We start from the raw sequence: 114,072 nt of genomic DNA, 5'->3' as shown, positions 1-114,072 counted from the left end.
TAACACCACCGCGAAACTCAGCGTGCTGCAGGGCACCAGGCTCTCGAGCATCTCGGACAAGCACACCACCGATGCCGTCAGGCACTACGTGCACGCCAATCTCGATGCACAGCGATGGCTGCTCGACCTGATGCAGGACAAGGGCGTTCCGTTTCAGCTCAGGGACGCATACACCTACGCCCAGACCGACAAGGGCATCGAGGCCGTCGAAACCGAGTTCCGGGTGGCGCGCAGAGCGGGCCTTCCGGTCCAACGTGTGGACAGACTCGACACGGCGTTCCCGGCGTTGTCGGCCGTGGTCTTGAAGGATCAGGCCCAGTTCGACCCGATGGATGTGGTGGCGCTCCTCGCCGGCGAAGCCCGATCGCACGGTACCGACATCTTCGAGGGCATCCGGGTGCGGTCGGTGGGCAGCGATCGCGGTGACCAGGTCTTGGACACCGAGCAGGGCGACGTCCGGGCGGGCACGGTCATATTGGCAACGGGTATACCGATTCTTGATCGCGGTGGTTACTTCGCACGCCTGCATCCCGAACGGTCCTACGCTGCTGCCTTCGACGTGTCCGAGGAGATCCCCACCGGAATGTATCTCTCTGCCGACCAGCCGTCGCGGTCGGTGCGTTCCGTTCCGACGGCCGACGGCGAGGTGTTGCTCACGGGCGGGGCGGGCCATACCGTCGGCCGAACCCGATCCGAACAAGCGCTGGTGGACGAACTCATCGAATGGACCACGCGATCATTCCCGACCGCTCGGCTCCGGGCTCGTTGGTCGGCACAGGATTACGTCTCCATCGACGAACTTCCCTATGTGGGACCACTTGTCCCCGGGAACGACAACATCATGGTGGCCACGGGTTACGCCAAATGGGGGATGTCGAACGGTATCGCGGCCGCGCTCATGTTGTCCGGCATCTTCCATGGAGACCGGAAGCCGTGGGCGAATGCGTTGAATTCTTCTCGGTACCAACAGCTTTCAGGAATCCCCACCGCCGCGATGATCAACGGGGCCGTCGGCGTGCACATAGTCAAGGGGTGGGCAGGTGCCGCTATGGCAGGTTCACCGGGGCCACCGGATCCGGCCGCCGAGGGCACGGGAGAAATTCGCCGGGAAGGAACACATCCGGTCGGGGTCTGCACCGTGGGCGGGCGCCAACACCGCGTGTCGGCCATCTGTCCGCATCTGCACGGGATCTTGAAGTGGAACGATGCCGAATCGTCCTGGGATTGCCCGCTTCACGGATCGCGTTTCCGTCATGACGGCGAGATCATCGAAGGACCCGCCACCTCACCTCTGCGTCGACTCGACTGAACGTCGCTCCGAGGCCGGGGGGCTATTTCGAGAGTTCGATCGCAACCAGACGTCCGCCGTTGTCGACGGGACCTTCGTGAACGGTGACGAAGTTGGTGAGGGTCTGGAGGACATGCCATCCGAAGCCCGTTTGCGGCAAGGTTTTCGCCGCCGGCACCCACGACTGCACCACCGCACGGAATTCCCGCTGGGAAGTGGTGAACCCCACAGTGAGTTCGGCTTCCGGTGCGGCACAGCCGATGATCGACGACGCCGCCTCATCGACCGCCAGTTTGATGTCGGCCACCTCGTCGAGCGAGAAATCCGCGAGCACGGCCAAGGTCTCGGCGATGGCTCGTACCATCGGCACCTGGGACTCATCGGCTCTGACCCGGATACTCACCGGAGTCACGGCGATCCCGTCGATGTCCATAACGTCACCCACTACGTTTGTCCCCCTTTGCCAGGCAGGTTACCCCGCGCGGCTTGATGTATCCGTTTCAACACTGCGACAACCCTTCCGTCACTTCAATGCACGTGTACCCATGACGTTGAATGCCAATCACTGCGCCCATCCCAACCGCGCTCAACCCAGCAGCGAACCGATGTCGGTCTCGCTGGACCCCAGCTCTTCGCGGAGCTTCTTCAACGTGCTCGACAGGATTCGCGAGACATGCATCTGCGATATCCCCATTTGTTTGGCGATCTCGGTCTGCGTTTGAGAACCGAAGAACCGGAGCACCAGAATTCGGCGTTCCCGTTCCGTGAGTTTGGCCAGGGCAGGCCGGATCATGACGTAACTCTCGACGTGAGAGTACTCCGGGTCCTCCTCGCCGATCGTCTCGAGTAGGGGCGCACCGATCTCGTCGTCCGCCGCGCCGGAATCGGTCGAAAGTGCTTGATACGCACCCCTGGCGAGCAACCCTTCCGTCACCTCGGCAGCGTCGATCCCGAGTTCGGCCGCGATCTCACTGGCCGACGGTGAGCGACCCAGCCTGTGCGACAAATCTTCCGACGCGTCGTTGATCGACTTGTGAAGTTCTTTGAGGCGCCGCGGAACTCGTGTCGCCCAGGCCGCATCGCGAAAGTGCCTACGCACTTCGCCCATGATCGTCGGCACGGCGAACGAGACGAACTCCGAGCCGTGTTCCGGGTTGAAGCGATCAACCGCGTTCACCAGACCCAGACGGGCAACCTGCACGAGGTCATCGTGATTTTCGCCGCGTCCACCGAAGCGACGTGCGATGTTCTCGGCCAACGGCAGACAACGTGTGATCACGTCGTCGCGGAGACGGCTGGTCTCAGGGGCGTCAGAATCACCCGCTCGGAGCTGCTCGATCATGCCGACAACATCCGAATAGTCGTCTGAAGCGCGGGCCTTTGATTCAGATCGGTCCAATACTGTCCCATCCACACAATCGTCTTCTCACTCGCCGGGCTTACCCGGTGAGAGTGAGTCTCAAACACCACTCTGCCATCCCTGGCGCCGACATCGACATCGTGATTGCGCCAGGCGCTCGAGGGGTACCTGCCGAGCGGGGGCGGATGACCTGGAGTTCGCCGAGAAGGAGCCAATATGAGAGCAGTGACATGGCAAGGCAAGCGCGATGTGCGCGTCGAGACCGTGCCGGATCCGAAGATCGAAGAACCGACGGACGTCATCATTTCGCTGACGACGACCAATATCTGTGGATCAGATCTTCATCTCTATGAGATCTTCGGACCGTTCATGACCCCCGGAGACATCCTCGGGCACGAACCGATGGGAAAGGTGGTCGAGGTCGGCTCAGCGGTGAAGAACCTGTCCGTCGGGGATCGGGTCGTCATCCCATTCCAGATCGCCTGTGGCACTTGCCACATGTGCAACCATCAACTACCCACCCAGTGCGAGACCACACAGGTGACCTCTCAGGGGCGGGGGGCGGCCCTGTTCGGCTTCTCCAAGCTCTATGGTCAGGTGCCCGGCGCCCAGGCGGAATACCTTCGTGTCCCGCATGCGGATTTCACGCACATCAAGGTGCCGGAAGGTCCGTCGGATTCGCGGTTCGTGTATCTCTCCGACGTATTGCCCACCGCGTGGCAATCGGTTGAGTACGCCAACATCCCCGACGGTGGCTCGGTCACAGTCCTGGGCCTCGGTCCGATCGGTGACATGGCGGCCCGAGTGGCAGCCCACAAGGGCTACCAGGTCACCGCGGTCGACCTCGTTCCCGAGCGCCTCGAACGGGCCAGGGCACGCGGTATCGACACCATCGATCTTTCAGAGAATGACAACATCGCCGAGATCATCCGTGATCGGACCGATGGCCGGGGAACCGATTCCGTCATCGACGCGGTCGGTGCGGAAGCACACGGTGCGCTGGGGGCCAAGGTGATCCAGGCGATGACCGGCATGCTGCCGGACGCCATCGCCCAGCCGCTGTTCAAGACTGCCGGCGTGGACCGTCTCAGCGCGGTCTACACCGCCCTCGACGCGGTGCGGCGTGGCGGCACCGTTTCACTGATCGGGGTCTACGGAGGCGATATGGACCCACTCCCGCTCGGAACAATGTTCGATAAGCAGATCACGATGCGGATGGGACAGGCCAACGTCAAGCGGTGGGTGGACGACATCATGCCGCTCCTCACCGACGACGATCCTTTGGGCGTGGACACCTTTGCCACACACGAGCTATCTCTGGAAGAGGCGCCGCACGCCTACGAGATCTTCCAGAAGAAGCAGGATGGAGCCGTCAAGATTCTTCTGAAGCCGTGACCTGCGGCAGCCCGGAGGTGGTCAACGCGGCACGTCGTCGCGCCGCGTTGACCTCGGCGTATCGCACCAGAAATGCTCGTTCGTCGAGCTTCTTACGCCGCAACCAGCCGGTGACCTCGTCGTTGCATTTACTGGCATTGCAGGAGCCGCAGGCCGGCGCGATGTTGTCGATCGTGTAGCGCCCGCCCCTCGATATCGGCAGGACGCAATCGCGTTGCAGCGGCTTGTCGGTCGCACCGCAATAGGCACAGCCGCCCCATGCGTCCTTCAACTCGGCCCACTGCTCGGGGCTCAGGTCATGCTCGACGGCATCCATCCGCCGCTTGCGCTTTCGCGCATGTCTGGCCTTGCGACTTCGATTGACCGGCACGGGGTCGATCCTAATGTGGTCGCCGCACCGATGCCCCGGGGCGCGCACGTTCGGCGGTGTCGGCCGCCGGCGGCCTACCGGTTCCGGGCCGTCTGATTCCGGTTCTCCTTCTTGATCGCCGAGACCAGTTCGTTCTTGTTCATCGTCGAGCGACCCGAGATGTCCAGGCGACGGGCCACATCCATCAGGTGCTTCTTGCCGGCTGAGGCATCGACACCTTCGGCCGTTTCGCCACCGGCGTCGGGGCCTCCGCTCTTGGCCCGAGAGTCAGAGGGCCCCTTCTTCTTCTTCGGTTCCCAGCGATCCCCGACCTTTTCGAAGGCGTGCTTGAGCGCCGAATACGCAACCCGGTGTGCGCGTTCCTCGTCGTGATACTCGTCCATCGCAGAGTCGTATGACTTGGCGAATGTCCGCTGGGCCTTGGCATCCGACTTCTTGAGTGTGCTCGGGAGTTCGCTCTTCTTGGCCCCACCGAACTTGGTCGTTTTCGGCATCGTCTGCCCCCTCGTGTCGACAGCACGGTCCCCCGGCGAATACCCGCTGCAGACGCTGCACAAACCCGATGTTCAGGCATCCCGTCGACCGGGTATCCGGCCCTCGGATAGGAAGGGGAACCCGCGGTGACCAGCAAACGACAACGCGCCATAGCTGCCGAACTCGGTGAACGGGCCGGACCGACCTACGCCGAAGAGGCCGGCATAAAACTGCGTGACGCGCCTTCGCCACTCTTCGAACTACTCGTGCTGACGATGTTGTTGAGTGCCCGCATATCGGCCGATATCGCCGTTGCCGCCGCCCGTGAGCTGTTCGGTGCCGGACTGCGCAGCCCGAAGGCCATGATCGAGGCCGACCGGGCCGACATCATCAAGGCACTCGGCCGCGGACACTACGTGCGCTACGACGAGAGCACCGCGACGAGGCTGAACGAGTTGTCGCACAGGTTGATCGACACCTACGGCGGCGATCTACGCAAACTCGCGGAGGTCGCCGAGAACGATGTCGCCCGGACCCGGGAACTGTTGCAGGAATTCAACGGGCTGGGGCCGGTCGGTTCCGACATCTTCCTCCGCGAGGTCCAGGACGTGTGGCCGTGGGCGGCCCCGTACTTCGACAAGAAGGCACGGGGGGTCACCGAGGATCTCGGGCTACCGGATGATCCCGGCGCATTGGCCGAACTCGCCCCCGGCTCCACTGCCCAATTCGCCGCGGCGCTGGTCCGGGCTTCCCTCGACAAGGATCTGCGAGAATCTCTGTCCGCGTGAGCAGTGGCCCCGGTACGTCTTCAGGGATTCTTGGCGTCGGTGATCGCCGCGCGGATCGCCTCCGCACACTCGGCACCGGCCGGTTCCGGCCCGAGACCGATGTAGAACGTGCCGGCCTGGCCGTGGTCGCCGGGGAACCCGCCAACGGTGACACCGGAATCCTCCACTGCGGAAAAGGAATCCTCCAGGGCACCGCCGACCCGGACCGATGCTTGCGTCAGCGGTACGGAAATCGCGTCGGTGCCACGATCCCGGCCGGAGGTCACCACCACCATGTGGGTGGTGTGCAGTACCACCAGCACCTGGTGTTCGGTGTCCTTGTCGGTCGCATCCGCCCTGCGCCCGAACAGCTTTCCCAGCAATGATGTGGACGGCCTGTTCACGCTGTGGGTCAGCCACGCGGGCATGTCGTCGGCGAGCACCAACTGCTCACTCTCGGCGTGCTTCGCGAGCGCTTCTGTCATCGCCATCGACAGTTGGTCGAATCGCACCATCTGTGTTGATCGCTCATATACCGACGTACTCATGCCATTGCCTTCTCTCCGCCTCGCTCTGCTTCTGCACTGGCCTCCACCGCCCCGGACCAGGCGACCGCAACAGCCCCGACAACCGCAAAGACGAAACCGAGGACAGCCAACCAGGTTCGGCCCGGAAGGGCATTGTCGCCGAGCCAGATGATACCGACCAACCCCGGAATCACCGTCTCGCCGACCACCAGGGCCGCGGTGGCACCGTTGACCGAACCCAATTGCAGCGCAACGGTATGCAGGTAGAAGCCGCCGACACCCGAGATCACCAGCGCGTACGCGGCCGGATCGGCCAGGATCGCACCGAGGTCGAAGTCGGAGATGCCGTCCATCACACGCACCGAGATCGCCACCACACCGAACATCGTTCCGGCACAGAGGCCCGCGGCAACGGCAGCTCTGGACCCGAGCCACCGGACCAGCCCGACCGAGCCGGCCATCAGGGCCACCGTGATCACCAGCAGACCCCAATGGAACCATTCGGAGTCGTGACCGGTGCCCTCGGGTTCGGCCGAGAAGCCCAGTGCCAGCAGGGCCAGGATCACGACGGTGATCGCGATCCAGTCACGGCGATGCAGGCTGATACCCAGCACGAAGATTCCCAGGACCGCGGTCACCACCAGATTGGCACTGATGATCGTCTGCGACAGGAACAGCGGGACCAATCGGGCCGAGACCGCGCCACCGATGAAACCGAAGACGTCCAAACAGGTTCCGACGATGAACGCCAGCGTCAATGCCGCGGCGATGGTCGACTTCATCGACGGCGCGCCGGATCCGGTCTCGAAGCCCTCCAGCCCGTCGGCGACGGCCTTCTGCTTGGACTGGCGCGCGCCGTACGCCTGCATCACAGACGAGACGCCGTAGGCCACGCAGGCGAACAGCGCCGCCAGAACTCCGATGATCATGCTCAGCAGTATGGCGGCAAAGAACCTGATCTGCCTCTACCCACGCACGAAGTCGGGGATCGGCCCGAATTCACCTCCGCTTCCACGCGTTACGCGTGCTGTGGGCAAGGAGTGATCGCGGCGGTGATCTTCAGACCCGTCTCACGAGCCTCCCGGAGCCGGCGCGCGTGAACCTCGGATTGTTCGGCGTGGCTGTCATAAAGGAGGGTCACACTCGCGGTGGTGATCCCCGAATAGTCTGCGAGACCACCGAGCAGGCGCGTGGTGAGCGAATCGTGGTAGCCGCGGCGGACGAACGTGTCCTCGTTGACGCCCGCGACCCCCACGAAATGCAGATCGGGTACCGCGGTGCGGAAATCGACCACATCTTCGGAGTCCTCATAGGCCCACCCACCGGTGAACACCCGCTCGATCCAACCGGCGAGCAGAGCCGGGACCGACCACCAGTAGACCGGGAACACCGCAACGACGGCATCCGCCGCTTCGATGAGTCGTTGCTCGGCGAGCACGTCCTGCGGCGGTGGACTCTGGCGACGAAATGCTGCGAGGTCGGCAGGACCGAATGTCGGCTGGAAGCCGGTTCGCCACAGGTCGTGGATACGGGGATTGCCACCGGCCTCGGTGACACCGGCCGCCAACGACTCCGTGAGCCGCCAGGTTTCCGACGAGCGATCCGGATGGGTGGTCACGATCAGTACTGTCGAAGTCATGCGTCCGACGGTAATGTCTGACATCAATGTCAATGTCAACACCGACACCCGGGTCACCTGAGCGCAAGGCGCTTCGCATCGGCGAGCTCTGCGCCCGGACCGGCGCGACGCCGCGGATGGTCCGGCACTACGAACGCGCCGGGGTGCTCAAACCGCAGCGCATGGCAAATCGGTACCGGATCTACGACGAGGAAGACGTCCGCACCGTCGAGGACGTCCGCTGCCTGCTCGCCGCCGGACTTACCCTGACCGAATCCGCGCAGATCATCGAGGCCATCTGCGCTGAGCCGAATCAGGTCGACGACGCCGATCGCGCCGCGGCGCTGCTGCTGATCGGTAACCGCCGGGACCAACTGTCGGCCCGGATCGACCAACTCGTCGAATACCGGGACCGCCTCGACGAGTTGCGCACGGAAATCGTCGAGGACGGGCAGTCCGCGGTCGGGGCGTGATCCGCTAGCGAGGGGTCAACAGGTCGGTGCCGACAAAGGGCACCAGCGCTTCCGGGACACGCACGCTGCCGTCTGGTTGCTGGTGGTTCTCGAGGATGGCGACGATCCAGCGGGTGGTGGCCAGGGTGCCGTTGAGCGTCGCGGCGATCTGCGGTTTGCCGTTCTCGCCGCGGTACCGCACCTGCAGCCGGCGGGCCTGGTACGTGGTGCAGTTCGATGTCGAGGTCAGTTCGCGATAGGTGTTCTGGGTGGGAACCCAGGCCTCGCAGTCGAACTTGCGGGCCGCGGACGAACCGAGATCACCACCGGCGACATCGATCACCCGGTACGGCACCTCGATGGCGGCCAGCATTTCCTTCTGCCAGCCCAGGATCTTTTCGTGCTCGGCCTCGGCTTCCTCGGGGCGGCAGTAGATGAACCCCTCCACCTTGTCGAACTGGTGGACCCGGATGATGCCGCGGGTGTCCTTGCCGTAGCTCCCGGCCTCCCGACGGAAACAGCTCGACCACCCGGCGTACCGCTTGGGACCGTCGGACAGGTCGAGGATCTCGTTCATGTGATAGCCGGCCATCGGCACCTCAGAGGTTCCGACCAGGAACAGATCGTCGTCCGGGAGGTGGTAGACCTCTGCCGAGTGCTCGCCGAGGAATCCGGTGCCCTCCATGACCTCCGGGCGAACCAGGACCGGCGGGATCATCATCGTGAAACCGTTGGCCGTCGCCTTCTGCGCGGCGAGCTGCAAGAGACCGAGCTGCAGCATCGCGCCCGCACCGGTGAGGAAGTAGAAGCGCGAACCAGAGACCTTCGCACCGCGCTCCATGTCGATCAGACCCAGGTTCTCCCCGAGTTCGAGGTGATCCTTCGGGTTCTCGATTTCCGGGATCTCGCCGACGGTCTCCAGCAGGACGAAGTCCTGTTCACCACCGGCCGGAGCCTGCGGGGCGACGATGTTGTTGATCGCGCGGTGCGCAGCGACCATCTTCTCGTTCGCGGCTGCTTCGCGGGCGTGCGCCGCCTTGACCCTCTCGGCCAGCTCCTTGCCCTTGGCCAGCAGCGCCTGCTTCTCCTCGGCGGGTGCCTTACCGATCAGCTTTCCGAGGTCTTTCTGCTCGGAACGCAGCTGATCGGCCTCCACGATGGCGGCGCGGCGTTGGGTGTCGGCGTCGAGCAGCACGTCGACCAAGGCCGGGTCCTGACCGCGCGTGCGCTGGGAAGCCCGGACAACATCAGGATGCTCACGCAGAATTTTCAGGTCGATCACGTGTGAAACCCTACTTGCCGAGCAAACTGAGGTAATCTTCGCGGCCGAACATGTGGGCTGCGTCTCGGGCGGTGGGAGTGCCGGCATCCGGATCGGCGCCGGCGTCGATCAACGCCCGGACCACCTCGTCGTGGGACTTGAACACCGCGCCCGCCAACGGGGTCTGGTTTTTGTCATTGGGACGGTTCACGTCGGCACCCCGCTCCACCAGGCCCTTCACCAGTGCTGCGTTGCCGTGATAGGCCGCGAGCATCAGCACCGTGTCGCCGGACTGGTTGGTCAGGTTCACCGGCACACCCGCATCGATGTACTGCAACATCGCCAGGTCGCCGGCGCGCGCCATCTCGAACATCCGACCGGCCAGCTCGGCCACGTCGGCCGGTGGCTCGGTGTTGTCAGGGTTTTTCGGATCGGCCGATTCGCCGTGCACATTCGGGTCCATGGGCCGACGATAGCGCCCTCGGTGAACCCCCGGCGCCCGGCTGTCCGCCCCATCCCGCCACGGCGCCCGCCGACAAGGGCATGATGGACAGCGATGGTTGACAGGCAAGAAGGTGACGATTCCGCCTCGCATGAGGGTGACGGTTCCACCTCGCAGGGAGGCGACGATTCCACCGTGGAGAACCGGCGAGGTCGGTTCGGGCAGCTGATGCACGAGCACCCCATCAGAGTTCTGCTCGCGGCGATCCTCGTGGGTGCGCTGGTCTGTGCGGCAGTGGTCGGGTTGTTCGGTGGTTTCGATGACGCCGGCAAGGTCCAGCGCGATGAGGTCGGGGCCACGGAGCCGACGCCGAAGTCCACGCCGTTCTCCGAATCGCAGGCCGGCGATTGCCTCACCTGGCCACTGGCCGAACCGGGCAAACAGTCCCTGGTCGACTGCACCACCGAGCACATGTTCGAGGTGGCCGGCGCCGTCGACACCGCCGTGTACCCGGGTGTGCAATTCGGTGAGGACGCCCCCTGGCCCGGCCCCGACCAGTTCAACACGATCCGGGACGAGTACTGCCCCACGGTCGTCAACAACTATCTCGGCGGCAAGCTCGATCCGGCGGGCCGCTTCACGGTCAATCTGATGTATCCCTCGGAAGAACAGTGGAACGCCGGTGAACGCAGCCTGCGGTGTGGCCTGCAGTTGTCGGGCACCACCGGCACACTTACGCCGTTCACCGGTTTCGTCCGCGACCTCGACCAGGCCCAGCAGTGGCCGGTGGGCACCTGTGTCGGGATCGATCCCGCCACCCGCAAACCCACCGATCCGGTGGATTGCTCCGAGCCCCATGCATTTCAGGTCACCGGTGTCGTCGACCTCGGTGTCGAGTTCGGAGACGCCCTCTCGGGCCGGCCCTGGCCGAGTATCGAGGCACAGAACGACTACCTGAAGGCGACCTGCCCGGGGCTGACCGATCAGTTCCTCGGTAGCGCGGAACGGCTTGCCCAGACCACACTCAACCTGCAGTGGTCGACCTTGGCGGAGACGAGCTGGATGGCCGGGAGCCGAACCTCCGTGTGCTACATCGGATTGCCCGACTCGGGCGGTTTTGCGACCCTCGTCGGCGACGCCAGAGGAGATCTGTTGATCAACGGTCAGGTCCCGGCGCCGACCGCCGACAATCCCGACGGCCGCATCGTCCCGACCCCGGTGCCATTACCGCCGGGCGTGGAGGTCAACCCGACCCTCGAGATCCCGGCCCCGGCCGGCGGCGGGTGATCGATGCCGGTTGCGATGACCGACAAGGACTTCGAGAACCTTGTCTCAGACGCCCTCGACACCATCCCCGAAGATCTTGCAGCCGCGATGAACAACGTGGTGATCCTCGTGGAGCCCTTCAACGACGAGGAACCCGACCTGCTCGGGCTGTATTTCGGCATTGCGCTGACCGAACGGGACAGCCACTACGGCGGCACCCTGCCGGACACCATCACGATCTATCGCGATCCGATCCTCGCCATGTGCGAGAACGAAGAGCAGGTGATCTCCGAGGTGGCGATCACGGTTGTGCATGAAATCGCGCACCACTTCGGCATTTCCGACGATTGGCTGCACGCCAACGGCTGGGGCTGACCACTTCCCGACCGGCGACAGGCCGTCGTTCGGACATCAGCCCATCGGGTCGCGGGCGAGTTCGGCGGGGTCGGTCGTGTGGAACGGCGGCAGTTCCAGGCCCCACCGCGTACACGTCCAGCCGTCCGGCGTGCGCTCCAATTCGATTGAGCCGGTGTTCTTCAGGTGATGTTTGAGGGCGAACTCGGCAGGCATGTTCACCAGGCGCGCCGCGATGAGCCGGATCGCCGCACCGTGGCTGACCACGTGGACGTCCGGCGCCTCCGGGTCGAGCAGGTACTGGTCGGCGATTTCGTCGATGACCGGCAGATACCGCGCATACACGTCGTCGAGTGATTCACCCCCGGGGATCCGGACCCCCGTCTGCCCCTCGAACCAACTGCGCACGGTCTTGGCGAAGACCTGATGCGACTCCTGGGAGGTCTGGTCCTCCAGATCACCGACCTGGACCTCGAAGAGCCCGTCGCGCACCTGATTCTGAACCGACCACACCGACCCGATCAGTTCGGCCGTCTGTTGCGCCCGGGAGGCCACCGACGAGATGAGGACCGGCGCCTCGGGTTCCGGACGTTCGAGCGCGTAGCGCACGGCCTGCCGCGCACCGAAATCGGTCAGATTGGCGCCCGGCAACGCAGTATCCAAGCGCTGCAGCACATTTGACGTGGTCTCACCGTGACGGACCAGGTACAGCCGGCTCATGGCTCCAGACCCAACCGAATGGATTCGAGCCAACGGTCACTCGCCGCGTGGCGGGGCGGCGGCGTCCCATTGGGTCGTGCGGACGGCCACGAACCCAGGAAATGCAAGACCGGAACCCGGCGGTACAACGCCCCCAGCGCCTCGGCGATGGGTGAATCATCGAGATGCCCGACGACATCGAGGTTGAAGTAGAAACCCCCGGTATGCCGCGGCCGCGATTCGATCCGGGTGAGATCGATTCCCCGAGATGCGAACTCATACATCGCCGACATCAACGAGCCGGGCACATTCGGCAGATCCAACGTGACCGAGGTGCGATCCTGTCCGGTTCGCATGGGCACCGGGCCCGGCTTGCCGACGAGGACGAACCGGGTGGCGGCCTCGTCGGAGTCGACCATTCCGGTGGCGATGTCGTGAAGACCGTGCAGGCGGGCCGCGACCGGCGTGGTCACGGCGGCGTCGACGACACCGTCCGCCGCGTCCTGGGCCGCGGCCGCGTTCGAGGCGCTCGTCACCAGCTGAGCGCCGGGGAACCGTGCGGCCAGTGTTTCCCGGACCTGCGCCGCGGCCACCGGATAAGCCCCGATCGTCTTGATCTCCTCGGGTGCCATCGCATCTCGGGCGGCCAGGGTGAACGCGATGTCGAGGACCGTCTCGGCAAAGATCTGCAATCGACTGCCCTTGATCAGTGCGTCGAGCGTGGCCGGCACCGAACCCTCGATGGAGCTCTCGATGGGCACACACCCGTATCGGGCCTGCCCCTCGCGGACCAGACCCAGGGTTGCACCGGGGCTGTTGGCACTGATCCGATCCAGGTCACCCTCGGCGGTGAGCCACGGGTTCTCGATCAACAGACGGTCAAGGGCCATCTCGGTGAACGTTCCGGATGGGCCGAAGTAGGCGATCGCAGGCACGTTCCGAGGTTACGGCAGGAGCTGTAGCAAATTGAGGCTTGCCTTCGATCGTGGCGCATGGTTAGGGTAGCTTTACCTACACAGCGTGAACCGAGTCACCGAGGACCGCAGATGACAAAAACAGCGATCGACCGCCCCACCGATGCCGAGTTCATCCGGACCGCATGTATGCACGTGACGGACGCGATGCTCGCGATCGAGGGCAGCGAGCCGGCACCGGTCACGATGGTGCATCTGTACGACTCGCAGGCGTTCGTCCTGGTCCCCTCCGACAGCGCCGCCTGCGCATTGGCCTGGCAGGCGGGCAGCGGCGGGCTCTCCGCCATGGTGGAGGTCACCGACATGGCCCCCATCGAGCTGCGAGAGCAGGTTCGCTCCCTCATCTGGCTCAACGGCACACTTCATTCGGTTCCGTCGGACCTCGAACGCGACCTGGCCTGCGAGATCGCCACCGATCATCCGTCGCCCGGCCTCCTCGACATCGGCCACGGTTACTCATTGCTCCGCCTCGGCCTGACCTCCGCAGTCCTGGCCAACAGCTCCGGTGCCGCCTCGGTGACGTCCTCCGAGCTCGCCACCGCTGATCCCGACCCTTTCTGGGAGTTCGAAAGCGACTGGGTCGCACACATGGACAGCGATCACGCCGACATGATCACCGCGCTGAGCAACCGGCTACCGGTGGAACTGCGCGACGGCCGGGTCCGTCCCCTCGGAATCGACCGTTTCGGCATCAGCTTTCGCGTCGAGGGCTGCGAGAGTGACTCCGACGTTCGACTGTCATTCCCTCGACCGGTCAGTGACCTGCCCGAGTTGTCCCGGGCGATCCGGGCGCTCGCCGGCTGCCCCTTCCTGAACAGCCTGCCCGGCCAAGCCTGAGGCCCCTCCTGTTCGACCGTCAGTAACCTCAACCGGGTGAACCTGCGCCCGTGGCTGCAACCGGCACGTCCGGCGCAGCCGGAGATCGTCACCGACCCGACCGAGCGACGCGCGATCGGGATCGAGATCACCATCGTCCTGGTTCTGACGTTCGGATTGTCCGCGGCGTCGTCGATCCTTTCCCTGATCGAGGACGCGATGTCAGAGCCCGGTATCAGCGGCAGCTCCGTGGCCCTGAACGCCAGCTCAACCGACCTCGGCGTCATCGACTTCTTCCGGCAACTACTCTCTGCCACCAAGCTCTTCGGTATCGCCGCACTGGCCGTGTACCTCATCTGGCGAGCCGGGGTTCCGTTGGCGCGCATCGGGTTACCGGCACTTCGAGCAAAGTTCGACGTCCCGCTGGGCATGGGTCTCGCCGCCCTGATCGGCATTCCCGGCCTGGGCCTGTACGTCGTGGCCCGCGCGATGGATCTCAATATCCAAGTGGTTCCCTCGGATCTCAACGAGACCTTCTGGCGCCTGCCGATGCTGGTGTTCTCGGCCATCGCGAACTCGGCGGCAGAAGAACTGCTCGTGGTGGCGTACATCATCACCCGCCTGCGCCAACTCGGCTGGACCGAGAATCGCAGCCTGCTGTTCTCAGCGGTTCTGCGCGGCGGCTATCACCTGTACCAGGGACTGGGCGCCGGATTCGGGAACGTGCTGATGGGCCTGGTCTATGGCCGGGTCTTCCAGCGCACCGGACGGGTGTGGCCACTGATCATCGGACACGCATTGATCGACACCGTCGCCTTTGTCGGGTACGCACTCCTGAGAGACCATCTCAGCTGGCTTGACTAGAGTCTGTGCAATGACCGACCAGGACGAACCCTTCATCCGCCGCCGCGGCGGTGCGAGACGTCCCGATCAGGGTCCGGTCCCACCGCCCGCCTCCCCCGCGGCAAACGGCCGAACGCGGCGCATGATGCCCGGCCCGGCCGGCCCGCCTCCGCAACGGGCGCCCGGCCAACCCGCCGGTGGGCGTCCGCCGCACCAGGGGCCACCACAACCGGCGCCTGTCAGATCGCCGCAGGCCCCGCCTCCGGCAGCGGGCCCCGGCTACCAGCCCCCACGGGCCTGGTCCCAGGCCGACAGTCCGGAACCGCGGACCGCCCGACCGGCACAGCGCCCCCCGCCGCCGGTCATGGCCTACAACCGTCAACCTCCCAAGCCGCCGGCGGGACCACCGCGCCGGGTCGATCCGGGACCACCGGTCCCGCCGGCTCGCAAGCGGCGACGTCGGCGGCTCCCGATCCTGCGCACGTTGATGATCCTGCTGCTCGTGATGGTGCTCGGCACGGTCGGACTGCTGGTCTACTTCGACACCAAGCTCAACCGGGTGGACGCGTTGTCCAATTACGGCGGTCGGGTGGCGAGCAGCGCCGGAACCACCTGGCTGTTGGTCGGATCCGACTCACGTGAAGGACTGACCGACGCCGAGCGCGCCGCCCTGTCCACCGGTGACAGCGAGGGTTCCCGGACCGACACGATCATGCTGGTGCATTACGGGTCAGGCGGGAAACCGATGATCATCTCCATCCCCCGCGACCTCTACGTCGACATCCCCGACAACGGTGCACACAAGATCAACGCCGCCTTCTCCATCGGCGGACCACAGTTGTTGGTGCAGACCATCGAAACCAACACCGGATTGCGGATCGACCACTACGCGGAAATCGGGTTCGGCGGCTTCGACAAGATCGTCGACGCCGTCGGTGGCATTGAAATGTGCCTGGACGCACCGATCAACGACCCGCTGGCAGGGATCAACCTGCAGGCCGGCTGCCAAACCCTCAACGGACGTGAGGCACTGGGCTTCGTCCGCACCCGCGCATTTGCCAACGCCGACCTCACCCGCGTGGTGAATCAGCGGAAGTTCATGGCCGCGCTGATGCAGAAGGCGACCAGCGCCTCGACGATTCTGAACCCGTTCCGCTTCTGGCCTCTGGTCAACGGTGTCGTGGACTCACTGACCGTCGACAAGGGCGATCACCTCTGGCATCTGGCCCGGCTCGCCTGGGCGCTACGCAGCGATCCGATCACCGTCACCACCCCGAATGCCGGATCGGTCTTCACCGACGACGGCGATTCACTGGCCTGGGGCGACAACACAACCCAGTTCTTCAAGGCCATCGCCGACGGCGACAAGGTGCCGCCAGAACTGCTTCAGACGAGCTGAGCGGCTAGCCGATACCCACGTCGGCGGCCTGGCGTTCGTTTCGCTTCTCCCAGTAGGTCGCACCCTTGATGTCGAGCGCGATCGGATCGAACTGTGGATCGAGGCCGGACTTCTTCTGCCGTTCGTAGTCGACCAGTGCGATCAGCGCTGGTTTCTGGATGATCAGGATGGCGATGATGTTGAGCCAGGCCATCATCCCGACACCGATGTCGCCGAGCATCCAGGCCCCCTCGGCCGTCGAGACCGCGCCGTACGCGGTGGCGACCAGGAACACCAGCTGTAACACCCGCGTCGCGACGGGCAGTACCGACTTGTTGCGGACGCCGCGCAGCAGATAGTTGATGTTCGTTTCAGCCATGTAGTAGTAGGCGACGATGGTGGTGAAGGCGAAGAACGCCAAGGAGATCGCGATGAAGCTCGCGCCCGCACCGGACCACAGCGTGTCGAATGCGGCCTGGGCAAAACCTGGCCCGGACTCGGGTTCGGCCCCCTGCCCGAATCCGTCGGTGATGACCTCGCCGTCGGTCGAGCCGCCCTCCCAGACCGTGTACATGCCGGTCGACAGGATCAGGAAAGCGGTTGCGGTACAGACGAACAGCGTGTCGATGTAGACCGAGAACGCCTGCACCAGACCCTGCTTGGCCGGGTGTGACACCTCGGCGGCGGCCGCGGCGTGCGGGCCCGTTCCCTGCCCGGCCTCGTTGCTGTAGATGCCGCGTTTGACGCCCCACTCGACAGCGAGGCCGACCACCGCACCGAAGCCTGCCTCGAGGCCGAAGGCACTGGCGAAGATCAGGCGGATCACCTCGGGGACCTCACCGATGTTCACCACCACCACAACCAGGGCGATCAGGATGTAGGCCGCCGCCATGAACGGCACGACGATGCCGGCAAAGGACGCGATCCGCCTGATGCCACCGACGACGATGACTGCCAACAGAATGATGATGCCGAGGGCGACAACCCATTTCGAGACACCCCAGGCGTTGCCCATCGAGGCGGTGATGCCGTTCGACTGGATGCCCGGCATCAACAGTCCGGTCGCCATGACGGTGACGGCGGCGAACAGCAGTGCATACCACTTCTGTTTCATGCACTTCTCGATGTAGTAGGCCGGACCACCGCGGTACATCCCGGCCGCGTCCTTCTCCTTGTAGATCTGGCCCAGCGTGCACTCGATGTAGGAGGTCGAGGCCCCCAGAAACGCAACGGTCCACATCCAGAACACCGCGCCCGGACCACCGAACGCGATCGCCGTTGCCACCCCGGCGATGTTCCCGGTGCCCACCCGACCGGCGAGGGAGAGCGAGAGTGCTTGGAACGACGAGACACCCGCCGGCGACTTCTCCCCCTGGAACATCAGCCGTAGCATCTCCGGGATCTGCCTGACCTGCACCAGCCGGGTGCGGATCGTGAAGTAGACACCCACCGCCAGACACAAGTAGACGAGTACCGGACTCCACACCCAGCTGCTGATCGTGTCGAGCATGTCGGTCACGCGCCGCCTCCTGCCGCGCACATGCCGGTACTGCGCGCATTCTTGTTGTTTGGTTGACGAACACTAAACCAGATCGACCAGCTGCAACCCGCGTGAGGTCGCGGCGGCAAAACCCCCGCCAGTGACGAACACAACCCAAAATTGATCAACTAGATTGATCAATCTGGTTGTAGAATTTTTGGCGTGTCTTCCACCCGGTCCACTGCCCAGCAACTGCGCGCAGCACTACATCCGCTCTGGCGCAGGCTCACCGCCGACCGGACGATCTCGGTCGGCAAACTGGGCATCCTCGGATATCTCGCCAAACACGGCCCGACCACGGCATCCACATTGTCCGCAGCCGAAAAGGTGACCCCCCAGGCGATCACGACAGCCGTACGGGAGATGGAAGGGCTCGGACTCGTCGCCCGCACCCCGGATGACAGCGATCGCCGCCGGATCTGGATCGAACTCACCGACACCGGTCGCGCCCGACTCGCCAAAGAGCGCGCAATCGGCGCGGACTGGTTACAGGAGGCGATCGCAGCGCGCCTGACCAGCGAGGAGGAGAAGACCCTGGAGGCCCTGATCCCGATACTCCACAAGTTGGTGGCCGATGATCGTGTCAACTGAACCGACGCCGTCCACCGAAACCTCGGTCCACCCAAGACTGTTGCCGGCGTTGGTTTTTGCCGCTCTGACCACCGCCGTGGTGAGTTCGCTGGGCATGTTGCTGGTCCCCACCATCGCGCACGAGTTCGAGGTCGAGGTGAGCACCGCACAGTGGATGCTCACGATCAATCTCCTGGTCGGCGCGATCTCGACACCGATCATGGGCCGGCTCAGCGATGGCCCTCACAAAAAGCGGCTTCTCCTCGCCTCTCTCGCCTGCATTCTCGTCGGTTCGGTCCTGGCTGCCACCGCACCGAACTTCGCCGTCTTCCTGCTCGGCCGGGCGCTGCAGGGGTTGAGTTACGGGATCGTTCCGGTGACCATCGCCCTGGCCCGGCGCTATCTCGCCGAAAGCAATGTCCGCGCGGGGATCTCGAGCCTGTCCGTCACGGTGTCAACCGGTTTGGGTGTCGGCTATCCACTGACCGGAATCCTCGCCTCGACCCTGAACTTCCGTTTTGCCTTCTGGTTCGCCGTGTTGTTCCTGGTGGTCGCACTCGCGGTGGTCTGGCGGATCGTGCCCGCCGGCCCCGATACCCGAGCGCCGCGCACGCCCTTCGACTTCACCGGCGCGATGCTCATCGGCCTCGGGTTGTCCTGCCTGTTGCTGGCCATCAGCGAAGGCGCCAAGTGGGGCTGGGCCTCGCCGTGGACGATCGGATTCTTCTGCGCCGCAGCGGTTGTGCTGTCGGTGTGGTCGGTCGCCGAACTCAAGACCGCGCACCCCCTGGTCAACCTGCGCGTCCTTCGCAACGCCGAAGTCCTCGTCGCCAATGGCACCGCCATCGGACTCGGCGCAGTCATGTACATCGGCTTGTCGATCGTCAGCCTCATCGCCCAGGCGCCGACGTCCACGTCGTACGGAATCGCGATGCCGCTGTTCTGGGCCGGATTCGTATTGTTACCGCTGTCGGTCGGCAGCTTTGGCGCAAATCGCCTGGTACGCAGGATCGCCCATCGCATCCGAATGCGCACGCTCCTGCTGGTCGGTGCCGGACTGTTCACACTTTCCAGCGTGCACCTGAGCCTCGATCACAACTCCCTGTGGGAAATCCTGATCGGCACCTTCGGATTCGGCGTCGGGACAGGCATGACCTACGCGGCCATGCCGTCCCTCATCGCCCGCAGCGTCGCGAAGACCGAACTCGGCAGTGCGGTGAGTTTCAATCAGGTACTCCGCACCGTCGGCGGCGCTTTCGGCAGCGCTCTGTCCGGCGCAGTCCTGGCCGCACACATGGGCCCCGATCTGCGTCCGACCGGCCACGGACTCCAGTTGGCCCTCGGAATCGGCGCCATCGGATCGGTCGCCATGCTCGCCGCGCTGGTCATCAACCACGTCATGTCCACTGCACGCGGGAACTGAGATCCCGGACACACCGCGGTGGTTGTCGAACCCTGAGCGAGAACACGTTCCAGATGGGTGACGCGGCACACAGAATGACGTTCTCACAAGATGCGCGTTCCATCCCCAACCAATGCACACGCTTTGTGAGGTGCCGTAATATCAATCAGGGCAATGAGTTTCGGTGAAGTCCGCGCCCGATCCTGCTCACACTCCAGGCCGCAACCGTCGAACCGGGTGTGGATGACCTGGTCGACTTCGATCGCGTAAACCGCTGGCAGCCAAGGTTATCCTTCCCTCCGAAGACTTTGGATAAGCCACCCTAAGTAAGGATGAGCTTGGATGACAAGGGCTTTGACCTGTACCTACGCTCGGTGCCATGAGCACCAAACGTACGCATTTCCACGAGCTCCTGCACGACCAGATCCGCAATGAGTTCTCGTCGGCGCAGCAGTACATCGCAGTCGCCACGTACTACGACAACGAAGACCTTCCGCAGCTTGCCAAGCACTTCTACGGCCAGGCCGTCGAAGAGCGCAACCACGCGATGATGATCATGCAGTACTTCCTCGACCGCGACATGGCCGTCCATACTCCGGGCATCGATCAGCCGGAGAACACGTTCGCCGACTACCGCGCGCCGATCAAGCTGGCACTGGCACAGGAACAGCGTGTCACCGACCAGATCGTCGAATTGGCCAAGGCCGCCCGAGAAGAGGGCGACTACCTCGGCGAGCAGTTCATGCAGTGGTTCCTCAAGGAACAGCTCGAAGAGGTCGCCACCATGCGCACCCTTCAGACCGTCGCGCAGCGTTGCGAGGGCAACCTGTTCGACCTCGAGAACTTCATCGCCAGGGAGATCTCGTCGGCCGCAAGTCCCGACGTGACCGCACCGGCGGTTGCCGGTGGCAGCCTCTAGTTCCTCCACCACAAAGCGGGCCCGACCGGATCTGATCCGGTCGGGCCCGCTTTGTCATGTCAGCTCTACGGTGTCGCGCCTATCAGCGCAACGTGACCTGACGTGCCCGGATCCCGTCGCGCGACCGACGCTGCTCGCTGGTCAGCTCGGCGTCGGTGGCCAGGGCCTCGTTGAGCAGCTCGTTGAACCGCTCGGCGCCCGCGGTCCATTCCTGGGCATGCAGTTCGCGGTCGAGGTCGAACACCGGGACGAGTAGTCCATGGGTGCGGAACGAGCCGGCGAAGCGCGACCCCTCACCCAGGGTCAGGCCGCCGGCGGCATGAACGCGGGCCAGGGCGGCCATCATCTCGTCTTCGTCCTCGGGCCGCACCCAGCGCAGATGGGCACGCTCACCGGCGTCGACCCACCACGGTGCGCCGACGAAATCGCCTTCCAGACGCGCGGTCGGCATGATCGCCTCGTTGGCCTGTTCGATCATGGCCTTGATCTGCGGGGCCGGATCGGCCTGCCCTTCGATCCACCAGTTGAAGTTGTCGTGAACGGTGACCGTCAGCGATCCGGCCGGATCGAGCACCTCGGTCAGCGGCTTGGAGTCAGCGGGATCGACCTGCGAAAGCGATTCTCCGGCAGCACTTTCGGTCGCCCACTGAATAGCGGCGGCGAGGGCATGGCCAGGTTCTTCGGGTTCGGGCTGGGTTTGCAACGCGACCAGGCCGACAGTCGCCGAATCCTCTTCGCGTACCAGTGCGGGTCCGGCTCCGGGCAGCACCGTGACCAGCCGGACCGGGTTGGCGCCCGGGGCGATCAGGGGCAGGTCAGCAGTTGCCGAGGCCACGAACGACCGCAGGGCCACCAGGTCGCATTCGGCGGCGAGGCCGGCGAACGGACGGGGGACCTGCGCGACCGCCTCGGCCAGCCGCTCTTTCCGGGCTGCCACCCGCTCGGCGCGATTACTTCCGGGGCGTGGACCACTGCCACGTTTACTCTTCTTTGCCACGCCCCGAACTTACGCAGCGAGCCAACCCCGGACCCGGTCGGGGTAGTTGGTTGCGATCCATCCGACGCCCAGATCGGCGCAGAATGTGGCGTCGCGGCGTTCGTCGACCGTCCAGCAGTAGGTCGCGCGACCCGCGGCGGCGGCACGGTCGACGGCGTCGGGATGTTCCCGCAGCGTGGAGATCGACGGCCCGATGGCGGTGGCACCGACCGCCGTCGCCGCACTGCCACCGAGAAAGCGTGCGGTGTCGCCCAGCAGAACCGTGGGCAGCATCGGGGCGTTACGGCGGATCCGCCAGACGCCGGCGGTGGAGAACGAGATCACCACCGCCCGGCTGTGGTCGGCCGACGCCGGACTCGCGACGCCGAATCGCTGCAGCTCGGCCAGCAACAACTGCTCGACCAGCCCGCCGAAACGCACCGGGTGTTTGGTCTCGATGAACAGTCGCACCGGCCGCTTCCAGTCGAGGGTGAGCGACAGCAACTCGGTCAGGGTGAGGATCTGCGCGTGCTGACCAGAGCTGTGCCGCGCACCGAAGTCGTACTCCCGGAGCTGGGCAAGGGTCAGTTCGCTGACCACACCGGAACCGTCTGAGGTGCGATCGATCGTGCGGTCGTGGACGCAGACCAATTCGTGGTCGGCGGTGAGCCGAACGTCGCATTCGAGTCCGTCCGCACCCTGTTCCAAAGCGAGTTCGTACGCCGCGAGGGTGTGTTCGGGCCGATGACCCGAGGCACCCCGGTGCGCGACGACCGCGGGTCTCTCCTGCCGGACCACCCTCGCCGTGTCACTCATGCCGCGACCACGAACCGCTTCGGAAGCGTTGCCGGCGCCTCCCGCGCCAGGAGCCGGGTGATCGTCCACCACAGCGCCACCGCGAAGCCGGCGCTGAGCAGGTTGGTGACGATCACCAGCAGCAGTGCGTTCGACTGCCACACCAGCGTGTCGGCGAAGATGCGGATGCCGACGCCGGTCGCGACCAGTCCATTGACAACCAGCCAACCCGCCCACAGCCACCACAGGCGTTTGCCGGTGTAGTCGGGCAGCAGGTCATCGCGGCGGTCGAGGAGTTCACGGAAGAACGCCAGGGGCTTGACCAGGTTGAGGACGGGGATCCAACAGCCCAACATGATCTCTTCGGGCGAGCGGGGATCGCGCTGATCGTGCCGGGCATAGGCCGCACGACGCTCCTCCATCAGCCAGCCGGCCAGGGCGAACAGGCACGCCACCATCATGCCGACGGCGGCCACCCCGGTGGCGATGACCGCGGTCCGCGCGCTCACGACCATCGCGTAACCGATCGGGGCGTCCAGGTTGATCACGAGCAGGACGTACAACCAGGTCTGAGCGATTGCGGCGAGCGTGAGCACCCCCGCGGACCCGATGAGCAGCCGCGGCAGCTTCGCCGCCATCCGCTCGATGAACGTCTTCTCCGGCTCGGCCTGATCGGTGAGAGGAGTGTCCACCAGACCCCAACCCGGGTTGTGGTCGTAGTGCGGCGTCGGTGTCGGTTCCGTCGCGACCTGCCGGCGTGGACCGGCCGCACGCGCCGCCGCCGGAATCGTCGCCACCCATCTCACTGGCCGCTGGGGCCGCTGCGCCGGACGGGGGACCCGGACCCCGGTTGTCCGGGGCGGGACGTAGGTGTGATTGCGCTCGGCCTGCGTCATCGGAGGGCCGGGAGTCAACGGCGCACCCGCCTGCGGACCGGGAGCCGAACCCGGATGGGCGATCCGGCCGTAGGCATCCAGCGGGGTCAGTGGACCCCCACACCGCGGACACTGGGGCCGACCGGGATCGTGCGGCCCCGCGATGCGGCAGTTCGGGCAGTAGTCCCGGGCCGGTGGTGCGCCAGGTGGTCGGCTCACGGGGAATTCCCCGGGACCGGGCCTGCTCCCCCTGCCCCCGATCCGTATTCGAGCGGTCGACCCGCCTGTGCCCAGGACATCATGCCGCCGATGACGTTCGCTCCCTCGTATCCGCGCTGCATCAGATAACGCAGTGCTCGCTCCGACCGACCACCGGCATGGCAGATGACATAGAGGTGGGCATCAGGGTCGATTTCGTCGATGCGGGCGGGCACGTCCCCGAGTGGGATGTGAAGGGCACCCGGCACATGACCCTCCGCCCACTCGTCGGGCTCACGGACGTCCAGCAGAATCGCGTTGGTCTCGCCGACGAAATCGGCCGGCAGCTCGGTCACGGGTACCGAAGGGATTTGCGACATACTCACGTTGACCATGGTGGCACGCACTGCCCCCGCACGGCACCAGCTGGGACTTATGAACAAGTTATCCACAGGCCTTTATCTTGTTCAATTCCGTGGCGAATCCCAGTCAACGATTGAGCATCTGACATGTTATGTCACCAACTTCAACTGAAAGTGTGACCCGAGTCACTCCCCGGAGGGGATTGTGGATAACTTCTCCACAGTTTCCACAGCCTCATCCACAGGTTGAGTGTTTGTCCGCGCGCCCTGAACCAGCACATTAGAAGGTGCCTGTGGATAACTTTCGGTCTGAGTCCATCGGCTACTCACAGGCGCTCTCCGGCGACCGCCCACTTATCCACAACCCCACCAGTCACTTCTGCACCACCAGCGGGTTTGCATTCTGGCGCCGGATCAGGGAGCGATCTAGAGCCCGAACCGCATCCATTGCGCCCGGCGCTCGACCGCCGAAATGGTGCCGCCCACGAATCCGTCGACCGCCTCGGCGCTCACACCGGCCACGGTGGTGTCCGCTGCGACACCCCCGGCGAGCCGGGCCAGCAGCGGCTTGGGCGAGGCGATGATCTCCAGTTCGGCATCCGGGAATCGCTCGGCCATCACCGACCGCAGTACTCCGATACCGTCGACCAGTCCGACATCGACCGCCGCACGACCGACCCAGACGTCACCGTTGAACAGGTCCGCGTCCGGCCCCACGAGTTTTGTCCCGCGCCGCTGCCGCACCCAGGTGATGAACGCAGCGTGGAGGTCATCCTGCAGACCGCGCAACCACGCCACATCCTCGGACTTCTCCGGAATGAAGGGGTCGAGCCGGGACTTGTTCTCACCCGCGGTGTGGAGGCGACGTTCCACCCCGACGCGGCTGATCAGGTCCTGCAACCCGAAACCGGACGAGACCACGCCGATCGAACCGACGATCGAAGTGTGCGCGGCATAGATCTCGTCGGCGGCGCAGGCGATCCAGTAACCACCCGAGGCCGCGACGTCCTCGCAGAATGCCAGGACACGCACGCCCTTCTCGGACGACAACTGCCTGATCCGTTCCGCGATGTACTCCGACTGCGTCGGCGATCCCCCGGGCGAATTGATGACCAGAACAACTGCTTTGAGACGTTCTGTCTCGAATGCCCGCGTCAGGTTCGATTCGAGGTTCTCAGCGGTCAGCCCACTGCGGCCGGGCCCGATCCCGCCGATGATTCCCTCGAGGCGCACCACTGCAACCTTGTCGGCGTGCGCCTTTGCCACCATGCGTGCGATCTTCTTCAACGGACCCATCAGTCCACACTATGCGGACTCGGTCCGGTGGAATGCCCGGGCAGCGGCGGCCCCGAGCCCCCACACTGACCTGTATGACGGTCCGATGGCTTTCCGCCCTTCTCGACTTCCCGCGGGACAGTTTCAGTGACGAAGTGACGTTCTGGCGGGCGATCGCCGGCAGTACCGTGTCCCCGGCGCGTGGCGCCCACCGGGAGTTCGCCTCACTCGAACCTTTCAACGGTGACCCACACCTGCGGGTCCAACGACTCGAATCCGGCGACGGCGGCGTCCACCTCGACCTCCACGTCGACGATCTGCGCGAATCGATCGACCAGGCGAGGGCGCTCGGCGCCACTGTGGTCTCGAAGAACTCCGATGTGGTGGTCCTGCGATCGCCGGGCGGTTTCGGTTTCTGCCTGGTCTCCTGGCAGGGCGAGAGCCGCCGCTCCCGGCCGATCCGCTGGCCGGGCGACACGATCAGCATCATCGACCAACTCTGTATCGACATCCCGGCTGCCGACTACGACACCGAATGCGACTTCTGGGCGGCGCTGACCGCCTGGCCGTGGCGACAGGGGTTGCTGCCGGAGTTCCGCAACCTACGGCGCCCCGATGACATGCCACTACGCATCATGTTGCAGCGCGTGGAGTCGCCCCACACCGGCGGTCATCTGGATCTGGCGAGCACACACCCAGAGGAAGAGGTCGCCCGTCACGAGGGATGGGGCGCCAAAGTCATTGAGCACCATCGTTTCTGGACCGTGATGGAAGACCCGATCGGACGGCGTTACTGCATCACACATCGTAATCCGCGGTCGGGAAACCTGGCGCAGTGACGCACGCCGGCGACGTCTTGTCCCCCATCCACGATCGAACAATGCGAGCCGTCTGCATTTCCGCTTGACCCTGACGCAGGGTCAACCCTCCATGCTTGCCGTAGGAGCTCCCATACCGACGGAATCTGCTCCTACGAAAGGAGATAGACGGTGGTCTCAGCAGCGACGGTGACCGGTGCGGCGATTCGCGTGCAAGGGCTCGCGAAGTCATTCGGGAAGCTCGAGGTCCTGAAGGGCGTCGACTTCGAGGTGGCGGGAGGCAGTATCCTCGCGCTGCTCGGCTCGAACGGGGCGGGCAAGACGACCGTCGTGAAGATCCTGTCGACACTGCTGGCGGCCGACGCGGGGACGGCCCACGTCAACGGCTTCGATACCGCGTCGCAGGCCGATGATGTGCGCAAGTCGATCAGTCTCACGGGTCAGTTCGCGGCGGTCGACGAGATCCTGACCGGTCGGGAGAACCTGGTCCTGATCGCGAAGCTTCGCCACCTCGAGGACCCAGGTACAACGACAGAAGCACTCCTGCAACGCTTTTCGCTGTCCGGAGCGGCCGGGCGAAAGGTCTCCACGTATTCGGGTGGTATGCGACGCCGCCTGGACATCGCGATGAGCCTGATCGGTGATCCGCCGGTGATCTTCCTGGACGAGCCGACAACCGGGCTCGACCCGGAGGCGCGTATCGAGGTGTGGGACACGGTGAAGAGCCTCGCCGGGCGCGGCACGACGGTTCTGCTCACAACGCAGCATTTGGAAGAGGCCGAGCATCTCGCCGACCGGATCGCGATCCTGCATCAGGGGCGGATCATCGTCGACGGCACCCTCGCCGAACTCAAGGCTCTGCTGCCGCCCACCAAGGTCGAGTACGTCGAGAAACAGCCGACGCTCGAAGACGTCTTCTTCGCGGTCGTCGGCGATGAAGCCCGCAACCCCTCGACGTCCCGGTAAGGAAGATCAATGGTCACCCAGTCCATCGCCGACACCGCCGTCCTCACCGGACGCACCTTGCGCCACGTCACGCGCAGCATCGATACCATCATCACCACCGCGCTCATGCCGGTCGCCTTGATGCTGATGTTCGTCTACGTATTCGGCGGTGCAATCGACACCGGTTCGGTCGAGTACATCGACTACATGCTGCCCGGGATCCTGCTGATCACGGTCGCCTCGGGTATCTCCTACACCGCATTCCGGCTCTTCCAGGACGTCCGGGGTGGAATCTTCGAACGCTTCCGATCCATGCCGATCGCCCGGTCGGGTGTGCTCTGGGCACACGTTCTGACCTCACTCGTCGCCAACGTGATCTCGTTGGTGATCGTGGTGGGCGTGGCCCTGCTGATGGGGTTCCGCTCAGACGCAGGCATTCTGGCCTGGCTCGGGGTGATTGCCATCCTGCTGCTGTTCACCCTCGCGCTGACCTGGATCGCGGTGATCCCCGGCCTCGCCGCGACGACGGTGGAGGGTGCGAGCGTGTTCGCCTACCCGCTCATCTTCCTGCCGTTCGTCAGCTCGGCGTTTGCGCCGACCGAGACCATGCCCGGCCCGGTGCGGTGGTTCGCCGAGAATCAACCGGTGACGTCGATCGTCAACACGCTCCGTGATCTGTTGGCCGGCGGATCGGTCGGGAATGACATGTGGATCGCAGTGGCCTGGTGCGTCGGGATCGGTGTCCTGGCATACCTCTTCGCGACCATCACCTACCACCGGAAGACCAGCTGAGGCAGGCTGAGAACCATGGTCACCATCAGCCAGTTGGCGACGTACGCGGGCGTATCGGTGCGGGCTATCCGGCACTACCACAAGATCGGGCTGCTACCGGAACCCGAGCGCGACCGCTCCGGATACCGGACCTACGACGCCGAAGCTGTTGTGACACTGATCCGGATCCACACGCTGGCCGATGCCGGTGTACCGCTGGCCCGCGTGGAAGAACTGCTCGACGCCGACTCGGCGGAGTTCGCAGCGGGTCTCGGGGAGATCGACACAAAGCTGCGCGCCGAGATCCGCCGGTTGCAAGAGACCCGCAAGCGGCTCACCAGACTCGCTGCCGGCGAACACCTGGCGCTGCCGCAGAGCGTCGTGGACTATCTCGACCGGTTACGCGGCCTCGGTGTCGAGGAGCGCTACATCGAGATGGAGCGAGATGCCTGGATCATGATCGCCGCCCAGGTACCGGACCAGATCGACGGCGTCATCGCCGGGAAGCACAAACAGTTGGACCACCCCGACGTGATCCGCCTCTACAGCCTGCTGAACGGTGCATTCGACTGGCCTGCCGACGATCCACGGATCGACGAGGTCGCCGACATCATCGAGCGACAGATGACACTGGCGGAGGAAGCCGGCGAGGCCGACTTCGAGGGCCTGGACGATCCACTCATCAAGTTGCTGGACGCGACCACATTCGAAGCCGCGCCGGCCGTGAAGGGGCTCCTGGCGGCGCTGGAGGCGCGTGGGTTGAAGGGCTGGACCCGGATGGAACGCGTCCCGGCCGACCGACTAAACACCGATGCATCGCCACGCACCGGTCATTCAGGTGAATGAATGTCGGTCCGGCCGAAACAGTTTCGGCGGGACCGGCGATACACCGAACATTCACGCACGTTTCGAGCTCAACCGGGCTTCACCTCGACACATAGGAGACAGGCACCATGGCTCACCACAACATCCGGCGCAATGCCGCTGCGGCCTTGTTCGCACTTGCCACCACGATCGGAATCGGCACCATCGGTGCCGGACAGGCCTCCGCGGAGACTGTTGTCCCGATGACCCGCTGTTGGGGTCTGAGCCCCTACATCATCGATCAGCCCTTCAGTCCCGCGCGGCTTTTCGTAACCGAGAAAGGTCCCGGGCGAGTGGACGCCGCCGTGCAGGACGTCTCTACCCCGTGGGGAGCCCTCATCCGCAATGGCGGCTATGACTCGGCGGGCCGCCTGGACTGGCGGAACCGCAGCACCGGGCGCGCCGGGACCGCCTTCGACCACGACCGCATCGATGGCTTCGGCGGAGGCCCCCGCTTCGATCTCAACACCGGCGCGGGCACCATCGACTTCACCTTCTCCGCAGTCAACAGCAACGCCCTGTGGGCCATCCCCACGACGTCGTGCTCGGGAACCATGCAGGTCCGGTAGCGCAGTCAGGCGTTGCAGAACGCGGTGAGGCGTTCGCGTTCCGACTCCACACCGCGTTTCTCCGACGCGGGCACCCTGACCAGGTACTCGATGTCGACGGTGGTCTTCTTGCCGTCTTTCACCGGCTTCCAGGTCCCGGCCACGCGGCCATCGACCAGCACGAATCCCGGCGACCTTCCATTGGGGGTGACCAGCTTCTGGAACACGTCGTCATCAACCACCCGCCGGCGATCGGTGCCCTGCGCGACGACGATGTTGTCGAAGGGCGCCACCAAACGAGCCGGTGCGGGCAGTGTTTCGTCGGCAAGGCCCATGCCTGCGAGGTCGAACAGTTCCTCGCCGTCCGGGCCGGTCACCTTGTCCAGCTCCCAGTCGGCTTCCATCGCCTCGACGACGGAACGTAGTCGCGTCATGCCCGCCCAGCTCTGAATCCCCTTGATCGTGGCGGGGCCGAAGCCGCGCAGATACAGCCGGATGAGGTCTTTGACCGCCTCGTCCCCGGTCACCGCCGACTCGCCCGGTCCACACCAGTCGTCGTAGAGGCGGTAGGTGGTCGTCGCCGAACCCGCCCACGTCCCCCGCGGCGGTACCTGGACCAGCGGGACCAAGCAGCGGACCACGGTTGCCAAAGACGCCGCAACGGCTTCCGGCCAACGCTGCGCCAGGGCGGCGGTGAGATCTTTCGCCGAAAGCTCTGTGCCGCTGAGCAACTCACGGCCGTACCGGGCCACGTCGTCGGGATCGGCGCCGGCCAGATGCTTGACGTGGTTGTTCCGCATCTCCCGGTCCATGCTCGCCTGAGCGAGGGGTCGCACCCACCGGGCGTCTTCGGCGTCCATCAGGAACACGGTGCTGCGCAGCAATGCCATCCGCACCACCTCGCGACCGGTCATCAGCTCATCGAGGTCCGCCGGGTCGAAATCGGCCATCCGGGACGACAATCCGTAAAACGCCACCTTCGGGTCCTGGGATTGCAATCCCACGCAGCGATCGAGGACGTCGAGCACGTCCTCATCAACCCGTTCGAGGAGGTGCTGCCGCTGCAACAGCGTCCGGTTCCATTGCCGCAAGCTGATCGGCCCGGTCATGGCTCACCCGTTTCTATTTACGACCACCCGAGGTCCGCGCGTCGGCCAACTCGCCGAATGTGGCGGCCCGGGCATCGGAGCGAGCCCCGGTCTCACCGACCTGCTTGTCCACCAGGATGACCTGGCCGATGAAGGGTTCGACGATACCGACCATCCGGATCGGGGCGGCGATGATCAGCTGGAATCCGAATTGTTCGAACGCCCGCAACGACTGCGAGCTGAAGGTCTCGTCGGACTTGCTGAACGCCTCATCGAGCATCAACGGCGCGAAGCCGGGCCTGTGGTCCTCCCCGTGCGAGAGCGAAAAGCTCAGCGCCGCGGCCAGACAGAACGCCACCAGCTTCTCCTGCTCGCCACCGGAGTTCGATGCGGTGTTGCGGTAGGTGTGCACCGGTGGATCGTCCGCGGGCGCACCGGCCGCGAGCTCCTTGCCGTAGAACGTGTAACTGTTGCGGACGTCGAGGACGTTGTCACACCAGCGACGGCTCTCGGCATCGGTCCCGGTGAGCCGGGCCACCAGATCGCGGATCCGATAGAACTGCCGCGCCAGCACCGCTCCGTCGCCGCCCTTGGCGGCGGGGGCATCACGGATCATCGCATCGACGATCTTGGCGAACTCCCGGGACTCATCAGTCGGATTGTGCAGCTGCGCGATCTGCAGATACGTGCCCTCGTTGAAGTCCACGCGGCGCAGTCCGAGGTTGACCTCGGCGATACCGCGGGTGATGCGCTTGTTGGTGTCGGCGATCTCCTTGTACAGATTCGAGACCGAATGGCTGATATCAGTGGTGATCAGCTGCCGGAATCGTTGTTGCGTGGAAGCCAGACCGTGCTCGACCAGGCTGGTGTGGATGGACACCAGATCGGGGGCGAACTCGACGGTGGCACTGAGGTTCGCCGACGCCTCGGGCCATTCCCGCAAGAAGGCCTCCGCCGCCCGCACGACCTTGTTCTCCGCGCCATCGCGCTCGGCATTCGCCTTGCCGACAATCGCTTCGAGTGCATTGCGTAGATCCGAACGCACCTCGCCGTAGTTGTCCAGGGTCAGCGTCTTGCCGCCGGCGGCCAAGGTCTCGGCGAGCACGCCCGCAAGGTACTCGCGGTCGTCGTCGTCGATCTTGAAGTTCTCGGCCTTGACCTGCTCGAACTCGGCGAACCAACGGTCCCAGTCAGATCCGATGTGGCCCAGCTGATCACCGAGGGCACCCACGCGCGCCACCGCCTCACGCCAGTCGGCGCGGGCGATCTCCACCTGCTCTTCGAGTTCGGCGAGGTCGACCCGGTTCTCGCGCACGCGATCGATCCGGGCGTTCAGCTCGTCGGCATCGCGGCGGGACGACCACCAGTTGAGCTCGGCCCACGAGGCGTACCCGGCCAGCGCGTCGGCGTTCTTCGCGCGTTCCCGGTTCTGCTCCAACAGATCTCGCTTGTCCTGCGCGGCCTGCCGGGCCTCCCGGTACACCGCTTCGAGATGATCCCGGGACTCTTCGAGGGCGGCTCTTTTGCCGTCGGTGTTCGACCCTAGGATCCACTGGGTACGGTCCGACACGGACCGGCGGTCGTCCTTGCGGAAGCGATCACGACCGGACTTCACCAGGCCCTGCGGTGTCACCGCCAACGGGTGGTTCTCGAGTTGCGCAGGCAGCTCGACGCAGATGTGTTCGGCGCTGTGCGCCACCACGTTCGCCAGCCATGCCCCGGCGGGGTGGCGCTGGTCGACGAGGAGCTTCTCCGCGAGTGATCCCGGGACCGGGACGCTCGGCGCCGGCGCATTCTCTTGGTAGACACGGTATTCGAGGACACCACCGAGGTTTGTCCGGTTGACGAAATCACCGATGGTGCGCCGGTGGGTCTCCGGGACGAGCATCGTCATACCCAGGCCACGGAGCACCCGTTCGGCGGCACCGGCCCAACGTTCCTTCTCGTCGGGGTCCACATCGATCAGCTCGGCGGCGAACGGCAGCTCGTCGGCCGGCACACCGGTGGCCTGCGCGATCCCGTCGCGTTGCCCGAGTACCTCACGGGGCAGCAGCGACCGACGGGTGTTGAGGCTCGACAGCTCTTCGACCGCACCCTCGTATGCACGGCGCGCATCGGTCTCGGCGGCAAAGAACGAGTGGGCCGACGTCGCGAGGCGATCCGCCGATTCCCTTGCTGCCCGGGCGATCTCCGGTGCGCGCAACCTCAGGGCCGCGAACTCGTCCTGGGTCTCCGGTGTTTGTTCGCCGAGTCCGCCGACCAACGCGGAGTAGCGCTCATAGGCCCGGTTACGTGCCGTCACCTGCTGCTCGAACGACTTCAATTCTGATTCCAGGGTGGTCAGCTCACCCTTTTCGGACATCAGCTGATCACGCAGGGACCCGTGGCGCTCTTCGCGTTCGTCGGCCAGGTTCTCCCAATTGGCGACCTCGTTGTCCAGGCGCAACCGGTCGGCGTCGATGCGATCGAGTCGCTCCTGTAGCAACGTCATCCGATGTTCGCGCATGAAGCCACGCATCGGCGGACCCAGCAGCGTTCCGGCCCTGGTGGTGGATTCCTCTGCGCTGCAATAGGTTTTCCACGCCTCCGGGATCGGTCGCAACACCTGTTCCTGCGCATTCGCGCGCGCGGCGGCCTGATAGGCCTCGTCGAGTTGGGTGAAGTTCTCCACCAACCGCTCGGCCTTCGCGTACGTCTCCGGGCGGTCGAGCATGTAGGTCCGGATGAACAGGTTGAGGTCACCGACGTTCTTCATCGCCTTGGCCTTGCCCATCAGCGACAACGCGGCCGACGACTGGCCGATGCCCACCCGCCGGCGCAACGCCTCCTGGTAGGCGCTCTGCACATCGAAACACTCGACCGTCGGATTGTTGGTCCGGAACCGCCTGATGTCGAAGCCGCTCTGGGCCCAGGCGTTGAGCGACAAAAGATCCCAGTGCCCGTCGTGCAGCTGGTACCAGGATCGCAGCGAACTGCCGTCGGTCCCCGAACCGGGGAACCACTTGATCGCGACCGCCGTGGTCGCCGACCCGGCACCGTTGTCGTAGGTGGCCGCGATCGCCGACCAGGTGGCACCGTCGGCCCGCAGGTACTGCACCTGCGACTGGTTGTAACGGTCGTCGTTCTCGGCCCATGCGCCCCGCACGTAGTCGGCCATCGAACGGGCAGCCTTCTTGGCTCCCTTGGCGGTGAGGTCGGCCGAGGCGTTGAAGACCTGATCATAGGTCGGTAGCAGGACCACCGAGTGACCGTCCATCATCGACGACTTACCCGACCCGGACGGCCCGGTGAGCATCACGCCGCGCTCGTCGATCGGATAGTCCTTGTATCCGTCGAAGGTGCCCCAGTTGACCATCTGAATTCTGGTCAAACGGAATTGCCCGATGTTGATCGTGCGCTTGCCGGCCAGTTCGGTCGGCCGGGTCTTGTTTCCGGCCTCCTCGCGTTCAACCGGGCGAGCTCCGACTGCGGCTTTGTCTTGCTCCAGGATCTCGGTCATGATGTGCGCTCCTGGTCATCGAGTTCGGCCAGGTCGGTACCGGCCTCCTCGTAGTCACCGGCCAGGCGTCGGTACGCCTCCGTGTAGGCAGCCACCTGCTCGGGCCCGAGCAGGGAGGCGATCACCCCCAGCACCACGTAGCGGTCGGTGCCCGGAAGTGCCCGGATGATCTTGCGGGACTCGAGTTGATTGATCGCGGCGTCGATACGTTTGACGAAGCCCGCCTCATCCGTGTCCGATACCGGCTTGTAGGTGAGCATGTGGTCGATGATCTCGCCGCGTTCGACCACCACCGACTCATCGGCACTGGTCAGGTACTTCTGGCGCAGGAACAGGGCCAGCACCGACGCCGCCAGCGTCAGCGTCTGCGCCCGCAGAATGTTGCGCTGCCTCGGATCGTTCTCCGAGACCTGCTTGGTGAACGCGTACTTGTGTTCCCGGTTGATCTCGAGCTGCAGGTTCAGTTCCGACAGCCTCGACCGGATGATCTCCTCGTGGATCTCGATCGTCTTCCAGTTGCGCGATCGAACCGAGACATGTGCTGCGGCAACAAGTTCCTGCAGGGCGTAGCAGACCGGTGCGGGCAGCGCCGAGGTGTCACCCTCGAAGCGTGCGTCGACCCGCGCCTCGCTGATGCTCCCGACCGGCACCGATCCGTCGAATGCGAAGTGGGACAGGTCGACCGGCGGCGCGTCGAAAGCCCCGGGCGTGTCGACGAACAGGTCATCGCCGTCTTGCTGCGCCGGAGTTGGTACTGCGTCCGCCTGTTCGGGGACTTGATCTTCCGATGTGGTCATCGACCTCTCCTGGTAGAACTGGGGGCGGATGCACCGGGGACGGCTTCGGCGTCTGGTTCATCGAGCAAGTGCATCACCTCATGCGGCAACGCCGTGATCGGGTCGGGTAGAGCACTGGTGAAATGCACTGCGGACAAGTGGATTTCACGCAGGCCGCGAGCAGTGTGGGCGAGCACGGTCACGGTACTGTCGTTGTCGGTGGCACCATGGCGCTGAGCCAGCGACCAGATGCCGACGACGTCACCGGTCCGGGCTTTCGGCAACCGGGCCAGCACCTCGTCGATTCCGGCCGGACCACCATCGAGTGCCCCGTTGACCGCATCGGTCAGCGAATGCCAGTCGATCGACTCCACACCCACCAGGTCCACGGGGTTGATACTGATCTCGCCCGCCGTGTCGGCCACCGCACCCGGCGAATCGACGATCCCGTCGTGGAACACCAGTGCGCCAACGGAATTGGTGAACGCAGCACTCATCGGGACCTCGATCCCCATGTCCCGGCCCGGGCCGGCCTCGACGAAGGCGGCCAGGGCGGCCCGCTGGGCATCGGCGATCTGGGCACGCAACGCGCGGTAGTGCAGGAAGTCGCCGTCCTTGACGAAGGTGTTGATCCGTCGATAGACCTGCCCGCGGACCTCGTCGACAACCTGGACCTCATCCCACATCCGGTCGATGAAGCCGGTCAGGGTGTCGAGGAGATCGGGCGGCAGATTCGGCAGCCCGGTGGCGATCCGCGCGATGCTCGACTCCAGATCCTCCCGCAGGCGGTGATCGGCGATCAGTGTGTAGAAGGTGTCGAAGGCCTTGCCCTCGTCGGAGTCGGCCAGCGCGTCATGCCCGTCGAACATCCGGTTGAGCACATCGGCATGCGATCCTTGCTCAGCATCGATGCCCGTGGTCAACAGGGCCCGCGAGTTCTCGCGCATCTTCTCGCCGTACCCGATGATGTCGGCCGGCATGCGCTCGGCGAGCGAACTGACCATCCGGATGTCGTCGAGCACCCGGCGGGTATCCACGACCGGCACCGCACCGGCAGCCAATTCCTCACGACGCCTGGACAATTCGGTGATCTTACGATCGATGTCGCGGATGTGCTCGCCCGGGTCGGGATCGATCGACACCGCGATGTTGGACAACCGCGACATCACGAGTTCGAGCACCGTCTCGGTGGCCACCGTGCGGTTCTGCCGAACTGCCTGCACCTGCGCGATGGCCTGGGTGGCGCCGCGGGTCAGTTGGTAACGCTCGATCGCGGAATTGTTCTGGAGTGTGCGCGCCAGATATCCGGCCCGCACCCAGCGGTCGAGGAGATCTTCGGCCGTGGGCAGTTCCCAGCCACGATCGGTCCAGTGCCCGGCCAGGTCGTCGAGGTCTTTCTCGATACCCGCCGCGAGATGGTCGCCGTCGACCTGTCCATCGGCCAGGCGCGCCGCCATGATCGCCAGGTACGGCACCGCGTTGCGGGAACGCAGGAGCCGTAGCGTGACGTCGCTGTCGGCATTGTCACCGTAGGCGGCATACAGTTGCGCGGCAGTCGGCCGTGCCATGTGTCCCCCTCGGTTCTTTTCACGTCATATGTCCGGGTCGTCCAGGTTTGGACGCGCGAGCGCCCTCGCAGGTTGCCCGCAGGCGATGATAGTTGCCGCTTCGCGGCGTCCAAGACCTCGCGTATCAGCTGTAGATCTCCGCGTAGATCTTTTCGATCTCGTCGGCCGACGGTATCCGCGGGTTGTTGCCCGGCGAGCCCGATTCGATCGCCTGGCGGGCCATCAGCGGGATCAGCTCGTCCCACCGCTCCCGCGTGATCCCGCTGAGCTGCGGCGTCGGGACCGCCAGCTCGACGGACAGCCGGGTGAGCTCGTCGACCAGCAGGCCCGCCGCGCGTTCGTCGGAGTCGGTCGCCGCGGCACAGCCCAATGCCCGCGCGCAGTCCGCGTAACGCTCGGTGGCGCGGTCCAGTGAGAATCTGGTCACGGCGGGGAACAACATGGCGTTGGACAGACCATGCGCGAGGTGGAAGTGCGCACCGATCGGCCGGCTCATGCCGTGGACCAGTGCCACCGACGAGTTCGAGAACGCGATCCCGGCGTGCAGTGCCGCCTGCATCATCGCCGAACGGGCGTCCCGGTCCGAACCGTCGGCATACACCCGGCGCAGGTTCGCGCCGATCGCCGCGATCGCACGCAGGCAGAAGTCGTCGGAGAACGGGTTGTTCTTCCGGCTGACGTACGCCTCCACCGCATGGGTGAGCGCATCGATCCCGGTGTCGGCGGTGAGCCGGGCCGGCATCGACAGCGTCAGCTCGTAGTCGACGATCGCCGCCACGGGCAGGAACGCGCGCCCGATGCAGAGCATCTTCTCGTCGCTCTCGCTGTCGGTGATGATCGTGAACTGGGTGGCCTCGGAACCGCTCCCCGCGGTGGTCGGCACGGCCACCACCGGAAGTCCCGGCGCGTCGTTGCGCAGCGGCGCCTTGTAGTCGCGCATCGTTCCGTCGCGGACCGCGAGCAGCGCCAGCGCCTTCGCCGTGTCCATCGGACTGCCGCCACCGAAACCGATCAGCAGGTCGGCGCCGTGGTCGCGGACCGCCCGCAGCCCGGACTGCAGCGACGCCGTGGTCGGGTCGGGAACGGTTCCGTCGAAATAGTCGGCGTCCAGACCGGCGGCCACCAGCGCGCGCACCACTCGTTCGGGCGCACCCTGCGAGGACAGGAAGGTGTCGGTGATGAGTAGGGGTCGACGGGCCCCGAGACCGCTGACCACATCGGCCAGCTGATCGATCGCCCCGGCTCCGATGCGGATCTCTCGCGGCAGTGCGATGGAGCTGATCATCGGGCAATCCTAACCACCCCTTCGATCGGGGGTCGCGGTAACAACATGGGTGCCGAATTTCCGGTTCGGGTTGAGTCCCGTTGGCAGACGTGTTTAGCTGTGCGACACCAAGCCCCTGTGACCCCAGTCACTTCGGGTCGAAAACGCTGATTGCTGCAGGCAGGAGATCGGGTGGCATCCTCGACCGGCTCTGGCGCCGGCGCCCGACGATTCGAGCGTCGCAGACCTGCATGGCCGGGATCCGAGCCGATCAATATCGCGACTCGGTGTATCACCACCGGCATCAGCATTGTCGGCCTGCTGGCGCTGCTCCTGGTCCTGATCTTTTTCGCATAACAGGTGGTCCACGCTTCGTAGGCCCCCGCAATCGGACACCTCAAACCTCAACTGGGCTTGAGGTGCATTCGTCGTGCGGTATTGCACATCCCAACCGCCTACGGAAGGGTAGAACTGCGTTCAATTGGGTAAGCCCTCAAATACCCGGCGCGCCGACTACCAAGCGGGGACGACCGGTCCCCAGATAGTGAGAGGAACATCGTGTCTGACTACACCTTGCCGGAACTCGACTACGACTACGCGGCTCTCGAGCCGCACATCTCCGGCAGGATCATGGAGCTGCATCACAGCAAGCACCATGCCACCTACGTTGCCGGTCTCAATGCCACGCTCGGCAAACTGGCCGAGGCACGCGAAGACGGCACAATCGCAGACAAGGTCGCAGGCCTGAGCAAGACGCTGGCCTTCCACCTCGGTGGCCACACCAACCACTCCATCTTCTGGAAGAACCTGTCGCCCAACGGTGGAGACAAGCCCGAAGGCGAGCTGGCCGCGGCCATCGACGATCAGTTCGGCAGCTTCGACAAGTTCCGCGCCCACTTCACCGCCGCCGCGGCCACCCTGCAGGGCAGCGGTTGGGCCATGCTGGCGTACGACGCGGTCATCGGCCAGCTCGTGATCCTGCAGCTCACCGATCAGAGCGGCAACATCCCGCCGAACCAGACCCCCATCGTGCTGCTCGACATGTGGGAGCACGCCTTCTACCTGGATTACCAGAACGTCAAGCCCGAATACATCAAGGCTTGGTGGAACATCGTCAACTGGGCCGACGCCGCCGAGCGTTTCGCCAAGGCGACTGCTTGATCTCGTAGCTGCGGCAGGCAACTGCACTGCAGTTCTACTCGAACGGCGACCTCCCCGAGCCGGGGGATGGTCGCCGTTTGGCGTTCGGGGGCCGAAACCTCGGGTCCACCCGCCCGTTTGGCAGTCGAGTCGGCTTGTGTGCCAACCGTTTACCGGGCATGCTTCCGATACAGCCCCGCAAAACAGACAGCTTCGCAACACCCGCGGCCACGCCGCGACGCGGTCAAAGGCGACCCACAGCAGTGACATTCACTTCCGGCAACAGGAGGTCACCATGAACGAGGACGCCACCGGACACCACACACCGCGGTCCGGACTCAAACCGATCGGCCTGACGCCCTTTCACCAGGAGGGTGAGCTGCGCGGCATCCTGATCTCCGGCCGCTGGCCGGATACCACCCTGGAATGGACACAGACGCTGGTCGCTTCGGTCCGCATCGCGTGCCGACCGGGATTCCTGCGGACCACCACAGTTTTCAGCGTCATCGAAGATCGGCCCGAAGCCTGCGATCCGGACACGGTCGGTCTGATGCTGGCGGTGGGCAGTGTCTTCGACAACAGCTTCGCCGAATCCGGCCACTTCACGACTCCGCCACCGGCACTGCTGATGCTGCATCCACCTTCGGAGACCAGGCCGTCCCTGCCAGAGTGTTCCGATGTCGCGTCGGGCTGCGTACTGCTTCCAGGGCTCCCTGAACTCGGTCTCGACCATCGCGCCGGGTGGGCCGAGGCAGAGGCAGACGGCACAGTCGTCACGATGCGAAATCAGATCGGCGTGGACCTGGCCACCGACCCCGACACCGCCGTTCTGGCGATGTTGCTCGCCGCCTGATCCGCTCGCTCTCCGGGGGGTCCTCGCACGTCAGGACCCACACGGAGGACCGTGCCGGGATTCACGGGGTTAGGGAAACCTAAGTTTCGGTTACCCTAACTTTCCGGAAAGGGCACCCCACCTGCGTGGATGCGGGTGGTCAATATGTTGCGCAATTATGAGAACGCCGTTTACGTTGGCTGAGTGATTACCGCATTCCTGGTCAGCTTCGGCGTGATCTTCGTGGCCGAGCTCGGCGACAAGTCACAGCTGATGGCGATGACCTATGCGCTGAAGTACCGCTGGTGGGTGGTGCTCGCAGGCATCACCATCGCGACCACCCTGGTACATGCGTTCTCGGTGGGCGTGGGCCACTTCCTCGGACTGTCCATCCCCTCCGATCTGCTCACGATCGTCGGCGGCCTGGCGATGCTGGTCTTCGGTTTCTGGACCATCCGCGGCGACAACCTCGACGACGACGAGTCGGTCAAGGCCGACCGCGTCACCAAGTCCGTCCTGTTCGCCGTGATCGCGTCGTTCTTCCTCGCCGAACTCGGCGACAAGACAATGCTTGCCACGATCACACTCTCGACCGACAACAACTGGCTCGGGGTGTGGATCGGCTCGACCATCGGCATGGTCGCCGCCGACGCGCTGGCCATCGGCGTCGGCGCGATGCTCGGTCGTCGTCTTCCGGAGAAGACGATCGCCGTGGGGGCGGCGACCCTCTTCTTCGTCTTCGCCGCGTGGCTCACCATCGACGGACTGATCAGTGCCGACGATCTCGGCATCACCGTTGCGACGATGAGCCTGGTCGCGATCATCACGGTGGTCGGCGTCTGGCTGATCAAGGCCCGCCGCGAGGAAGCCGCGGCGGCGGCCGGAACCTTCGAGGGAGCAGCCGACCGGGCTGCCGCGAAAGTCGCTGACTAGGGTGTATGACGCGGGGTCTAGGACGTTCCCCGTGGACACTCATCGAAGGGACGGCATCAAGTCGTGGAGATCTCAGGATCAGCAGTATTGGTCACCGGTGGAGCCTCAGGTCTGGGCGCAGCCACCGCCAAGCGTTTCGCCGACGCGGGCGCAATCGTCTTCGGGCTGGATCTGCAGCCGTCGATCGACAAGGCCGAGCCGGCCCCGGGTGTAACCCTCCTGGCCGCCGACGTCACCAGTGAAGCCGATGTCGAGGCCGCCCTCGACACCATCGCAGCCTCCGGCGCCCCCCTGCGCGTTGCCGTGAATTGCGCCGGTGTCGGCTGGGCCAGCCGCATCCTGACCAAGAAGGGTCCACACGAGCTCGAACTCTTCCGCAAGATCATCGAGATCAACCTGCTCGGCACGTTCAACGTGATGCGACTGGCCGCCAACCGCATGCAGAGCCAGGAACCGGTCGACGAGAACGACCAGCGCGGCGTCATCATCAACACCGCGTCCGTGGCTGCCTTCGAAGGCCAGATCGGTCAGATCGCCTACACCGCCTCCAAGGGCGGCGTGCACGCGATGACCATCACCGCGGCCCGCGACCTCGCCCAGGTCGGTGTGCGCGTGTGCACTATCGCGCCCGGCACCATCAACACCCCGATGCTCGACGGCATCACCCCGGAGTTCAAGAAGACCCTCGAAGCGGGCATCCCGTTCCCGAAGCGTCTGGGCGATCCCCAGGATTACGCGAAGCTGGCCGCGTTCATCGTCGACCACGACTACCTCAACGGCGAGACCATCCGCATGGATGGCGCGCTGCGGATGGCTCCGCGCTAGCGGGCCACCTCAGGTCGATCGCAGAAGCCGGGCTCTTCACAGGGCCCGGCTTTTGCGTTTTGCCCGACCGCCACCCGAATACCCATCACAAGTCGCCACACCTTTTCCCGCCGGACTCCCCCTCGCCAACCGGATGCTGGTTGTGTGGAGGTATCACCCCCGATGGAGGAGACACCTGATGCGTGGAGTCATTCTGAACCAGCCCGGTGACGTACAGGTCGAAGAACGTCCGGACCCGGTGATCGTCGAACCGACCGACGCGATCATTCGTCTCGCGGCGACCTGCGTCTGCGGATCGGACCTGTGGCCCTACCGCGGTGATGACCCCGCCGACCACATGCCCATGGGACACGAGTACGTCGGTACGGTCACCCACATCGGCAACGCCGTGAAAGATCTCTCGGTCGGTGATTTCGTCGTCGGATCGTTCTTCGCCTCGGACAACACCTGCGAGATCTGCCGGGCCGGCTACCAATCCCGGTGCGTGAACGCAATCCCGATGGGCGTGATCGGCACCCAGGCCCAGTACGCCCGTATCCCGCTTGCCGACGGAACACTCGTGGCCACACCCGGTCAACCCGACCCGGATCTGATCCCCTCGCTGCTCGCGGCCTCCGACGTCCTGGGCACCGGATGGTTCGGTGCCGTGGCCGCCGAGGCCGGACCGGGTAAAACCGTCGCGGTTGTCGGTGACGGCGCCGTCGGCCTGCTCGCGGTGCTCGCCGCCAGAGAGCTCGGGGCCGACCGGATCATCGCCATGAGCCGGCATGCCGACCGCCAGGCCCTGGCCCGGGAGTTCGGCGCCACCGACATCGTCGAAGAGCGCGGGGACGACGGCGTCGCCAAGATCAAGGAGCTCACCGGCGGTCTGGGTGCGCACTCCGTCGTCGAGGCAGTGGGCACACAACAATCGATGATGCAGGCCATCGGTTCCACCCGGCCCGGAGGCCATGTCGGGTACGTCGGTGTCTCCCACGACGTCGAACTCCCCGGACTGGATCTGTTCTTCGCCGAGATCCATCTGCACGGCGGACCGGCACCGGTACGCCGCTTCCTACCTGACCTGATCGACCTCATCTGGAACCGCACCATCGATCCCGGCAAGGTCTTCGATCTCACCTTGCCGCTCGAACAGGCCGCCGAAGGTTACCGGGCCATGAGTGAGCGCCGAGCCACGAAGGTCTTGCTGACCGTCTGACGCGGACTCGACCGCGACGAATGAAACCCGAAGTCCGGCAACGCATTCACCAGATGGAGTCGCGTTTGGCGCGCACCGGTCTAGGCCGCCCGGTGTCGTGCCCGGGTGGTGCCGGGGGCCACGCGACCCAACTCTCGCGAGAGTCGTCGTAGCGGCCTGGCGTCGGAGTCGAGGTCGTCGGCGGCCCCGGCGAGCACCTCACGGACCGCACCGGACGAACCACCGGCCTCCCGATAGGTGTCGACGGCCGCATATATGGCGCCGGCCTGCTCCGCGATCGGCCGACTGTCGAAGTCTTCCGGCAAGTACGGACTGAGTTGCAGAACCGCGTCCCGGATCTCGATGACCCGACGCTGGTACATCAGGTTGATCGAACCCTCGACGCGGCGGCCGGTTCGTGGCGGCAAAACCACCTCGGGAAGCGCCGAAGTGGTCAATTCCCATAGGGTTTCGAGTTCTCGATGGTGCCTTCGATGGCGGATGTCATGACGCATCTTCATCCAGCGCGCCCGCACCATCGGATAAGACACCCCCACCAGGAACAACACCGCACCGGTCGATGACATCACGCCCGCGACCTTCAGTAGGACCGGAAGGCTGAACAGATCCAGCCCGGCGCCGACCACAAACAATGTCTGGATGAGCGAACCGACGCCGACCATCGTCAACCCGGTCAGCAGAGTGATCAGCGAATGCCGCAGATACCCTTCTGCCAGACCCACGTAACGCGCGATCGACACCACGCAGGCGCCCAGCGCGTAGACGAGATAGCTGCCGGCGATGACGAAGAACACCGCGAAACCGATGTGCTGCACGGTCCAGTCCGACACGTCCCTGGTCCGCACCGGGGTCGGGGTTGCCAGCATCGCGGCGTTGAGCCCGATCATCGCGATGACCAGTGGCACCGCTTCCATCCCGGCGCGACGCCGGCGACCGCTCTCGGTGGTCCCGAAGAAGAAGACGACCACCAGGGCGGCGACCCCGATGGCCAGCAGGCAGTAGAACAGCAGCCGGCCGGCCCCGGTGAACAGCATTGTGTCCAGCCACGCCCGCACCTGGGTGTTGGTGTCGACAAATGCCAATGTCAACGCGGCGACGGCCACCGTCAAGGCCAGCGGTTGAAGCCCGGCACGCTCTCGCCGGATCTGCTCGAGACGCCAGCACAGTGCAACGGCGAAGAGCACCATCGCAGCAGCGTTGACCAGACCTACAACCATCCCGAATGCCCCCCGAGGACGCGCTGAATACCACGCAATCCCCCGTGCCCGGCCGATCGGCCTACACCTTGCGCAGCCCTGACCGCCCATTCCCTGATGATCGTCGCCAACATCTCGGCTTCCCACTCACGCTCATCGGAATAACAGGTCCGGCCCAGCGCATCCTGTACGGACTGCTCGTTTCCCCCGACGGCCGCGCCGGCACCGCCGGCAAGCGTCGAGGGATCAGAACCGAGGATCTGATGGCCTGCAATCAGATGTCCGAACTCGTGGATGACGATCTGATCCCGGTGAAGTTTCGTGGTGCTGGCCTGGTAGAAAAAGTAATCGGCGTCCTGCGCCATCATCCAGACGCCGTTGGGCATCCCCGCCGGAAGAGGATGCGCAATGATCTTGATGGCCCGTCCGCGCTTCTCGCCGTAGAGCCGACACAGTTGTTCGGCATCGAGCGGCAGATCGAGCAACAGATCGGCGAGCTCGCGGCGACACAGCGTCCGCAGAGCTCTTTCGGACCGCATCACCCCGTCCGGTACCGCCCCCGGTCGAACTAGTCGGCTGCTTCGTGTTTCTCGACGACACGCAGCCCGGAGTGGCCGTGGCCGAGTTCGGGTTCCGACGACTTCAGGAGATCCGGCGGATCCGCGGGAAGGCCCTGCTGAACGCGAAGCACCTTGATCAACTCGTTGACGACCGTCACCGAATCGCTCGACAGTCCGGCGAGACGAAACGCCGCCAGCTGCACGTTGGTGTCGGCCTGCAGGCGCATGAGGTCGATCTGGTCGCGGGTGCGCTGGGCGGCGCGGTCTTCGAGGAAGTAGTGAACGTCCACCCCGAACGCCGCCGAGATGCCCTCGACCGTGCGGAAGGAAGGCGACTTCGCCTTACCGGACCGCAGTTGGCTCAAGTACGACTCCCCGAGACGGAAACCGAGTTCGGTGGACCGGTTGGCGATGGCCTTGGCGCTGTAAGCGCGACCGTTGGGGCCGGGTACCGTCCGGAAGAGCTCTTCGAGTCGCCGGGCGAACAGACCCGGGTCGAATGTGGTGGTCTCGGGATCCACCGGTTCCACATTGTCAGTCATTCCATGCTCCACACGCATCAAAGATGTCCCTCTGTGAGGCCGATCGCCGCAGCACGAACGGCTAGCAGTTCGGAAAATTCACTACGCCGTATGCCCTGTTTGCCATATGGTAGCTTACTGCAAATTAGCTACCGATCACGCTCAGGCGCTCCGGGGGATGCATGATTTTTCCGGTTCGGGCGGAGTCGACGCTGACTTGCCCACCTGAATAAACCGTGTACAGACGAAAATTTCAATAGCTGATTTGTGGAAGCCGACCTGGAGGATCGATGCCGGAGCACCGTGCGTGTCGGGTCAGCACCCTGCAGTGGTCGGTATTCCTCGGAACCTTAGCTTTGCTCATTGGCGGCGTTTCCCTGCTGGTGACCAATTCTGTCGCGTCCGCACACTGCAATCCGGCATGGTCGAACTGCGAGGATCACCCCACGACAACGCCGGCCGGCGCTACCGAAACCACATCGGCCACCGAGACGAGTCCGACCACCGGCATCGAAATCCCCGTCGATCCGGAGTCACCCACGAACACCCCGACGGCACCGGCCCGGCCGCCGGCTCCGACCTATGACCCGCCGACCGGCGGGGGCGCCACATCGACGTCTTCCGGCAACAACTCGCAGCAGACCGCGACCAGGCCGCCCGGACAGCCACCGAAGCAGAACACCCCGACAACACCCCTGGATCGGGACGCCGGCCTCGCGCCGGTCGCGCCGACCGGCGGCGGTCCGGGAGGTGGTGGCGGCACCAACGGTGGCGGTATCGCCGTCGAGTCCGTCCCGACGGTCGAACCCGCGACGAGTGCGCCCGCCCCGACAGCAGCGACCCGCCGGAGTCCACCGTTGCAGAACCCGGTGGACACGACCCTCGCACCCGTCAGCACAGCCATCGATCCGGTATCGTCCTCCGCGCAATGCCTTGTGGGGACCACCAATTCGGGTGGCTGTGCCGGCGCGGACACCGCACGCGATCTCGCGCCTGCGGGCTTGCTCATCCTCGGGGCGCTCGCACTCCTGGGCAGTGGCTCGTTCCTTGAATCACTGCGTGGCGCACTTCGGAGTTGACGGCACCACCGGCATCCGGACCGACGACCACACCGCCCGCGGGGGGAGTCAGTGGTCGGATGCGAGGTCCGGCGCCGGCAGCTCTGATCCGAGCGGGATGTGCTGCGCTCCCCCGCCGTCCATCCACTCCCGCAACGCCTTGGTGGCCCGGACGTCGTCCTCGTTGTATTCGAGCAACCGCACGCGCTGGGTGTGGTCGACCTCGTCGCCGTCGAGTCCGACCGCCCGGCGATACCACTGCATCGACGCCTCACCGCCGGCCTCGTCATCCCGCCACCGGAAGCCCGCATGGGGTGCGATCTTTTTCAGGCCTTTTCCTTCGGGACTGAGGAAATTGCGGCTCACCGCTTCGTAGATGTCGACCCAGTGCTCGGAATTGATGAACGCGGTGACCTCGTCGCGGGTGGGGATCCCCGGATATCCGGCGAATCGATCGGCCGAACCGAGCAGCCATCTGTTCTCGGCCTGTTGCGAATAGCAATAGGCCGCGAATGATTTGCCATCAGCAATGGCCGTCTGCAGTTCCGTCATCAGCCAGCCCCAGAACTCGGCGAAGGATCGTGCCTCGTCCACGGTCGGCAACGGTGTCCAGGTGACGAACGGGATGTACCGCACCGGGCGCGACGGATCGGTGTTGTCGGTCAGGAGCGTGCCCCACAGATACGCGCCGTCGTCCTGGTAGCTCTCCATGTCGATGTCGACCTCGACATCGGCGCGGGACACCTCGACGTCGGGCATCCGGCGGATCAGCTTCACATCGGCGAGATAGGCCCGGGCCAGCAGGATCGGATCCTCGAGACTGGAGAGTCCCTCCGGAAGCGGGCCGTCGTACGCCGCGAGCTGGTCGATGGTCCGCACCCCGACCGTGGCGAGCATCTGGGTGAGATTGCCATTGACCACCAGGCTCACGTCGTGGGCCTGCTCGAGTTCGGGCCCGCAGGCGCTCCACCAGACGCAATTGCGGCACTCGCCGATCCGCGACGGCGCGGTCGCCACCCTGCCGCGGGCGATCGCCAGTCGGCGGGTCAACAGCTCGTCGTAGCGGACGAGTGTGTCGCTGAGGTCATGGACGACCATCGCGGTCGGGTCGAGGCCGATGACGCCACCGGCCGGTGTGGCCGCGGCCATGCCGAGGGTCTGCAACATCCGGTACAGATGTGCCAGACGGATGGTGTCGCGGGCATTGCCGCGCACCTTGCGCGTCTCGTCCAGTGCCGGCACCCATCCCCAAACCGGGCTGGTCACTGCGCCCGAACCGGGATCGAACGATTTGTGATTCACCACGATGACGGGCACAAAGCCGGAATCCACCCTGATCAGCAGCTCTGCCCAGCCGCGGCGACCGGCCTCGGGATCGTCGGGCAGGGTGGCGCCCCAGATCCACTTGGCGCCCGCGTTCATCGCAGAGACGGTCGCCTTCATCCGCGCCCGCATCGTCTGGCCCGAACTGACGTCGGCCCAGCGGTGCAGCTCTGCGGCGTGCAGTCCGTGCAGCATGTCCCGGACGCGCTCGCGGTGCGCGGCGGCCGCTTCCTTGCGCAACACGACCGACGGGTCGTCGGGAACCGACTCCACCTTGGGAAACAGGGAATCGCGGGCGAGCCGATGCTCGCATCCACTCAGATCGCGAGGACTGAGCAACGGGGGTCTTTTCGGGCCGGATGGCACCGATGAACGAATTGCCATCACCACCATCCTCTCGTGTGCGTCAGCGGTGCATGCGCCGGACCCACGCTATGTAATGCTTGTACCGCAACTGCACGACAATTGTGCAGGCCGCCTGAGATGGCGCGAGGCGGGTGGTCACTACGAGAGGGTCTGAACCGTATGGGTCTGTTCAAGTCGGGACGCATCAGTCGGGCGGAGCGTAAAGCCCAGGCCAAGGCACTCAAGGCGAAAGCCAAGCTCGAAGCGCGCCTCGGAGACAAGTCCGGGCGCAAGTTCGCCAAGGCCGGACTCAAGCAACAGCGCAAGCTCGCCAAGAAGGCGCAGAAGTCACAGGCGAAGTCCGAGAAGAACGCCGCCAAGCTCACCAAGGCGACCAACTCGACCAACCTGAAGATCGCCCAGGCGAATGCCAAGGCCGTCGCCGACGGCAAAGTGCTCTCGCCCACGCGCGTAAAGCGTTACCTGTCGGTTGCCAAGGTGCTGTCCCCGGTCCTCGTGCCGCTCGCCTACCGCGCCAGTACCGCCGCGCGGGAACAGATCAGCCGCATCCAGGCCGATCGCGCCGGGGTGCCGGTTGCCGAACTGAACAAATACAGCGGCCACGGCGCGGCGCTGTCGGCCCGGATCGCCGGCGCCAACGAGTCGCTGCAGACCTTGGCCGCCAAGCACCCCGCGGACGCCGAGACCAAGACCTTCACGACGATCATGAATCAGCGTCTGTCCGACCTGTCGACAGCGGTGGCCGCCGCCGAGACGATGCCCGCCGCACGACGTCGTAGCGCGCACGCGGCCATTTCTCGGGAACTCGAGGCCATCGACGCCGATCTGCTGGCACGACTCGGAGTACGTCCCTGACCCCACTGGCAGTTGCGCTCACCGCACCGGCGCTGGCGGTTGCCGCCCACGGTGCGGCGTCGGGCCATCTCCCGGGCACCCCGGGGCTGCTCCTGCTGATGTTGCTCGGTGTGGCCGCCGGAGCCCTGAGTAGGCACCTGATGACCGCGGCCGGATTCCTGGTCCTGCTGACCGGCACCCAGGTTGCCGCGCACGTGTCTCTCACGGCGGTCGCCGAGCCGATGACGATGGCGCACCAGAGCAACACCGCCGCGATGCTGATCACGCACTTCATCGCAATTCCGTTATGCGCCTTGCTGATCTCCGGTGCCGACCGCCTGTACCAGGTGATCACCTCGGTCCTGCGGGGGCTCGGATTCCTGATCGGCGTACCGATCACGGACCGCAATCGGCCGGGTGCATCGCAAACCCCGGCCCCGGAACCGCTCATCACCCTGATCGCCCCCGGAGGCATCGGGGTTCGAGGTCCACCGGCGAGCTGATTCCACTCGCCACATTCACCACCCGGCAACCTGGTCGGGTGATGACACCTCTTCTCTACCAAAGGAATCACGCATGTCTTCATTCTCGCGGCGGGCCCGGCTCATCGGCGCCGGCATCGCCACCACCGCCCTCGTCGGGTCCGGCACACTGCTCGGTGTGGGTTCGGCTTCGGCGCACGTGAGCGCCGTCGGCGAAAACCTCACCCAGGGCGGCTACGGCGTCATCAACTTCCGGGTTCCGAACGAATCGGACACTGCCGGCACCATCTCGGTGAGCGTGACCCTGCCGAACCTGAAATCCGCTCGCACCGAGCCCATTCCGGGCTGGACCGCCGAGATCACCAGGGACGCCACCACCGAGGAGGCGACGTCGGTGACCTGGACTGCGGTCGAGGGCAATCCGGGCATTCAGCCCGGCGAGTTCATGCAGTTCCCGCTCTCGGCCGGTCCGCTGCCCAAGCAGGAGACCGTCGAGTTCCCGGCAGTGCAGACCTACTCCGACGGAGAGGTCGTCAACTGGGATCAGCCCACCAGCGAAGGTGAGCCCGAGCCCGACAAGCCCGCCCCGACCGTGACGCTGGGTGCGGAGTCCGCCGACGGTCACGGCCACGGCGGCGATTCGGCGAGCGAGGATGCCCACTCCGACGCAGATGAGCATTCCGAAGACAACACCGCGCGCTGGCTCGGCGGCATCGGAATCGCCTTGGGCGCACTGGGTATCGGTATCGGTATCGGCGCACTGCTGCGCTCACGCCGATGAGGCGCATCGTCCTCACGCTGGGCGCGGTGGTCTTCGCGGTGTTGGCGGGTATTGCCAATACCCCGATCGCGTCGGCACATGCAGCGCTGATCAGCTCGGATCCCGCCGACGGCGCGTCGCTGGCGGTCGGACCGTCCAAGGTGACACTGACCTTCAACGAGCCGATGCAGGAGAGCTTTCCGAGCCTGACCGTGGTCGGACCGGACGAGCACTACTGGCAATCCGGCGAAGCCACGGTCACCGGCCGCACGATGAGTGCACCGGTCTCCGAGTTGGGGCCCACGGGCGTCTACACCATCAACTACCGGGTGACCTCGGCCGACGGCCACCCGGTGGAGGGCCGGCTGACGTTCACGCTGACCACCGAGGGCCAGGGCACGCCCGGTGAAGCGGTCGACGACGGTGATTCGGCGTCGTCGGGAGTTCCGGTGTGGCCGTTCATCGTCGGCGCGGTGGTGCTGTTCGCCGGCGGCCTGGCATTTGCGCTCCGGCCGCAGCGCAAGAAGTAGCCACATGACTGCGGGTACGGCACGGCGCGAGTGGTTGCTCGGTGCCGTACCCGCGGCATGTGTCGGGGCCGCGCTGGCCGCGTTGGTCGCGCACCCGGCCGGACCCGAGCCCGATGCTCTTGCCCAGGCGGTCGCCTTCGTCGCCGCGATGACCGTCCTCGGACTGACCGGACTTCGACACCTCGGTGGTGACCCCGCCGACCCGACTGCACTGCGGCTCATGTCCGGGGCGGCGGGGCTGTGGGCCGTCGCCGCAGTGCTGGCGGCCTGGCTACATGCCGCCGAGCGGGTCGGGCAGTCCCCCACCGCCCTCGGGGTCCGCGACTTCGTCGAAGCAGGCGGTGCCACTCCGGCGATCATCAGCGCCGGTTGTGCGGTCGGGATCTGCATCGCGGCCATCGTCTGGATGCGCCGGCCGAACCTGGTGGCGCCGGAGGCCGCGGCCGCGTTGGCGGCCCTCGGGCTGGTCATCGTGCCGATCACCGGACATCTGAGCCGACAGACCGGCGGGGTGGCAGTGCTCGCGGTCCATGTCCTCGCCGCCGCCTGGTGGTGCGGGGCCCTGATCGCGCTGGCCCTGACCGCCCGCGGCCGCAAGGCGTGGGCGCGGGGACTACCGCGGTTTTCTCGTCACGCCCAGTGGTGCGTACTCGCGCTGGTGTGCAGCGGTGTGGTCGCCGCAGTCCTGCAGCTCGGTTCGCTGTCGGAGCTGTGGACGACCGGGTACGGGCGGATCCTCCTGGCGAAGGCGGCCGGACTGGCAATGCTGCTGATCTGCGCCATCTATCTGCGCAAACGCTGGGTACCGGCGGCCGCCGGACACCGCTTCCCCGAAACGTCCTCTCTCCGTTTGGCTGTCGCCGAGGTGCTGGTCATGGCCGTGGTGATCGGACTGGCCGCCGGCCTGGGATCGACCGCACCCAACTGAGCCGCCCGCGCTCGGGACAGGCATGATTGTCTGCACCCGCCGACGCAGTAGGGGGTCCGCCCCCGCCGAAACCACCCCTGTTCGTCTGATCCCGCGAAGAAGCGAGCACCGCATGGCAGACCCGGACCCACAGCCCGCATCCGAGCCGCAACCGGACGGTACGCCCGGACGCCCGCCGGAGCCCGAGAAGGCGCCGCCGAAAAAAGCTCCCGCCAAGAAGGCCGCCGCCAAGAAACCGGCCGCCGAAAAGGCACCCGCAAAGAAGATCCCGGCCAAGAAAGCACCGGCCAAGAAGACTGCGGCCAAAAAGGCCGGCTCCCAGAAGCCCCCGGTCCGGCGCGGACCCGACAAGCCGCGCAACACGGCCCCGCCGAAGTCCACCCCGGCCCAGGCGGTGGCCGCCAACGGACCGGCCGAGCCGCCCGCAACGGTGCCGCCCACACCGGTCGCAAGCACCGAACCGGCGGCCGAACCGACCGGGACTCCGGCCGCACCCACCCCCGAACAGCCGTCTCGATTCACCGCCCTCAAGCAGACCGAGCCGACTCCGCTGCCCGCCACCCGACCGTCGCCACGCAAGGAGCTCGGCTGGCTGGTCGCAGCGCTGCTGGCCGTCGCCATCGTGGTGGTCCGCCGCCGTCGACCGGGCTCCTGACGATCTGTCGTTCCAGCCCGGTCGCGGACGGATCAGCGGCCGGGCAGGAACTTCAGCGACTTGACGAACACCGGAACGATCCGCATGAACAGCGAACGCGGGACGCCCTTGATGCCGCCGAGACCGATGATGCGTTGCTCGGCGACGGTCTGCGGTTCGGTGTATTTGAGCAGTCCCTCGACACCGTGGCGACGCCCCACACCGGATCGGCCCATGCCACCCATCGGGGCAGCGGTCGATCCCCAGGCCGCCGCGTAACCCTCGTTGATGTTGACGGTTCCGGCGCGTAGTTCTGCGGCGATCTTTCTGGCCTCTTCGGACGACCCGGCAAAAACGCTTGCGTTCAAACCGTATTCGGTGTCGTTGGCCCGTTCGATCGCCTCATCGACCGACTCGACCGGATAGATCGACACCAGCGGACCGAAGGTCTCGGCGGCGTAGCAGTCCATGCCCTCTTCCACACCGGCCAGCACCGTCGGCTCATAGAAGAACGGGCCGAGATCGGGACGCCGCCTGCCTCCGGCAAGGACGGTGGCGCCCTTGGCCTTGGCGTCTTCGACGTGCGCTTCGATCGTGTCGACCTGCGCCGCCGACGCCAGCGATCCCATCTCGGTGGAGAAGTCGTAGGCGTCGCCGATGGTCATGGCGGCAACCCGGCGGGCGAACTTCGCCGCGAAGTCGGCGGCCGCGGAGTTCTCGACATAGATCCGTTCGATCGAGATGCAGAGCTGTCCCGAATTGGAGTAGGACGCGCGCACCGCCCCCTCGACCGCTTTGTCGATGTCGGCGGTTTTGGTGACGATCATCGGGTTCTTGCCACCGAGCTCGGCGGAGAATCCGATGAGCCGGCGTCCGGCCTGTTCGGCGAGCTGGGCGCCGGTGGCCGAGGAGCCGGTGAACATCAGATAGTCGGCGTGGGCGACGATCGCCTGGCCCACCACCGATCCCGGTCCGGGCACCACCGCGAACAGTTCCCGGGGCAGACCGGCTCGATAGAGCAGTTCGACCACCGCGAGTGCGCAGTAGGGCGTCTGGCTGTCGGGCTTGAGGACCACCGCGTTGCCGGCCATCAGCGCGGCCAGACCGTCGGACACCGCCAGTGTCATCGGGTAGTTCCACGGCGAGATCACCCCGACCACGCCCTTTGCCTGGTATCGCACCCGGGTGTCGGTCACGACGGGGAGCATTCCCTTGACCCTGCCCGCGGCCAGCAGCCTGGGGCCGGTCTTGGCGTAGTGCCGGGCGGTCATCGCCACATCCAGCACTTCCTCCTGGGCGTATCCGCGGGCCTTGCCGGTCTCGGCCTGCGCCATGTCGGCCAGCGCGGCCCGGTTCTTCATCACCAGGTCGGCAAAATCGGTCAGGACCCGGGCCCGCTCCCGGGGCCAGAGCTTCGACCACTCCGCCTGCGCGATCCGGGCCTTCTCGAAGGCGGCCGTGACGTCGTCTGCGGTACCCACCGGGATCGTCGTCATCTCGGTGCCACTGAATGCCTCGAGCACCGGCCGGGTCGGCCGGTGCTCGACATCGTCTATCGCGACCAGCTCACGAAGCCGGTCGAACGTGCTCTGATCAGGTTTTGCCATGGTGCTCACCCCTACTCTGCAGGCGCGACGAGGACGATGCCGTCGTCATCGCTGTAGGCGAGGTCGCCTGGATTGAATGTGACACCACCGAGCTCGATCGGGACATCGCGTTCGCCGACGCCGCTCTTGGTCGACTTGCGCGGGTTGGTTCCGAGCGCCTTGACGCCGATCTCCATCCCACCGATCATCTTGGAGTCCCGGATCGCCCCGTTGATGATGATCCCCGACCATCCGTTGCTGCGGCCGAGCTCGGCGATCACGTCGCCGACCAGCGCGGTGTGCAACGAGTTCGCCCCGTCGATCACCAGGACGCCCCCGTTGCCGGGTTCGGAGAGGATCGACTTCAGGAGCGCGTTGTCCTGGAAGCACTTGACGGTGGTGACCGGTCCGACGAACTCCCGGGTGCCGCCGTACTGGGTGAACTGGACATCACAGCTGCGGACATCCGGGCCGATCTCATCGACGAGGTCGGCGGTTGGTACAAACGTCGTTTCGCTCATGGGCCCCAGCCTAACGACACTTCCTACCGGCGGGTAATAACGGTGCCGATCACTCGGGCGGCCCCACGGCGGCTTCGAAGCCACCGATCTCCACGACGTCGCCGACGACGAGCTGCCGTCCACGTCGGGTCTCCACCTCACCGTTGACACTCACCAGGCCGTCGGCGATCACCTCCTTGGCCTCGGCCCCGGATTCGATGAGATTGGCCAGTTTCAGGAACTGGCCCAGACGGATCGAGTCATCACGGATGGGAACTGTTTGTCGGCTCACGATCCAATCCTCTCACCCGCACGTTAACGTTGTTACGGACCAGCTGCGGAAAGGCACCCACCTGTGAGCGTCGAAACACCCGAAATCATCACCGAGACAAGCTCACCCATTGCCAAACCATCGAGATTGACACCGCATGCGGGATGGTTCCGGAATGCTCCTCGCCACACCAGCCGGCTTGTCGGCGTTCTGGCCGCGATCTCCCTGCTCAGCAGCCTTTCGTACCAGTTCCGGCGCCTCACCGAAGTACCGCGCGAGTACATCGACAACTACATCGTCTCGGCGCCGGACACCAGCCTGGCATGGGCTCTTGTGCTGGCGCTCTTGGCTTTTGCGCTCGCCTCCCGCAAGCGCATCGCGTGGTGGCTGACCGTCGCCTACATCCTGGTGTTCGGTACGGCCAACGTTGTCTACCTGTTCGAACCGTTGGCGTCCGAGAACGGTGTGAACACCGTTGTCCGGATCAACATCTTCATCGGACTCGCGCTCCAGTTGCTCGCCCTGGCGTATCTCGTTGCCAGCTACCAGCAGTTCTATACAAAGGTCCGCCGCGGCGCGGTCTGGCGCGCCCTCGGGGTCCTGGTCGCCGGCCTGGTCGCCGCATCACTCATCGGGTGGGCGCTCGTCGAGATCTGGCCGAACACACTTCCGCAGTCCCACCGTTTGCCATATGCGATCAATCATGTTGTGACGTTTGGATCTGTCGACATCTCGACCGACTACGACAAGTACCACTCGTATCAGCCGATCGACACCCTGCTCGGCGTCCTCGGTGCGCTTGCGCTCATCGCCGCGGCGCTGATCCTGTTCCGTTCGCAGCGCTCGGACAACTCGATGACGCCGGACGACGAACGCCTGATCCGCCTGTTGATCAAGGGATACAGCGGCGACGATTCACTGGCCTACTTCTCGACGCGGCACGACAAGGCAGTGGTGTTCGCCCCCAACGGATTGGCGGCGATCACCTACCGCGTGGAGGTCGGCACCGCGATGGCGGGCGGAGATCCGGTCGGCGACAAGAAATATTGGCCGGACGCGATCGCCGAATTCCTCAAGGTCTGCGACCGGTACGGCTGGCATCCGGGCGCGATCGGGGTCAGTGTCACCGGCGCCGAACACTGGGCCGCCGCCGGACTCAAAACACTCAACATCGGCGACGAGGCGATCATCCACGCCCGCGGCTACAACCTCAACGGGCCTGACATGAAAGCGGTTCGGCAGTCGGTGGCGCGGACCAAGCGCGCCGAGATCACCGTCCGGATCTGCCGGCACGAGGACCTGACGCCAGAACAGATGTCCGCCATGATCGCTCGCGCCGACGCCTGGCGGGACACCGACGAGGAGCGCGGCTTCTCGATGGCCCTCGGCCGTCTCGGCGACCCCGAGGACGGTCGTTCGATCCTCGTCGAAGCCGTTCAGGATGCCGGGACGAATGACGAGAAGGTCGTCGGCATGCTCTCGTTCGTACCGTGGGGCGCCACCGGCGCCTCGCTCGATGTGATGCGGCGCGACCACGATTCGATCAACGGCCTGACCGAGACGATGGTGACCGAGTTCGCCGAGAATGCCGAGGCATTCGGGATCCTTTACATCTCGATGAACTTCGCGGCCTTCCGCGCGGTCTTCGAAGAAGGCGGCACCATCGGCGCCGGCCCGATCATGCGAGCGATGTACGGCGCGCTGACCTTTGCCTCGAAGTACGTGCAGATGGAGTCGCTCTACAAGTCGAACGCCAAGTACCAGCCCGAGTGGGTGCCACGTTTCCTCTGTTTCGAGGACGCCCGAACGGTTCCGCGCGTCGGTCTCGCGGCGGTGGTCAACGAAGGTTTCGTGAAGCTGCCCAAGTTCGACAGGGGTGGCGACTTCACCGGTGGTTCGTCGTCGATCCCGCCGGGCGTGGACATCGAGCAGATCGCCGAACAGATCGAAAGCGAAGGCGAGGCAGAGCATCGCGGCCCGCGCCGCCCCGAGCAGGTCCGGGTGCGGCTGGCCAAGCTCGACGAGCTGACCGCCGCCGGGATCGATCCGTACCCACCGGCTTATCCGCCCACCCACACCATCGCCGAGGCGGTGGCCGCGCCCGAGGGCACCACCGGCCGCATCGCCGGACGCGTGATCCGGATGCGCGACTTCGGCAAGGTGGTGTTCTGCGATGTGCGCGACTGGAGCGGCGACATGCAGGTACTGGTGGATTCGAGTGCACTCAAGCCCGACGCGCTCGATCTCGCGGGCATCGTCGATCTCGGCGATCTCATCGAGGTCAGCGGTACCGTCGGACGTAGTCGCAAGGGCGAGTTGTCGCTGCTGGCCAAGGATTGGCGGATGCTCGGCAAGTGCCTGCATCCGTTGCCGGACAAGTGGAGTGGGCTCACCGACCCCGAAGCCCGGGTTCGCCAACGATATGTGGACCTCACCGTCAATCCGCGGGCCCGTGAGCTGATGCGGGTCCACAGCGCGATCGTGAAGTCGATGCGTGACTTCCTCTCCGGCCGGGACTACCTGGAGGTGGAGACACCGATCCTGCAGCAGATCCACGGCGGCGCCAACGCAGCACCGTTCCGCACCCACATCAACGCCTACGATCTCGATCTCTACCTGCGCATCGCGCCCGAGCTCTACCTCAAACGGCTCTGTGTCGGCGGCATGGAGCGGGTGTTCGAGATGGGCCGCAACTTCCGCAACGAGGGTGTGGACTTCAAACACAACCCGGAGTTCACCAGCTTGGAAGCCTATGAGGCACACAGCGATTACGACCGGATGTTGCACCTGACCAGGCAGATGATCCAGAACGCCGCCATCGCCGCACATGGCGAGCAGGTGGTCTTCATCGAAGGCCCCGGTGGCGAGATCGAGAAGGTCGACATCTCCGGTGAATGGCCGGTGAAGACACTGCACGGCGCGGTGTCCGAGGCGATCGGCGAAGAGGTCACCCCGTACTCGGAGGTCGAGTACCTCAAAGAGCTGTGCGACAAGCACGACATCGCGTACCGCAACGACTGGGATGCCGGCCAGGTGGCGCTCGAGATGTACGAGCACCTCGTCGAAGACCAGACGACGTTCCCGACGTTCTACAAGGACTTCCCGACGTCGGTGTCACCGCTGACCCGCCAGCACCGGACCATTCCGGGTGTCACCGAACGCTGGGACCTGGTCGCCTGGGGCGTCGAATTGGGCACCGCCTACACCGAACTCACCGATCCGGTGGAGCAACGCAAACGCCTCACCGAGCAGTCGTTGCTCGCGGCCGGCGGTGATCCCGAGGCCATGGAACTCGACGAGGACTTCTTGCAGGCCCTCGAACACGGGATGATGCCGACCGGCGGTCTGGGCATCGGCGTGGACCGGATCGTCATGCTCCTGACCGGGCAGTCGATCCGCGAGACGCTCGCATTCCCCCTCGCGAAACCCAAGTAGAGCGGCGGTTAGAGCTCGTGAACTGGTTTCACACACATGTGGTCGAGACCGGCCGCTCGGCCGCACTGGCGGCCTTGATCGGCTTCATCATCGCGTACGGGATCACCCGGCGGGTGACACTGTCCATCAAGGCCCGCAAGAACAACCCCGACAACGACCTCGGCTCGGGCCCGGTGAACGACATCTACATCGGTGGCGTCCACATCCATCACCAGGTGTGGGGCATCCTGCTGGTTCTTGTCAGTGCGCTGCTCGAGTTCAGGTTCCGGCCGGAAGCGCCGTGGCTCGAGGTACTGGCCGCCCTGTTCGGAATCGGGGCGGCGCTGGCCCTCGACGAGTTCGCGCTGTGGCTGCACCTGGAGGACGTCTATTGGACCGAGGAGGGCCGCAAGTCGATCGACGCGGTGATGATCGCTGCCGTGGTGGGGCTGGCCATGCTCATCGCCACCTCTCCCATCGGGGAGAACGAACCGCACTCGAATGCCCTGGGCGGCACCCTCGTCGCGGCGGGCGTGGTGGCCCACCTGCTCTATACGGTCATCTGCTTGCTCAAGGGCAAGGTTGCCACCGGTCTGATCGGTCTGCCGGTACCACTGCTGGGGTTCTTCGGCTCGATCCGCCTGGCCCATCCTGATTCGTACTGGGCCAGGCGCTTCTACTCGCCGGCAAAGATCGACCGGGCCCGCCGGCGCTACGGGAAGTACGTCGATCGCCGGGAACAGATGCGAGACCTGGTGGGCGGGCGCAGGTAGGCTCCGAACGCGATGGGCCAGCGCGACACGACAGGCGATGATCAGGACCCGGCGCCACGGGTCTTGATGATCGACGACGATCCGGAGCTGACCGAGATCGTCACCTCATCGCTCGAGTTCAGCGGTTACCAGGTGGTGTCCGCGCCCACCGGGACCGACGCGATGAAGGCGTTGGCGGAGCCGTTCGATGTGGTCATCCTCGACGTGATGCTGCCCGGCCTCGACGGTTTCGAAGTCGTGCAGCTGATCCGCCGCCGCGACGAACACACCCCGGTGTTGTTCCTGACCGCTCGGAGCGCAATCGAGGACCGGGTTCGCGGCCTGCGGCTCGGTGGGGACGACTACCTGACAAAGCCGTTCAGCATGGCCGAGTTGCTGGCCCGCATCGACGCGTTGATCCGGCGCGCCGGTTCGGGCGGTCCGCCCCAGGATGTTCTGCAGGTGGGTGATCTCCGGATGGATCGCGGCGGCCGGCGGCTGACCCGCGGTGACGCGCCGATCTCGTTGTCGGCCACGGAGTTCCGTTTGGTGGAGTATCTGATGGTGAACGCCGGACACGTCATGTCCAAATCGCAGATCATGGATCAGGTCTGGGGCTACGATTTCGGCCGGGACGGGAACGTCGTCGAACGGTTCGTTTCCAACATCAGGCGCAAGATCGACGACCCCGACCATCCGCGGTTACTCCACACGGTCCGCGGATTCGGATACACGATGGACGCGTCCCGGTGAGCAGTCGGACCCCGCGGACCCTCCGTTTCCGCCTCGGCGTGACCCTGGGACTGCTGACCGTCGTCATCACTCTGGTCGCGCCACTGCTCAGTGTGGTCCTGGTCCGCGACTACCTCGAGGACCGCGCCAACGCGCAACTGATCAACACGTCGGATCGCATCGAGGCCGCACTGTCCGCGGTCTCACCCATCGAGGTCCCGGCGCAGCAGGTTGCGGCCCTACTCCCTTCTCTCGCCGTGTTCGTCGTCGTCGATTCCGCGGGCCAAGGCCACATGATCGGATCGGCCGGCAGCGATCTGACATCGGCCGAGCGGGCCACGTTCGTGCGCGCGACAGCGGATCTCGCAGCCGGCCAGGCCAAGCGGATCACCGTGGGATCCGAGAATTACGCCGTCACCCGCATTCCGGCACCCGGGATCGTCATCGTCGACAACGCCTCGACCGTGGAGGTCACGGATCTGATCATCGGCCTCGACCAACGCGACAACGATCTGCTCGTCGAGCGCCTGCTCTGGTATACCGTCGCCGGCGCCTTCGCGTCGATGATCGTGGTCGGCGGTTTCGGCGCCTACCTGTTGCGGCGCGGGCTGCGGCCGTTGGAGGTGATGGCCGACGCTGCGGCCACCCCCGACGGGGACGACATGCAGACGGTCGTCTCACAGGTGGCCCGATCAAACTCGGGCGCCGAGATCATCGCTCTGGCAACTGCTTTCGAGACCGCCTTCGTAGCCCGTCAGGACGCCGAGCACCGCATGCGCAACTTCGTCGCGGACGCCTCCCATGAACTCCGGGCACCGGTGACCACGATGAGTTCGTGGATCGATCACTATCTCCAGGGCGGCCTCACCAGCGCCGACGACATCGACCTGATGGTGGCCCGGCTCGAGGCGGAGACCGGGCGGATGCGTCATCTGCTCGATGAGATGACCTTGCTCGCCCGCACCGATGCCGGGGTGCCGTTCGACCTGACCCGGATGGATGTGGGCGATCTGGTCCGCGAAGTGGTGTCCGATGCCCGGGTCGTCACCCCGGAACGGGAGATCTTCTTCCGCTGCACCGGCCCGGCCCCGGTCCTCGGCGATCCGCATCGTCTTCGGCAGGTGTTCGGCAACATCATCGGCAATGCTCAGGAGCACACGCCGACCGACCGGCCGATCGAGGTCCTGGTCACGACCGGGCCGGACATCCGAGTCGAGGTGCGCGACCACGGAGATGGGATCCCTCCCGACCAACTGGAGAACCTGTTCGACCGTTTCTGGCGGGCGGAACCCGGTGGCGCGCGGACACAGGGACATTCGGGCCTGGGGCTCGCGATCGTCAAGGCCATCGTCAAGGCACACAACGGGACGACCACGGTGACGTCCGAGCCGGGCGTGGGTACCGTCGTGACGGTGGTTCTTCCCGTTGCCGACGAAACCGTCAGCTGATCGTCAGCTTCCGCGGGGGGTGATGGCGAGGTCGGCGTGGTGTGCTCGCGTGTGCCGCCGAACAATCGGCACCGCAGGTATCACGCCGACGACAAGGACGACCGTTGCACCTCCCAGACCCCGTTGTCCGGCTGTGGCGAACCGGTTCACGCTGGACCACCCGGCTTTTCGGGTCCGCTCCCATATTCCTGACGGTCGTCCTGATCGGCATATGTACCGGGACACTGGTTTTCGCCATCACATACACACCGGCCCCGACGGCTCCGCCCACCGGACCGGACTCCGGGAACGTCGAATCGGAGAAGGTCGAATCGGCGCGGACCTCGCTGCAGGAAGCGCAACTGCTGTTCGGGTTCCTGTCGGGCGCGGCAACCAGCGCCTCCTCCGGGATCAGCACGGTGACCTCGAGCGCCCAGCAGATATTCGACTCCATCGACACCGCGCGGCTCGGTGCCGATCAACTCGTACAGGCACTCGGCTCTGCTCCCGATCTGACGGCCGCGGCCGATCAGATCGCGACCGCGAGCACCTCGGCAGGCGACGCCGTCGGTGAGGCACAGAATCTGTCCGCAGTCGCCACGCAATTCGACCAGCTCATCAGTCCGCTGCTGACCACCCTGGACACGGTCAAGGCGCCGGGGTCCAAAGAAACACGCGACAGTCTGCAGGCGATGCAGATGTCGGCGCGAGCCCTCTCGGCCGATCTCGATTCGGTTGCCGGGCTGCGGACCTCCCTGACCGATCTCGGTTCCTCGGTGCAGACGTCGGCGGCCTCGGCCAACAGCGCCATCTCGTCGGCGTACACGTCGGCGGTCGAACTCCGCGACGGTCTGGCGACCCTGTCCGGCGCCCGGACCGACGCGGTGGCCGCCGCCGAGCAGGTGACCGATGGCGTGGATCAGCTCGGTGGTGTCCTCACCTCGATCGGTGACGATCTCAAGCGGGCAACCGAGTCGCTGACGGTCGACGAGCCCGAGGCGCCGGCCGGGGACGAGGCGCGGGCCGCAGAACCCGAACAGCCCGGACCTGCCACCGAAGCGTCGGCGGTGACCACGGCCAAGGCAATCGGATACGGGGCCCTGGCCTCTCTGGTCGTCCTCTTCGTGATCGCCGGGTTCACCGGAACTGCGCGAAGGACGGGCAAGGTCGCCGCCACCTAGACTGGCCCGGTGCAGCCGCCCGGGGTTTTCCTGACCATCGCGGGCCTGCGCACCCATGTGGTGGTCGATGGACAGGGCCCACCATTGCTGTATCTGGCGGCGCTGGGCGGTAACTGGTTCGACTTCGAGCAGGTGACCGAGCTGCTCGAGGACCGATGGACGGTCATCCGCTACGACCGGCCCGGATACGGTTTCTCCGAGCCGCTGCCCGAAGGGCAAGTCCCGTCGATCGCCGCCGAGGTCGAACGTATCGACGCAGTTCTCGACACCCTCGGCATCACCGAGCCGGTTCTGCTGGTCGGGCATTCGCTGGCCTCGCTGTATGCCGAGGCGTATGCGCGCAGCAGACCCGATCGTGTTGCGGGCGTGATCATGCTCGACGGTTCGTACGTGGTGTTTCCGGTACAGGTCGTGCCCCCGAGCTGGAGCAACCGATTCGCGCACGTGGCTGCCGCGTTGATCGACAAGCTGCCGCTGCCCCGCTCCGCCGGTGTCATCGGCCATGCGATCGCGACGTACCCCGGAGCACCGGATGGGTTCGACGACGAACAGAAATCCTGGATCGCCGAGGTGTTCGGCGGCGACAACTATCCCCGCGCGCTCCTGGTGGAGCAGACGGCGTTCGGGGTGCTGAACGCCGAACTGATCAGATTGCGTCCGAGCGCCGAACTGCTCGCTCCGACGCTGGTCGTGTCAGCGGTTTCGGGTCGACGTACCCCGGTCAGGATTTACTGGGAATGGAAGCAACGCCGATACGCGGCGATGCTGGGAGCCGACTATCGGGCGTTGAGCCCGGCGCGCCACTACTTCGTGGTGCAGCAACCCGGACTCACCGCGGAGGTGATCACCGAGTTCGCGGACCGCATGATCAAGGATTGAATCGGGTCGTCAGAGATTGAACCGGCGAAGGTCGGCCGACGTCGCCAGACGCTCGCCGTCCTCGGGAAGCATCCGGGCCAGCCGACGATGGGCGATCAGCCCGTTCAACCCGAAGAGGTGAGGGGTCTTCGCGAGGAGTTGATTGCGGCGGCGAGTGCGGGAATTCGCCAATTTCACGACGGATCACATCCTGGTTTTACTACAGCGGACAGTATTCATGATACTGCGGACAGCCCTGGTGGTGGTCGCCGGGCACGTCCCATTCGTCTGTGTCATGTGTCGTGCCGGGCCTTCGCGTCGTTACTCTCCGCAGGTCAGCACCCTGAGATCCTTCATGTTGTTGCCCAGGTCACATTACGCCAGCCAACTTGCGATCCTTCGGAGGAACACGCGGGAATGTCACATCTACCCCAGCAGTCACAAGGGTAACGCGACAGGACTCAGGCGAGACCGGCGAGGAAGTTACGTGCCCACTGCAGTGCGCTCACCCCGGGTTGCACCTCGAAGTCGCCATAACTGGTGTGGGAACCCGACTGCAAGAACTTGTCGAAGGCAACGATCTGCGCTCGGGCCTTTTCGTTGCTCAGTTCTTCGACGAGTGCGCCCGGACCACCCCGGGTGATCAATTCGCCGACGATCGCGGCGGCTTCGAGCTGGTACTGGGCGACCTGATCCGGATTGGGGTCACTGGTTTCGGCGAGGTAGCCGACGATCCGGGAGATGTAGTAGTCGCGGGGCACATTGCAGTACTGATCGTTCGGCTCGCAGATGGTGAAGGTGCGGTTCTTCACCCAGCCGAATCCGCCCTGTCGCGGGCCGCCGTTACCTTCGCCGCTGAGCTTCGGGCCGATCAGCGCATCCTGCTTGGACCGCCGAGGATCGGAGAGCAGAACGGCGCCGGCAAACCTGGCCGGAGAGATGACCCCTCGTCCGGTGCCGATGTCGGCGGCCACATCGCCCGCGGCGTCCGCGCCCTGGCTGTAGCCGATCAGAGCGACCTTGGTCCCGGGGCACCGTTGGGTCATCACGACCGCCAGACCCTCGGCGTTGGCCACGGCCTGCGCCTTGGACTCACCGTAGATGCTGCCGCCGTCGTCCCAGGGGAAAGCGGTGGCGTTGTATCCGACGAGCTGGGTCTTCGTTTCAGGACCCAGACCCGTCGTCGGATATGCGAGCATGCCCCGGATCTGAGCGTCGGCCGACTTCTCCCAGGTACCCGGGATCGCCAACACGTAGAGCTCCGGACAGTCCGCGGGATCGGCTCCCGCCACCGGAGTGACCAGAGCCGTCAGCGTTCCCGCTGTCAGTACCCCCGCCGCGAACGCACTGACCCATCGACGCAACCGCATGCTGCTTCCTCCGCTGATCCGACAACCCGAGCGGGTAACGATCTGATATCGCTCCCCCGCCCGTGCACATCCTCTCAGGTCACAGAGGATTCCGCAGCGGCTATCTCTGAGGTGCCTGCGTCGGCTCGATCGGTGACGGCAACAGTGTGGAACCGGTGAGGTACGTGTCGGCGGCAGCTGCTGCCGAACGTCCCTCGGCGATCGCCCAGACGATCAGCGACTGGCCACGGCCGGCGTCGCCGGCCACGAACACACCCGGGACGGTCGACTCGAAGTTGTTGCCACGCTTGACGTTTCCGCGCTCGTTGTAGGCGACACCGAGCTTGTCGAGGAAGTCGCCACGCTCGGGACCGACAAACCCCATGGCCAGCAGGACCAGATCGGCCTCGAGCTCGAACTCGCTGCCCTCGACCTTCTCGAAGCGTCCGGCGTTCATCACGACCTCATGCGCCTTCAACCCGGTGACCCGTCCGTCTTCACCGAGGAATTCCTCGGTGTTCACGGAAAAGACACGCTCGCCGCCCTCTTCGTGGGCCGACGAGACGCGGAACATGAGCGGGTAGGTCGGCCACGGTGTCGACTCCGCTCGCTCCTCCGGGGGACGCGGCATGATCTCGAACTGATGCACGATCTCGGCGCCCTGGCGCAGCGAGGTACCGAGGCAGTCTGCACCGGTGTCACCGCCGCCGATGATGATGACCTTCTTGCCCTTGGCGGTGATCGGCGGCTGGCCGTCGGCATCGAGGACGTCGTCGCCCTGCTGTACCCGGTTGGCCCAGGGCAGGAACTCCATCGCCTGGTGGATGCCGTCGAGTTCACGGCCGGGGATCGGCAGATCGCGACCCACCGTGGACCCGTTGCACAGGATCACCGAGTCGAAGTCTGCGCGAAGCTGTTCGACGGTCAGGTCCACACCGACATTGACACCGGTGCGGAACGTGGTGCCCTCGGCCTCCATCTGCTCGAGACGGCGGTCGATGTGCCACTTCTCCATCTTGAACTCAGGGATGCCGTAGCGGAGCAGTCCGCCGATGCGGTCGGCCCGCTCGAAGACGGTGACGTCGTGGCCTGCGCGGGTGAGCTGCTGGGCGGCGGCGAGTCCGGCCGGACCCGATCCGACCACGGCCACCGACTTGCCGGTCTTGACCGAGGGCAGGATCGGGGTGACCCAGCCTTCGTCGAAGGCGTTGTCGATCAGCTCGACCTCGACCTGCTTGATCGTGACCGCGGGCTGGTTGATCCCCAGCACGCAGGACGCCTCGCAGGGCGCCGGGCACAGCCGTCCGGTGAACTCCGGAAAGTTGTTGGTCGCGTGCAGACGCTCTATGCCGTCGGCCCAACGGTCCTTGTAGACCAGGTCATTCCATTCGGGAATGAGGTTGGCCAACGGGCAACCGTTGTGGCAGAACGGGATACCGCAGTCCATGCAACGGCTGGCCTGGGTCTTGAGGGTTTCCTTGTCGAAATCCTCGTAGACCTCTTTCCAGTCCATCAGGCGCAGCGGTACCGGCCGGCGCTGCGGCAGTTCCCGTTCCGGGTGCTTGATGAAACCTCGCTGATCAGCCACGTGCGGCCTCCATAACTGCCTCGTCCACGCTGCGTCCGTCCTTCTCCGCTGCCGCAATGGCCAGCAACACGCGTTTGTAATCGCGCGGCATCACCTTGACGAAGTTCTGCGCTTTGTTCGCAAAGTCGTCCAGGATCGCCTGTGCGACCGGGGAACCGGTCTCGTTGCGATGCTTGTTCACGATGCCCTCGAGGAACTCGAGGTCGTCGGCTTCGAGGGGTTCGGGCGAAACGAGTTCGGTGTTCAGGTTCGCCGCCAATGCGCCGGCCGGGTCGTAGACGTACGCGATGCCGCCGGACATGCCGGCCGCGAAGTTACGTCCGGTCGATCCGAGGACCACCACCCGTCCACCGGTCATGTACTCACAGCCGTGGTCGCCGACTCCCTCCACCACAGCGGTGACACCGGAGTTACGCACACAGAACCGCTCGCCGACCACTCCGCGCAGCAGGATCTCGCCGCCGGTGGCGCCGAATCCGATCACGTTGCCGGCGATGATGTTCTCTTCTGCCACAAAGCCATCGGGGGCGTTGTCCGCGGGTGCGACGACGATGCGACCACCCGAGAGACCCTTGCCGACGAAGTCGTTGGCGTCACCCTTGAGGCGCAACGTCACACCCTTGGGCACAAACGCGCCGAAACTGTTGCCCGCCGAACCCGTGAAGTCGATGATCACGGTGCCGTCCGGCAGTCCGTTCGCACCGTAGTTCTTGGTGATCTCGTGGCCGAGCATGGTGCCGACCGTGCGGTTGACGTTGGCGATCTTCGACGTGAAGGACACCCGCTCGCCCTTGTCGATCGCGGGACGGGCCTGTGCGATCAACTGCTGATCGAGGGCCTTGTCCAGCGCGTGGTCCTGGCTGCCGGAGCAGTACAGGTCCTGGTTCATGAACGGGGAATCCGGCTGCACCAGGATCGGCGACAGATCGAGTTTGCCCGCCTTCGCCGACTTCCAGTGATCGAGTGCCTTGGTGGTGTCGAGCATCTGCACCTGGCCGACGGCGTCCTGCAGGGTGCGGAAGCCCAGGCGGGCCAGCAGTTCCCGGACCTCTTCGGCGATGTACATGAAGAAGTTCTCGATGAACTCGGGCTTGCCGGTGAACCGCTCGCGCAGCAACGGGTTCTGCGTCGCGACGCCCACCGGGCAGGTGTCGAGGTGGCAGACGCGCATCATCACGCAGCCGGCGACGACCAATGGTGCGGTGGCGAAACCGAACTCCTCGCCACCGAGCAGCGCGGCGACAACCACGTCGCGACCGGTCTTGAGCTGGCCGTCGACCTGCACCACGATGCGGTCGCGAAGTCCGTTGAGCAGCAACGTCTGCTGGGTCTCGGCCAGGCCGAGTTCCCAGGGTCCGCCGGCGTGCTTCTCGGACGTCAGTGGCGTGGCACCGGTACCGCCGTCGTGACCGGAGATCAGGACGACGTCGGCGTGTGCCTTCGACACACCCGCAGCGACCGTTCCGACGCCCACTTCCGAGACAAGTTTCACGTGAATCCGAGCTTCCGGATTCGCGTTCTTCAGGTCGTGGATCAGCTGGGCGAGATCCTCGATCGAGTAGATGTCGTGATGCGGCGGCGGCGAGATCAGACCGACGCCGGGGGTCGAACCCCGGACCTCGGCGACCCACGGGTACACCTTGTGCGGCGGAAGCTGGCCGCCTTCACCGGGCTTCGCGCCCTGAGCCATCTTGATCTGGATGTCGGTGCAGTTGGTCAGGTAGTGCGAGTTGACGCCGAAACGTCCCGACGCGACCTGCTTGATGGCACTGCGACGCCAGTCGCCGTTCTCTTCGCGCTCGAAGCGGGCGACGTTCTCGCCGCCCTCACCCGAGTTGGAGCGACCACCGAGACGGTTCATCGCGATCGCGAGGGTCTCGTGCGCCTCGGCCGAGATGGAGCCGAAGCTCATCGCACCGGTCGAGAAGCGCTTGACGATCTCGCTGGCCGGCTCGACCCGATCGATTGGGATCGGATCCCGGTCACCGAAGTTGAAGTCGAAAAGACCACGCAGCGAGGCGATCTGCTTGGACTGGTCGTCGACGAGCTTCGTGTACTCCTTGAACACCGAGTACTGGCCGGTGCGGGTGGAGTGCTGCAGCTTAAAGACGGTGTCCGGGTTGAACAGGTGGTATTCACCTTCGCGACGCCACTGGTATTCGCCGCCGACCTCGAGCTCGCGGTGTGCGCGCTCCTCGGGACGGTCGGTGAAGGCCACGGCGTGGCGGACGGCGACCTCGTCGGCGATCTCGTCGAGACCGATGCCACCGAGATGGGACCGCAGACCGGTGAAGTACTCGTCGACGGTTTCCTGGTTTATGCCGATGACCTGGAACAGCTGCGCTCCGGTGTACGACGCCAACGTGGAGATGCCCATCTTCGACATCACCTTGAGGACGCCCTTGCCGGCGGCCTTGATGTAGTTCTTCTGGGCGGTCTGGTAATCGAGGCCACCGAGAACGCCGCGCAGAGCGAGATCTTCGATGGTCTCGAGGGCCATGTAGGGGTTGATCGCGGCGGCACCGAAGCCGACGAGTGCGGCCATGTGGTGCACCTCGCGGGCGTCACCGGCCTCGACCAGCAGGCCGACCTGGGTGCGGGTCTTCTCCCGGACCAGGTGATGGTGCACAGCCGAGGTCAGCAACAGCGACGGGATCGGGGCGTAGGTCTCGTCGGACTCGCGGTCCGAGAGGACCACCAGACGCGCGCCGTCGGCGATCGCCTCGGACACCCGGCGGCGAACGTCGTCGAGCGCCTTGCGCAAACCGGCGCCACCTTCGGCAACCGGGTACAGACCGCGGATCTGGACGCTGCGGTAGTCGGCGAAACGCTCGTCCTCGCCGAGACGAACCAGCTTGGCCAGGTTGTCGTTGTCGAGGATCGGCTGCGGGAGCACGATCTGCCGGCAGGACTCGGGGCCCGGGTTCAGCAGATCGGCCTCGCGACCGATCGTGCCGCCGATGCTGGTGACGACCTCTTCGCGGATCGCGTCCAACGGCGGGTTCGTGACCTGCGCGAACATCTGCTGGAAGTAGTCGAACAGCATCCGCGAGCGCTTGGAGAGCACGGCGATGGGCGTGTCGGTGCCCATCGATCCGATTGCCTCGGCACCGGTGCGGGCCATCGGCTCGACCAGCAGGCTGATGTCTTCGGTGGTGTATCCGAACACCTGCTGGCGCAGCTTGACCCGGTCGTGGGCCATGTGGGTGTGCGGCTCACCCGGCAGGTCGTCGAGGTGCTTCATGCCCTCGTCGAGCCACTGCTGGTACGGGTGGGCGGCGGCGAGCTCGTCCTTGATCTCGGTGTCGTCGACGATGCGTCCGGCTGCGGTGTCCACCAGGAACATCCGGCCCGGCTGCAGGCGCAGCTTCTGGACAACATCGCCGTGATCGATGTCGAGGACACCGACCTCCGAAGCCATGACGACCAGGCCGTCCTTGGTGACCCAGATGCGGCTCGGGCGCAGACCGTTGCGGTCGAGAACCGCACCGATCAGGGTGCCGTCGGTGAAGCAGACCGATGCCGGTCCGTCCCAGGCCTCCATCAGCGTCGAGTGGTACTCGTAGAACGCCCGGTGCTCCGGCTTCATCGACTCGTGACGTTCCCAGGCTTCCGGGATCATCATCAGAACGGCGTGCGGCAGGCTGCGACCACCGAGATGCAGCAGCTCCAGAACCTCGTCGAATCGTGCGGTGTCAGAAGCACCCGCGGTGACCACGGGGAAGATCTTCTCCGCGGTGCCCTCACCGAAAACGCTGGTGTCGATGAGCGCCTCGCGGGCCCGCATCCAGTTTTCGTTGCCGGTTGCGGTGTTGATCTCACCGTTGTGGGCAACGCGACGGAAGGGGTGGGCCAGCGGCCAGCTCGGGAACGTGTTGGTGGAGAAGCGCGAGTGGACCAGGCCCAGTGCGCTCTCGACGCGATCGTCCTGCAGGTCGACGTAGAAACCACGCAGCTGAGGTGTGGTCAGCATGCCCTTGTAGACAAAAGTACGACCGGAGAGGCTTGGGAAGTACACGGTCTCGCGACCGGGTCCGTCCTGGCCGGCACCCTTGTTGCCGAGTTCGGTCTCAACCCGCTTGCGCACCACGTAGGCGCGCCGTTCCAGGTTGTCGCCGCTGCATCCCGCGATGAAGATCTGGCGGAAGGTCGGCATGGCGTCGCGCGCCAGCGCTCCCAGCGAAGCCTCATCGATGGGGACATCGCGCCAGCCCAGAACCGTCAGACCCTCGGACTGGACGATCTTCTCCACACCGTCACATGCGGCTTTGGCGTCTGCCGAACCCTGCGGAAGGAAGGCGATGCCCGTGGCATACGAGCCCTCGTCAGGAAGTTCGAAGTCGACAACCGCACGGAAGAAGCGGTCCGGGACCTGGATCATGATCCCGGCACCGTCACCGGTGTTCGGCTCGGCGCCTGCGGCACCACGATGTTCGAGGTTCACCAGGGCCGAGATCGCCTTGTCGACGATGTCGCGGCTACGCCGACCATGCATGTCGACAACAAAGGCGACACCGCAGGAGTCGTGCTCGTTCTGCGGGTCGTAGAGCCCAATCGGGCCGGGAGCGTGCTTCATACTTTTCGCCCTTAACATCGCGCTCAGTCGGAGCGCACCGTTTCAGCAGTGGTTACACACGTGGGACGGACAAACCAGATAAGGTAAACCTAAAGACCCGGTTCACCTGCACTTATGTGCCTGTTGGGCCACCCCGCATGCTCTAGCCAGCGCCGTTGCTGACCACAGATGATCGCTGATCATTGCACGGAGGATCACCCCGGCAACAAACATCGAATTATTTTCTCACGCCACCCTCGCCGGATTGAAATCGCTCCCGGCAAAAACCCGCCCTATCCCCTCCTCCGGGGGCGATTCCCGCAGTTGCCGAACCCCCAGGTGTCGGCTACATCACTATCGGCAGGCTGTCCGGGGATCAGAGCCATCCATGCTGCTGAGCAACTTGGGCGGCCTGGAGCTTGGATCCGGTGCCCGTCTTGCCGATCGCGCTGGAGAGGTAGTTGCGCACGGTTCCCGCCGACAGGTGCAACTGGGCGGCGATCTCGATGACGGGCGCACCTGTCATCGCCAGCCGCAACACGTCTCGTTCCCGGCCGGTCAGCGGGTTGCCTCCCGCGGTCAGACTCTCGGTAGCGAGCGTCGGGTCGATCACCCGCAGTCCGGCGTGGACCCGACGGACCGCATCGGCGAGGTCCGCCGATGGGGTGTCTTTGACGACGAACCCCGAGGCGCCGGCCTCGACGGCTCGGCGCAGGTATCCGGGTCTGCCGAACGTCGTCACGATCAGGGTTCGGACGCTCGGCAGTTCACGCCGCAGGATGCTCGCCACTTCGATTCCGTCGATACCGGGCATCTCGATGTCGAGCAGGCAGACGTCGCAGGCGTGGGCCCGGGCCTGTTCGAGCACTTCGTCGCCCCGGCCCACCTCGGCGACCACGGTCAGATCCGACTCCAGGTTGAGCAGTGCCGCCAGGGCTCCGCGCACCAGAGCCTGATCGTCGGCGAGCAGCAGTCTGATCTCACTCAATCGGAGCCTCCTCGTTCGACCGACACCCGCACAGCCGTGCCGTCCCGGGTTTCGAGGACCAGTACACCGCCGACCGACTCCACCCGCTCCCTCAGTCCACGCAAACCGTTGCCGATACCTCCCCCGGCCTGGCCGACACCGTCGTCGACCACGCAGATCATGGTGGGCGAGAGGGTGACCCGACATGACGTCGCCATCGAGTGGCGGACGACGTTGGTGATGGCCTCACGCAGCGCCCAGGCAAACAGGGTGCGGTTCTCGAGGTGGACGACGGTGGTGTCCACCGGGAGTTCGGGGATGATCTGCGCGGCGGTCAAAGCAGTACGCGCCGAGAGTAACTCGGAATCGAGGTCGGGAGAACGCAAGCCGCCCACGGTTGTCCGAACCGCGGCGAGCGCCTCGCGTGAGATCCGGAGCAGGTCGGCGATCTCGACCTTGGCGGCAGCGTGATCGACATCGACCAGCCGGCCGGCGAGTTCGGCCTTGATCGTCATGACGGTCAGCGAATGACCGAGTATGTCGTGGACATCGCGCGCCACCCGTTCCCGTTCCCCGATGACGGCGAGTTGTTCGTCGAGCCGACGGGCAGCCGCGGCGGCTTCTCCCCGGAGTTCTTCCCTGGTTCGGAGCATCCGCACCGTCAGCAACACCGGGCCGATCACCAACAACATCAACACGATTCCGGTGTCGATCTGCCAGTCGCCGAGCACTTCGGGCACCAGCACGGCGGCGCCCATCAGTAGTACGCATATCGCGACGGCGGCCGGCAGGGGAAAGGCGAAGGCCGCCAACGCCATCAGATAGGGCGCCAGCGCAAAGACCTCTTCGTGCAGGATGGTCGTCAATGTGCCCGCGATGGCGCCCAGCACCACGAAGCCGGTGAGCGCGGCCCAACGGCATGTGCCGGCGGCGCGGTCCAGGTCGATGATGACGTACACGCAGGACAACAGATAGCCCAGCGCGAAGACGCTCAGGGCGACGATTCCGTAGATCCGCTCGGCAACACTCAGCGATGACGACGTCACGATCTCCGCGATGGGATACGCCAGAAACAACAACCACACCGCTGCGAACGGCCAACGCCCGTCGCGCCAGGCCCGCAACCAGTCATTCGTCAGTCTCGACATCGGATTGTCCTACCGAGACAGCGATCTGGCCGGGCCGACGCGGTGCGGACGGTCAACGAGACCATCCGCACCGAGAGACCAGATCTTCAGCCCAGCGGCAGTATTCAGATATCGCTGTCGGCCTGGTAGACGGTCAGAGCCGGACGGCCTGCCAGCAACGGTCCGAGATCGGTGATCGCACCCTCGCCCGCCCGGAACTCCCGGTATTTCGCATCGTGCTCGGCGGATGCCCAGCGTTCAACGGCCAGAAAGTGAGCTGGGTCGGCCTGATCGATCAGCACCTCGACTCCCTCGCATCCGTCGAATGCCCTGGTTTCTGCGAGAACCCGCTTCATCACGGTCCTGGCATCGTCGAGGGATTCGGCCTTGAACTTGAGATCGAGAAGTGCGATCAATGACATGTTGATGTCTCCGCTTTCTGATGGATGTAATTGTTGCCCACTTGAACTTACCTACTGGCACCTATTGGCGTGTGGTGCTTTTGCGGTAGAAGTGGATCGCGGCGTATCCGAAGATGGCGGCCCACACCACGATGTTGGCGAAAACCACGAGCAACGAGATGTGATCGCCGTCCGCGGTCTCGCCGCCGGTGAGTGGATAGTTCGCCAGTGTCCCGATCCCGAACATCGGGGTGAACATCGCGAACGTGAGCATTGCACCCTTGAGAGGGAGGAACAGTCCGCCCGCAAAGGCCAGCAGGGTCAGGACGCCACCGAGCACCTGAGTCGCCGCGTCGCTACGCAAGGCAAATCCGACGGCCAAACCGAAAGCCGCGAACAGCGACGATCCGAGCCAACCGAGCAGAATCGAGAGAATCCACAGCCCCACCGGCGCTTTGGCACCGGTGAAGACACCGACCACCGAGAGCAGAGCCAGTGGCATCGCAGCCACCGCCAGGGAAACGATGACCTTCGACAGCACGTAGCCCGCCGAAGTCAGCGGAGTCATCAACAGTGTTCGGGTCCACCCGGCCTGCTGCTCGATTGCAACCGATGCAGCTGTGGTTGTGGTGGCCAGGATCGCACCGTAGACCGCCATGTGGATCAGCACGTAGGCGGCGGTGTTCGCGCTACCGATCTTGTCACTGCTGTCCGACGAGGTTGCACCGAAGATCACATACATCAGAGTCGGAATCGCGATGGTGAACATCAGCGCTCGCCGGTTCCGCAGTAGCCGCTGCAGGTCGAGGCTTATGTAGGTCAGGGAAAAACCGCGCAGGATTCCACCGACGGGTGGAGTGAGGGTGGTCATCTGTTGATCCTCTCGGAGTTCTGCGGGTTTTCGCTGGTGAGCGCCACAAAGGCGTCTTCGAGATTGTGTGAGTTGATCTCGACGTCGCGCGCACCGGTTTCGGTGAGGAGATATCGGGCGAGGACATCAGAATCCTGGGTACGCAGGAAAACTCGGCCCCCTCGCTCAGAAACATCGCTCACATCAGGAAATGCTGCCCGCGTACGGGCCATGTCGTCTGTGCCGAGCACCGCCGAAACGCTACGGCCACTGGCCTGCGCCCGGATGCTCGCGGCAGAACCGTCGGCAACAATCCGGCCGTGGGCCATCATCACGATGCGGTCGGCGAAATCGTCGGCTTCCTCGAGGTAATGGGTCGCAAACACCACGGTTCGCCCATTCTTGGCATCGGCTCGCATCGTGGCCCAGAATGTGCGGCGCGATTCGACATCCATTCCGGCGGTGGGCTCGTCGAGAACGATCAGATCCGGGTCCGGCAAGAGTGCCAACGCGAACTTCAATCGCTGTTGTTCACCGCCAGAACATTTAGAGACCTTGCGCTCGGCAATAGCGGTGAGCCCCGCCCGTTCCATCACCTGGTTGTACGAGCTCACACCGAAAGAAGCTGCGACAACCCGTACGGTTTCGGCAACAGTGAAATCGGGGAGTAGCCCACCGGTTTGCATCACCGCGGCAATTCGTCCGCTGCCTGCGGCGACGGACGGTTTGAGGCCGAAGATGCTGATGTCACCCGACTGCGGTCGGGACAGTCCGAGGATCATGTCGATGGTGCTGGTTTTACCCGCCCCATTGGGGCCGAGAAAAGCCACCACCTCCCCGGCATTGATCCGCAGATCAACCCCATCGACGGCTCGCACTGGCCCGCCGGAAGACGTGAAGGACTTTGTCAGTCCACGCAATTCAATCGCTATTGTGCTCATGAGTTGATCCTCCGCCGCTTTCGGCGGGGCCTCACCCGTTCGATGTCACCAATCCGATATGACAAATGTCATTGCGCGAGAGCAACTCCCGAATCTTTTCAATTTATTGTTGTTAGCGATTATAAAACGGCGACCTTCTTGGCGCTCCCCCGGCCGTCCACGATTTACTTATTCGCATGAAGATATCCAGAACGGTCGCGGGTGCCATCGGATTCATCGGTGTGGTCGCAGTGACGGTTGCGTGTTCCGACGCGAATTCGTCGCCCGCTTCCACGCCCCCCTCTACTGCGGAGTTACTCAGCGACATCACCGTTCACCGGATTGCATATGACAACTCACCCAGTGCCGATCCCGACCAGAACTGGGGCGATCTCTATCTACCGGCCGGCGAGCAGGCGGTTGATTCGATACCTCTTGTCGTACTGATCCATGGCGGCTCGTGGAAGTCGCAGCTCGACGCCCAGACAATGCGCCCATACGCCCTTGACCTGGCAGAACGTGGCATGGCGGTCTACAACATCGAATACCGCCGCGTCGGCTCCGGCGGCGGTTGGCCCACCACCTTCACCGATGTCGCCAACGCGCTCGACTTCGTGCCGAACATCGACAAACAGTTCCCGCAGATCACCGTCGACGACGAGCTCGTGGTCGGCCACAGTGCCGGCGCGCAACTGGCGACGTGGGCAGGTACCCGAAACCAGCTGAACGTCAACGAGGTCGGCCACAGTCCGAAGTTTCGGCCGACCAGGGTGGTGTCCTTGGCCGGCCCGGTCGACATGGTCTATGCAGCCAACCACGGCAACGACCGGATCGTGACCGTACTGGGCGGGACGCCGCGAGAGGTTCCCGATCGGTACGCCTCCGTCGACCCGATCCAGAACATCGACGTCACCATGCCGGTGGTCGCGGTCCACGGCACAGCCGACACCCTCGTGCCACCGATCCTGTCGGAGCGGTACATCGAAGAGGTCGACCGCCGTGGCGGCATCGGCGAACTGGTCCTGCTGAAGGGCGAAGACCACGTATCCATCGTGAGTTCCGATTCGCCGGAGTACGACCACATCCTCGATATCATCACCGATTCCTCAGAGATGACCATCGCCGAACTCGACGAGTCATACGCGGACTAGACCGGAAATCGGTGCGATGGTGCTGCCGCCCGGCCCCTCCGGGCGACAGCACATCGCTCGTTTCACACTGTGGAGTTGTCAAAGACACCCGCGCGGTCCCGGCGAGAAGACCGGGTGCGCCAAGGGAAGTCAGTAGTTCAGGTCAGGCGGGTCAGGCTGCCAGGGTCAGGGTGCGTCGGTTGTAGGCCGGTAGGGGTCTTCGTTGGGGGTCGATATCGGCCGGCGGGATCATCCACGGGTGTCCGTCGGAGCCCATGATCACGTCCCAGCCGGTGTTGTGGACGGCCATATGGCAGGTGCGGCACAACAGGCATCCGTTCTCGAGTGTGGTCGCGCCGCCGTCCACGAAGTGCACGATGTGGTGGCAGTCCGACCAGCTGGCATGGCCGCCGCATTTCACGCAGCAGGCGTCGCGGATGATGATCGCTTTGCGGACCAACCCAGTGAACAGCCGTTTGGGTGGACTCAGATCGATGGGGACTTCCTCTCCGTCCAGGGTGACCGACGTGATCGCCGAATCACACGCCAACGCAGCAGCGGTCGCCTCGGTGACCGGACCCATCCAGGGCAGGGTGGCGGCCTCGGGATGATCGGCGGGCACGGTCACCATCACCTCGGTCCGCGGCGCTGACACCAACGTTTGTCCACCACCGCCGCAGTCGAGCAGTTGGTGCAGTGCGTCCGCGCGGCGTTGGGTTGGGGACCGCGGATCATCCGAGCCGTCGGGTTCGGGACGTGCCCGGGACCAGCGATCCAACGCCGAGTGCAACTTCTCTCCGATCACCGCATCCACATCGAACGTGCCGACACAGCGGCCCTCACGGACTTTGTATTCGAGACTGTTCAACGACCGGTCTTCGGCCGGCGGCGGCCCACCGGTATCTGCGGCGACCTCGTTGCCCAGTGCCCGGGCTGCGGCGCTGATCTCCGCCGGTGGTGCTCCGGAGATGGGCTGGTTCAACAGTTTTCGCTCGAACCCGACCTGCTCCTCGGCGGTGACCTGATCCTCGGACCGCCCGACAACATGGGCGACACCTTTGACCACCGCGTCCACGTGCTCGGACGACAGGAATCCGTCGCGCGAATATCCGGCCGTACGATCCAGACCCGCCAAACCCGGCCCGATCCGCAGCCATCGGTATGCAGATGCCGGCGCCGCACCATTGGCTTGCAACAACTTTGACGTCGTCGACCCGGACTTACGGGCGATCCCCGACTCGTCGATCACCGCCGCACACACCGCCAGCCGATGTTCGGTGGTGTTACGCAGAGTGATCAGATCCTTCACCACCCCCACCACAGCGTTCGCATCGTCGGGTATCGGTAAGTCGACCAGATCGTCGACCATCTCGAGAACTTGCATGGCACAGCACCTTCCAACGGGAACACGAACCGGGAACGTCGGGCGGGGTGTGTCTGCGGGGAAGGCGTCAGATACGTGATGCGTGCGGCCGATTGACTCCACTGTACCCATTCGAATACATGTTCGCAAGGGTTTCTTCTCGAGGTCCAGTGAGTTCGACGACCGAGTTATAGTGCGTCGCAACAGGTTCCGGATACAGGCCCCGATACATCAACCAACTTCATCCCCGACAGACGCCGCCGAGGGCATACTTCCCTCCACGCCTTACCCCCGGGACAAACTTGGCGATTCGATCCTCTACGCCACCTTCGAAGGCCCGATCCAGTCCCGAGACGATTCGATATGCACTGGCCCGCATCTGAACTGTTCCGTTCGTCTCGTCCGCCGCAGGAATCACATACCGACAGACCACCGGCCAGTAGTACTTGGCCTCGAACGAAGCGCGCAGCAATTCCGAACGCGCGAAATCAGGTCAAGTCCTGCTCGCGCTGCGGACAGCCTGGCCCCTGACTGACCCGTCCCCGTTGATGGTGGCGATCACGGAGTCGTTCACTCGCGTACCCACCCGAGAACATCGCCCACATTCGGTCCCCACATGGGCCACCAAGGGAAGATCTCCCTCCACGCCCACTCCCGGGGACGAAGTTGGCGACCAAGTGACCCGAAGCAGCATTTCGATCACCTTCTCCGGTTCGGAGATCATCAGATCGTGGCCGGCGCCGAGGGTTCGCGGTGCAGACGATGTGCGACTGTGAGATCTTGCGCGTCGATGATTCGTTGTGCAACAACAACTTCTGCTCGAAACAAGCCCACGGGTGCGGGGTCAGTTTCGGTTGCATCCAGGCGAGTGGGCATGGCGGATGCCCGACCAAGGCAGTAGCGTGCAGAGCATCGGCGATTGGTTCGCACAGACAGTCCGGTCGATCGTCGACAGGTCAGAGGCGTAGGCAGCCTGGCCACCAACGAGTACACAGGAGCGCAGTGATGGACAAGAACGTGCTGGTGATCATCGGTGTCGGCGGGATGGGTCTGGCAGTCGCCCGCAGACAAGGCCCGGGCAAGCACATCCTGCTCGCGGACTTCAACACCGATACTCTTGCTGCCGCAGCCAGAACCCTCACAGACGAAGGCCACTCGGTGACCACCCAGCAGGTCGACGTCGGGACGCCGGAATCGGTGGCGTCCCTGGCCGACACCGCAGCCTCACTCGGGGCCGTCACCGAGGTGGTCCACACCGCCGGACTTTCACCCACACAAGCGGATTCGGAGTCCATCCTCAAAGTGGACCTCCTCGGCGTCGCACTGTCGCTCGACGCCTTCGGGCAGATCATCGCTCCCGGTGGTGCCGGTGTGGTGATCTCGAGCATGGCCGGGTACCTCGGAGGCGGGGGCCTCGACGGAGAGCAGGAGAAGGCTCTTGCCCGCACCCCGACCACCGAGCTCTTGCAACTTCCGTTCCTCAGCACCGATGTGGATCCGGGTCTGAACTACTCCATTGCCAAGCGCGCCAACACTCTTCGCGTGCAGGCAGCGAGCGGACAGTGGGGTGCACGCGGAGCCCGCATCAACTCAGTCAGCCCCGGCGTCATTTCCACCGCCATGGGTCAGCAGGAACTCGCCGGCGAAAGCGGCGCTGGTATGCGCATGATGGTCGACCTCTCGGCCACCAAACGGCTCGGTACCCCCGACGACATCGCTGCCGCCGTCGCGTTCCTGCTCGGCCCCGGGGCGACATTCATCAGCGGTATCGACCTCCTCGTCGACGGTGGCGCCGTCGCAGCCGTGAAGTCGATGTAGCAGCCGCCAGTCCCTCCGCCGACCGTGCCCTAGTTGCCGTCGACCGTGCCAAAGATGCTCAAGCCGCCGAGTTTTCGGCCCGCTCGACGGTGATTTCGGCCCGCTCGACGGTGATTTCGGCCCGCTCGACGGGGGGGTTCAGGGGTCTGTCGACCGGGCCCACTCGGTGACGAAATCCCGGAATCGAGATGCCGCCGGACTCATCGCGCTGTCGCGTTTCCAGATCAGCCCCACCTCGCGGGATGTCTCCTCACCGACGAACGGGATGAGCACCACCCCCGGGGGCAGCTGCGGATTGCCCTCGACCGGAAGGATCGAGACCCCCAACCCGGCGGCCACCAAACCGGCAACTGTCCCGAGCTCGGTGGTCTCGAAGGTGATGTTGGGCCGAAAATCTGCGTCGGCGCAGAGTTCTTCGAGAATCCGCCGCATCCCGTAACCCTGCGCCACCGTGATGAACGACTCCTCACTCGCCTCCACAACGGCTATCTCGTCGCGCACCGCCAGCGGGTGGTCCGCGGGCACCGCCAGCGCCAACCGCTGGCGCATGATCGGCGACCACCCGACCTCGGTGGTGAGCGGACGCGGCGACACGATGGCCATGTCCGCCGGCCCGGTGAGCACCCGCTCGATCACCGGATCGGCGGCGCCCTGCGTGAGAGTGAATGACACCCTCGACGACCGTTCGCGGCGGAAGTCACCAATCAGGCTCGGTACCAGCCAGACTCCGAACGAATGAAGAAACGCCAGGTCGATGGACCCTTCGACCGGGTCGGCCAGTTGGGCGATCTCATACCGTGCGGTGTCCATCTCGGCCACCGCGCGACGGAGATGGCGAAGGTAGATCTCGCCGAACGCATTGAGTTGGAGCCGTTTGGCATGCCGGTCGAACAGCGCCACCCCGACCTCACGCTCGAGGCGGCCGAGCATGCGCGACAGTGTCGGCTGGGCCAGATGGAGTCGACGGGCCGCGGCCGAGACATTCTCCATCTCGGCGAGCGTGACGAACCAGTCCGCTGTCATCGGTGCTCCTTATGCAGTTTGCGCATTAGTGAACATCATATGATTCATTTCCTATTTGGATCGACCCCATGGAACCGTAGACACAGTGAGCGCATCCGACACATTCGCCCCACAGTCCGCCGGCTACCGCCTCGGCGAACCGGGTTATCGGCGAGCCTCGCTCGCCCTTTTCTCAGCCGGCATGGCGACCTTCATGACCCTCTACTACGTGCAGGGGCTGCTCCCGATCTTCTCGGAGCACTACCGCGTCTCACCGGCCACGTCTGCTCTGGCCATCTCGGTCTGCACCGGCCTGCTGGCCGTCGCCATCATTCCGGCCAGTGTGTTGTCCGAACGCTTCGGACGGGTGCGGGTGATGTCGATATCAGCGGTGAGCGCCGCCCTGCTCGGACTCGTGCTGCCCTGGAGTCCCACCTTCGAGGTCTTGCTCGCCGGCCGGGCGATCCAGGGTTTGCTGTGTGCGGGCGTACCCGCCGTCGCGATGGCGTACCTCGCCGAGGAGATCGACGGGCGGTCACTGGGCACAGCGATGGGAACCTACGTCGCAGGCAACACGATCGGCGGCTTGGCCGGACGGATGATCCCCACCCTGGCGATCGACATCACCGCCTGGCAGTGGGCGCTCCAGTTGACGTCTCTGGTGGCCCTGGGCTTCGCGGTGGCGTTCATCAAATTGGTACCCGGATCGAGCAATTTTGTTCCCCAACGTGTTTCGCCCCGGACAACGCTACGCAACCTGGCCGGCCACGTGCGTGACACACCACTGCTCTGCCTGTTCGGTCTGGCGTTCGTCCTGATGGGCGGATTCGTCACCATCTACAACTTCCTCGGATATCGGTTGATCGCCGGCCCTTTCAACCTGCCGGTGACCCTGGCCGGGCTGGTCTTCATGCTGTATCTGTCCGGAACGATCTCGTCCGCCGTCGCCGGCCGCATGTCCGACGCCTGGGGTCGGCGTCGGGTGCTCATCGTCGCCATCAGCGTCATGATCACCGGCCTGGCACTGAGCCTGCCCGATTGGTTGCCGACCGTCCTGGTCGGCATATCCCTGTTCACAGCAGGCTTTTTCGCGGCGCACTCGGTGGCGAGCAGCTGGGTCGGGGCGCGCGCCACACAACACCGCGCAGAAGCATCATCGCTCTATGTACTCGGCTACTACCTCGGGGCATCCGTGGTGGGCGCGCTCGGGGGTCTCGCATACACCGTCGCCGGATGGGTGGGTGTGGCCGGATATGTTGCCGCATTCCTACTCGTCGGCGTCATCCTCACAGTGGTGCTGGTCCGATCAGTGTCTGCCGTGCCAGAGCTGCGATCAGGTCTGTCTGGGTGACGATGCCCGCCAGCATCCTGCCGTCGAGGACCGGGACTGCGGCGCAATCACTTTCGGACAGCATCGGCAGCAATGCAGCGACCGGCGTGGTCGGTGAGGCGACGGCCGGTTCGACCGCCATGAGGTCACGCGCCCTGATGACCTCTCCGCGGCGATCGGCCCACCGCAACGTCGGCTTCCCGAATCCACCGCGCGCCTCGGGATCCTGGAGGCGGACGATCAAATGGATCTGAAAGACGACCCCGAGGAACACACCGCGATCGTCGACGACCGGAAGTGACGTGAACCCGTGCAGCCGAAACAGTTCCGCCAGATCGTCCAGTGTTGCCTCCGGCGGCACCGTCACCAGGTCCCGGGACATCACGTCGTCGGCCGTCAATGGTCCGGTTCGGTGCGTCGCGGCCTGCAATTCCGCCGCACCGATCAGCCGGGCCAGGTCGGCGACACCGAGGTTCAGGGTCTGCCGGTAGTGCTGGAGGATCCCGGACAGTTCGTCCTCGCTGAGTCCGAGTCGCTCCGCGGGAGGTGGAGCGGCATCGAACTGCCGCAGCGGATAGTGCCTTCCGGTCATGCGTCCATAGGCGGCTGCGAGAACCACGAGTAGGACGGTACCGACCGCCACCGGCACGAGGGCGAACCGGAAACCCAGCGCCTCAACAGCATCCGGAGACAACGCGGCCGTCATCGCGACCGCACCGGCGGGCGGATGCACAGCACGTACCAGGACCATCGCGGCCACGGCCAAGCCGACAGACAGAGCGACCCGCAACGTCGCATCGGACACGACCATCGTCACGGCCACACCGACAATCGCCGAAACCGTGTTCCCGACCACCGCTGACCACGGTTGCGCCAGTGGACTACTCGGGGCGGCGAACACCAGGACCGCGGTCGCACCGAACGGAGCGATCATGTAGAGCCCGAGTTCGGGATCGACGCCCGGAATCAGGAGCAACAACCCGACCACACCGAGGCCGGTCAGGACACCGAAGCCCGCACGAAAGATCTCGCGCGGCTGTCCCGTGGCAGTGGCGGGGCCCAGACCGCGGATCACCGAACGGAAACCGGCGGATGTGGGACCTGCCACGCAGCGACCAGTACCCACTCTCGAGCTTCCTCCCGAACAGGGTGCAACCCTTGCCATGCGCCGCCACGGCGTCGCCTTCGTCGGCAGAATATGTGACCGGCCTCAGACCTGTTCGCCCGCCCCGGAGATCGTGATCATCGGAGCCTGCGACCAGGGGCCACCCTCTCCCCCAGTGCCACCCGTACGTTCTTGGCCACTTTGACGTCCATGCCGACGATGGTGATCTTCTCACTCGGTACGGGACGGCTACGTGGGCGTCCGCCGACCGCAGCCCCCTCCCCGATGACCACCCGCTCATCAATGATCGACCAGTCGACCGTCGCGTTTGTTTTGACGATGCTGTCGGCGAAGACGATCGAGTCGAACACTTTCGCCCCCCGCTCGATCACCACTCCTGGCCCGATGACACTGCGCCGCACCTCGCCGAACACCTTCGCCCCGCCGCTGATCATGCTGTCGACCACCTCGGCGCCGTCGGCGATCCGGGCGGCGGGGCGTTGCGGCTGGCGGGTCAGGATCGGCCACCGCGCATCCGCCAGATCGATGGTGCCGTCGATGAGGTCGTGGTGGGCCTGCATGTAGGTTTCGGGGCGGCCGGCGTCGATCCAGTATCCCGGCATCCGATGCACGACGGTCTTGCCCCGATCGACGAACCATGGAACCAGGTGTTCGCCGAAGTCTCCCAGACCGGTGTCGCCCTCGTCGGACCCTTCTTTGGTGCGAGAGATCAACTCTTCCAACGCTTCCACGAGCACCTTCGGGTCGTATACGAAGATCTCGGCCGCGATGACGCTGGTCGTGGGCCGGTCGGGCTTGTACGCGAACCCGGTGACCGTGCCGTCTGCGCGGGCGGTCACCGTGGCATGCGCACCGGCTTCTTCGCGCGTGCAGGTCGTCGTGACAACGGTGCATTCCGCGCCGGCGTCCCGATGGGTGTGCAGCGCATCTTCGAGATCGAACGAGTAGACGTGATCGGCACTCATGACGATCACTTCTCCCGGCGCCCGCTCGGCGATCTGGCCGCGGATCCGATAGAGAAGGTCGGCGTTGCCGGTGGCGAAACCGTCCTCGGTGGCGTCGTCGCTCGTCTGTTGCGGGAGCACGAACCGGAGTCCCCCGGACGTGCGGTCGAGGTCCCATGGGCGACCGCCCGCAACCTCATCGAGCAGCGAATGTGCCTCGTACTGAACGCACAACCAGACTTCGTCGATTCCGCTGCGGTGCAACGTCGACAGCGGGAAGTCGATCAACTGATAATTTCCGCCGAATGGCAGTGCGGGTTTGGCCCGGCTCTCGGTCAGCACATCCATCCGGGAACCCTTGCCGCCGGCCTGCACGATCGCCACCACTTCTGATCTGCTCATACGGATCAGTGTGCCCACACTGCCCGAATCCGACACACCGCCCCCGGCGATCAGGTGACGTCGGCTCCCGTCCGCGGCGGACAGGCGTCGAGCCAGGTGTTCTCGGCTTCGTCGAACACCCGGGAGCGGGCCAGGAAACGAACACCTTCCGGTGCTTCCAGGCTGAACCCGGCGCCGCGACCGGGCACCACGTCGAGGATCAGCTGGGTGTGTTTCCACAGTTCGTACTGGTCGCCCTGAATCCAGACCCGCACCGCCGGAAGCGGTTCGGGGAGCTCGATCTCACCCAGCAGCACATCTCGACTGCCGACACGAAACTCCCCTGCCGGGTAACACATGGGCGCACTGCCGTCACAACATCCACCGGACTGGTGGATCATGAGGCCGCCGTGGAGCTCCGACAACTTGGTCAACAGCTCCACGGCGGAATCAGTCGCGACAACTCGATCAGCAGGAGTCATCACAGATCACTTTCTGACGAAATTGCTTGTCGCGCTTGGTCATGCCTGACGGGTCAGAAGAAGCCCTTGGCATCCTGAGCGTAACCCACCAGCAGGTTCTTGGTCTGCTGGTAGTGCTCGAGCATCATCAGGTGATTCTCGCGGCCGATGCCGGACTGCTTGTAGCCGCCGAACGCCGCGTGTGCCGGGTAGTCGTGATAGGTGTTGGTCCACACCCGACCGGCCTGGATCTCGCGTCCCGCCCGGTAGGCGGTGGCGCCGTCGCGTGTCCACACACCGGCACCGAGACCGTAGAGCGTGTCGTTGGCGATCGACATCGCATCGGCGTAGTCGGAGAACTTGGTCACCGACAGCACCGGACCGAAGATCTCCTCCTGGAAGATCCGCATCCGGTTGGTTCCGGCGAAGATGGTCGGCTGGATGTAGTATCCGCCGGCGAGATCGCCTTCGAGCGTGACGGTTTCACCACCGGTCAAGACCTCGGCGCCTTCTTCTTTGCCGATCGCCAGGTACGAGGCGATCTTCTCGAACTGATCATTCGAGGCCTGCGCACCCATCATGGTGTCGGTGTCGAGCGGGTTGCCCTGCTTGATCTTCTTCGTCCGCTCCACCGCGAGGTCGATGAAGTCGTCGTAGATCGATTCCTGGATCAGCGCCCGACTCGGGCACGTGCACACCTCGCCCTGGTTGAGGGCGAACATGGTGAAGCCTTCCAGCGCGCGGTTCCGGAAACCGTCGTCCTGCGCCATCACGTCGGCGAAGAAGATGTTGGGGCTCTTTCCGCCGAGCTCCAGGGTCACCGGGATGATGTTCTCCGAGGCGTACTGCATGATCAGGCGTCCGGTGGTGGTCTCACCGGTGAACGCGATCTTGCGGATGCGGTTGCTCGAGGCCAGCGGCTTGCCCGCCTCCACACCGAATCCGTTGACGATGTTCAGCACACCGGCGGGCAGCAGGTCCTTGATCAGGTCGACGAGGAACAGGATCGAGGCGGGCGTCTGCTCGGCCGGCTTGAGGACCACCGCGTTGCCCGCGGCCAGCGCCGGAGCCAGCTTCCACACGGCCATCAGGATCGGGAAGTTCCACGGGATGATCTGGCCGACAACGCCCAGTGGCTCGTGGAAGTGATAGGCGACAGTGTCTTCGTCGATCTGGGAGAGCGAACCCTGCTGAGCGCGCAACGCGCCGGCGAAGTAGCGGAAGTGATCGATGGCCAGCGGAATGTCGGCGGCAAGGGTTTCGCGAACGGCCTTACCGTTGTCCCACGACTCGGCGACGGCGATCTTCTCGAGGTTCTCTTCCATGCGGTCCGCGATGCGGAGCAGGGCCAGCGAACGCTCGGCAACCGACGTCTTGCCCCAGCCGGGAGCGGCCTTGTGGGCGGCATCGAGTGCGAGGTCGATGTCCTCGGATGTCGACCGGGCGACCTCACAGAACGTCTTGCCGGTGACCGGCGACGGGTTCTCGAAGTACTGCCCCTTGACCGGTGGCGTCCACTGGCCGCCGATCCAGTTCTCGTACCGTGATTCGTAGTTCATCACGGCGCCGGGTGTTCCGGGGTTGGCATAAACGGTCATGCTGAGCTCCTCATTCGCCTAGTTGCCTATGGGTGACCAGACGCGCGGCGTTCGACCACCCATGTGACCTGAGACACAGGGTACGAGTGCTTCCGTTGCATCCGGGTTGCAACGACGATCTTCGGTGCTCAGAGCCCCTTTTCCTTCGGCGGGGCTACTGTGATGCAGTGATCCGCCACTCAGCGCGTACCGAATGCTGGGGGTTTGCGATCGGGTCGACACTCTTCGCAGTGGGCTCGGCACCGGGATTCGCCGAGTGGGCCGGGTCGGCGGTGACCAACAGCTCGTTCTTCGTCGGCTCCTGGTTCTTCACGTTCGCCGCGTTCGTCCAGCTGCAACTCTGCGGGCGATTGCGCGGTGCCGCGAAACCCATCAGCGGGTCGCAACGGACCGGACGAGACGTCCACATCTCCGAATGGTCATCCGCGGCGGTGCAGGTGGCCGGCACCGTTGCCTTCAACGTCAGTACCGGCGCCGCCTTTGCGGTGCACTCGATCGTCGACATGGACCGATACGTCTGGCGGCCGGACGTCTACGGCTCTATCGCCTTCCTCGTCAGCTCGGGGCTCGCGGTCTTTGCTGTTCGCCTCTACCGGCGCCGCGACGAACCCGATGCACCCGGTTGGTCGGCGACGATCCTGAACACCGTCGGCTCGGTCGCGTTCGGCTTCTCCGCGGTCGGTGCATACGTGGACGCCTCCGGTGAACCGATCAAGCCACTGCTCGACCAGGGCGGCACCTTCATCGGCGCCCTGTGCTTCCTGGCCGCATCCCTCATCTCTCTGCCGCGAGGCACAGCGTCTCTGCCGCGAGGCACAGCGCCGGCGTCGCAGTGACCTCCCCACGCCGCGCCCGCAGCATCATCGCGCACACGTTAGCGTGATCGACGATGAGTGATCTCGATCCGCGCCACAGCCTGCCGCCCCTGTCCGCCGTCCTCGAATCGATGGCGGCCTCCCTCGGTGCCGCCGACCTCGACAACCACCTCAAGATGGTGCCCGCGCACTCCGCGACGCTGTTGCTGATCGACGGGCTCGGTGCGGAACTCGTTGCCGCGCATCCACGCGATGCGCCCCACCTCAACGCCGCAGCACTGGACAACTCCACCACCGTGGCGGCCGGGTTTCCCGCCACCACCGCGGTCAGTCTGACGAGCCTGTCCACCGGACGCGCGGCGGGCACACACGGCATCTTCGGGTACACGTTCCGCGCCGGTGCCGGTGGACTCAAACCGGAAGCGCCGATCCTCAACTCCCTGCGCTGGTGCGTCCACGGCCACCACGACCACGGACTGACGAAGACGGTCGTCCCCGAGGAGTTTCAGCCCACCGCAACGATCTTCGAGAAATGCCGGGCGCAGGGTTTCACCACCCGGCAGATCGTGCCCGCGATCCATATCGACTCCGGGTTGTCGCGGGCAGCGCTCCGCGGGGCCGACAAGATGATCGCGGCCGAGCACCTCGCCGATCTGCGGGCCGCCATCCTCACCGAGATGTCCACGTCCGCAGCCACCCTCGGTTACGCCTACTACGGCGGACTCGACCTGGCCGGACACATCGACGGTCCCGGTTCGGATTCCTGGCGCGAACAGCTGCGCCTGATCGACACCATGGTCGGCCGGCTAGCCGAGCAGCTGCCGGCGGGCCGGGCCCTGGTGATCACCGGCGATCACGGCATGATCAACACCACGCAGGGGCGTTTCGACATCGACCTGCACCCCGAACTCACCGCGGGCACCACCGCCATCGCCGGCGAGGCCCGGGTACGCCACGTGTATGCCGAAGCCGGTGCCGCAGCCGATGTCCAGACCGCCTGGCAGAGCATGCTCGCCGACCGGGCGACCGTGCTGACCCGGGACGACGCGATCGATGCCGGCTGGTTCGGTTCCTCGGTCCGTGGCAATGTCCGCGTTCGGATCGGTGACGTGGTGGCGGCCGCCCGCGGCGACACCGCCATGATCCGTTCGGTGGTCGAGCCTTTCGAGTCCAAGCTTGTCGGCAACCACGGTTCGTGGGACAGTGCCGAACAACTCGTTCCCGCGATCGTGATCCGAGGCCGCGGCCGATAGACGGAGAGGTGCAGGCCGATGGCGATGAAACCGGCGGCCGCACTGCTGGCGGCCGGGCACGTGGTCCCCTCGGCAGCGGTGACGTTGCTGACCGCGGCGCTCGGTGTGGCCATCGGTCTCGACATCGGTTCCCTGGCCGTGTTGACGGTGGCCCTGTTCAGCGGTCAGCTCCTGATCGGCTGGAGCAACGATCTGATCGATCTCGACCGGGACCGGCAGGTCGGTCGGGCCGAGAAACCGCTGGTGTCCGGCGATCTGAGTCCGGCCACCGCGAGGACAGCCGTCGCGGCCGCGGCCGTCATCTGCGTGGTGGCCTCGATGGCATGCGGTCTCGCGGCCGGAACGGTGCACCTGGTCTTCGGTGTCGGCTCCGCCCTTGCGTACAACTTCGGACTCAAGGCGACGGTGATGTCATGGCTGCCCTACTTCGTCGCCTTCGGTTCACTGCCCGTGATCGTCACGTTGACCGCGGATCCGAATGAGCTACCGCCGCTGTGGATGATCGTGGTCAGCGGTCTGCTCGGGGTCGGGGGCCACCTGCTCAACGTCGCACCCGACCTCGGCGACGACGACGCCACCGGCGTTCGGGGACTTCCGCACATCCTGGGCGCCCGACGCATCCCGTACGTCGCAGCGGCCCTGCTCGTCGGTGCAACGGCCATCGCGGTGATCGCGAATTCTCAGCTGCTGTGGATGTGGGCGGGCCTGGCGGTGGTGGTTGTCGTGGCACTGGCGACGATGCGGGGACCGGGCCGCGTTCCGCTGTACGGCGCCATGGCCATCGCCGCAGTCGACGTCGTCATGCTGGTGCTGGCCTGACGGCATTTCCACGGCGAGAAGAAGTGAACCCGCGGTAGCCCTGGATGTTTCGCCCGCCGGTGACAACAGCCGTGCTCACGCCCATGTCAGGGAACCGGTTCGATGACGGCGTCCATGCTTGCCGCACCGGTGTCCGGTACCCGGGGTTGGTGCCATGCCTCGATCGGGAAAGACACGTTGATCAACGAATACGTGAGCAGCAGAAGCCGATACGCGTCGTCGGGCAGGTCGTCGAGGGGAAAGGTGTCGAGGTACTCGGCTGCCTCGCCGAGGCGCGGAAACGCAGCGTCATAGAAATCCTGGAGCTCGACCATCGTGCTCGACAGTCGTTTTGCGTAACGGTCACCCTCGGATTGCAGTGCCCAGTCGGCAAAGGGCTCCAGATCGGCGAAGGCAGCGGGAAGTGTGTCGGACATGGTTTCGGACTCCTGAGATCGCTACTGATGGACCGCTGGTGCAGGTGCCGGCTCGGCGCGGCGGCGAACTTCCTCGACGTAGCGCTGCGCCGACGAATGCAGGTGTCGCAGAAGCACTTCCTGATCGTTGAGGGGAAAGCGTGACACCGCTCGCGTCTCGAGCATGGTCTGGGTCGCTTCCAGGGTGTTGCAGTCCTGCAGGCTGAACTCCTTGAACGTGACCGCCGCCAACTCCTGACGCATGCGGTCCGAGGCCGTGACCGGCGGTGCCATGTAGAGCGTGCCCTCGAAGATGTGCTCGTTGTATGCGGTCGGCCAGTAGTGATAGGTCAGGTACCACCCCGGTTCCCAGACGACGATCATGAAGTTCGGGAAGAAGACGTACGAGTCCAGACCCCAGGACCTGTGTTTGGTGGGGTTGAGTCCTGATGGCAGTGAGGCGAGTTCGGGAATGTCGGGCTTGTCCCATGGACCGAAGTTGCCGCTCCGCAGAACGCGTTCGGTCGGCTTCACCATCATCGGATCTTTGGGCGGTGCCATGCCGCCCCACGATGACACCATGCCGTGAGGGCCGTCGATGTCATAGTGAAGCGCCTCGAATCCGTAGCTCATCAGCTTCTTCGATTCGTCGGACACATACTGTTTCGAGTGCAGTACCGGCGCGTGATAGAACTCGGCGAACGCATCGATGTACAGCTTCCAGTTGCTCCGCACATGCGACCGGAACTTGTATACCTGGGTCAGTTTGCCGAAGGGATATCCCTTCATGCCGGCAGCGAACCTGCCGAGATAGTCGTCCAAGGTCCGCGTGTCGTCATCATCGAAGTTGACGAAGACAAAGCCCTCCCAGATCCCGACTTGCACTGGGGTCAAACCATCTTCGATGTCGTGGGGGTCGAAGGTCGGCTGCCGCAGAAATGCACACCGAGCGCCGAGGGCGTACCTCCAGGCACGTAGCACGCCGTCGGCGCCGCGGACGACAACAACCGATGCGCGGACCGCGTCGATGGGCTTGGTGAAATACGAGCCGGCCGTCTGCGCCTGCTCGACCCTTCCGACGTTGAGCCACGAATGACCGAAGACGGCCTCGCGCTCGATTTCGAAGTAGTCGGCACTGATCGAGTCGTCATACGACATCGGTCCGGTGTCGATACCGAAGTGCTCGGTCCAGCTTCCCTCTGGCGGTTTCGGAAAATGTGCCATGCGTGGGGTGTCCTTCCCGACATCGCCAGATGACGACGGATCTGTTGTGCAACAGGCGAAATAAGCTCGACAACAAGGCTCGGCCGTCCGTCACCAAGGACTGTCAATAATATGACCGGCGGTCAAGTTAGCGGTTTCCGTAGAATATGGACCGGCGGTCAACTTGTCAACCAATAGGGTGCACACATGAGTCAGCAGGGTTTGCGGCGCGAGCGAAGCGATGCCGCCCGCAATCGACGCGCCATCCTGGACACGACGGACCGACTACTTGCCCAATACGGTGCCGCCAACCTCTCCATCGACCAGATCGCAGCGGCCGCGGGAGTCGGAAAGGGCACCATCTTCCATCGCTTCGGCAGCCGAGCGGGGCTGATGCGAGAACTGGTGGTCGAGCGCGCCCAGACTCTTCGTCAGACCGTGACCGACGGGCCGCCCCCGCTGGGTCCGGGCGCCCCCGCCGCCGACCGGCTCCTGGCGTTCTTCGACGCCATGTTCTCGCTGATCGTGGACAACGTCGAGCTCATGATCGCGTACGACAACGCGACGTCCCATTCCGAAGCGGAAGAGATCAACGCCTTCTGGCATCGCCACATCGCCCAGCTGCTCGCCGAGGCCAGACCAGACGTCGATGCCCCGGTCCTGGCGCGGGTACTGCTGAGCACTCTCGACCCCGATGTCGTCCTCGAACATATTCGGACCGATCACACCGACCGGCTCGCGGCAGCAATCCACAGCTTGGTCGCCGCGGTTGTTGCACAGGGTGATTGATCTGCCAGACGCATGGTGCCCGGTGTTGTGCGTCCGAGGTTTGAATCGCCCGGCAGTCGGGCAGACTCGAAGGCATGGAGACGATCGAGTACGCACCGGGCCGGTCGGTCGACGTGTTCGGTACACCGGATGACCAGGCAGTATTGCTCTGGCACGGAATGCAGACCGACGCCCGCGCTGCGGTGCGGCCGCTTGCCGAACTCGTGGCGGACCGCGGCTTTCATGTCATCGCACCCGACTGGAACTCGCACGCCACGGACAACGGCCGGGCGGATCTGCTCGCCTCCGCGCACTTCGCGGCGAACCACGGCGCAGGGAGCGAGGGCCTCATCCTGGTCGGATGGTCCCTCGGGGGCCTGGCGGCTGCGGGTTTGACCATCCACGCCGGCGACTTCGATCTCCGGATCCTTCGGACGATCTGCCTGGCCGGTGCGTTCATGGCCACGGATCCGATCACCGGAGAGCACTTACCGACAGAACCCCCGGCTTCGGCGCAGCAGGTGCCGTTCACCCTGTTGCACGGAATGCGCGACGACGCCGTGCCGCCGGCCGCAAGCCAGGAGTTCGCTGCCAGGCTCGAGAAGTGGGGGTGGCCCGTCGAACTGATCGAACTCGACGCCGATCACGGGTCGATCGCCGGCGCCGCCTATGACGCCGCAGCCGATCGCTATGTCGCAACCGACGATCCCGAGTCGCTGGCGCACGCCGCCGAGGTCGCGGCGTGGATCACCAGATGACGGCGATGCCCGCGGCCAGCAGTGACAACGCCCCGACGGCATAGAACAGCGGCCGCGGGACGGGCTCGCCGGTACGCCGTTGGCGCGCGCTCCCGATCCCCAGAACTGCACCGAGCACCACCAGGATCACCAGCTTGACGCCGATTTTCGGGTAGTTCAGATCGATCCCCGCAGGCCACGGCGCAGCCAGTGCCACACCGGTCAGGAGTGAGAGCAGAATCCCGTACTCCATCACCCGGGTGGTCCGGAATCGACGAGCGGCCGCCTCGGCCACCCAGGCACCGAAGGTGACTGCGAAACCGACGATGTGCAGAAGTATTACGACGTTGCGTAGTAGATCCATGGAGGCAGCTTAACCACGGTTCCTCAACGAAGCATCAATTTGCCGCCGTCAACCGAGTAGATCTGTCCCGTCATGAAACCCGAACCGGGGCCCGCCAGGAAGGCCACCACCGGGACCAGGTCGCGGTCGATATCGCCGAGACGGCCGCCCAGCGGAACGGTTTTCGCCATGCTCGCGTCATGCGCGGCAAGCTGCTCCGGCGTCATCGAAGCCCGGGTGCGGTCGTACATCGGCGTCCAGATGGCAGGTGCGATGGCATTGACCGTGATCCCGTGGGTCGCCCATTCCAACGCCACCGTGCGCGTCCAGGCGACCACTGCCCCTTTCGATGCCGCGTAGGCGGCCTTGCCGGGATAACCCGTGATCCCGGCCGCCGAAGCGAAGTTGATGATCCGTCCACCACCGGCTTCGATCAATGCCGGCAGGACCGCCTGATTCATCAAGAACGTCCCGGTCGCGTTGACCGCCATCGCCAGGTTCCACTGCTCGATGGACATCTCGCCGGCCGCAGCGCCCGGGGCGATGCCGGCCGCATGAACCAGCACATCGAGCCCGCCGAGATGTGCAACGGCGGCCGGTACCGCGGTGGTCACATCGGCCGGATTGCTGACATCGCAGGCGATGAACCGGGCACCGGCTTCGGCGGCAACGGCACCACCGTCGTCCGCTGCCATGTCGAGCGAGACCACCGAGGCGCCGAGCGACGGCAGGGCGCGAACCAAACCCGCACCCATCCCGCTGGCGCCGCCCGTCACGATGATCCGTCGCCCGGCCAGGCCTTCCGCCGCGTGTGTCACATGCTCTCCCACCAGTCGGTCCTCAGATCTGCCGAGAATAGCATTCTGATTACTGGGAGTATGATGCTGACCAGGGCTGATCAGTACAGAGAACCGATCGGCCGGGTCAGATTCCGAAACGGCGGTCGAGCAGACGTACGCGACCGTGGATGAGCGCTTCATCCCGGTGGCCCGGCGCCAGCGTTTGGCCCCACCGTCGCCACGCGGCCAGGTCTTCACGCCCGTGGACCGAAGCCGTCCAGGCCCGCAACAGCTCCGGGTCCCTGGACGTCAACACGGCCGAACGGACATCTTCCCTGAGTTCTTCGAAGACGTCGGCGATCCCGGGTGCCCTGGACACACTGAGCAGTCCACCGCGGCCGAAGGTCTCGATCGCCCGGATGATGTCGCCGGTCCGCAGCATCCCGCGCACCTGACCGAGGTCGGAGTCGATGGGTGCGGTGAGCCGATATGGCCGGGACGCAACAACATCGGGGCCCAGGTCACGTCGCATCCGGGAGATCTCCGCGCGGACCGTCACCGGGTCGACGCCGTCGTCGGCGAGCATGGAAGCGATCTGTTCGGTGCCCAGTCCCCCGGGATGTTCCCCGAGCAACACCAGGATCTCGGCATGCCGACGCGACAGTCGCATCGCCGGCCGACCCGCCGGACGCCAGTGGTAACGATCGCCGTCGAGCACCGTCAAACGCGGAACATCGGAGCGCTCCGATCGGGCCCCTTCGCCGGTGAGCGACCGGATCCGCAACTCGCCTTCGACCGCGGCGACAACCGACTTCACCATCGACAACGCGAACGGGGTGGCCACCCGCTCGCCACCCGTCACGTCGATGACCCCGATCACCGCACCGGTCACCGGGTCGTGCACCGGCGCCGCGACGCAGTTCCAGTCCTGCACCCGCACCGCAAAATGTTCGGCCCCGAAAATCTGAACCCCATGGTCGACCTCAAGAGCCAGACCTGGGGCGTTGGTGCCGGCGACCTGCTCCGCCCACAACGCCCCTTCGACAAAGTTGATGTCGCCGGCCTGGTCTCTCGCTTTGTGGTCACCCTCTACCCACAACAACCGACCCACGTCATCGGTGAGTGCAACCACCACGCCGGAATCGGAAACCTCATCGAGCATGAGTGAACGGACCAGCGGGTATGCGGTGGCCATCGGATGGCCGTTGCGGTACTCGACGAAGTCGTTCCACGACATGCTGTTGTCATCGGTCATCCCGGAGGGGCTGACGCCACCTTTGACCGATCTCATCCAGGAATCCCGAACCACCGACCGCACCGAGGTGCGGCCGGTGGCCGGGGACATCGTGCCGGTCTGAACGAAGAGTTCATGGGCGCGGCGGACCTGCTCCAGACGAGCGGCCGGATCCTCACCTGGTTCCAGTGCGGACCAGAAGTCGCGGGGAGGTGTCTGCAACTCGCTCACCGCGTCGCCTCCGTTTCGCCTCGAACCCCGACATCCTCAAGTGTGCACCACGTCACGTCGTCACAGGCGCGACCTGGCGATTCGGCACCACCGGTTCGTCGGTCCGGGTGCGTCGCGGCCACCAGGCCCGGTTCCCGAGCAGCACCAGTATCGAGGGCAGCAGCACCAACCGCACCACGGTTGCATCGATCAGGATGGCCACCGCCAGACCCACACCCATCTGCTTCATCTCGACCATGCTCTGGGCGGCGAACAGCGCGAACACCGACACCATCACCAGCGCGGCACTGGTCACCACCCCCGCGGTCTGGGTGACCCCGGCCCGTACCGCCACCTTCGGAGGCAGGCCGTTGTCGATACCCTCGCGGATCCGGCTGAGCACGAACACGTGGTAGTCCATCGACAAGCCGACGAGCACCGCGAGCAGGAACATCGGAATCCACTCGACAACCGTGCCGTTGGACGTGAAGTCGAGTAGCCCTTCGGCCCAGCTGTGCTGGAACACCAGCGCGAGCACGCCGAACGCCGCACCCACCGACATCAGGTTCAGCAACGTGGAGACCAGGGCGATCACCGGGCTCCGGAACGTGGCCACCAGCATCAGCATGGTCAGGGTCAGGATCACCGCGACCACGATCGGCAATCCGTCCGACAATGCCTTGGTGCTGTCGTATTGCTCGGCGATCTGACCGCCGACCGCGAACTCGGTTCCGCCGATATCGTCCACCCGGTCGGGCACCACGGTGGTCCGCAGGTCGAGCATGGCTTCTTCGGCGTCGGTGGCACCCTGTTCGAAGGTGCTGGCGAGCCGCAGTTCGGTGGTGGTTCCCGACGACGAGGTCACCGGCTCCTGGGTGACGGTCCAGGCCCCACTCTCGGTCGCCGCCTCCCCCACGTCGGTCAACGCCGCGCTCACCGCGGCCGGATCACCGCCGGAGACCACGACATTGGCCGACGATCCTTCGGAGGGGAACTCGGCATCGAGTTGCTGCGCCACCGCGACCGCGGGGATGTCCTGCGGCAGCGTGTCCAGACCGGCGCTGCGCAGCGTCATGGTCAATGCTGGGATCGCCAGTGCCAGCATGACCGCCAGCCCGGCGACCAGTGCGATCACCGGTCGGGTGACAACCGGTCCGATGATGCGCGTGCTGATCCCACCGTCACCGATCCGTCGGTTGAGTCGCCAGAGCAGCGGCACACGTGGACGATCGACCCACCGGCCGAACTTGACCAGCAGCGCGGGCAGGACCGTCAGGGAACCGATCACCGCGACCGCGACCACGATGATGGCTGCAGTGGCAAGCGAATTGAACGTCGCGCTGCCGAGTACATAGACACCGGCCAGTGACGCGATCACCGCAACACCGGAGACCAGAATCGAATGGCCGGACGTGGCCGCCGCGATCTCGACGGCATCGATCTTCCCGTGGCCCTTGCGCCGTTCCTCACGTTCTCGTTTCAGGTAGAACAACGAATAGTCCACGCCCACAGCCATACCGATCAACAGCACCATCGACGACGCGGTGTCCTCGGACGGCACGAAGTGGGAGATCGGCGCGTAGATGCCGATCGTCGCGACCACCGAGGTGATGGCCAGCAACACCGGGATGCCGGCGGCGATCAGGGCCCCGAAGGCAAAGAGCATGATGCCCAACGTGATCGGGATGCTGATGATCTCGGCCGAGGTCAGGTCTTCGGCGACTCGTTCATTGATCGCCTCATCGAGCGACACGTCACCGGTCTGCCCGAACTGCAGGTTCGGATGATCGGTGCCGGCCGCCGCCACCGCCGCGTTGATGTCGGCGATGGTGGGGTCTTCGTCTCCCGGCGGGGCGCGCAGGGAGATCGAGACCAACTGCACCGAACCGTCAGGCGACTGCGCCGGCAACGAGATCTCCTGCACCTCCGATGAACCCGTCAGGTATTCGCGGAGTTCGGCGGCCGCGGCCACTGCCTCGTCCTGATCACCGGTGATCAGGACGAACTCGCTGTCGGGTGCGGCGAGCCCGGCGTCGTGGATCATCTGGTCCGCGGTACCGGACTGGCCGGTGCGGTAGTCGGCGTCGTCCGTTTGCTGGGTGGGGATCATCGCACTGAACGCGACCGCTACCACCACCAGCCCCAGCCAGAGTCCGATTGCGCGCCAAGGATTGTGCGCGCTCCACCGGGCGACGGCCTGCGGCCCTCGCGTCATCTGTCTCATGGGAGCTCCTGATGCTGTGAGGCGGGTGCCTCGGGATGGATTTCCCGGCGGACACCGGGGCATTTACCACCTTTGTCGACCCGGACGAGCAGGTCAGGAGCGATAAACCCCCCAATCGCGGCGAAATTGTCCACCATGGAGGGTGGGCCCAGCACTACTGTCCTTCACCGCAGAACCGGGCAGGATGTAGTTCTTGCACCGATGCAGGACGGGCGCGGCGGATGATCGCGACCGGGGAGGAAGCAGTGGATCTCGACGAACACCCGACTCTGGTGGTCCGGTGGCTGCGGGCGGCGATGTACGCCCTCACCACCGCACTGCTCGCGCCGGTGGCACTGGTGCTGTTCGTCGTGCAGGTCGTGGCGATCCCGCTTGTTCTGATCACCGTGGGCGGCCTGGTGCTGTGGGTCAAGGTTCCGATCACCGGCGCCTTTTGCGACCTTCATCGCCGGATGGCGGCCGGCGTCCTCGATCGCCGGTGGCTCCCCGGCGACTACAAACCGACCCAGCACAGTCGCAAGATCTTCCACCTGCTCATGGTCTGGAGTTCCGACTCCTTGCGATGGCGGGATCTCGGATGGCTGGCGTTGGCGTCCACGATCGGTTTCGTGATCTCGCTTGTCGGCGTGATCCTCTCCGCCACGGTCGTACTGCTCCCATTCGTGGAGCCGTTGATGAGGACCCGGGCCGTGATGGACCTGATGGCGTTGAACCGCAGCCGCAACGAGGTGCTGGAGGCCCGGGTCCACGAGGTCACCGAATCCCGTGCCGCGACAGTCGATTCGGCCGCCGCCGAGCTTCGACGTGTGGAGCGGGACCTGCATGACGGGGCCCAGGCCCGCCTCGCCGCGTTGGGCATGACCATCGGTTTGGCCGAAAGCCAGGTCGACAATGACCCGATTGCCGCCAAACAGCTGATGGCCGAGGCCCGCGCGTCGGCGACCGCAGCGCTGGGCGATCTGCGTTCGGTGGTCCGTGGCATCCATCCACCGATACTCGCCGACCGCGGGGTCGGGCCGGCCGTCGAGGCACTGGCACTCGACCTGCCGATCCCGATGACGTTGAATCTCGCTGTCAAGGAACGCCTTCCGGCCGCAATGGAGAATGCCGTCTACTTTGCGGTGGCCGAGGCGCTGGCGAACGTCGGTAAACACGCCCACGCTCACAACGCCTGGATCTCGATGGGTGTCTTCGCGGGCGTGCTCAGGGTCGAGGTCGGTGACGACGGGATCGGCGGTGCGGTGGCCACCGGATCGGGATTACACGGCGTCACCCAACGACTCAAGGCCATGGACGGCTCGCTGTATGTCCACAGTCCGGTCGGTGGTCCGACGATCATCTCGATGGAGGTTCCATGCGCGTCGTGATCGCCGAGGATCACGCCCTGTTGCGTGACGGTTTGTCGCGCATCCTGGCCGCCCATCAGATGGACGTGGTCGCCGCCGTCGACAATGCAACCGAACTCGACACCGCACTGTCCGACGCGACCGTCGATCTGGCCGTACTCGATGTCCGGATGCCACCGACCTTCACCGACGAGGGTCTGCAGGCTGCGATCAAGATCCGCCGTCAACGCCCCGGCTTCCCGGTTCTGGTGCTCTCGCAGTATGTGGAGCAGCTCTACGCGCGGGAGTTGCTCGAGAGCGGCGAAGGCGCAGTCGGATACCTGCTCAAGGACCGGGTGGCCAACGTCGCCGGATTCATCGACGCCGTCCGCCAGGTCTCCGGTGGCGGCACGGTTCTCGACCCCGAGGTGGTGTCCCAGCTGTTGACCGGACAACGCTCCGACGGGCCGCTGGACCGCCTCTCGACCCGCGAACGAGAAGTCCTGTCGTTGATGGCCGAAGGGCGGTCGAACGCGGCGATCGCCGAGGCGATGTTCGTCTCGGAGAAGGCCGTGAGCAAGCACTCCAACAGCATCTTCACCAAACTCGACCTGCCCGTGTCGGCCGACGACAACCGCCGGGTGCTCGCGGTTCTGGCCTATCTCGGGGTGTGAGCGCTAGCCCCTCGCAAGGTTGTAGAGGAAGGTGCTGAGCGCCAGGAGCGCGCCCGATATCGCCGCGGGCCAGAACCAGCCGTTCCACAGACCCGAGCTGAATGCCACGACGATCCAGCCCATGATCAGCAGCGCAGTGGTGAGGGTGGTGACCAGCCGGACCACCAGGATCACGGCGACCGCCAGCGACCACACGACCTCTCGCAGGCCCAACCTCATCGATACGCTCCCGTAAATTCATTCGCCCGAACTGAATTGGACAACTTTGGCACAATGGGTGCGGTGAAGACCATCCTGAACGTCATCTGGCTTGTGCTCTGTGGATTCTGGATGGCGTTGGGATACGTCGCCGCCGGCATCATCTGCTGCATTCTCATCATCACCATCCCTTTCGGTATCGCGTCGTTCCGGATCGCGGCATACGCGCTCTGGCCCTTCGGGCGGACAGTCATCCGCAAACCCACGGCCGGCGTGGGGTCGGCCATCGGCAATGTCATCTGGCTGATCTTCGCCGGCATCTGGTTGGCCTTGGGTCACATCGCCACCGGTATCGCGTTGTGCCTGACCATCATTGGCATCCCGCTCGGAATCGCGAGCTTCAAGATGATCCCGGTGTCACTGCTCCCGCTCGGCGCAGAGATCGTCGACACCGACCGCGGGGCGCTGGTCCCGCCGCAGACGACAACGCGTTGGTAGGCGCCGAGCCTGAGGCCGGGGTCAGTGCGATCACCGGGATCACGCGGGTGGTCTACCTCTCGTAATCGGCGAAGCCCGCATGACCGATGCCTGCGCGGCGTGGATCCGGTCCCGCTCGGCAATGATGCCCTCGTCGAAACCCATGGGGCCGAGTGTAATCGCGGCTCAGCCCACGTTGTCGAGGTCAGGTCCGATCGGGGTGGCCGACGGGATCTCCCCGGTGGCCACCACCACCTTGGTCAGTTCCAGCAGTGACGTCGTCAGGTCGTCGACAGCACCGGCGGTCAGCCGCGCGTAGGCGGGCGCGGCGAGCCGATCGGTGGTGTTCTCGATGTCGGCCTTGAGTGCCCGGCCGGCAGGCGTGATGGCGCCGGAGCGGTCGAGCAGACCCCGATCGGCCAAACTCTCCGTCAGCGACTCCCACTCCTCGTCGGTGTACCGACGCCCGGCGTCGAGCACCGAACGTGGGAGCGCCGTGGCGATGGCATGCAGGACACCGGCTTCCCGGCCACTGATCCCGGCCGCGGTCAGGGCGGCGACATGTCCGTCACCCCGGTGCTCACGCAACAGGGTTGCCGCATGCCACAGGGCACCGAGCCGGTCCGTCGGCCAGGGCAGTGCCGCATTCGCGGCGAACAGGGCCCGCCCGCCGAGGTCTGCGTTCTGTGCGACCGGGTACAGCAACGCGACCACCCCGGTCGATGGTGGCCGCGGCCTCGTCGCCGAGCATGCGGTTCAGCGTCGCGGCCGCTGCGTCCTGACGGGCCTTCAGCGCGGTTTCCGGGGGCGCGAAGTCCCAGGCGTCCGGGATCGCCCTGGCCACGTGCGACGGCGTGAAGTTGTAGAACAGCGCCGTGACGATCTCCGGGCCGACCGGTCCCAGCGGCGCTGCCCGAGCAGCGAAGTAGCCCATCCAGAAACCCCGGTAACCGGCAGCCGACAGTGCCTCGCGGGTCTCGTCGGAGAAGTAGGTGACGGCGTGCAGGGGCTCGAGTAGTCGCCACAGTCGCCGAGCGGTGGGAAGGTCGATGGCCATGAACGGAGCATGCCATCGCACTGTGCGAGCGCCTACCCTTTAACGATGACCGACAAAAAGAAGGCCTCGGACCACACCCACGACGAACCCAAAGGCGGACGACCCGGACCTGTCGACGAGGGCGGCACCGGCGGAATGGCGACCCGGGAGGTCGCACCCGAGCTCGTCCACAAGGACGACGACAACAAGGACGACTGAGTCACCACGGTTCGGATCACCGCTCGCGGTCGCGATACCGCCATGGGAAGACGAACCAGAAATACAGGAATCCCAGTGCCGCGAGGGTGCCGGCCACGATCCCGGCGGTCCGTCCCACCACCAGCTCGAACACCATCATCACGACCCCAGTCATCGCGACTCCGATCAGCATCAGCCCACCGAGCGCGAATCGTTGCCCGAACTGCACCAGTTCCGGCAGTCGATGCCTCCGAAAAAGTATGCGGTGCATGGAGGCCGGGGCCAACAACAGCACGGTTGCCGACACCGAGGCCGCCATCGTGGCCAGGTAAAGGTATTTGAAGAAGTCGTCCTCTTCGTAGAAGCGGTCCTGAAACGGGATGGTCAGCAGAAAGCCTGTGAGCACTTGGACCCCGGTCTGAACGACCCGCAATTCTTGCAGGAGGTTCGACCAGTTGCGGTCCAGCTGTTGGGTCGGGGTCTCCTGCCGTTCCTCGCGGTACCACTCCTCGTCGTCGGGACCACTGGTCATCGGCCAATCCTGGGCGCACCTGCGATGCAGGGCAACCCCTCGCCGGGACCGTAAGTTGCGTCCCGACAAACAACCGGTTCTCGCTGGTCGATAGGCTGGGCGAATATTTGCGTGGCAAAGGAGTGAGCGATGACGGCCGATACCCCCCGCCCGGTCACGGAGCCGCGTTGGTTCGCCGCCGCGCTGGCAGACAAACCCGAACACCGTGACGTCGAGATCTCCGGCGCCCGCGTGCACCTTCGCTGCTGGGGCGACGAAGGCAGACCCGGCGTGGTGCTGGTCCATGGCGGATCGGCGCATTCGGGCTGGTGGGATCACATCGCTCCGCTCCTCGCGTCGACACATCGGGTGGTCGCGGTCGACCTGTCCGGACACGGTGACAGCGAGATCCGTGAGCAGTACCCGATGGACGGCTGGACGAGCGAGGTCCTGGCGGCAGCCACGGCAGGTGGCATCGCCGGCAAGCCCTACGTGGTCGGCCACAGCATGGGCGGCTGGGTCACCGCGGTACTCGGCGCGTTGCACACCGATGCCGCGGCGGGCCTGGTCATCATCGACTCACCTCTGTTCGACGAACCGCCGGAGGAGATCATCATCCGGCAGCTCGCCCGTGTCCCGAAGGCCTATGCCGACCGGGACGAGATCTGCGTCCGGTTCCGGACCGAGCCGAGGCAGGATGTCCTGCTGCCCTACGTGGCCAGGCATGTCGCCGAAGAATCGGTGACGCAGACCGAGGCCGGCTGGATGTGGAAGTTCGATCCGGAGATGTTCCGCAAACGGCACGAAGCCGGGCACCTGGTGAATCTTCGTGAGCTGCTCGGCAAGATCGTGACCCCGTCGCTGTACATCCGGTGCGAGCTGGGCATGGTCAGTCCTGAGATGGCCCAGGAAATCGCCGGGTTGTTCGCCAACCCGGCCACCGTGGTCGACCTCCCGGACGCCGGACACCACCCGATGATGGATCAGCCGCTACCGCTGGTGAGCATCCTTCGAACCATCTTGGCGCAGTGGGAATCCGAGCGGCGACCGTGATCGTGGAAGTGGTCATCACCCGTTGATGACCGCGAAAAGCGGCCCGCCCCGGTACGGCATCCTGCTGTTCACCCTGGGGCTCGTTACCACCATCACGTCCATCGTCAGCAGCCTCGGCGCACCACTGGTGCCGAAGATCTCGACCGACTACGACGTCGAGATCACCCAGGCCCAGTGGACGCTCACCGCCACCATGCTGATGGCAGCCATCGCGACGCCGGTCCTGGGCCGGCTCGGCGGCGGTTCCTGGCGACGTCCGACGATTCTGGTCGGCCTCGCCGTCGTGACGGCCGGATCCGTACTTGCTGCTCTACCACTGGGTTTCGAGGCGCTGGTGATCGGCCGAACGATGCAGGGGGTCGGTCTGGCGCTGGTGCCCCTCGCGATGGCGGTCGCCCGCGAATCATTTGCGCCGCGCCGGCTGGCGTCGGCGATCTCTTTGCTGTCGGTGACCGGTATCGCCGGGGCCGGCCTGGGCTACCCGATCACCGCAACCGTGGCCCATCTGTGGGGTTTGCATGCGGCGTACTGGTTGGGCGCCATCCTGAGCCTGATCACGCTGCTCATGGCCGTGCGGTACATACCCGACTCGCGCACCTCCACCCGGATGTCCGTGGATTGGTTTGGCGCAGTGCTTCTGTCGAGCGGTACCGCCATGTTCCTGCTCGCCGTCAGCCACGGTGACAGCTGGGGTTGGCTGGCACCACGCACGCTGGCTCTCTCCGTCGTCGGCGTGGCCGCGTTCGCGCTGTGGATCGTGTGGACACTGCGCCGCGAACAACCGCTCGTCGATCTCCGGCTGGCGGTCCGGCCCGGGGTGGCCGCGCCCAACCTTGTTGCCGCAGGCGCCGGTATCGCGATGTACACGCTACTCACGCTTGTCATCGTGCTCGTCCAGAACCCTGACTGGGGACTGGACCAGTCACTGGCCGTGGCCGGGTTGATGCTGACGCCGTATTCGCTGATGAGTGTGGTCGGCAGTCGCCTGTCGTTGGCGGCCGTGGACAGGTTCGGCCCAGACCTGGTGCTGCCGTTGGGTTGCGGGATCTTCATGTGCTCCACGGTGGGCGTGGCCCTGGTTCACGACCATGTCGCATGGGCGGTGCTCTGGATGGCCGTCGGCGGCCTGGGCAGTGGGTTCAGTTTCTCTTCGCTCGCAGTGCTGATCATTCCGCATGTACCGAGCGAGGAAACCGGCAGCGCGATGGCTTTCAACATGGTGCTGCGATACCTGGGGTTCTCCGTCGGCAGCGCGGTGAGCGTCGCCCTGATGGCCGTCTACGGCGGCGGTGACCGCGGGTTCGCGTTGACCTTGATCACGGTGTCCGTGGTGTTTGCCGCGGTGGGCATCGGTGCCTGGCTCCTGAGCAAACGCGTCCCGCAGGCGGGCTGAACCCGCTCGGGATTGGGGTAGTCCACTACTCGCGCCGCCGGGGGCCGGCCTTCTTAAGCTGTCTGCGCCCGCAAGGGAGCGAACCTCCCACCCTCGGTAAAGGACGGCGAACCATGGCGACATCGGACAACAAGGTGGTTCTCATCACCGGGGCGGCGAGCGGCATCGGCGCCGCAACCGCCCGGGCGCTGGCCGCTCGGGGCGCAAAAGTGATCCTCGTCGACGTCGAGGAGGATGCCCTTCGCCAACTCGCCGATGATCTCGGACCCGACGCCGCGGTCTCCGCAATCGCGGACGTGACCGATCTGGCCGCAGTCGAGGCGGCCGCAGAGTCCGGGGTGAGCACCTTCGGTGGGATCGATGTGGTTGTGGCCGGCGCCGGTATCGCGAGTTATGGGTCGGTGTTGCACATCGATCCGGCGACGTTCCGCCGCGTCATCGACATCAACGTCACCGGAGTGTTCCATACCGTTCGCGCAGCTCTGCCTCATCTGATCGAGCGACGCGGATACGTCCTGGTGGTGTCGTCGATGGCCGCTTACGGTGCGATTCCCGGGTCGGCGGCCTACACCACCAGCAAAGCCGGGATCGAGCATTTCGCCAATGCCCTGCGGTTCGAGGTCGCACATCACGGCGTCGCGGTGGGCAGCGCCCACATGTCGTGGATCGACACCCCGATGGTGCGCGACGGTCAGAGAGATGTGCCCACGTTCAACGATCTCCTAGACGTTCTACCCCGGCCACTGAGCAAGGTGGTGCCCCTCGAGGACTGCGTTGATGCCTTTGTCAACGGCATCGAGCGGCGCAAGAACCATGTGTACGTACCTCGCTGGGTCGGCGTGGCGCGCTGGCTCAAGCCGGTGCTCTCGTCGACCAAGGTCAATCGTCGGGTCCTCGAGCGGGTATCGACCGACCTTCCGCTGATGGATCAGCAGGCCGCGGCGCTCGGACGCTTCACGAGCGCACGCCACCTGGCGACGGGCGTCGTACCACCGGCACCGACCGACTCGGCGAGGGAACCGGCGGGCAATTTCTGAAGATGTTTCGGAGCGTGGCAGCGGGGTAAACCAGAGACCTGTCCGGTTGAGGTCTGCAGCCGCCGGCTGCGGAGCCGCCGAGCAGGTGACCGATATGTCCGTGCATCGCGGGATGCGCGGCCGGACCCGGGGGTGAAAATGCCATCGAGCACGATCTTGTCCGAGGCGATGTGGGGTAGCCGTGGCTGAACGCGGAGCCAAGCCGCAAGTCCCGGCCTTGCGCCGAAAGGCGCTCCGAGCCATCAGCCATCTGTTCAGCCCGTTACAGCCGGACGACTACCTCGAGATGATCAACCCGCTGTGGACCACGCGGGAGCTGCGCGGTCGCATCGAAGAGGTCCAGCAGCAGGGTTCTGACGCCGCGACCGTCTGGATCAAGCCGGGGTACGAGTGGCCGGGCCATCTGCCGGGTCAGTACGTGCGCCTCGGTGTGGTGATCGATGGCGTGTTCCACTGGCGGGCCTATTCGTTGACGTCCGACCCCGAACCGCGGGACGGGCTGATCGCAGTGACCCCCAAACTCGTCGAGAACGGTGTGGTCTCGCCGTATCTCGTGCGCAAGATCCGGCCGGGAGAGATCATCCGGCTCGGCGAGATCGAGGGTGTGTTCACACTCCCCGATCCGTGTCCGGAGAAAATGCTCTTCATCAGCGCCGGTAGCGGCATCACACCGATCATGAGCATGCTGCGCAGTCTGGACCACAACAACGCCATGAAGGATGTGGTGGTGATCCACTCGGCCCGCACCGAGTCGCAGGTGATGTTCCACGACGACCTGCGGGAGATGGATCGACGCCAGGACGGCATGCACCTGACCATCCGGCTCACCGCCGAGAACGGCCGGTTCGGAACCGGCGATCTCGACGAATTGTGCCCGGATTGGCGCGAACGTGAGGCCATGTGCTCGGGACCGGGTGAAATGCTCGATACCTTCGTCGAACACTGGGAACGCAACGATGTCGGGGACCGCATCCACTTCGAGCGGTTCCAGCCCATCATCGGCGGTGCCGCCGGTGCCGGTGAGGGCGGCGCGGTGCGGTTCGTCCGCAGCAAGACCGATACCAAATGCGAACCGGGACAGACAATTCTGGCCGCAGGGGAAGATGCCGGGCTCGAACTCAAGTACGGCTGCAGAATCGGCATCTGCCATACGTGTGTGGGCACGTTGAAATCGGGAAGTCTACGAGACCTACGTACCGGTGAAGTCAGCGAGCCGGCCGGCGCCTCGGTGCGGATCTGCGTGAACAGCGCCGAAGGCGACATCGAAATCGATTTGTAGATCGAAGGAGAGTCATGACGATCGACGAAGCCAAGGGCAGAACCCGCCCCGGATCCACCGGAGCCAGGGCCGACGACGGGCAGAGTCCGCTCGCCCATCTGTCCGACGAAACCATCGAAATGCTGGGCAAGGAGTTCGACGCCATCCACGACGAGGTCTACGGAGATCTCGGGGAACGCGACCGCCAGTACATCAAGACGGTGATCGCCACCCAGCGGAATCTTGCCGTCGCCGGCCGGGTGCTACTGCTGGGATCGAGGTCGAAGGTCTCCTGGGTCGCCGGCACCGCCTGCCTGGGTATGGCGAAGATCCTCGAGAACATGGAGATCGGCCACAACGTCATGCACGGACAGTGGGACTGGATGAACGACCCCGACATCCATTCCTCGGTCTGGGATTGGGACACCGCGTCGACCGCGGAGGCGTGGAAACACTCGCACAACTACATCCATCACACCTTCACCAACATCCGGGGTAAGGACAAGGATCTCGGCTACGAGATCATGCGGATCGATCCGCACCAGCCATGGAATCCGGTGTACCTGGCGCAGCCGTTCTACAACATGCTGCTGACCGCCTTCTTCGAGTGGGGTGTGGCCTTGCACGACCTCGACCTCGACGCCATTCGCAAGGGCGAGAAGTCGATGTCGGAACTCTGGCACGACCTCAAAGGCATCGGCGTCAAGGCGCGGCGACAGGTGATCAAGGATTACATCGGGTGGCCGGCGATCAGTGCCGGTGCTTTCGCCCTGACTCAGCTCGGGTCGGGCGGGCGCATCGCTCAACCCAGGAAGTCGCGGTTGGCGAAGCCCCTGCGTCGCGCGCCCGGGGCCGGCAAGCGCGCCACCGTTGCCGCCGAGCTGATGGATCGCACGCTTCCCGGAGTCGAGCAGACGTTCCTGGCGACGCTGGCGGCGAACTTCACCGCCAACATCATCCGCAACGTATGGGCGCACGCGATCATCTTCTGCGGCCACTTCCCCGACCAGACGTACACCTTCAGCAAGGAGGAGACCGCGGACGAGACCCGCGGCGGTTGGTACCTCCGGCAGTTGCTCGGATCAGCGAACATCGAGGGCAGCCCGCTGTTCCACGTGATCAGCGGGAACCTGGGGTACCAGGTCGAGCACCACCTCTACCCCGACATGCCGAGTACTCGTTACTCGGAGGTCGCGCCCAAGGTGAAGGACATCTGCGAGCGCTACGAACTGCCGTACAACTCAGGTCCGTTCGGTCGTCAATGGGGGCAGGTGCACCGGACCATCTTCCGCCTGGCATTTCCCGGCGGCCAGTCGCGACCCAAGCCCGGCCCCTACCACCGGGCACCGCACAGCGCTGTCGACACGGAAAGGTCCAGCGAGGCGGCCCGGTTCCGGAGCCGGGTACCCCAGGGACACCCGGACGCCGGCCCCGAACACGAGTCCGGCGGTGTCGCAGTCGCCCCACCGCCCCGGGACTGACCGGTCCGGTTCGGTGGCGGGTGGTCGGTCACCGCTCGAGTTGACCGGCCACCCGCTGTTCGAGCTGTTGGGTGGTGGCGGCCGGTAACACGATCAACCCGTCCAGTTCCTTGCGCGCCCGGTCATAGGCGCTGCGTCGCTCGTGCTGGGGTGCCCCGCTGTCCTGCGCCAGATGCAGCAGGCTCTGGCCACGGCGCAACCGCTCCTGCTCCGGTTCGGTGAATCCCGATCGACGACGCCGCTTCGCTTCGGTTTCGGCCACGTCGAACGCGGTGGCGTACTCGTGGACCGCATCGCGGTATTCCCGGCGGCGCTCGCTGTCCTCGATGAGGTCGTCGCCGCTGTCGGGCCGCAACAGATCGGCCTTGCGCTTCGCGCGGTGGAAATCGATCGTGAGGGGGTCCCGCAGGTCGATCATCATCGGGAAGTCGAGCAGGGTGGCCGCATCGAGTTCATAGGCGAACCAGCGGGCATCGGTCTGGTTGTGCTCGTCGAGGGTTTTCGCGATGTCCCGCTTCACGGCTTCGGCATCTGACCGCCGTTGCCCGGAGGCCTCGATCTCCGCGATCTTCGCCTGCTGTTTGAGGCGATAGCGCTCCTGCCTGCGCTCTGCGCGACGCTCGTTGGCCGCACCGATCGTCTTCAGGCCGCCGCCGATCGCGCCGCCGAACACGAATACCAGCCACCAGTAACTGCCCACGAACTCGAAGAACGCATCCACCCCCCAAGCATGCCGGGTTGTCGCCTGCGCGGCATGCCTCGCCGGACCGGACCCGAATGCAGTTGACTATGAGTTGAGTCACAGATACCTCAGGGCACCCGCTTCTGAGCTGCGGCAATGCCACGCCGGCCCCTGGGTCCGGGTACCCCTTGGGACGGTTCTGCCATATCGTCCCAGCGAGTTATTGCGACTCGAAATGGGGCCTGTGTGATGTTTGATCGTGACGGTCATTTTTGCCGACCACTCCTCCGACGGGGGGTTGCGGCGATCATCGTCCTCTTCACCCTCTGCACCATCGGAAGCGTGGCCCGGGCCGAGCCTGCACCAGGTCTGGACCGTTATCTCGATCTCCCCCTGACCAATCGGGACGCCTCCCGCGGCCCGGGCGGTGTGCACTCGGCACTGCCCACCGATCCGGCAGAACTACGCACCCTCCTCGATCAGGCCCGCGGCCAGTCGGTGGCACCCTCCCGTTACGCGGCATTGCTGTACCAGTACTGGCTGGCCGAGACGACCACTGCTGCCGGAATCGATCTCGCCGCCTGGAACCCCAGACTCGGGGTCGAGGCCAATCGGCAGAACCTGATCAAGTCGTACACCTTCTACGAACAGCTCCAACTGAATCACCGCGAGCTCCAGTGGGCCGGGATGGCAGGTCAGGTCGGCGCCGACTTCGGCGGTGGCCTTATCGATTTCGAACTCGCCACCAACGTCTACGACTGGACCCGGCTCCAAGGTTTCGCCAACGCCATCGTCGGGCAGGCAAACCAGGGCGGTGCCGGTCTGGTCGAGCAACTTCCGACCGGACTGCGGGCACTGGCACGCGTCGGATCCACGGTGACGCCCGATGATCTGCACTTCGTCCTCGGGAACATTCTGGTGATGCAGAAGAACATCTTCAGCGACCTCATGCCCATGCACCGCGCGTACGTGGCCGGCGGTCTCGCCCCACTCGAAGAGATGCGGGCGGCCGGCCTCTTCGGTGATGACATCCTCGACGCCTGGCGCGATATCGCGTCGAACGACGCGGACCGGATCGCCGAGGGCAATGCCGTTCTGCTGCAACGCGAACAAGGCCAGATCATCAAGGAACAGTGGGACCGGACCCGCGCTTACAAGGGTGATGTCGGCGAAGCGATCACTTATGTGAGCACCGTGGGCGGCTCACCATCGGTGGCCGGCGTCGTCGCGCCGAGGTCATTTCGGCCCATCGAGATCAGCAACCGTCTCGCCGATGGACGCACCGCGACCCTGACCACCCCGTTGCCGTCGTGGAATTGGGCGGAATACGAACCACGCTGGGACTACATCACCATCGAACTACTGCCGAAATACAAGGACCTGGTGAACCATGACTGGCGGTCCCTGGAGCGAATCTTGCGCACACCCTACGAAACCCAGCTCGAAACACACCGTCCGATCATGAGCATCCCGTCGCTGCTGCAGGCCGCGGCGGCCGGCACGAAGGTGAGTGTGTCGTGAAAAGCCTCTCGACAGCACTGTCGATCCTGATGGTCGCCCTGGTGGCAGTGTCGGTGAATGTGCCGGCCGCCCAGGCAGAACCGGTACGTACCCCGGACCTGGGCGAGGTGTTCAACGGCTATGTCATCGGCACATTCGCCGACGGCCGCATCGCGAGCCCCGACGAGATCTTCCAGGGCCTGGCCGCCGACGATCCGTTCTACGCCGAACCACGGCTCCGCGGGGACGAAAAACCGGGCACCATCCTCAAGGCCAAACCGGTTGCGGTGCAGTTCACCGGATTTCGGCCCGGCAACATCGATGCCTACAAGCTGATGTACGTCACCACCGACCTCGACGGCAGCGCCGAGATCAGTACCGGCATCCTGATGATCCCCCGCGACGGTAAGAAGAACTCCGAACGTGGAGTCGTCGCGTACCAAGAAGCCAACGACAGCGTCGGTGCCTACTGCCATCCGAGCACCCAGTGGACCGGTGGCGCCCCGATGGACGGCTCCTCCTGGTCCGCGCTGGGCCCGCTGGGCCAGATCTTCGGCAAGGGCCTGGCAGTGATGATCTCCGACGTCGGCAATGACGGTGATCCGTTGCCACACGGCGTCTTTGCCGGAAAGTTCGGCGGCAACGCGAATCTCGATGGCGTGCGGGCCGCGTTGGCCCTACCCGAGGCCGGGCTGAGTGCCGACGCCCCGATCTCGATCTTCGGTATCGCCGGCGGCGGTGTGGGCGCTGCGTTCGCGGCCGAGAATCACGCCAACTACGCACCCGAACTCAACGTGAAGTCGACGGTCCTGGAGGGCATGGTCGTCAACCAGCGCAACTTCATCCGCACCGCCGACGGGTCGGTGGGCTCGGGGTTCGCGTTTGCCACGCTGCTCGGTCTGGAACCGCGCTACCCGGAGATGAAGATCGACGAGAAACTCACTCCTGCCGGTAAGGCGATGGCAGATGTGTTCCGGACCCAGTGTCAGACACCGGCCTACTTCGCGACACCGTTCCTGCCACTGCGAACCCTGTTCACCAGCGGACAGAACCCGGCGGACATCCCCGAGTTCCAGCACGTCTACGACGACAACCTGCTCGGGTCCAAGAGCCCGGATTCGAAGGTGCTGATCACCTCGTGTGCGGCCGATGATTCACCGATGTCGTTGGTACCCGCGCAGGATGCCCGGGATCTGACCGCGAAATACCGGGCCGGGGGAACCGACGTCAGCTATCAGCCCTCGGACTGCAGCATGCTCAACGCGCTGACCAACCTGTACGGCTGGGGCACCGACCTGTTCGGGATGCAGACCGTGAACTGGATGGCCAACACTCTGAAGGAGTGAAGCCGTACGGCACACGTCGGCCACCGTAGAACACCGACCGCCCGCCGATTGGCGAGCCGTTCTCGTTGGCGGCGTGTGTGTTTGGCAGCGGTTCGTGGCTGGGATCGTGATGTCGGCGGCGATGATCAACGCTTACAGGAAGCCGGCCGTTCGGCGGTGGAACTCAGGCGATCTCCTGGTGATGGATCCGCGGGAACCGGCCGTTGTGAAATAGCAAGGGGGCCGCGTTTCGCGCATGTCCGACCTCGTTGACCAGGAACGTGACGACGGTGTGGTCGCCGGCCGGAAGATCACCGGAGATCTCGCAATCCATCCATGTCACTGCGCCGTCGATGAACAGTGCTCCATCGTCGCTCACCCATGTGTCCAGGTCGGCGAACCGGTCGGCGTCCTTCGCGGAGATCTGTCGACAGGCGGCACTCTGGTCCTCGGCGAGGATCGAGATCCCGATGCGGCTCGCCCGTCTCAGGATCGGCCACGTCGACGACGCGTTGCGGACCGAGAACATCACCATCGGTGGGTCATAGGAGACACCGACGGCCAGTGAGGTTGCAACCATCCCCTGCGGTTCCCCGTCCACGACGGCGCACAAGGCTGCGACCGCGGCCGGGAATCCGTTGAAGACGGCGCGAACTTCCGCGGAGTCGGCGATCGCCGGGGCCATCGAGCCGACGTGATCCCCGAACCGGCGGTGGGCCTCGACGGTGCTCACCGGGCACCGACCTTCAGTTCGGCGGCCGCGCGGACCTGGTGCAGCGCCACCGCGTTCGCGGTCACCCAACCCTCGATGACCTCATCCGCCCGATCCATCTGCGGTGTCTCGAAATAGAACCCCGCCGTCGGCACCAGCGCGCCGAGTTCCACGAGAAGCGGCCGCAGGTTGACCTCGGGAGCCATCGAGTGGCCCTTGTCGGCGCCGGTCATCAACGGGATGGCGCAGACATTCTTGAGCCCGAGGTTCGGGTATCGGTCCAGGAAGCTCTTCAGAAGACCGGTGTAGGTGGCCTTGTAGGTCGGGGAACCGACGATCACCAGATCACTGGCCGCGACCGACTCGTTCAGGGCGGCCATCTGGTCCGACGGCCAGACGAAGATCTCGGCGGTGTGCTCGGCGAGGTCCACCGTCGCGATCGTGTCCTCGTCGGTGGCGATGGCCGCGGCGAGTAGCCGGGCGAGGGCAAGGGTGCGGGATCCGGCCTTCGGATTCCCTACAACAACGCTGATCTTCAAGACTGCCTCCAGTGTCGTAACGATGCTTGGGCAGGCCAGGACCAAGCACGAATGTGCCTGCGTGCGATGCGAATGACTCCGCCGCACAGATATTGGCCTGTGGTGCCACCGAGGTCTTGTGTCTCGAGCGGATGGCGCCGGCTTACGGCGCCTCCCAATTATGCATGCACGACGTCACTCCGGCATGTCTTTGCGTTCTGGACGCAGTGCCTCATATCGCTTCTGCATGACCTCGCCGGCAGCCGGGCCGGCGGAATAGACGTACCCGGAGCCGTCAATGCGCTCACCGGTGGCTGCATCGACAACAACGGGTTCGATTTCGCGGCCCGTCTGCGCGTCGACCAGGATCATCGACCGCTCCTCCGGTGCCAGCTGCGCATTACGCCATGCCGCCATCGCGACAAGCACGGGGCGTAGCGACCGACCCAGGTCGGTGAGTAAGTATTCGTAGCGCTCCGGACGTTCCTGATAGCGCCGTCGATCGAGAATGCCGGCCTCGACGAGGGCTTTCAGTCGGCTCGTCAGCATGCTGGACGAGAGACCGATGTTGGACTGGAAATCGTCGAAGCGCGAGTAGCCGTCGAAACAGTCATGCAGGATGAGCACCGTCCACCACTCGCCGACCACGCCCAGCGTTGTCGACAACGGGCACTCCCGGTCCTCGAGTCTGATCTTGCTCACCATCCGGACGCTCCCTCGTCGACTAACTGCTAACTTAGCAGTAACAGTCACTTCTAAATTAGCAGTGACAACCGAGGAGAACACCGTGACAAACCCGCTGGTCGCCGACTGCCCAGATGCCGTCCGCGCATACATGACTCTCAGCCAAGGCGATGATCGTCCCGCAGCCGTGGCCCTGTTCACCGAGGACGCCCAGGTGACCGACGATGGGCACGACTATCGCGGCGTCTCCGAGATCAGGACCTGGCTCGATCGGGTCGCGGGCGAATACACGTACACCGCGACACCGACAGCCGTGCAGAACGAGGCGACCGACAAGACCTCGATCCGAATCCGACTCGAAGGCAACTTTCCCGGTGGACTCGTCGACGTCGACTACCGCTTCCGACTCGATACCACCGGCCGACTGACACGCCTGACGATCGCGCCAAGCGCTGATCAACCCGGAACCGCCTGACGTTACGCATTCGGCCACCAGGGGTACTTCCGAGGAAACCCACTTCGGAAAGGCCACAATGAGTACATCCGCAGACCCCGCCGTGGAGAAGACATCTCGATCGTTGGCCCTCCCCGGCGTGATCCTGGGCATCGGACTCGGGGGCTTCGTCGACGGAATCCTGCTGCATCAGATTCTGCAGTGGCACCACATGCTCACCGGGACCAACGACGACAACATCGGCGTGAAGTACTACCCCGCCAACACTGTGCACGGGCTGGAGATGAACACGATGTGGGATGGGTTCTTCCACACGTTCACCTGGCTCGCAGTACTGCTCGGCCTGGGACTGCTGTACTCGCAGGTCACCCACGACCGTCGTCGCCTTTGGACATCCCGGGCGCTCTGGGGGTGGGTCCTGGTGGGTTGGGGCGCGTTCAACCTCGTCGAGGGCGTCATCGATCATCACATCCTCGCCATCCATCACGTCCGGAGCGGCGATTATCAAACTCTCTGGGACATCGGCTTTTTGGCGCTCGGAGCACTGCTCGTGATGGCGGGTTGGCTGCTGCAGCGCTCAGCTCGGCCGCTTGATTTCGCGCGCGTGAGAGTCGACGGCCCGGTATGACGCAACTGGCGCACGGATCAGCGCAGCACGGCGTCGACTGGACGCAGATGGTGGCATATACGTCGCTGGCCGCCGTCGCCACCGCGTACGTTGTCGTCGCCGTACTGCGATCACGCGAAGCCCGCGGTTGGAACCATTGGCGTACTGCGAGTTTCTTGATCGGAGTGGCGATACTTCTGATCGCACTGCGCCCGTCGGCCTCCGACAGTTTCGGCAATCACATGCTCGGGCATCTGCTCATCGGCATGTTCGCGCCGCTCGCGTTGGTTCTGGCGGCACCGATGACGCTGGTTTTGAGGTCCATCCCACCCCGGCATGGACGCACCCTGGTGCACCTGCTGCGGTCGAAACCCGCACGCCTGATCACCAATCCGATAGTTCTACTCGTCGCCAACATCGGCGGATTGGCGCTGCTGTACTTCACCCCACTGTTCGAACTCGCAGACGCCAATCCCGCGCTGCACAGCCTGATCCACGTCCATTTCTTCATCGCCGGTTATCTGTTCGCGTGGATGATCGCCGGTCCAGACCCCGGACCGGACCGCCCGACGGTGCCGATGCGTCTGGTCGTTCTCGGTGTTGCCATCGCCGGCCACGCCGTGATCTCACAACTGCTCTACGCCGGCCTCTACGTGCAGGTCCCCGCACCGCCCAGTGAACTGCAGGATGGCGGAACCCTCATGTACTACTGGGGCGACATCGCCGAACTTCTTTTGGCACTCGCCCTACTTCTCACATGGAAACCCGACCACCGGACGCGGAGAACTCCGGCCGTTATTCGCAAACTGCAAGGTCAGACGTAGTTGGTCGACCGTCGAATTCACAAGGACCGGTGCAAAAAAGGCCGCTTTGGTTTACCGATCATAGTAGAAGTACAAACGTTCATATCGTTGTCCCCCAAAGGAACTAATCCGAACAACTCTATTGCAAACGATGATTCCCGGCCTCTTCGAATCGATTTGGTCTCAATCCTATTGCGCAGTCCATATCTGAGCGGCGCTCAATTCTGAGTGCGGTATGTTCGGTTGATCCTTTACCGAGTCATTACCTGGGGGTTACC

114 protein-coding genes and 1 pseudogene (1 of these 115 only partly in view) are annotated in these 114,072 nt (G+C 65.1%); 58 read left to right on the top strand and 57 right to left on the bottom strand.

Features of this window, described 5'->3' with window-relative positions; genetic code table 11:
* On the top strand, positions 1–1,309 hold the 3' portion of the coding sequence (locus AC51GT_RS11135) for an FAD-dependent oxidoreductase (protein ID WP_496328780.1). Its footprint begins 185 nt before the window's first position; only the last 1,309 of its 1,494 coding nucleotides appear in the window; its start codon lies off the left edge, out of view; its stop codon occupies positions 1,307–1,309.
* Between the two features lie 22 nt (positions 1,310–1,331).
* Here the strand turns inward: AC51GT_RS11135 and AC51GT_RS11130 are convergent, their stop codons facing one another.
* Positions 1,332–1,721, bottom strand: a complete 390-nt coding sequence (locus AC51GT_RS11130; RefSeq protein ID WP_496324632.1) for an ATP-binding protein — start codon at positions 1,719–1,721, stop codon at positions 1,332–1,334.
* A 153-nt stretch (positions 1,722–1,874) separates the two neighbouring features.
* Positions 1,875–2,630 (bottom strand): SigB/SigF/SigG family RNA polymerase sigma factor, encoded by a 756-nt coding sequence (locus AC51GT_RS11125; protein WP_496324554.1) that lies wholly within the window; start codon positions 2,628–2,630, stop codon positions 1,875–1,877.
* A gap of 234 nt (positions 2,631–2,864) precedes the next feature.
* Here AC51GT_RS11125 and AC51GT_RS11120 point away from each other — a divergent pair, with 234 nt between their 5' ends.
* Complete coding sequence (locus AC51GT_RS11120) at positions 2,865–4,043, top strand: zinc-dependent alcohol dehydrogenase (RefSeq protein ID WP_496328779.1); 1,179 nt, start codon at positions 2,865–2,867, stop codon at positions 4,041–4,043.
* Here the strand turns inward: AC51GT_RS11120 and AC51GT_RS11115 are convergent.
* Positions 4,021–4,413, bottom strand: a complete 393-nt coding sequence (locus AC51GT_RS11115) for an HNH endonuclease (protein WP_496328778.1) — start codon at positions 4,411–4,413, stop codon at positions 4,021–4,023. The two genes, AC51GT_RS11120 and AC51GT_RS11115, sit on opposite strands and share 23 nt — an antisense overlap.
* 74 nt (positions 4,414–4,487) lie before the next feature.
* A complete protein-coding gene (locus AC51GT_RS11110; RefSeq protein WP_496324551.1) occupies positions 4,488–4,907 on the bottom strand; it encodes a ChaB family protein in 420 nt (139 codons plus the stop codon).
* A gap of 126 nt (positions 4,908–5,033) precedes the next feature.
* Between AC51GT_RS11110 and AC51GT_RS11105 the strand changes: the two genes are divergently transcribed.
* Complete coding sequence (locus tag AC51GT_RS11105) at positions 5,034–5,675, top strand: endonuclease (RefSeq protein ID WP_496324550.1); 642 nt, start codon at positions 5,034–5,036, stop codon at positions 5,673–5,675.
* Between the two features lie 20 nt (positions 5,676–5,695).
* On the opposite strand, the gene AC51GT_RS11100 is transcribed toward AC51GT_RS11105, so the two are convergent.
* The 3 genes from AC51GT_RS11100 to AC51GT_RS11090 form a co-directional block, all read right to left on the bottom strand.
* On the bottom strand, positions 5,696–6,202 hold the full coding sequence (locus AC51GT_RS11100) for a hypothetical protein (protein WP_496324549.1): 507 nt from the start codon (positions 6,200–6,202) through the stop codon (positions 5,696–5,698).
* Positions 6,199–7,110 carry a DMT family transporter gene (locus AC51GT_RS11095; protein ID WP_496328777.1) on the bottom strand — a complete coding sequence of 304 codons (912 nt, stop codon included), beginning with the start codon at positions 7,108–7,110 and terminating at the stop codon, positions 6,199–6,201. The genes AC51GT_RS11100 and AC51GT_RS11095 overlap by 4 nt, the downstream gene beginning before the upstream one ends.
* Positions 7,111–7,199: 89 nt before the next feature.
* On the bottom strand, positions 7,200–7,820 hold the full coding sequence (locus AC51GT_RS11090; RefSeq protein WP_496324547.1) for an NAD(P)H-dependent oxidoreductase: 621 nt from the start codon (positions 7,818–7,820) through the stop codon (positions 7,200–7,202).
* Between the two features lie 26 nt (positions 7,821–7,846).
* Here AC51GT_RS11090 and AC51GT_RS11085 point away from each other — a divergent pair, with 26 nt between their 5' ends.
* The gene (locus tag AC51GT_RS11085) at positions 7,847–8,272 is read left to right on the top strand and encodes a MerR family transcriptional regulator (protein WP_496328776.1); all 426 of its coding nucleotides are present in this window, start codon (positions 7,847–7,849) and stop codon (positions 8,270–8,272) included.
* Between the two features lie 4 nt (positions 8,273–8,276).
* On the opposite strand, the gene serS is transcribed toward AC51GT_RS11085, so the two are convergent.
* Both serS and AC51GT_RS11075 read right to left on the bottom strand, forming a co-directional pair.
* Positions 8,277–9,533: a serine--tRNA ligase gene (serS, locus tag AC51GT_RS11080; protein ID WP_496324545.1), complete on the bottom strand. Its 1,257-nt coding sequence runs from the start codon at positions 9,531–9,533 to the stop codon at positions 8,277–8,279.
* Between the two features lie 10 nt (positions 9,534–9,543).
* On the bottom strand, positions 9,544–9,975 hold the full coding sequence (locus tag AC51GT_RS11075) for an ankyrin repeat domain-containing protein (RefSeq protein WP_496328775.1): 432 nt from the start codon (positions 9,973–9,975) through the stop codon (positions 9,544–9,546).
* Between the two features lie 93 nt (positions 9,976–10,068).
* Between AC51GT_RS11075 and AC51GT_RS11070 the strand changes: the two genes are divergently transcribed.
* Both AC51GT_RS11070 and AC51GT_RS11065 read left to right on the top strand, forming a co-directional pair.
* A complete protein-coding gene (locus AC51GT_RS11070) occupies positions 10,069–11,241 on the top strand; it encodes a septum formation family protein (protein ID WP_496324544.1) in 1,173 nt (390 codons plus the stop codon).
* A 3-nt stretch (positions 11,242–11,244) separates the two neighbouring features.
* Positions 11,245–11,595 (top strand): metallopeptidase family protein, encoded by a 351-nt coding sequence (locus AC51GT_RS11065; RefSeq protein WP_496328774.1) that lies wholly within the window; start codon positions 11,245–11,247, stop codon positions 11,593–11,595.
* A gap of 36 nt (positions 11,596–11,631) precedes the next feature.
* On the opposite strand, the gene AC51GT_RS11060 is transcribed toward AC51GT_RS11065, so the two are convergent.
* Entirely contained in the window at positions 11,632–12,294 is a 663-nt protein-coding gene (locus AC51GT_RS11060) for a histidine phosphatase family protein (protein ID WP_496328773.1), read from the bottom strand.
* Positions 12,291–13,208, bottom strand: coding sequence for a prephenate dehydratase (gene pheA / locus AC51GT_RS11055; RefSeq protein ID WP_496328772.1), 918 nt, complete (start codon positions 13,206–13,208; stop codon positions 12,291–12,293). Before pheA ends, AC51GT_RS11060 begins: the two co-directional genes overlap by 4 nt.
* A gap of 111 nt (positions 13,209–13,319) precedes the next feature.
* Here pheA and AC51GT_RS11050 point away from each other — a divergent pair, with 111 nt between their 5' ends.
* From AC51GT_RS11050 to AC51GT_RS11040, 3 genes are read left to right on the top strand one after another with little or no spacing between them, the layout of a single operon-like run.
* A complete protein-coding gene (locus AC51GT_RS11050) occupies positions 13,320–14,084 on the top strand; it encodes a DUF2470 domain-containing protein (protein ID WP_496328771.1) in 765 nt (254 codons plus the stop codon).
* A 36-nt stretch (positions 14,085–14,120) separates the two neighbouring features.
* Positions 14,121–14,927, top strand: coding sequence for a CPBP family intramembrane glutamic endopeptidase (locus AC51GT_RS11045; RefSeq protein ID WP_496328770.1), 807 nt, complete (start codon positions 14,121–14,123; stop codon positions 14,925–14,927).
* Positions 14,928–14,937: 10 nt separating this feature from the next.
* Positions 14,938–16,305 (top strand): LCP family protein, encoded by a 1,368-nt coding sequence (locus tag AC51GT_RS11040; RefSeq protein WP_496328769.1) that lies wholly within the window; start codon positions 14,938–14,940, stop codon positions 16,303–16,305.
* A gap of 4 nt (positions 16,306–16,309) precedes the next feature.
* Here the strand turns inward: AC51GT_RS11040 and AC51GT_RS11035 are convergent, their stop codons facing one another.
* Complete coding sequence (locus tag AC51GT_RS11035) at positions 16,310–17,803, bottom strand: alanine/glycine:cation symporter family protein (protein ID WP_496328768.1); 1,494 nt, start codon at positions 17,801–17,803, stop codon at positions 16,310–16,312.
* Positions 17,804–17,986: 183 nt separating this feature from the next.
* Here AC51GT_RS11035 and AC51GT_RS11030 point away from each other — a divergent pair, with 183 nt between their 5' ends.
* The 3 genes from AC51GT_RS11030 to AC51GT_RS11020 all read left to right on the top strand — a co-directional run bounded on the left by AC51GT_RS11030 (position 17,987) and on the right by AC51GT_RS11020 (position 20,715).
* A complete protein-coding gene (locus tag AC51GT_RS11030) occupies positions 17,987–18,415 on the top strand; it encodes a MarR family winged helix-turn-helix transcriptional regulator (RefSeq protein ID WP_496324536.1) in 429 nt (142 codons plus the stop codon).
* Positions 18,405–19,817, top strand: coding sequence for an MFS transporter (locus AC51GT_RS11025; RefSeq protein ID WP_496328767.1), 1,413 nt, complete (start codon positions 18,405–18,407; stop codon positions 19,815–19,817). Before AC51GT_RS11030 ends, AC51GT_RS11025 begins: the two co-directional genes overlap by 11 nt.
* Positions 19,818–20,175: 358 nt before the next feature.
* The gene (locus AC51GT_RS11020) at positions 20,176–20,715 is read left to right on the top strand and encodes a ferritin (RefSeq protein ID WP_496324534.1); all 540 of its coding nucleotides are present in this window, start codon (positions 20,176–20,178) and stop codon (positions 20,713–20,715) included.
* An 82-nt stretch (positions 20,716–20,797) separates the two neighbouring features.
* Here the strand turns inward: AC51GT_RS11020 and AC51GT_RS11015 are convergent, their stop codons facing one another.
* The 5 genes from AC51GT_RS11015 to AC51GT_RS10995 all read right to left on the bottom strand — a co-directional run bounded on the left by AC51GT_RS11015 (position 20,798) and on the right by AC51GT_RS10995 (position 25,217).
* Positions 20,798–21,712, bottom strand: a complete 915-nt coding sequence (locus AC51GT_RS11015) for a DUF5926 family protein (RefSeq protein WP_496324533.1) — start codon at positions 21,710–21,712, stop codon at positions 20,798–20,800.
* A 9-nt stretch (positions 21,713–21,721) separates the two neighbouring features.
* Positions 21,722–22,507 carry a glycerophosphodiester phosphodiesterase gene (locus AC51GT_RS11010; RefSeq protein WP_496324532.1) on the bottom strand — a complete coding sequence of 262 codons (786 nt, stop codon included), beginning with the start codon at positions 22,505–22,507 and terminating at the stop codon, positions 21,722–21,724.
* The gene (locus AC51GT_RS11005; protein ID WP_496328766.1) at positions 22,504–23,580 is read right to left on the bottom strand and encodes a DUF4328 domain-containing protein; all 1,077 of its coding nucleotides are present in this window, start codon (positions 23,578–23,580) and stop codon (positions 22,504–22,506) included. The genes AC51GT_RS11010 and AC51GT_RS11005 overlap by 4 nt, the downstream gene beginning before the upstream one ends.
* Complete coding sequence (locus AC51GT_RS11000; RefSeq protein WP_496328828.1) at positions 23,577–23,939, bottom strand: rhodanese-like domain-containing protein; 363 nt, start codon at positions 23,937–23,939, stop codon at positions 23,577–23,579. Before AC51GT_RS11000 ends, AC51GT_RS11005 begins: the two co-directional genes overlap by 4 nt.
* A 408-nt stretch (positions 23,940–24,347) precedes the next feature.
* A complete protein-coding gene (locus tag AC51GT_RS10995) occupies positions 24,348–25,217 on the bottom strand; it encodes a S49 family peptidase (protein WP_496328765.1) in 870 nt (289 codons plus the stop codon).
* A gap of 74 nt (positions 25,218–25,291) precedes the next feature.
* Here AC51GT_RS10995 and AC51GT_RS10990 point away from each other — a divergent pair, with 74 nt between their 5' ends.
* The 5 genes from AC51GT_RS10990 (at position 25,292) to AC51GT_RS10970 (ending at position 29,163) form a co-directional block, all read left to right on the top strand.
* A complete protein-coding gene (locus AC51GT_RS10990; RefSeq protein ID WP_496324529.1) occupies positions 25,292–26,035 on the top strand; it encodes a VOC family protein in 744 nt (247 codons plus the stop codon).
* Positions 26,036–26,185: 150 nt separating this feature from the next.
* A complete protein-coding gene (locus AC51GT_RS10985; protein ID WP_496328764.1) occupies positions 26,186–26,980 on the top strand; it encodes an ABC transporter ATP-binding protein in 795 nt (264 codons plus the stop codon).
* A gap of 9 nt (positions 26,981–26,989) precedes the next feature.
* Positions 26,990–27,751 (top strand): ABC transporter permease, encoded by a 762-nt coding sequence (locus AC51GT_RS10980; RefSeq protein WP_496328763.1) that lies wholly within the window; start codon positions 26,990–26,992, stop codon positions 27,749–27,751.
* A gap of 15 nt (positions 27,752–27,766) precedes the next feature.
* Entirely contained in the window at positions 27,767–28,576 is an 810-nt protein-coding gene (locus tag AC51GT_RS10975; RefSeq protein WP_496328762.1) for a MerR family transcriptional regulator, read from the top strand.
* Positions 28,577–28,683: 107 nt separating this feature from the next.
* Entirely contained in the window at positions 28,684–29,163 is a 480-nt protein-coding gene (locus AC51GT_RS10970; RefSeq protein ID WP_496324525.1) for a hypothetical protein, read from the top strand.
* 5 nt (positions 29,164–29,168) lie between these two features.
* Here AC51GT_RS10970 and AC51GT_RS10965 read toward each other — a convergent pair whose 3' ends face one another.
* The 5 genes from AC51GT_RS10965 to AC51GT_RS10945 all read right to left on the bottom strand — a co-directional run bounded on the left by AC51GT_RS10965 (position 29,169) and on the right by AC51GT_RS10945 (position 37,358).
* Positions 29,169–30,251 (bottom strand): winged helix DNA-binding domain-containing protein, encoded by a 1,083-nt coding sequence (locus AC51GT_RS10965; protein WP_496328761.1) that lies wholly within the window; start codon positions 30,249–30,251, stop codon positions 29,169–29,171.
* A gap of 13 nt (positions 30,252–30,264) precedes the next feature.
* Positions 30,265–33,729: an ATP-binding protein gene (locus AC51GT_RS10960; protein WP_496328760.1), complete on the bottom strand. Its 3,465-nt coding sequence runs from the start codon at positions 33,727–33,729 to the stop codon at positions 30,265–30,267.
* Entirely contained in the window at positions 33,726–34,526 is an 801-nt protein-coding gene (locus AC51GT_RS10955) for a DUF4194 domain-containing protein (RefSeq protein ID WP_496324522.1), read from the bottom strand. Before AC51GT_RS10955 ends, AC51GT_RS10960 begins: the two co-directional genes overlap by 4 nt.
* Positions 34,523–36,073: a DUF3375 domain-containing protein gene (locus tag AC51GT_RS10950; protein WP_496328759.1), complete on the bottom strand. Its 1,551-nt coding sequence runs from the start codon at positions 36,071–36,073 to the stop codon at positions 34,523–34,525. Before AC51GT_RS10950 ends, AC51GT_RS10955 begins: the two co-directional genes overlap by 4 nt.
* Before the next feature lie 124 nt (positions 36,074–36,197).
* Positions 36,198–37,358: an iron-containing alcohol dehydrogenase gene (locus AC51GT_RS10945; protein WP_496324520.1), complete on the bottom strand. Its 1,161-nt coding sequence runs from the start codon at positions 37,356–37,358 to the stop codon at positions 36,198–36,200.
* Positions 37,359–37,529: 171 nt separating this feature from the next.
* Here AC51GT_RS10945 and AC51GT_RS10940 point away from each other — a divergent pair, with 171 nt between their 5' ends.
* From AC51GT_RS10940 to AC51GT_RS10915, 6 genes are all read left to right on the top strand, one after another.
* Complete coding sequence (locus tag AC51GT_RS10940; RefSeq protein WP_496324519.1) at positions 37,530–37,694, top strand: hypothetical protein; 165 nt, start codon at positions 37,530–37,532, stop codon at positions 37,692–37,694.
* Positions 37,695–37,895: 201 nt separating this feature from the next.
* Complete coding sequence (locus AC51GT_RS10935) at positions 37,896–38,498, top strand: superoxide dismutase (protein WP_496324518.1); 603 nt, start codon at positions 37,896–37,898, stop codon at positions 38,496–38,498.
* A gap of 274 nt (positions 38,499–38,772) precedes the next feature.
* On the top strand, positions 38,773–39,330 hold the full coding sequence (locus AC51GT_RS10930) for a peptidase (protein WP_496324517.1): 558 nt from the start codon (positions 38,773–38,775) through the stop codon (positions 39,328–39,330).
* A 183-nt stretch (positions 39,331–39,513) separates the two neighbouring features.
* Positions 39,514–40,242: a TMEM165/GDT1 family protein gene (locus AC51GT_RS10925; RefSeq protein WP_496324516.1), complete on the top strand. Its 729-nt coding sequence runs from the start codon at positions 39,514–39,516 to the stop codon at positions 40,240–40,242.
* Between the two features lie 63 nt (positions 40,243–40,305).
* Complete coding sequence (locus AC51GT_RS10920; RefSeq protein ID WP_496324515.1) at positions 40,306–41,067, top strand: SDR family NAD(P)-dependent oxidoreductase; 762 nt, start codon at positions 40,306–40,308, stop codon at positions 41,065–41,067.
* A 178-nt stretch (positions 41,068–41,245) separates the two neighbouring features.
* Positions 41,246–42,265 carry a zinc-dependent alcohol dehydrogenase family protein gene (locus AC51GT_RS10915; protein ID WP_496324514.1) on the top strand — a complete coding sequence of 340 codons (1,020 nt, stop codon included), beginning with the start codon at positions 41,246–41,248 and terminating at the stop codon, positions 42,263–42,265.
* 80 nt (positions 42,266–42,345) lie between these two features.
* Here the strand turns inward: AC51GT_RS10915 and AC51GT_RS10910 are convergent, their stop codons facing one another.
* The 3 genes from AC51GT_RS10910 to AC51GT_RS10900 are packed head-to-tail and all read right to left on the bottom strand — an operon-like array spanning position 42,346 to position 44,563.
* The gene (locus tag AC51GT_RS10910) at positions 42,346–43,482 is read right to left on the bottom strand and encodes an MAB_1171c family putative transporter (RefSeq protein ID WP_496324513.1); all 1,137 of its coding nucleotides are present in this window, start codon (positions 43,480–43,482) and stop codon (positions 42,346–42,348) included.
* A complete protein-coding gene (locus AC51GT_RS10905) occupies positions 43,473–44,000 on the bottom strand; it encodes a hypothetical protein (protein WP_496324512.1) in 528 nt (175 codons plus the stop codon). Before AC51GT_RS10905 ends, AC51GT_RS10910 begins: the two co-directional genes overlap by 10 nt.
* Positions 44,001–44,029: 29 nt before the next feature.
* Positions 44,030–44,563, bottom strand: coding sequence for a helix-turn-helix domain-containing protein (locus AC51GT_RS10900; protein WP_496324511.1), 534 nt, complete (start codon positions 44,561–44,563; stop codon positions 44,030–44,032).
* A 362-nt stretch (positions 44,564–44,925) separates the two neighbouring features.
* Here AC51GT_RS10900 and AC51GT_RS10895 point away from each other — a divergent pair, with 362 nt between their 5' ends.
* The gene (locus AC51GT_RS10895) at positions 44,926–45,621 is read left to right on the top strand and encodes a hypothetical protein (RefSeq protein ID WP_496328758.1); all 696 of its coding nucleotides are present in this window, start codon (positions 44,926–44,928) and stop codon (positions 45,619–45,621) included.
* A 48-nt stretch (positions 45,622–45,669) separates the two neighbouring features.
* Here the strand turns inward: AC51GT_RS10895 and AC51GT_RS10890 are convergent, their stop codons facing one another.
* Positions 45,670–47,307 carry a TM0106 family RecB-like putative nuclease gene (locus tag AC51GT_RS10890; RefSeq protein WP_496328757.1) on the bottom strand — a complete coding sequence of 546 codons (1,638 nt, stop codon included), beginning with the start codon at positions 47,305–47,307 and terminating at the stop codon, positions 45,670–45,672.
* Between the two features lie 141 nt (positions 47,308–47,448).
* Between AC51GT_RS10890 and AC51GT_RS10885 the strand changes: the two genes are divergently transcribed.
* The 6 genes from AC51GT_RS10885 (at position 47,449) to AC51GT_RS10860 (ending at position 51,478) form a co-directional block, all read left to right on the top strand.
* A complete protein-coding gene (locus tag AC51GT_RS10885; protein WP_496324508.1) occupies positions 47,449–48,144 on the top strand; it encodes a DUF6474 family protein in 696 nt (231 codons plus the stop codon).
* Positions 48,145–48,242: 98 nt separating this feature from the next.
* Positions 48,243–48,626 carry a hypothetical protein gene (locus tag AC51GT_RS10880; RefSeq protein WP_496328756.1) on the top strand — a complete coding sequence of 128 codons (384 nt, stop codon included), beginning with the start codon at positions 48,243–48,245 and terminating at the stop codon, positions 48,624–48,626.
* 73 nt (positions 48,627–48,699) lie between these two features.
* On the top strand, positions 48,700–49,386 hold the full coding sequence (locus tag AC51GT_RS10875; protein WP_496328755.1) for a YcnI family copper-binding membrane protein: 687 nt from the start codon (positions 48,700–48,702) through the stop codon (positions 49,384–49,386).
* Positions 49,383–49,895: a copper resistance CopC family protein gene (locus AC51GT_RS10870; protein ID WP_496324505.1), complete on the top strand. Its 513-nt coding sequence runs from the start codon at positions 49,383–49,385 to the stop codon at positions 49,893–49,895. The genes AC51GT_RS10875 and AC51GT_RS10870 overlap by 4 nt, the downstream gene beginning before the upstream one ends.
* A gap of 4 nt (positions 49,896–49,899) precedes the next feature.
* Positions 49,900–50,823 carry a CopD family protein gene (locus AC51GT_RS10865; RefSeq protein WP_496328754.1) on the top strand — a complete coding sequence of 308 codons (924 nt, stop codon included), beginning with the start codon at positions 49,900–49,902 and terminating at the stop codon, positions 50,821–50,823.
* A 112-nt stretch (positions 50,824–50,935) separates the two neighbouring features.
* Positions 50,936–51,478, top strand: coding sequence for a hypothetical protein (locus AC51GT_RS10860; RefSeq protein WP_496328753.1), 543 nt, complete (start codon positions 50,936–50,938; stop codon positions 51,476–51,478).
* 32 nt (positions 51,479–51,510) lie between these two features.
* On the opposite strand, the gene AC51GT_RS10855 is transcribed toward AC51GT_RS10860, so the two are convergent.
* The 3 genes from AC51GT_RS10855 to AC51GT_RS10845 are packed head-to-tail and all read right to left on the bottom strand — an operon-like array spanning position 51,511 to position 53,835.
* Positions 51,511–53,064 carry a succinic semialdehyde dehydrogenase gene (locus AC51GT_RS10855; RefSeq protein WP_496324502.1) on the bottom strand — a complete coding sequence of 518 codons (1,554 nt, stop codon included), beginning with the start codon at positions 53,062–53,064 and terminating at the stop codon, positions 51,511–51,513.
* Positions 53,065–53,075: 11 nt separating this feature from the next.
* A complete protein-coding gene (rraA, locus tag AC51GT_RS10850; protein WP_496324501.1) occupies positions 53,076–53,564 on the bottom strand; it encodes a ribonuclease E activity regulator RraA in 489 nt (162 codons plus the stop codon).
* A gap of 49 nt (positions 53,565–53,613) precedes the next feature.
* Positions 53,614–53,835, bottom strand: a complete 222-nt coding sequence (locus AC51GT_RS10845; RefSeq protein WP_110259450.1) for an RNA-binding S4 domain-containing protein — start codon at positions 53,833–53,835, stop codon at positions 53,614–53,616.
* Positions 53,836–53,898: 63 nt separating this feature from the next.
* Between AC51GT_RS10845 and lysX the strand changes: the two genes are divergently transcribed.
* The 6 genes from lysX to AC51GT_RS10815 all read left to right on the top strand — a co-directional run bounded on the left by lysX (position 53,899) and on the right by AC51GT_RS10815 (position 62,199).
* A complete protein-coding gene (lysX, locus tag AC51GT_RS10840; protein WP_496328752.1) occupies positions 53,899–57,249 on the top strand; it encodes a bifunctional lysylphosphatidylglycerol synthetase/lysine--tRNA ligase LysX in 3,351 nt (1,116 codons plus the stop codon).
* A gap of 17 nt (positions 57,250–57,266) precedes the next feature.
* The gene (locus AC51GT_RS10835) at positions 57,267–58,001 is read left to right on the top strand and encodes a hypothetical protein (protein ID WP_496328751.1); all 735 of its coding nucleotides are present in this window, start codon (positions 57,267–57,269) and stop codon (positions 57,999–58,001) included.
* A gap of 12 nt (positions 58,002–58,013) precedes the next feature.
* The gene (locus AC51GT_RS10830; RefSeq protein WP_496328750.1) at positions 58,014–58,733 is read left to right on the top strand and encodes a response regulator transcription factor; all 720 of its coding nucleotides are present in this window, start codon (positions 58,014–58,016) and stop codon (positions 58,731–58,733) included.
* On the top strand, positions 58,730–60,160 hold the full coding sequence (locus tag AC51GT_RS10825) for a sensor histidine kinase (RefSeq protein ID WP_496328749.1): 1,431 nt from the start codon (positions 58,730–58,732) through the stop codon (positions 60,158–60,160). The genes AC51GT_RS10830 and AC51GT_RS10825 overlap by 4 nt, the downstream gene beginning before the upstream one ends.
* Before the next feature lie 104 nt (positions 60,161–60,264).
* The gene (locus AC51GT_RS10820) at positions 60,265–61,320 is read left to right on the top strand and encodes a hypothetical protein (protein WP_496328748.1); all 1,056 of its coding nucleotides are present in this window, start codon (positions 60,265–60,267) and stop codon (positions 61,318–61,320) included.
* 9 nt (positions 61,321–61,329) lie between these two features.
* Complete coding sequence (locus AC51GT_RS10815) at positions 61,330–62,199, top strand: alpha/beta fold hydrolase (RefSeq protein WP_496328747.1); 870 nt, start codon at positions 61,330–61,332, stop codon at positions 62,197–62,199.
* Between the two features lie 9 nt (positions 62,200–62,208).
* On the opposite strand, the gene AC51GT_RS10810 is transcribed toward AC51GT_RS10815, so the two are convergent.
* The 9 genes from AC51GT_RS10810 to AC51GT_RS10770 form a co-directional block, all read right to left on the bottom strand.
* Positions 62,209–62,376 carry a hypothetical protein gene (locus tag AC51GT_RS10810; protein ID WP_496324494.1) on the bottom strand — a complete coding sequence of 56 codons (168 nt, stop codon included), beginning with the start codon at positions 62,374–62,376 and terminating at the stop codon, positions 62,209–62,211.
* 263 nt (positions 62,377–62,639) lie between these two features.
* Complete coding sequence (locus tag AC51GT_RS10805; RefSeq protein WP_496328746.1) at positions 62,640–63,548, bottom strand: cutinase family protein; 909 nt, start codon at positions 63,546–63,548, stop codon at positions 62,640–62,642.
* 100 nt (positions 63,549–63,648) lie between these two features.
* Complete coding sequence (locus tag AC51GT_RS10800; RefSeq protein ID WP_496324492.1) at positions 63,649–65,115, bottom strand: glutamate synthase subunit beta; 1,467 nt, start codon at positions 65,113–65,115, stop codon at positions 63,649–63,651.
* Positions 65,108–69,691, bottom strand: a complete 4,584-nt coding sequence (gene gltB / locus AC51GT_RS10795) for a glutamate synthase large subunit (protein ID WP_496324491.1) — start codon at positions 69,689–69,691, stop codon at positions 65,108–65,110. Before gltB ends, AC51GT_RS10800 begins: the two co-directional genes overlap by 8 nt.
* Positions 69,692–70,046: 355 nt before the next feature.
* Positions 70,047–70,658: a response regulator transcription factor gene (locus tag AC51GT_RS10790; protein WP_496324490.1), complete on the bottom strand. Its 612-nt coding sequence runs from the start codon at positions 70,656–70,658 to the stop codon at positions 70,047–70,049.
* Positions 70,655–71,785, bottom strand: coding sequence for a sensor histidine kinase (locus AC51GT_RS10785; protein WP_496324489.1), 1,131 nt, complete (start codon positions 71,783–71,785; stop codon positions 70,655–70,657). Before AC51GT_RS10785 ends, AC51GT_RS10790 begins: the two co-directional genes overlap by 4 nt.
* A 104-nt stretch (positions 71,786–71,889) precedes the next feature.
* Positions 71,890–72,186 (bottom strand): putative quinol monooxygenase, encoded by a 297-nt coding sequence (locus AC51GT_RS10780; protein WP_496328745.1) that lies wholly within the window; start codon positions 72,184–72,186, stop codon positions 71,890–71,892.
* A 61-nt stretch (positions 72,187–72,247) separates the two neighbouring features.
* On the bottom strand, positions 72,248–73,036 hold the full coding sequence (locus AC51GT_RS10775; protein ID WP_496328744.1) for an ABC transporter permease: 789 nt from the start codon (positions 73,034–73,036) through the stop codon (positions 72,248–72,250).
* The gene (locus AC51GT_RS10770) at positions 73,033–73,956 is read right to left on the bottom strand and encodes an ABC transporter ATP-binding protein (RefSeq protein WP_496324487.1); all 924 of its coding nucleotides are present in this window, start codon (positions 73,954–73,956) and stop codon (positions 73,033–73,035) included. Before AC51GT_RS10770 ends, AC51GT_RS10775 begins: the two co-directional genes overlap by 4 nt.
* Positions 73,957–74,132: 176 nt before the next feature.
* Between AC51GT_RS10770 and AC51GT_RS10765 the strand changes: the two genes are divergently transcribed.
* On the top strand, positions 74,133–75,086 hold the full coding sequence (locus tag AC51GT_RS10765; RefSeq protein WP_496328743.1) for an alpha/beta hydrolase family protein: 954 nt from the start codon (positions 74,133–74,135) through the stop codon (positions 75,084–75,086).
* 151 nt (positions 75,087–75,237) lie between these two features.
* On the opposite strand, the gene AC51GT_RS10760 is transcribed toward AC51GT_RS10765, so the two are convergent.
* Positions 75,238–76,449, bottom strand: a complete 1,212-nt coding sequence (locus tag AC51GT_RS10760; protein ID WP_496328742.1) for an HNH endonuclease — start codon at positions 76,447–76,449, stop codon at positions 75,238–75,240.
* 984 nt (positions 76,450–77,433) lie between these two features.
* Between AC51GT_RS10760 and AC51GT_RS10755 the strand changes: the two genes are divergently transcribed.
* Positions 77,434–78,246, top strand: coding sequence for an SDR family oxidoreductase (locus AC51GT_RS10755; RefSeq protein WP_496328741.1), 813 nt, complete (start codon positions 77,434–77,436; stop codon positions 78,244–78,246).
* Positions 78,247–78,384: 138 nt separating this feature from the next.
* On the opposite strand, the gene AC51GT_RS10750 is transcribed toward AC51GT_RS10755, so the two are convergent.
* Positions 78,385–79,269: a LysR family transcriptional regulator gene (locus tag AC51GT_RS10750; RefSeq protein ID WP_496328740.1), complete on the bottom strand. Its 885-nt coding sequence runs from the start codon at positions 79,267–79,269 to the stop codon at positions 78,385–78,387.
* An 85-nt stretch (positions 79,270–79,354) separates the two neighbouring features.
* Between AC51GT_RS10750 and AC51GT_RS10745 the strand changes: the two genes are divergently transcribed.
* Positions 79,355–80,599: an MFS transporter gene (locus AC51GT_RS10745; RefSeq protein ID WP_496324482.1), complete on the top strand. Its 1,245-nt coding sequence runs from the start codon at positions 79,355–79,357 to the stop codon at positions 80,597–80,599.
* Here AC51GT_RS10745 and AC51GT_RS10740 read toward each other — a convergent pair.
* The 4 genes from AC51GT_RS10740 to exaC all read right to left on the bottom strand — a co-directional run bounded on the left by AC51GT_RS10740 (position 80,535) and on the right by exaC (position 85,088).
* Positions 80,535–81,686: an HPP family protein gene (locus AC51GT_RS10740; RefSeq protein ID WP_496324481.1), complete on the bottom strand. Its 1,152-nt coding sequence runs from the start codon at positions 81,684–81,686 to the stop codon at positions 80,535–80,537. The genes AC51GT_RS10745 and AC51GT_RS10740 overlap by 65 nt on opposite strands.
* 134 nt (positions 81,687–81,820) lie before the next feature.
* On the bottom strand, positions 81,821–83,050 hold the full coding sequence (locus AC51GT_RS10735) for a glucose-1-phosphate adenylyltransferase family protein (RefSeq protein ID WP_496328739.1): 1,230 nt from the start codon (positions 83,048–83,050) through the stop codon (positions 81,821–81,823).
* A 50-nt stretch (positions 83,051–83,100) separates the two neighbouring features.
* On the bottom strand, positions 83,101–83,511 hold the full coding sequence (locus AC51GT_RS10730; RefSeq protein ID WP_496324479.1) for a DUF779 domain-containing protein: 411 nt from the start codon (positions 83,509–83,511) through the stop codon (positions 83,101–83,103).
* 53 nt (positions 83,512–83,564) lie between these two features.
* Entirely contained in the window at positions 83,565–85,088 is a 1,524-nt protein-coding gene (gene exaC, locus AC51GT_RS10725; protein WP_496324478.1) for an acetaldehyde dehydrogenase ExaC, read from the bottom strand.
* A gap of 230 nt (positions 85,089–85,318) precedes the next feature.
* On the opposite strand from exaC, the gene AC51GT_RS10720 reads away from it, so the two are divergent.
* Genes AC51GT_RS10720 through AC51GT_RS10710 form a run of 3 tightly spaced genes read left to right on the top strand, consistent with a single transcriptional unit; the run spans position 85,319 to position 87,975 of the window.
* Positions 85,319–85,924 (top strand): hypothetical protein, encoded by a 606-nt coding sequence (locus tag AC51GT_RS10720; RefSeq protein ID WP_496328738.1) that lies wholly within the window; start codon positions 85,319–85,321, stop codon positions 85,922–85,924.
* 53 nt (positions 85,925–85,977) lie between these two features.
* Positions 85,978–87,156 carry an alkaline phosphatase family protein gene (locus AC51GT_RS10715; RefSeq protein WP_496324476.1) on the top strand — a complete coding sequence of 393 codons (1,179 nt, stop codon included), beginning with the start codon at positions 85,978–85,980 and terminating at the stop codon, positions 87,154–87,156.
* A gap of 18 nt (positions 87,157–87,174) precedes the next feature.
* Positions 87,175–87,975 carry a UbiA family prenyltransferase gene (locus tag AC51GT_RS10710; RefSeq protein WP_496328737.1) on the top strand — a complete coding sequence of 267 codons (801 nt, stop codon included), beginning with the start codon at positions 87,175–87,177 and terminating at the stop codon, positions 87,973–87,975.
* Between the two features lie 86 nt (positions 87,976–88,061).
* Here the strand turns inward: AC51GT_RS10710 and AC51GT_RS10705 are convergent, their stop codons facing one another.
* Complete coding sequence (locus tag AC51GT_RS10705) at positions 88,062–88,391, bottom strand: hypothetical protein (protein ID WP_496324474.1); 330 nt, start codon at positions 88,389–88,391, stop codon at positions 88,062–88,064.
* A 21-nt stretch (positions 88,392–88,412) separates the two neighbouring features.
* Entirely contained in the window at positions 88,413–89,594 is a 1,182-nt protein-coding gene (locus AC51GT_RS10700) for an aromatic ring-hydroxylating dioxygenase subunit alpha (protein WP_496328736.1), read from the bottom strand.
* Between the two features lie 186 nt (positions 89,595–89,780).
* On the opposite strand from AC51GT_RS10700, the gene AC51GT_RS10695 reads away from it, so the two are divergent.
* Positions 89,781–90,362, top strand: a complete 582-nt coding sequence (locus AC51GT_RS10695) for a TetR/AcrR family transcriptional regulator (RefSeq protein WP_496328735.1) — start codon at positions 89,781–89,783, stop codon at positions 90,360–90,362.
* A gap of 74 nt (positions 90,363–90,436) precedes the next feature.
* Positions 90,437–91,099, top strand: a complete 663-nt coding sequence (locus AC51GT_RS10690) for an alpha/beta hydrolase family protein (protein WP_496328734.1) — start codon at positions 90,437–90,439, stop codon at positions 91,097–91,099.
* Here the strand turns inward: AC51GT_RS10690 and AC51GT_RS10685 are convergent.
* The 4 genes from AC51GT_RS10685 to AC51GT_RS10670 form a co-directional block, all read right to left on the bottom strand.
* Complete coding sequence (locus tag AC51GT_RS10685) at positions 91,089–91,442, bottom strand: Fe-S protein (protein ID WP_496324470.1); 354 nt, start codon at positions 91,440–91,442, stop codon at positions 91,089–91,091. The genes AC51GT_RS10690 and AC51GT_RS10685 overlap by 11 nt on opposite strands.
* Before the next feature lie 23 nt (positions 91,443–91,465).
* A complete protein-coding gene (locus tag AC51GT_RS10680; protein ID WP_496328733.1) occupies positions 91,466–92,251 on the bottom strand; it encodes an SDR family NAD(P)-dependent oxidoreductase in 786 nt (261 codons plus the stop codon).
* A 94-nt stretch (positions 92,252–92,345) separates the two neighbouring features.
* The gene (locus tag AC51GT_RS10675) at positions 92,346–93,665 is read right to left on the bottom strand and encodes a sigma-54-dependent transcriptional regulator family protein (protein ID WP_496328732.1); all 1,320 of its coding nucleotides are present in this window, start codon (positions 93,663–93,665) and stop codon (positions 92,346–92,348) included.
* A gap of 52 nt (positions 93,666–93,717) precedes the next feature.
* On the bottom strand, positions 93,718–95,868 hold the full coding sequence (locus AC51GT_RS10670) for an MMPL family transporter (RefSeq protein ID WP_496328731.1): 2,151 nt from the start codon (positions 95,866–95,868) through the stop codon (positions 93,718–93,720).
* A 221-nt stretch (positions 95,869–96,089) separates the two neighbouring features.
* Here AC51GT_RS10670 and AC51GT_RS10665 point away from each other — a divergent pair, with 221 nt between their 5' ends.
* Together AC51GT_RS10665 and AC51GT_RS10660 are read left to right on the top strand one after the other, a co-directional pair.
* Positions 96,090–97,235: a sensor histidine kinase gene (locus AC51GT_RS10665; protein ID WP_496324466.1), complete on the top strand. Its 1,146-nt coding sequence runs from the start codon at positions 96,090–96,092 to the stop codon at positions 97,233–97,235.
* Complete coding sequence (locus tag AC51GT_RS10660; RefSeq protein ID WP_496324465.1) at positions 97,223–97,867, top strand: response regulator; 645 nt, start codon at positions 97,223–97,225, stop codon at positions 97,865–97,867. The genes AC51GT_RS10665 and AC51GT_RS10660 overlap by 13 nt, the downstream gene beginning before the upstream one ends.
* Positions 97,868–97,870: 3 nt before the next feature.
* Here AC51GT_RS10660 and AC51GT_RS10655 read toward each other — a convergent pair whose 3' ends face one another.
* Positions 97,871–98,086, bottom strand: a complete 216-nt coding sequence (locus AC51GT_RS10655) for a hypothetical protein (RefSeq protein ID WP_496324464.1) — start codon at positions 98,084–98,086, stop codon at positions 97,871–97,873.
* A gap of 63 nt (positions 98,087–98,149) precedes the next feature.
* Between AC51GT_RS10655 and AC51GT_RS10650 the strand changes: the two genes are divergently transcribed.
* Positions 98,150–98,563 (top strand): YccF domain-containing protein, encoded by a 414-nt coding sequence (locus AC51GT_RS10650; protein ID WP_496324463.1) that lies wholly within the window; start codon positions 98,150–98,152, stop codon positions 98,561–98,563.
* Positions 98,564–98,728: 165 nt separating this feature from the next.
* On the opposite strand, the pseudogene AC51GT_RS10645 reads toward AC51GT_RS10650, so the two are convergent.
* Positions 98,729–99,599 (bottom strand): annotated as a pseudogene (locus AC51GT_RS10645) (SCO6745 family protein).
* Between the two features lie 45 nt (positions 99,600–99,644).
* Here AC51GT_RS10645 and AC51GT_RS10640 point away from each other — a divergent pair.
* Positions 99,645–99,797, top strand: coding sequence for a hypothetical protein (locus tag AC51GT_RS10640; protein ID WP_496328730.1), 153 nt, complete (start codon positions 99,645–99,647; stop codon positions 99,795–99,797).
* A gap of 16 nt (positions 99,798–99,813) precedes the next feature.
* On the opposite strand, the gene AC51GT_RS10635 is transcribed toward AC51GT_RS10640, so the two are convergent.
* Positions 99,814–100,308, bottom strand: a complete 495-nt coding sequence (locus AC51GT_RS10635) for a DUF6328 family protein (protein WP_496328729.1) — start codon at positions 100,306–100,308, stop codon at positions 99,814–99,816.
* Positions 100,309–100,437: 129 nt separating this feature from the next.
* On the opposite strand from AC51GT_RS10635, the gene AC51GT_RS10630 reads away from it, so the two are divergent.
* The 5 genes from AC51GT_RS10630 to AC51GT_RS10610 all read left to right on the top strand — a co-directional run bounded on the left by AC51GT_RS10630 (position 100,438) and on the right by AC51GT_RS10610 (position 106,509).
* Entirely contained in the window at positions 100,438–101,340 is a 903-nt protein-coding gene (locus tag AC51GT_RS10630) for an alpha/beta fold hydrolase (RefSeq protein ID WP_496324459.1), read from the top strand.
* A gap of 25 nt (positions 101,341–101,365) precedes the next feature.
* Positions 101,366–102,733 carry an MFS transporter gene (locus AC51GT_RS10625; RefSeq protein ID WP_496328728.1) on the top strand — a complete coding sequence of 456 codons (1,368 nt, stop codon included), beginning with the start codon at positions 101,366–101,368 and terminating at the stop codon, positions 102,731–102,733.
* Positions 102,734–102,846: 113 nt separating this feature from the next.
* The gene (locus AC51GT_RS10620; protein ID WP_496328727.1) at positions 102,847–103,770 is read left to right on the top strand and encodes an SDR family oxidoreductase; all 924 of its coding nucleotides are present in this window, start codon (positions 102,847–102,849) and stop codon (positions 103,768–103,770) included.
* Between the two features lie 181 nt (positions 103,771–103,951).
* A complete protein-coding gene (locus AC51GT_RS10615; protein WP_496328726.1) occupies positions 103,952–105,049 on the top strand; it encodes a ferredoxin reductase in 1,098 nt (365 codons plus the stop codon).
* Positions 105,050–105,063: 14 nt separating this feature from the next.
* A complete protein-coding gene (locus AC51GT_RS10610) occupies positions 105,064–106,509 on the top strand; it encodes a fatty acid desaturase family protein (protein WP_496328725.1) in 1,446 nt (481 codons plus the stop codon).
* Between the two features lie 28 nt (positions 106,510–106,537).
* On the opposite strand, the gene AC51GT_RS10605 is transcribed toward AC51GT_RS10610, so the two are convergent.
* Complete coding sequence (locus tag AC51GT_RS10605) at positions 106,538–107,230, bottom strand: hypothetical protein (protein ID WP_496328724.1); 693 nt, start codon at positions 107,228–107,230, stop codon at positions 106,538–106,540.
* 210 nt (positions 107,231–107,440) lie between these two features.
* Between AC51GT_RS10605 and AC51GT_RS10600 the strand changes: the two genes are divergently transcribed.
* Together AC51GT_RS10600 and AC51GT_RS10595 are read left to right on the top strand one after the other, a co-directional pair.
* On the top strand, positions 107,441–108,712 hold the full coding sequence (locus tag AC51GT_RS10600; RefSeq protein ID WP_496328827.1) for a hypothetical protein: 1,272 nt from the start codon (positions 107,441–107,443) through the stop codon (positions 108,710–108,712).
* Between the two features lie 29 nt (positions 108,713–108,741).
* Positions 108,742–110,037 (top strand): lipase family protein, encoded by a 1,296-nt coding sequence (locus AC51GT_RS10595; protein WP_496328826.1) that lies wholly within the window; start codon positions 108,742–108,744, stop codon positions 110,035–110,037.
* Between the two features lie 163 nt (positions 110,038–110,200).
* Here AC51GT_RS10595 and AC51GT_RS10590 read toward each other — a convergent pair whose 3' ends face one another.
* From AC51GT_RS10590 to AC51GT_RS10580, 3 genes are all read right to left on the bottom strand, one after another.
* Positions 110,201–110,749 carry a flavin reductase family protein gene (locus AC51GT_RS10590; protein WP_496328723.1) on the bottom strand — a complete coding sequence of 183 codons (549 nt, stop codon included), beginning with the start codon at positions 110,747–110,749 and terminating at the stop codon, positions 110,201–110,203.
* On the bottom strand, positions 110,746–111,267 hold the full coding sequence (locus AC51GT_RS10585) for an NADPH-dependent FMN reductase (protein WP_496328722.1): 522 nt from the start codon (positions 111,265–111,267) through the stop codon (positions 110,746–110,748). The genes AC51GT_RS10590 and AC51GT_RS10585 overlap by 4 nt, the downstream gene beginning before the upstream one ends.
* 174 nt (positions 111,268–111,441) lie before the next feature.
* Positions 111,442–111,951 carry a winged helix-turn-helix transcriptional regulator gene (locus AC51GT_RS10580; RefSeq protein ID WP_496328721.1) on the bottom strand — a complete coding sequence of 170 codons (510 nt, stop codon included), beginning with the start codon at positions 111,949–111,951 and terminating at the stop codon, positions 111,442–111,444.
* Between the two features lie 82 nt (positions 111,952–112,033).
* Here AC51GT_RS10580 and AC51GT_RS10575 point away from each other — a divergent pair, with 82 nt between their 5' ends.
* From AC51GT_RS10575 to AC51GT_RS10565, 3 genes are read left to right on the top strand one after another with little or no spacing between them, the layout of a single operon-like run.
* Positions 112,034–112,405 carry a nuclear transport factor 2 family protein gene (locus AC51GT_RS10575; protein WP_496324450.1) on the top strand — a complete coding sequence of 124 codons (372 nt, stop codon included), beginning with the start codon at positions 112,034–112,036 and terminating at the stop codon, positions 112,403–112,405.
* 58 nt (positions 112,406–112,463) lie between these two features.
* The gene (locus AC51GT_RS10570; RefSeq protein WP_496328720.1) at positions 112,464–113,012 is read left to right on the top strand and encodes a DUF2243 domain-containing protein; all 549 of its coding nucleotides are present in this window, start codon (positions 112,464–112,466) and stop codon (positions 113,010–113,012) included.
* Positions 113,009–113,815, top strand: coding sequence for a cytochrome c oxidase assembly protein (locus tag AC51GT_RS10565; RefSeq protein WP_496328719.1), 807 nt, complete (start codon positions 113,009–113,011; stop codon positions 113,813–113,815). Before AC51GT_RS10570 ends, AC51GT_RS10565 begins: the two co-directional genes overlap by 4 nt.
* Positions 113,816–114,072 lie beyond the last annotated feature (257 nt).

The organism is Williamsia sp. z34, assembly GCF_059553395.1.
Note: the sequence above shows the minus strand (reverse complement) of the source record. Positions and strands in the feature narration are given on the sequence as shown.

Coding starts and splice junctions, on each gene's coding strand:
- AC51GT_RS10885 (WP_496324508.1), top strand. CDS start 47,449: ATGGGTCTGTTCAAGTCGGGACGCATCAGTCGGGCGGAGCGTAAAGCC.
- AC51GT_RS10760 (WP_496328742.1), bottom strand. CDS start 76,449: ATGCAAGTTCTCGAGATGGTCGACGATCTGGTCGACTTACCGATACCC.
- AC51GT_RS11125 (WP_496324554.1), bottom strand. CDS start 2,630: ATGATCGAGCAGCTCCGAGCGGGTGATTCTGACGCCCCTGAGACCAGC.
- AC51GT_RS10900 (WP_496324511.1), bottom strand. CDS start 44,563: ATGACTGACAATGTGGAACCGGTGGATCCCGAGACCACCACATTCGAC.
- AC51GT_RS11070 (WP_496324544.1), top strand. CDS start 10,069: ATGGTTGACAGGCAAGAAGGTGACGATTCCGCCTCGCATGAGGGTGAC.
- AC51GT_RS11050 (WP_496328771.1), top strand. CDS start 13,320: ATGACAAAAACAGCGATCGACCGCCCCACCGATGCCGAGTTCATCCGG.
- AC51GT_RS10655 (WP_496324464.1), bottom strand. CDS start 98,086: ATGAGGTTGGGCCTGCGAGAGGTCGTGTGGTCGCTGGCGGTCGCCGTG.
- AC51GT_RS11130 (WP_496324632.1), bottom strand. CDS start 1,721: ATGGACATCGACGGGATCGCCGTGACTCCGGTGAGTATCCGGGTCAGA.
- AC51GT_RS11040 (WP_496328769.1), top strand. CDS start 14,938: ATGACCGACCAGGACGAACCCTTCATCCGCCGCCGCGGCGGTGCGAGA.
- AC51GT_RS11090 (WP_496324547.1), bottom strand. CDS start 7,820: ATGACTTCGACAGTACTGATCGTGACCACCCATCCGGATCGCTCGTCG.
- AC51GT_RS10660 (WP_496324465.1), top strand. CDS start 97,223: ATGCGCGTCGTGATCGCCGAGGATCACGCCCTGTTGCGTGACGGTTTG.
- AC51GT_RS10975 (WP_496328762.1), top strand. CDS start 27,767: ATGGTCACCATCAGCCAGTTGGCGACGTACGCGGGCGTATCGGTGCGG.
- AC51GT_RS10620 (WP_496328727.1), top strand. CDS start 102,847: ATGGCGACATCGGACAACAAGGTGGTTCTCATCACCGGGGCGGCGAGC.
- AC51GT_RS10730 (WP_496324479.1), bottom strand. CDS start 83,511: ATGACTCCTGCTGATCGAGTTGTCGCGACTGATTCCGCCGTGGAGCTG.
- AC51GT_RS10950 (WP_496328759.1), bottom strand. CDS start 36,073: ATGGCACGGCCGACTGCCGCGCAACTGTATGCCGCCTACGGTGACAAT.
- AC51GT_RS10875 (WP_496328755.1), top strand. CDS start 48,700: ATGTCTTCATTCTCGCGGCGGGCCCGGCTCATCGGCGCCGGCATCGCC.
- AC51GT_RS10570 (WP_496328720.1), top strand. CDS start 112,464: ATGAGTACATCCGCAGACCCCGCCGTGGAGAAGACATCTCGATCGTTG.
- AC51GT_RS10955 (WP_496324522.1), bottom strand. CDS start 34,526: ATGACCACATCGGAAGATCAAGTCCCCGAACAGGCGGACGCAGTACCA.
- AC51GT_RS10595 (WP_496328826.1), top strand. CDS start 108,742: ATGGTCGCCCTGGTGGCAGTGTCGGTGAATGTGCCGGCCGCCCAGGCA.
- AC51GT_RS10880 (WP_496328756.1), top strand. CDS start 48,243: ATGTTGCTCGGTGTGGCCGCCGGAGCCCTGAGTAGGCACCTGATGACC.
- AC51GT_RS11110 (WP_496324551.1), bottom strand. CDS start 4,907: ATGCCGAAAACGACCAAGTTCGGTGGGGCCAAGAAGAGCGAACTCCCG.
- AC51GT_RS11020 (WP_496324534.1), top strand. CDS start 20,176: ATGAGCACCAAACGTACGCATTTCCACGAGCTCCTGCACGACCAGATC.
- AC51GT_RS10855 (WP_496324502.1), bottom strand. CDS start 53,064: ATGGCAAAACCTGATCAGAGCACGTTCGACCGGCTTCGTGAGCTGGTC.
- AC51GT_RS10755 (WP_496328741.1), top strand. CDS start 77,434: ATGGACAAGAACGTGCTGGTGATCATCGGTGTCGGCGGGATGGGTCTG.
- AC51GT_RS10705 (WP_496324474.1), bottom strand. CDS start 88,391: ATGTCCGACACACTTCCCGCTGCCTTCGCCGATCTGGAGCCCTTTGCC.
- AC51GT_RS10715 (WP_496324476.1), top strand. CDS start 85,978: ATGAGTGATCTCGATCCGCGCCACAGCCTGCCGCCCCTGTCCGCCGTC.
- AC51GT_RS10865 (WP_496328754.1), top strand. CDS start 49,900: ATGACTGCGGGTACGGCACGGCGCGAGTGGTTGCTCGGTGCCGTACCC.
- AC51GT_RS10830 (WP_496328750.1), top strand. CDS start 58,014: ATGGGCCAGCGCGACACGACAGGCGATGATCAGGACCCGGCGCCACGG.
- AC51GT_RS10635 (WP_496328729.1), bottom strand. CDS start 100,308: ATGACCAGTGGTCCCGACGACGAGGAGTGGTACCGCGAGGAACGGCAG.
- AC51GT_RS10565 (WP_496328719.1), top strand. CDS start 113,009: ATGACGCAACTGGCGCACGGATCAGCGCAGCACGGCGTCGACTGGACG.
- AC51GT_RS10930 (WP_496324517.1), top strand. CDS start 38,773: ATGAACGAGGACGCCACCGGACACCACACACCGCGGTCCGGACTCAAA.
- AC51GT_RS10665 (WP_496324466.1), top strand. CDS start 96,090: ATGATCGCGACCGGGGAGGAAGCAGTGGATCTCGACGAACACCCGACT.
- AC51GT_RS10775 (WP_496328744.1), bottom strand. CDS start 73,036: ATGACCACCCTCACTCCACCCGTCGGTGGAATCCTGCGCGGTTTTTCC.
- AC51GT_RS10765 (WP_496328743.1), top strand. CDS start 74,133: ATGAAGATATCCAGAACGGTCGCGGGTGCCATCGGATTCATCGGTGTG.
- gltB (WP_496324491.1), bottom strand. CDS start 69,691: ATGAAGCACGCTCCCGGCCCGATTGGGCTCTACGACCCGCAGAACGAG.
- AC51GT_RS10580 (WP_496328721.1), bottom strand. CDS start 111,951: ATGGTGAGCAAGATCAGACTCGAGGACCGGGAGTGCCCGTTGTCGACA.
- AC51GT_RS10890 (WP_496328757.1), bottom strand. CDS start 47,307: ATGGCAATTCGTTCATCGGTGCCATCCGGCCCGAAAAGACCCCCGTTG.
- AC51GT_RS10945 (WP_496324520.1), bottom strand. CDS start 37,358: ATGATCAGCTCCATCGCACTGCCGCGAGAGATCCGCATCGGAGCCGGG.
- AC51GT_RS11085 (WP_496328776.1), top strand. CDS start 7,847: ATGTCAATGTCAACACCGACACCCGGGTCACCTGAGCGCAAGGCGCTT.
- AC51GT_RS10690 (WP_496328734.1), top strand. CDS start 90,437: ATGGAGACGATCGAGTACGCACCGGGCCGGTCGGTCGACGTGTTCGGT.
- AC51GT_RS10990 (WP_496324529.1), top strand. CDS start 25,292: ATGACGGTCCGATGGCTTTCCGCCCTTCTCGACTTCCCGCGGGACAGT.
- AC51GT_RS11000 (WP_496328828.1), bottom strand. CDS start 23,939: ATGTCGCAAATCCCTTCGGTACCCGTGACCGAGCTGCCGGCCGATTTC.
- AC51GT_RS11095 (WP_496328777.1), bottom strand. CDS start 7,110: ATGATCATCGGAGTTCTGGCGGCGCTGTTCGCCTGCGTGGCCTACGGC.
- AC51GT_RS10910 (WP_496324513.1), bottom strand. CDS start 43,482: ATGGTTGTAGGTCTGGTCAACGCTGCTGCGATGGTGCTCTTCGCCGTT.
- AC51GT_RS11100 (WP_496324549.1), bottom strand. CDS start 6,202: ATGAGTACGTCGGTATATGAGCGATCAACACAGATGGTGCGATTCGAC.
- AC51GT_RS10735 (WP_496328739.1), bottom strand. CDS start 83,050: ATGAGCAGATCAGAAGTGGTGGCGATCGTGCAGGCCGGCGGCAAGGGT.
- AC51GT_RS10685 (WP_496324470.1), bottom strand. CDS start 91,442: ATGGATCTACTACGCAACGTCGTAATACTTCTGCACATCGTCGGTTTC.
- AC51GT_RS10640 (WP_496328730.1), top strand. CDS start 99,645: ATGACCGACAAAAAGAAGGCCTCGGACCACACCCACGACGAACCCAAA.
- AC51GT_RS11120 (WP_496328779.1), top strand. CDS start 2,865: ATGAGAGCAGTGACATGGCAAGGCAAGCGCGATGTGCGCGTCGAGACC.
- AC51GT_RS10970 (WP_496324525.1), top strand. CDS start 28,684: ATGGCTCACCACAACATCCGGCGCAATGCCGCTGCGGCCTTGTTCGCA.
- AC51GT_RS10995 (WP_496328765.1), bottom strand. CDS start 25,217: ATGGGTCCGTTGAAGAAGATCGCACGCATGGTGGCAAAGGCGCACGCC.
- AC51GT_RS10750 (WP_496328740.1), bottom strand. CDS start 79,269: ATGACAGCGGACTGGTTCGTCACGCTCGCCGAGATGGAGAATGTCTCG.
- AC51GT_RS10980 (WP_496328763.1), top strand. CDS start 26,990: ATGGTCACCCAGTCCATCGCCGACACCGCCGTCCTCACCGGACGCACC.
- AC51GT_RS10780 (WP_496328745.1), bottom strand. CDS start 72,186: ATGTCATTGATCGCACTTCTCGATCTCAAGTTCAAGGCCGAATCCCTC.
- AC51GT_RS10905 (WP_496324512.1), bottom strand. CDS start 44,000: ATGCGGTCCGAAAGAGCTCTGCGGACGCTGTGTCGCCGCGAGCTCGCC.
- AC51GT_RS11060 (WP_496328773.1), bottom strand. CDS start 12,294: ATGAGCCGGCTGTACCTGGTCCGTCACGGTGAGACCACGTCAAATGTG.
- AC51GT_RS10710 (WP_496328737.1), top strand. CDS start 87,175: ATGGCGATGAAACCGGCGGCCGCACTGCTGGCGGCCGGGCACGTGGTC.
- AC51GT_RS10960 (WP_496328760.1), bottom strand. CDS start 33,729: ATGACCGAGATCCTGGAGCAAGACAAAGCCGCAGTCGGAGCTCGCCCG.
- rraA (WP_496324501.1), bottom strand. CDS start 53,564: ATGAGCGAAACGACGTTTGTACCAACCGCCGACCTCGTCGATGAGATC.
- AC51GT_RS10770 (WP_496324487.1), bottom strand. CDS start 73,956: ATGAGCACAATAGCGATTGAATTGCGTGGACTGACAAAGTCCTTCACG.
- AC51GT_RS10965 (WP_496328761.1), bottom strand. CDS start 30,251: ATGACCGGGCCGATCAGCTTGCGGCAATGGAACCGGACGCTGTTGCAG.
- AC51GT_RS11065 (WP_496328774.1), top strand. CDS start 11,245: ATGCCGGTTGCGATGACCGACAAGGACTTCGAGAACCTTGTCTCAGAC.
- AC51GT_RS10700 (WP_496328736.1), bottom strand. CDS start 89,594: ATGGCACATTTTCCGAAACCGCCAGAGGGAAGCTGGACCGAGCACTTC.
- AC51GT_RS10600 (WP_496328827.1), top strand. CDS start 107,441: ATGTTTGATCGTGACGGTCATTTTTGCCGACCACTCCTCCGACGGGGG.
- AC51GT_RS10670 (WP_496328731.1), bottom strand. CDS start 95,868: ATGAGACAGATGACGCGAGGGCCGCAGGCCGTCGCCCGGTGGAGCGCG.
- AC51GT_RS10915 (WP_496324514.1), top strand. CDS start 41,246: ATGCGTGGAGTCATTCTGAACCAGCCCGGTGACGTACAGGTCGAAGAA.
- AC51GT_RS10805 (WP_496328746.1), bottom strand. CDS start 63,548: ATGCGGTTGCGTCGATGGGTCAGTGCGTTCGCGGCGGGGGTACTGACA.
- AC51GT_RS11010 (WP_496324532.1), bottom strand. CDS start 22,507: ATGAGTGACACGGCGAGGGTGGTCCGGCAGGAGAGACCCGCGGTCGTC.
- AC51GT_RS11075 (WP_496328775.1), bottom strand. CDS start 9,975: ATGGACCCGAATGTGCACGGCGAATCGGCCGATCCGAAAAACCCTGAC.
- AC51GT_RS10695 (WP_496328735.1), top strand. CDS start 89,781: ATGAGTCAGCAGGGTTTGCGGCGCGAGCGAAGCGATGCCGCCCGCAAT.
- exaC (WP_496324478.1), bottom strand. CDS start 85,088: ATGACCGTTTATGCCAACCCCGGAACACCCGGCGCCGTGATGAACTAC.
- AC51GT_RS10870 (WP_496324505.1), top strand. CDS start 49,383: ATGAGGCGCATCGTCCTCACGCTGGGCGCGGTGGTCTTCGCGGTGTTG.
- AC51GT_RS10630 (WP_496324459.1), top strand. CDS start 100,438: ATGACGGCCGATACCCCCCGCCCGGTCACGGAGCCGCGTTGGTTCGCC.
- AC51GT_RS10610 (WP_496328725.1), top strand. CDS start 105,064: ATGACGATCGACGAAGCCAAGGGCAGAACCCGCCCCGGATCCACCGGA.
- AC51GT_RS10785 (WP_496324489.1), bottom strand. CDS start 71,785: ATGTCGAGACTGACGAATGACTGGTTGCGGGCCTGGCGCGACGGGCGT.
- AC51GT_RS10625 (WP_496328728.1), top strand. CDS start 101,366: ATGACCGCGAAAAGCGGCCCGCCCCGGTACGGCATCCTGCTGTTCACC.
- AC51GT_RS10860 (WP_496328753.1), top strand. CDS start 50,936: ATGGCAGACCCGGACCCACAGCCCGCATCCGAGCCGCAACCGGACGGT.